The following is a 113,596-nucleotide window of genomic DNA, read 5'->3' as shown; positions in this document are numbered from 1 at the left end:
CCGCAAGGTCGCCGACAGCCTCGTGGCAGGCCACGTCTTCAACTGGCAGGCCGTCGCCAGCGCGGAGGCCGCGGACGAGGGCGTGAGCAGCGGCAAGTACGCGTTCGCGCTGAAGATCCCCAAGGATTTCTCCGCCAACCTGGCGTCGCCCGGCAACTTCGACGCCGCCAACCAGGCCATGCTGAACGTCACCACCAACGACGCCAACAACTACCTGCTCAGCACGATCGTGGACAAGCTCACCACCGCCGTCCACAGCACGGTCGCGAAGGAGGTGGGCGAGGAAACCGCCAACCAGCTTCTCACCGGCTTCGGCACCATCCATTCCCAGATGCTCAAGGCCTCCGACGGTGCCCGGGACCTTGCCGGCGGGGTGTCGTCGCTCCACGACGGCGCGGTCAATCTGCATCAGGGCACCTCCGGGCTCAAGAGCGGCGCCGGTGAACTGGTGGCCGGCCAGCGCAAGCTCGTCGACGGCGCGAACGCGGTAAGCGGCGGGGCCGGACAGCTCGCCGCGGGGCTGGGCCAGCTCAAGGACAAGACCGCCGCGCTGCCCGCTGATTCACAGCGCCTGGCCGACGGCGCCGCCCAGGTGGCGGCCGGCAACGCCGCGTTGAACGCCAAGCTGCAGGGCATGGCGGGGCAGTTGGCATCCGCGGAACAGGCCGCAGCACAGGCCCAGCGCAGCCGGGTGGTGGCCTCCAACGGCCGGCTGCTGGCGGCCGGGGCGATCACCCAGACGCAGGCTGACGCCATCCTCGCCGACTACGACTCCGCCGCTGCGGCCCCGCCCACCGGGACGGCGGCTGCCCTCAAGGGCGCCGCGGCCCAGGTCCAGCAACTCGCGGACGGCTCGGCCGCCGTCAGCGCGGGGGCCGCGCAGCTGGCCGGGGCAGCCCCTGCCCTCAGCGGCGCCGTTGGGCAAGCCTCCACCGGCGCGGACCGGCTCGCTGCCGGCACCGCGGACCTGGCCGCCGGCCAGCAGAACGCCCTGGCCGGGGCGGAGAAACTCGCCCAGGGCGTGCAACAGCTCGACGACGGCGCGGCGCAGCTGGAGAGCGGCGCGGCCAAGGCATCCGACGGCGCCGGCACCCTCGCCGACGAACTCGCCAAGGGCGCCGGCAAGGTCCCCAACCCGGACGACGCGCAGAAGAACAGCCTCGCCAAGGTCATGGCCGACCCGGTCGCCGTCAGCAACGTCTCGCAGGCCAAGGCCGGTTCCTACGGCGCCGGGCTGGCGCCGTTCTTCCTCACCCTGGCGCTGTGGATCGGTGTCTTCATGCTGGTTCAGGCCATGCGTCCGGTCACCCAGCGAGCCCTGGCGTCCAACGCGCCGACGTGGAAGATCGCCGTCGGCGGCTGGCTGCCCTTCCTGGCCGTCGCCGCGGTGCAGGCCAGCCTGCTGACCCTCGTGGTGGACGTCGGGCTCGGCCTCAACCCCGCCCACCCGGTGCTGATGTGGGTTCTGATGCTCGCGGCCGCCATGGCGTTCAGCGCGATCATCCAAGGCGTCGTGGCGCTGCTCGGCTCGCCCGGCAAGCTGCTGGTGCTGATCCTGCTGGTCCTGCAGCTGGTCTCCTCGGGCGGCACTTTCCCCTGGCAGACCACGCCGGAGCCGCTGCACGTGGTGCACCAACTCCTGCCGATGGGCTATGTGGTCAACGGCATGCGGCACCTGATCTACGGGGCCGAGCTGGACAGCATCCTGCCCGTCATGCTGGGCATGGTTGGCTACACTTTGCTGGGACTGGCAATGTCCGCCGTCGCCGTCCGGAAGCACAAGTTCTGGACCCTCAAGACCCTGAAGCCGGAGATCGCCGTATGAGCACCACGCCACACGCGGCCGCGGCGCCTGACGCCGAGGGAGCCAAGAAACTCCGGCCCGGGCGCACCAACGCGACCAAACAGAAGTTGTTCGACGCGTCGATGGAGCTGATCGGCGAGCGCGGGGCCGCGGGCGTGACGGTTGACGAGATTGCGGCAGCCGCCGGCGTCTCCAAGGGCACGGTGTATTACAACTTCGGCAGCAAGTCTGATCTGATCGCCCAGCTGCTCCGGCACGGGGTGGACATCCTCATGGCGCGGCTGCTCAGCGTTAGGGACGAATCCGCGGACCCGCTGCGGGCGATGGACGAAATGATCGGCCAGGCCATGGACTTCATGGCGGAGTACCCCTCCTTCGCGAGGTTGTGGATGAGCGAGAGCTGGCGGACGCCGAGTGAGTGGCAGGATACCTTCGCCGAGCTTCGAGGCCCGCTCCTCGGAGTGATTGGCGCGGCGATTGAGGCCGTGGCGGCCAAGTACCCCGTGGACCCGGACCTGTCCCGCGGCAGCCTGGAGACCGCTGTCTTCGGTGCCTGTTTTGTCGTGGGCCTGGACCGCAAGACGTACCACCCAGAGCGGACCCGGGCGCAAAGCGTCGCCGCCATCATGGCGATCATGCGTGGCTACGTGGTGAAGTAGCCCCGTTCGGGGATGATTAGTCACATGCGCCACATGGGTAAAAGCGGCAAGACCGCCATCGGAGCGTCGCTGGCCGCCCTGGCGTTGCTGGTGCTCGCCGGCGCCACCCTGAACGAGACGGAGGCCCTCTGGTTCCTCGCCGCCTCCGCCATCGCCTACGTGGCGTGCGTGGCGGAGGTCGTGATCCGACGGCGGCACAAGACGCTGTTGGCCAGCGGGGTGGGCAGCATCCTCTTCATCGGCTTCGGGATCGCGTTCCTGCGCCAGTGGGGACTCGCCTTCAACGCCGCCCCGGACGCGCTGTCCGCTCCCGTGGATAGCACGTACCCGGACCTGTACTTCTATCTCTCGGCAGCCGCCGGCGCGGCGACCCTGCTCCTGCTGCTCGCCGGCACCGTCCTGCCCGGCCGCGGCCCCGCACCACGCGCTGGGTACGCATCCCGGCGGCCGGCGGCCGCATCCCGCCGCCCGGTCCCGCGGAAGCCGCCCGCCCGGCCTGCTTCCCGGCCGGCAGCGTCCCGGACCTCGCCACCGCGGACCTCGGCACCGCGCGTTTCGGCAACAGAGGCTCCCGCGAAGCGCGCCGCCGCAGCGCGGACTCCCGTTTCCCGGACGACGACGGCGCGGACGCCGGTACCCGCGGCCAAGCGGACCTCGTCGTCGTCGGCTGCAAAAGCGTCAGCGAAAGCGCCGGTGAAACCCGCCGTGAAAGTACCGGCCCGGCCCTCTGCCAAGGCTCCCACCCGGCGCTGATCGCCGCGGGCGGCAGCGGATGTCGGCAGCGGATTGGGGGCGCCGCACCAGGCGGCTGGGCCGGTGTTCCTGCGTCTTAGAGGTTGCGCGGCTGCTCGCCGTGCGGATCCTCGGTGTCACGCCGTTCCGCCGCGGCGTCCTCCCGGATCGCGGCGGTGTCGCCGCTTGCCGCCGGACGCTCGCGGTCGCCCCGGTCGCGGCGCAGTTCCTCCTGGGGCTGAGCGTCGCGCGTCTCGGCGTCGCTGCGCTCGGTCGTGACGACGTCCGGATCGACCTCGTCGGCCCGACGGAGCTGCTCCTCGGCGCCGGTGCGGACGTTCTGCGCCTCCTGTTGCGTGCCGCGGGCCTGCATGCGGAGTCGTTCGGCCTCGACTTCGGCGGCTTTGGCGTCTGCTTCCGCGCGCGCCGCCTTGGCCTCATGGTCCCTGGCTGCCAGCTGGTCGGCCTCTGCCTTTTCCCGCATTTCCGCGGCCCGGTTCCGGTCCGCGGCCGTCTTGCGCTTGCGGCTGAAATAGATGGCCACTGCGACGATCGCGAGCACCACCACGACGCCGACGATGATCCCTACAAGCTGTCCTGAATCCACGGTGATCCACCTTTTCCCTTGGTCGCCAAGAAAACGCCATCAGTAAAAGCATTAACAGCATCAGTAAACAACACAATCAGCGGGCTGACTATCGGTCCGCCCACGCGCCGGGCCGCTACTTCGCCCGCGGGACCTTGAAGTGGGTCAGCCGGGCGTCCTGGCCGTCCAGTTCGGCCCAGGACTTCTCCGTCTCAAAAACCGAAAGCCCGCTGGTCGGATAGCGCGTGGCCGCATCCATGTAGGCGTCATGGTTCGAGTCGCGGGAGGCCAGGTGCATGGCTAAGTCCTGCACACCGGGCATGTGGGAGATCACCATCAGCGTCGTCACGGTATCCGGGACGTGGTTGATGACCGCCAGCATGCGCGAGGCCGAAGCGCCGTAGAGACCGTCCTCGAGTTTCGGCGTCGGGGCCTTATCCCCCAGTTCGCTGCACACCCAGGTGCAGGTCTGCCGGGTCCGCAGTGCGCTGGAGCAAAGGATGAAATCTGGGACCACGCCGTGCTTGAGCAGCCATTTGCCCGCCAGCGGCGCCTCCCGGTGGCCGCGCTCTTCCAGCGGCCGCTCATGGTCCGCGACGCCGCCCGGCCAGTCCGCCTTGGCGTGCCGCATGAGCACCAAACGTTTGATGTAGTGGTCACTCATCCCCCAAGCCTAGCCCGCCCGCACAGACCTAAGCATTGGAGGCCAGTGAGCGGACTCTGCCTCCGTGAACGGCAGAAGGCGGCATGTTCCGTACTGGCCGTTGTTGCTTTGGAGAGGAAGAGAAGCGGCTTTCCGCGTAGTGCCGCATCGCCGACTGAGGAACGAAGGAGGTGTCTAAGGCACGGCGGAAAGCCGCTGAAGCTTTCTCGAAAGCGAAAGCGCCCGCCCCCAATGAGGAACGGACGCTTTGCGCGAAGCTAGAGCTAGATGGAGTACTCCGGAGCGGCCCAGACCACAACCTCCGGGTGCTCATAGAACCGGTAGCCCTGGCCACGCACGGTCCGCACAGTGTTGGCCAGCCGGCCCAGCTTGGAGCGCAGGCGGCGGATGTGCACGTCGATGGTGCGCTCGTTGGGAACCTCTTCGGCGTTCCGCCACAGGCCCTCGAGCAGTTCGTCGCGGCCCACGGTGCGGGTGCCGTTCTCCACCAGGTAGTTGAGGAGCTCGAATTCCTTGAACGTCAGGTTCAGCGATTCGCCGTCGAGCGCCACCTCGCGGCGGGCGAGGTCGATCAGCACGCCGGACGGACGCGGATCCTGCGCCTGCTGCAGCCGCGTGTTCTCGGCGCGCTGGCGGGCGCCGGCGGTGGGGTCCCCAAAGGTGGACCGGACGACGTCGAGGGCTGATCCCGGAGCTGAGGCTGGGGCGACGGCGACGGCGGCGTAGCTTTCGGCGCCGGCCACGAGGGACTGGGCATAGGCCCTGATGTCCTGGGCCAGTTTGGCGATGGAGGTGCCGGCGGCGGCGGCGGTTTCCTCATCGATGCCCATGTAGAGCACGAAGCCGCGGGCCACATTGTCGTTGGGCACGGGGCGGAGCGGGTTGCCGCCCGGGGCGACCACCGGGGTGGGCGCGGTGGCCGGCGCGGACTCGGCGGCGGGGACTGCACGCAACTGCCCGTAGGAGTTCGGGTTGTAGCCCTGCCCCGCGTAACCGGGTGCCGGGAAGCTGTTGCCGGGGCCGGCGGGGCCGATGCTCGGACGGCCACCAAAGCCTTGGCGAAGGCCGGAGGCCTGTCCGGCCTTGTTGGCGTTACGGACGGAGATGTGGACGTATCCGGATGCAACTGACATGGAATGCTTACCTCAATGTGAATGGCCGTAATCGCGGCTCGAATGCTAATTTCCCCGCAATGCAAACTGGGGAGGGGCGCCCGACTCGGGGCTGGGGCGAATGCCTAGAAACGTTCTGGGGTGGAGAAGTTAGGCGTGCATTCGACAACAACGCATCTCGGATCCAGCTGGTGAGCTGATCCAGGAAGCTGCGGCTGCAGGTGCTGTTGAGTTCTTGTTCACAATTGAAGTGTGCAACGTAACAAAGAGAACTTGCAAGTAACAAAGCACCGCAATGTCCGCATCGTGAGACGAAAAGCGCGATTGTAGCGCAAATCACAATTCTGACCGATGGAACAAAGCGCTGCCATTCTGCGGACTGCGGCGACAATTGCCGGACTGAACCGAAGAATGTTCGCCACACTGGCGTGCTCTCCCGAAATCATTCACTGTAGGTGAAACCTGCGGAATCGTCATATTGGCTTTCCGCCGCCACCGCTGTCCAAGGAGTGGTCACGCCGCCGGGCGGGAAAGCCCGGCGGCGTTCCGCGGTGACAGGTAGTTTCAGGAGGGTAGAGCGAGGGCCGTCAGTTGGATTGGCCGGTGGCGGTGGCGGCCACAACCATGACGGTCGAGGCCGTGTAGTTCGAGCCGTCCTTGGCTGCCACGATCCGCACGGTACCGCCAGCGACGATGTCCGCCACGCTCAACTGGGTGCCCGTGCCGCCGGCCTGCTGGCGCCGCTGCTCCAGGTTGCTCACCACCACATTGCTGCCCAGGCCGTAGCTGCGCGTGAACCCGTCGCTGCTCTTGACCGTGACGGACGTCGCGCTTACCTCGGTCACAGTCCCCAGTTGCTCCGCCATGGTGGTGTAGGTACTCCCTTCGAGGATCACGTATTCGGCGTGCACGGCTGCGGAAAGGCCGCCGCCCATGCCGCCGGCGGTGAAGCCCCCGGGTCCGCCTTGGCCCTGGCCTCGCCCTCCGGCGGAGCCTCCCTGCGGAGAACCGGGCATGCCCTGGGTGCCCATGCCTTGGCCGCCCGGGCCATGGCCGGCCGCCGCTCCGGCGGCGGCGGTGCCGTTGGCTGCCGCCGAGTTGGAGGTGAAGGCATACACCCCGACCCCGGCGCCGATGGCCAAAACTGCTGCCGCGCCGCCGACGGCGAGCCCCCGCTTGAGGGTCCACGGCTTGTCGGCAGAAGGTCCCCGCGAGGCGCCACCAGGCGCGCCCCAGCCGGCGGCGGGCTGCGCGGGGCCGGGCTCGTGGGGGGCATACGGCGCGCCCCAACCGGCGGCCGGCGCCTGCCCGGCATACGGGCCGGGCGCCTGCCCGGGCGTTGGTTCCGCCGCGTAGGGTGCGGTGACGGGCGCCGGCGGGTTCTCGGATCGGGGTTCGGGACCGGGCCGGTTGTCGGCTCCCGGATGCTGGCTGCTCATGGTGTTTCTCCTGTCAGGTACGGATCTGTATTCACCCCAGAGTGCTGGGCAATCCTGTGGCGGGGCTGTGCGCTCCGTCGTCCGTGCCTGTGACGTTCCGCGGAATTTTGAATGCCCGACCTACGCCTTCCCACCCCGGCGTGCGCGCTCCCGGACGGACATCCAGCTGGGTAGTCTGAGATTCACAGGTGCTGCACAGGATCCCCAAAGCCGCGCCTAACCGGCAGATCGGAGAGTCGTCCCATGGCCAATTCGCACTCCCTGACCAACAACCTTCCGCAGCTCACGCATCCGGACGGCTCCCCCATCCGTGCCCTCGTGGTGGACGACGAGCCCAGCCTGTCCGAGCTGATGAGCATGGGCCTGCGAATGGCGGGCTGGTCCGTGGCCGTGGCGGCCGACGGACCCGAAGCAGTCAAGCTGGCCAAGGACTTCCGCCCCGACGTGCTGGTGCTGGACGTCATGCTCCCCGGGTTCGACGGCGTCGAACTCCTCAGCCGGATCCGGGCGTTCGCGCCCGAAGTTCCGGCGCTGTTCCTCACGGCCAAGGACGCCGTCCAGGACCGTATCACCGGCCTGGCCGCCGGCGGCGACGACTATGTCACCAAACCGTTCAGCATGGAAGAGGTCCTGCTCCGCCTGCACCGGCTGGTCCAGCGCTCCGGGGTGGCCGCGATGGACACCGCCGAACTCGTGGTCGGGGATCTGGTGCTCAATGTCGACACCCGCGACGTCACCCGCGCCGGCGAGGAACTGCACCTGACGGCCACCCAGTTCGAGCTGTTGCGCTACCTGATGGAAAACCCCAAACGCGTCATCAGCAAGGCGCAGATCCTGGACCGGGTCTGGGACTATGACTTTGGCGGCCAGGCGAACATCGTGGAACTCTACATTTCCTACCTCCGCAAGAAGATCGAAGCCAACCATGCGCCCATGATCCACACCGTGCGCGGTGCCGGCTACGTCCTGAAACCGGCGGACTGATCCGTGCCCACTCTTTCCGGCGTGACCCCCGCACCAGGGCGCGACTGGCGCAACCCGTCCACGTGGCACCTGCGCACCCGGCTGGTCCTCGTCGCCATGGCGCTGCTCGTGGCCATCTGCGGCGCCGTGGGCGTGTTCAGCTACGTCTCCATGAACGATTTCCTCACCCGGCAGCTTGATGGGCAGCTCAATGAGGCGTCGCACCGCTCGAGCGAGTTCGGCCGGCCCCCATCCGGCGACCCTGCCGGCCGCCCCGACCCGCTCGAAGCCCGGGGGCAGGGCGTTGGCACGCTTAACGCGCGGCTCCTTGCCGGCAGAGTGGCCAGCGCAGGCTTCCTGGCCGGGGACGCAAGCCGCCAGAGCCTCTCCCCCGATGACAACGCCGTCCTGCTGGCGCTCTCCCCGAACGGTGGGCCCGTGGACCGGACCCTCTCAGCCGGCGACTACCGGCTCACAGCCGTGCGGGCCCCCTACGGTGACATCATTGTCACCGGGCTCCCGCTCGCAGACAAGGAAAACACCCTGGCCTCGCTCGTCTGGACCATGGTGGTGGTCTCCGTGGGCGGGCTCGTGCTGATCGGCCTCGCCGGCACAGCCTTGATCCGCCGGACCATGAAACCGCTGGAACAGCTCTCCGAGGTGGCCACCAAGGTCTCCCGCCTCCCGCTGGACGCCGGCGAGGTGGCGCTGGGAGTGCGGGTCCCGGCGTCGGCAGCGCATCCGGGAACCGAGGTGGGCAGCGTCGGCTACGCCCTGAACCAGATGCTGGACAACGTCTCCAACGCCCTCGAGGCACGGCAGGAGAGCGAGATGAAGGTCCGGCAGTTCGTCGCCGATGCCTCGCACGAGCTCCGCACACCGCTCACGGCCATCCGCGGCTACACCGAGCTGATGCGGATGACCGAACACTTCACGCCCGACGGCGAAAAGTCGCTGGCCCGCGTCCAAAGCCAGTCCGTGCGGATGACCACCTTGGTGGAGGACTTGCTGCTGCTGGCGCGCCTGGACGAGGGGCAGGCGCTCAAGGTCAACGACGTCGACCTCACCCAGCTGGCGATCGAAACCGTGAGCGACGAGAAAGTCATGGCCCCGGACCGCATCTGGCAGCTGGAGCTCCCGGACGAACCTGTGGTGGTGCGCGGCGACGCCACCCAGCTCCACCAGGTGCTGGCCAATCTGCTGTCCAATGCCCGCAAGCACACGGAGCCCGGCACGAAGGTGGTCACGGGCGTCATGCGCTCGGCTGACGGCAGCGCCGTCGTCACGGTCACGGACAACGGCACCGGCATTGCCCCGGAATTCATCGGGCGGATCTTCGCCCGCTTCGCGCGGGCCGACGCTGCCCGCACCAACCCGGCGGACGGTCGCACCGCGCTCCCCGCGGTCGCGGCGGCGGGCGCACGGTCCGGGGGCACGACGGCGGCCCCACGTTCGGGCGCCACCACCCGCGGTCGGGCCGGCCGGAGCGCCACCGCGGGAGTTCCGACTTCCGAGGGCACCAGCGGACTGGGCCTGTCCATCGTCCAGTCGATCGTGGAGGCCCACGGCGGGACCGTCGAGGTTTCGTCCCGCCCGGGCCGCACGGAGTTCGCCGTCCGGTTGCCTGCCGCACCGCCCGCGGAACCGGCAGCCGGTCCTTCAGCACCGGCCGGTCCGGCCGGAGCCTAGTCCCTGACTCCCTCTTCCACAGCCAGCACACAGCTTGAGCCCATCGCCCTCATATGGGACGACGGGAGAGTTGAGCTATGACATTCACAGACCAGGCCACAGGAACCCCGCTTCGCTCCACGGCGGCGCCGGCCGGTCAGGCGGCGCCCGCCGCCTCCGGATTGGATCCGACCGGACGCGCCGCGTCCGCGCCGGATTTGGCCGGCGCGCATTCCGCCGCGCTCGGGGTGCCGCTCGGCACGCTGACCCGCAGCGGCGGCCGGCGCTCTGCCGTTGACACCCGAACCGGCACCCCGGTGCTGGACGTCACCATCCCGGTTTTCAACGAGGAACGGGACTTGGAAGCATGCCTGCGCCGGCTCCACGCCTACCTGCGCGACTCTTTCCCGCACCCGTTCCGGATCACCGTGGCGGACAACGCCAGCACCGACGGCACTCTTAAGACCGCCGAGCGCGTGGCCCGCGAGCTCCGCGAAGTGAGCGTGGTCCACATGGCCGAAAAAGGCCGCGGGAACGCGCTGCGCAAGGTCTGGCTCGCGTCGCCGTCGCCGGTCCTGGCGTACATGGACGTGGACTTGTCCACCGATCTGGCGGCGCTCGGCCCGCTCCTCGCCCCGCTGATTTCCGGGCACTCCGACCTGGCGATCGGGACGCGGCTGACCCGCAACTCACGGGTGGTCCGCGGGCCCAAGCGGGAGTTCATCTCGCGCAGCTACAACCTCTTGCTGCACTCCTTCCTGGGCGCACACTTCAGCGACGCGCAGTGCGGGTTCAAGGCGATCCGTGCGGACGTGGCGCGGCAACTGCTCCCCCACACCCTGGACAACGCCTGGTTCTTCGATACCGAGCTCCTGGTCCTGGCCGAGAAGTGCGGGCTGCGGGTCCATGAAGTACCGGTGGACTGGACCGACGACCCGGATTCCAGCGTGGACATCGTCCAGACCGCCCTCGCGGACCTGCGCGGCATGGCCCGGCTGAGCCGCGACCTGGTCTCCGGCCGCATTCCCGTTCCCGAGCTGCGCGCGGCCCTGGCCCGCGGCCCGCTCCCAGCCTCCTCCCGCGGCCAGGAACAAAGTCCGGGCGGTAGCCTCTTCGGGCAGCTCGTCCGCTTCGGCAGCATTGGCGTCGCCTCCACCCTGGCGTACCTGCTGATCTTCCTGCTCTGCCGGGGCATCATGGACCCGCAGCTGGCCAATTTCCTCGCTTTGCTCACCACCGCCGTGGCCAACACCGCGGCCAACCGGCGCTTCACGTTCGGCATCCAGGGCAGCAGCCAGGCGGTCCGCCACCACTTTGAAGGTCTGTTGGTCTTTGGAATCGGACTGGCCCTGACCTCGGGGGCGCTCCTGCTGGTCCACGCATCCGGCGGGACTCCCGACCGTTGGGTGGAACTGGCCATGGTCACCGCAGCCAACCTTGCCGCCACCGCCGTCAAGTTCCTGCTCTTCCGGCTGGTGGTCTTCGGGCGCCGGACCGACTCCGGCCTGCCGGTGCCCGACGCCGCCGACGCTTCGCTCCCCCACACAGAAACGGCCAAGTAAATGACCGCCACCATCAGCCCCACCCCCGGGGCCCAGCCAACGCCCGCCTGGGCACCCGGCACCACCGCGACGGCGGAACGTCCGACCGCGGGCCGCCCGGCAACTCCGCGGCCACCCATTCCCCAGGGACGCCGCGAGCGCCTGCTGTTCGGACCGCAGCCGCGGTGGGTGCGCCCGTCGGCAGCCCTGTTGCTGGGTGTAACCGCGGTGCTGTACCTGTGGAATCTGCAGGCCACCGGCTACGCCAATTCCTTCTACGCGGCGGCGATCCAGGCCGGAACCAAGGACTGGACCGCGTTGCTGTTCGGCTCGCTCGACGCCGGCAACGCCATCACCGTGGACAAGCCTCCGGCGGCGTTCTGGATCCCGGCCCTCGCGGGACGCATCTTCGGCTTCTCGGCACTGAGCATGCTCATCCCCCAGGCACTGATGGGAGTCGCCGGCGTCGGGCTCCTGTACCTGACCGTCAAGCGTGTCTCCGGTCCGGCCGCGGGTCTGCTGGCCGGCGGCGCCTTGGCGTTGACCCCCGTGGCGGCCCTGATGTTCCGGTTCAACAACCCGGATGCCATGCTGACCCTGTGCCTGGTGCTGGCCGCCTACCTCACCACCCGCGCCATCGAGAAGGCCGGCTGGAAATGGCTCGCCGCTGCCGGTGCGGTGATCGGCCTGGCCTTCCTGTCCAAGATGCTGCAGGGCTTCCTGATCGTGCCCGGCCTGGCCCTGGCCTACCTGTGGGCGGCGCCGACCACCCTCGGCCGCCGGCTCCTGCACCTGCTGGGCGCGGCCGCCGGGATCGCCGTCGTGGCGGGCAGCTACGTCGCGTTGTTCCAGCTGACGCCGGCCTCCGCCCGGCCCTACATGGCGGGTTCGCAAACCAACAGCTTCCTGGAACTCACCTTCGGCTACAACGGCCTGGGCCGGATCACCGGATCCGGCGGGGGAATGCCCGGCGGCGGCAACGCCGGCGGCCCGGGCGGCAACGGCAACGCCGGTTTCGGTGGCACGGCCGGGATTGCCCGGATGTTCGGGACGAGTTTCGGCGGCGAAGTGTCCTGGCTGCTGCCGGCTGCGCTGATCCTGCTGCTGGCCGGACTGTGGTTCACCCGGCGCGAGGCCCGCGGCTCGCGGACCCGTGCGGCGCTCCTGCTGTGGGGCGGCTGGCTGGTTGTCACGGCCGGCATCTTCAGCTTCATGAGCGGCACCGTGCACTCGTACTATGCCGTGTCGCTTGCTCCAGCGGTCGCTGCCCTGGTGGGCATCGGCGCCGTCGAGTTGTGGCGCGGCCGGGCGTACTGGCCGGCCCGAATTGTCCTGGCAGTGACGGTGCTGGCCAGCTCGGTCTGGTCCGCCGTCCTGCTGGGCCGCGACCCGGCTTGGCTTCCCGGGCTGCGGGTCCTCGCCGGCGTGCTGGGCGTGCTGGCCGCTGCGGCGCTGCTGCTGCGGGTTGACGGTCTGGCGGCGCTCCCGGCCCGGCTCCGCAAGGCCGCCGCGGCCGGCGTCGTAATCCTTTCCCTGCTGGCCTGCGGGCTGGGAAGCACCGCCTGGACGCTGGCGACCGCGGCCCAGCCGCACTCCGGTTCGATCCCGACATCCGGGCCCACCGGGTCCGCGATGGGCGGCGGTTTCGGGGCAGCCGGCAGGACCGGCGGCGACCGCGTGTTCGGCGGCACCGCCGCGGCCCGGGGCGGCGGAGCGGGCGGGCCGGGCGAGGGAACGGCGTCGCCGGAGCTGACCGCACTGCTGAAGTCCTCCGGTGCCAAATGGTCTGCGATTGTCTCCGGCGCCACCCAGGCGGCGAGCCTGGAACTCGCCAGCGGCACCAGCGTGATCGCGCTCGGCGGCTGGAATGGCGGCGACCCCTACCCGACGCTCGCGCAGTTCCAGGCCATGGTGAGCCGCGGAGATATCGGCTACTTCATCTCCGCCGGCGGCATGGGCGGCTTCGGCGGCCGCGGCGGCAACTCTGAGGTCGCCACCTGGGTCGCTGCCAACTACCAGGCCCAGACCGTCGGCACCGCCACGGTCTACAAGCTGGGGGTCTAGGGCGCCATGACCGACACCCTGAATCCCCGCACCGCGGAGACGCCACACGTGCCAGCCCCGCAGGCCCAGCCCGCGTCCGGCCCGCCGGGCGCGCCTGTCCTGCAGGCACAGCCAGCCGCCGGCGCCCGCGGGTCCGGCGCCCGGCGCCCGCGCCTGCGGCTGGAACTGGCGGCGCTGCTGTTGGGCACTGCCGTGCTGTACCTGTGGAACCTCGGTGCCTCCGGCTGGGCCAACGCCTTCTATTCCGCTGCGGCCCAGGCCGGTTCGCAGGACTGGACGGCCTGGTTCTTTGGCTCTTCCGACGCCGCCAACGCCATCACCGTGGACAAACCGCCGGCGTCGCTGTGGGTGATGGGCCTCTCCGTGCGCCTCTTCGGCCTGAGCTCATGGAGCATCCTGGTCCCGCAGGCCATCATGGGTGTCGGCACCGTCTGGCTGGTCTACGTGGCCGTCCGCCGGGCCGCGGCCCCCGCCACGGCCGACGCCCGGCTGGCGCACCGCGCGGGGCTGCTCGCCGGTGCCGTCATGGCGCTGACCCCGGTGGCCGTGCTGATGTTCCGGTTCAACAACCCGGACGCCCTGCTGGTGCTCCTGATGACCGCGGCCGCCTACGCCGTGCTGCGCTCCATCCAGGACGCGCGCCTGCGCTGGCTCTTGTTGGCCGGGGCGCTCCTGGGCTTTGGCTTCCTCACCAAGCAGTTGCAGGTGCTGCTGGTTGTCCCCGGCTTCGCCCTGGCCTACCTGGTCGCGGCACCGGTCGGGCTGGGCAAACGTCTCCTGCACCTGCTCGCCACGGGCGGGGCGATGACCGTCGCGGCCGGCTGGTGGCTGGCCGCCGTCGAACTCATCCCGGCGGCGGACCGCCCGTACATCGGCGGCTCCCAGAACAACTCCATCCTCGAGCTTACCCTCGGCTACAACGGCCTGGGCCGGCTCAGCGGCGACGAAACCGGGAGCGTGGGCGGCGGCAACGGCTGGGGCACGCCCGGGCTCTTCCGGCTTTTCAACAGCGAGTTCGGCGGCCAGATCGCCTGGCTGCTGCCGGCGGTGCTGCTGCTCGGCGCGGGGCTGCTGTGGCTCGGAAGGCTGGCACCGCGGACCGACGCCGTGCGGGCCTCGGTGATTATCTGGGGCTCCTGGGTGGCGGTCACCGGGCTGACGTTCAGCCTCATGGCCGGGATCATCCACCCGTACTACATGGTGGCGCTGGCGCCCGGGATCGCGGGGCTCGCCGGCCTGGGCGGGGTATTGCTCTGGCAGCGGCGGGACCAGCCCGTGGCCGCCGCGCTGCTCGCCGTCGCTGTCGTGGCGGCCGGGGTCATGGGCGCCGCCCTGCTCGGCCGCACGCCGACCTTCGTGCCTTGGCTGCGCTGGGTGGTCCTGCTGGGCTCGCTCGCCGCGGCCGGCGCGGTGCTGGCCGCGGCGGCGCCAGGCTTCAGGGCGACGGCGCTGAGGCGTGGCGTCCCGGCAGCATCGGGGATCATGACGCGCACGACGGCGGTGCTCGCGGTGGGCGCTGCCCTCGCCGGGCCGCTGGCGTACTCGCTGTCCACCGCGGCGACGGCCCAGAGCGGCTCGATCGTCAGCGCCGGTCCGGCCGTGTCCGGCCGGGGCGGCGCAGGGTTCCCGGCGGTCTTCGGCGGCAACGGCGGGTTTGGCGGCGGCCCCGGAGTGAACTCCAACGGCACGGCGAACGGCGCCGGGCGCGGCCCTGGCGGCGGCGGGCGCGGCCCTGGCGGCGGCGGGGCCGGCGGAATGGGCGGCCTGCTCGGGGCCACCACACCGTCCGCGGCCCTTGTGACGGCGCTGCAGGCAGGCGCCGGCAGCTTCACCTGGGCGGCCGCCGTCGTCGGATCCAACAACGCCGCCGGCTATCAGCTGGCGACGGGACTCCCCGTGATGGCCGTGGGCGGGTTCAACGGCACCGACCCGGCTCCGACGCTCGCGCAGTTCCAGCAGTACGTTGCCGACGGGAAGATCCACTACTTCATCGCCGGCCGCACAATGCAGGGCCAAAGCGGCTCCGACGACGCCGCGCGGATTGCCTCATGGGTGGCGGCCAACTTCGCCGCCCAGACCATCGGCGGGACCACCGTCTACCTGCTGGCCGGGTAGGCGGACGGGCCCCGGCCGCCGTTTCGACGGTTCCGCGCCCGCTCGCTGTTCGGCAGCACAGGGTGGGCACGGAAGCGTCGAAACGGGCCGGGCCGGCGCACTCGGAGGGCACGCGCAGGGCAAGCCGCCACACCGCCGCCTGGACTTGTCGTTACCGAAATGTGACTTCTAGTCGAAAGTCAGGTACCGTTTTAGGGTGCGCCAGTCAATCTGGCCGCACATCCGGACTGACGCCACACTCTGCCGCTTGCCGGATTCCGCTGGACCAGGCAGAGACGGGGGACCCAGTGTTCCCGGGCATCTGCATCCATGCACCCCTTGGGGTTAAGCCGCCACGATGAAATTCCGTGCGGCCGGATTTCGCATCCGAACCCGACAGCTAACTCCGTAGGCGTTGAGAGGCGACAATGACTGACTTTAAGGCACAAACGCGCCCAGAAGGCGCTAAACAGACGTCCGAAGACGACGCCGCGCGCCACCGCGCCGAACCGGCCCAGCGCTCGGCCGTGACCCGGCCCGCTCCCAAAGGCAAGCGTGCCCGCTCCGCCGCCGGCGCCCCGTCCAAAGGCAAGCGCGCCGCCGTCGTAGTCACTGCGTTCGCGGTGCTGCTCGGGGTCGGCGCCGCAGGCCAGGCCTCCGGCGCGGCAACCCACACTGCCGCCGCCCCCAAGGAAGCGTCGCAGCCGGCGCTGGACCTTGAACGTCTCGGCAGCTACACGCCTGCGTCATCCGCCCCGGCCAGCATCCAGGCCAAGCCCGCCGAGATCAGGCCCGCCGAAGCCCCCGCGCCGGCAGTTCCTCCTGCGGCCCCCGCCCCGGCCCCTGCTGCTCCGCCCGCCCCGGCCCCCGCACCGGCGCAGCCGGTCGCCGTCGACGATCCCGCCGGCGCGCAGGCCTATGCCGCCGCGCAGCTGCCGGTCCACGGCTGGGCGGCCAGCGAGATGCAGTGCCTGCAGAAGCTGTGGACCAGGGAGTCCGACTGGAGGACAACCGCCACCAACGCCAGCAGCGGCGCCTACGGTGTGGTTCAGTCCCTGCCGGCCGAAAAGATGGCCAGCGCGGGAGCGGACTACCTGACCAACTACCGGACCCAGATCAACTGGGGCCTGCAGTACGTCCAGCAGCGCTACGGCTCACCGTGCGGTGCCCTGAACTTCCATTACGCGAACAACTGGTACTAAGCCGCACAACCGGCACGGACAGAGACGCGCAGCGAGGCCCTGGATCCACCGGAACCGGGGCCTCTTGCCTGCCTGACGCGGCACCGCCCGGGTGACCGTCGTGCCGGCGGTCAGCCGTTTGGCCGGCCGGGGATGCACTGTACGGCCCACTTATTGCCGTCGGGGTCGGCGAAGTAGACGAACTGCCCCCAGTCCTTGATGTCGACGTCGCTGACGTCCACGCCGTTGTCCTTGAGTTGCCGGTGCGCGGCCTGGATGTCGCTGACCACGAGTTGCAGGCTTGGGGCGGTGCCGGGCGGGGCGTCGATGAGGCCCTCGCCGATCGCGATCGAGCAACCCGAGCCAGTCGGCGTCAGCTGGACGAACCTGATGCCCTCCGAGGGGCGCTCGTCGTAGTCGGCGTTGAAACCGACCTTGTTGACATAAAAGTCTTTGGCTCGGTCCACATCGGACACGGGGACAATTACGAGTTCAAGTTTCCAGTCCATGGGCACAGGCTAGACCCCGACGGCGTCCGCCGGAACCCCGTACCGGCGTGTTGTTCCGGCAGTTAGACCGCGATGCCGTACAGGCGGTCGCCGGCGTCGCCCAGCCCGGGGACAATGTAGGACTTCTCGTTGAGCTTCTCGTCGATCGAGGCCAGCACGATGGTCACGTTGGCGTCCGAGAGCTCCTCTTCCAGCTTGGCCAGGCCCTCCGGGGCGGCCAGAAGGCAGATGCACGTCACGTCCGAGGCGCCGCGCTTGAACAGGAACTTGATCGCCTCGCGCAGCGTGCCGCCCGTGGCCAGCATGGGGTCCAGGACAAAGATCTGGCGGTCCGTGAGGTCCTCCGGGAGGCGCTCGGCATAGGTGATGATGTCCAGGGTCTCTTCATCGCGGGCCATGCCTAGGAAGCCGACCTCGGCGGTGGGGACCAGCTTGGTCATGCCCTCCAGCATGCCGAGCCCGGCGCGCAGGATCGGGACCACCAGCGGGGTGGGCTTGGTGAAGGCGGTGCCGATGGTGGTGCTGACCGGCGTCTCGATGGTCACCGGTTCGGTGCGGACATCCCGGGTTGCCTCGTAGGCCAGGAGCGTGACGAGCTCCTCGGTGAGGTGGCGGAAGACCGGGGACGGGGTGTTCTTGTCCCGCAAGACGGTGAGCTTATGGGCGACCAGCGGGTGGTCCACAACGAGAGTGCGCATGGGTCAAAACTATCACCCGGAGGTCGGCGGACCGCCCGCCGGACCGCGGGTATCGACGTCGGCTGCCCCGCCGGCCGCGAGACCGTCCTGCAGGTGCACCTCGTTGTCGAACGTCGGCGCGGGACCGGCATGTTCGCGGTGCCGCAGCACATGGAAGAGCCGGTGGGCCAGAATCACGATCCCCACCCAGCCAAGCCCCAGCACCCAGCCGATAATCACATCGGTCATCCAGTGGTGGCCCAGAAAGACCCGGCTCATGCCCATCGCAAAAATAAACAGCACCCCGGCCGTGATCAGACCCACCCGGGCCACAGTGCGGTGCACCTGCAGGCAGGCGAGATAGACCACGAGCCCGATCACCACCGTGGTGTTCAGGGTGTGGCCGCTGGGAAAGGACGGCGAGTCCTCATAGGGCGGCACCGCATCGGCGTGGTCCGGCCGCGTCCGGCCGATCAGTTTCTTGCCCACCGCGGTGGCCGTGACCGATACGGCGGCTGCGCCTCCGATCAGGATCAGCGGGCGCCAGGTCCGGGAGACCCAGATCAGCAACGCCGTCAGGATGCTGGCCAGGATCGGCATCCCAATTCCGCCGCCGATGTTGGTGAAGCCGGTGACGAACGAGTCCAGGCCCGGGCTGCGCAGCTGTTCCATGAACGCCAGCGTGGGCTTGTCCAGGTTCGCCAGCCCGGCGGAGTCCACGACGTTGTCATAGACTTCGGCGCTCAGCAGCGCCAGCACCACCACCACCACGCCGCCAATGAGCATCGTGATCCACAAGGCGGCGTAGGGCACCACCCAACGGCCCCAGCGCCGCATCAGCCAACTCTCAGTCCTGGTGCTCATTGCCGTCTCCCGACTTCCAGGTGCGCCCGGCTACGGTGCGCAGTGTGCTTAGGATGCATAGCGTCGAAACTATCATTGAGCCATGACTACCCCGGAGCCACGCCATGCCGAATGGATGGGCCTGGCCCTCGCCGAAGCCCGTCGGGCCCTGGCAACCGCGGACGTGCCGATCGGCGCCGTCGTGATCGGACCGGACGGTTCGGTGCTCGGCGCCGGGCGCAATGAGCGCGAGGCGCTCGGGGACCCGACGGCGCACGCCGAGATGGTGGCCATCCGCGCGGCGGCCGCCCGGCTCCGGGCGCGGCACGCGGTGGAGGGCCAGGGCGACGACGGCTGGCGGCTGGCGGACTGCACCCTGGTGGTCACGCTGGAGCCGTGCGCCATGTGCGCCGGCGCCGTGGTACTGGCCCGCATCCCCCGCGTGGTTTTTGGCGCCTGGGACGAGAAAGCCGGGGCCGCCGGCTCCGTGTTCGACATCCTCCGCGAACGCCGGCTCAACCATTGGGTGGAAGTGTACGCGGGCGTCCGGGAGCAGGAGTGCGGGACCCTGCTCCGGGACTTCTTTGCCGGCCACCGCGGCGGCTGAGGCGTAAATATCGCCGGGCTACCGTTCGGCCGTGGCCGTCGAGGACGCCAGCAGCGCATCGATCCGCTTCTGCCGTGACGCCGGCGAATCCAGGCTGTAGGCACGGAAGTCACCCAGGTCTTCCTTGATCCACGCCTCCACCTCCGCGATCCGCCGGGCCACTGCCGGAGTGGACGTGCCGAAGACCCAGGCAGCGATCCGTTCCCGGGCCCGGTCGTACTGCCACAGCCCGATGATCCGGCCACGGTCCAGGATCGGGTGGTCCGGCAGGTCCGCCTGCAGCGCAAGTGCTCCCAGCGCCGGCTTGTCCTGGTCCTCCTCAGCGAGCAGCTCGGCCGCGTTGCGGCGCAGCAGCACCAGCGAGTCACTCCCGGCGAGCAACTGAATCTGCTCCTCAGCCGGTTCTTCGAATGCGGCCAGCAGCTCGACGTCGTCGGGCAGCATCCAGAGCGGGGCGCCCCCGGCAACCGCTGTAGCGGTGGGAACCTCCACAGCGCCGACGTCGGCGAGCGCGGCCTTGCTCTGCGCGACCGTAAAGCCCGTGAACCACTGCGACTGCTTGAAGGTGGCACCCCCGGTCCAGCCGAGGTAGCGCCGGATCAGCTCGGCGCGCACCTCCTCGTCGCTGAGCTCGCTCGGCCGCAGTCCCCAGGGCTCATATGCGTAGCGCTGCTGGTCCAGCCGGCCGCCGGCGGGGACGCGGCGGATGCGTCCGTCCGCCTGCAGGATGCCCAGCGCGGTGGGCAGCGTGGTGGTGGCGCCCTTTTTCTTGCCCTCCTCGCCAAGGTTGCGCACCGAGTCCCCGAGTTCGTCCTTGAGCCGCCGCGGGTCCAGCGGCGTCCCGGCTTCGGTGAGGGTGTGCAGCACCTGCTCCTCGAGCAGCGCAATTTCGCCGCGCTCCACCCCGAGCCGGCCGACCACCTTGAAGCCGGCCTCGGCTGGCTCCTGTCCCAGCCGAAGCGCCCAGGCGAAGTCGTCCCGGCCCAGCACGTAGGTGCAACCGCGCGCCGTCGGGAGTTCCAGAACCCGGTGGGCCAGGACGTCCGCGTCCACCTGCCCGCGCGGGATGCCGGCCCGGGCGAAAAGTGTGAGGTAGGGGTTGGCGCCGCCCACGGACCGGGCCCAGCCGGCCCCGGCCAACACCTGTTCGGCCGTACTGCCGGCCAGCGATCCGTCCAGGCCCTGCCGGTGCCAGGACCAGGCGCGCAGCCGCTCGGGCGTGAGGCTCTCGGCGGGCGGTAATTGCACGGTTGCGGGCTGGGTCGTCATGGGGTCATTCTCCATCAGCTTCCCCGGCGGCGGTATCGATCCGGACGCTTCGTTTGCCGCGCCGCTCCCCCGGGCCATCGGTTCCGAGGATCGCCAGCACGGCCCGCGCGGTGGCGTCCCAACCGGGAAGGCGCATCCGAGCATTTCGGGCGGCGGCCCGCCACTGGGCGCGCAGCTCCGGTTCGGCAAGCCAGCGGCGAAGCACGGCTGCCAGCGGCGCCGGGTCCCCGGCGAGCGCGACGGCGGTGCCCGGCAGCGGGGCCGCGGCTTCGGGGTGCGCTGACGCAAAGGGTGCGCCGCCGGAGCCCGGTGCGCCGGCGGAGCCCGGTGCGCCGGCGGAGCCCGGGGTGCCGGCGGCGAGGGCCTCCACGGCTCCCGTGCCCTGCCGCACGATCACCGGAACGCCGCGGGCCAAGGATTCGGTGACCACCAGCCCATAGGTTTCGGCCTGCGAAATCAGCAGGCTGAGGTCGGCGGCGGTCCATGCGGCCTCCAGCCCGGCCCCGCTCAGCTCCCCCGGCAGGCTGACGCGCCCGGCCAGGCCGAGGCGTTCCGTCTCCTGCCGGAGCAGGGCGGCGTAGGCGGGGTCTGCGGTGTCCGAGCCGGCCAGGGTTGCCGTCCAGGCCAGGTCGGTGAGCCCGGACAGCGCGCGCAGCAGCAGCAGCTGGTCCTTGTTGGGCAGCAGCGCGGCGAGTGCCAGCAGGTGCGGCGGCTCGGAACCGGGGGCCAGCGGCGCGGGTTCCGTGCCCGGCAGCGCGACCCCGACGCCGCCCGGCTCATCCCTCCCCGGCGTCCTGCGCAGCCTGCACACCTCCGCCGCGGACCCGCGGCTGATGCAGATGACCCCGGCCGCGGCCTGCAGGGCGCGGCGTTGCCGTTCCGGGTGCCCGGCCAGGGGCATGTGCAGCAGGATCCAGGCCGGCACCCCGGCGGCGGCCGCGGCTTCCAGTTCGTCCGGCGCCCCGCAGGCCACCAGGCTGTCCACGATCGTGGCCCGCCCGGCGTCGCCGGGTTCGGTGAGCAGCCGGCCCAGCCGCCGGCGGTCGTCGGGGCTGCCGACCGGCCAGTCGCCGTCGACTGTGCACGACTCCGTCGGCACGCCGAGCGCCGCCAGAGCCCGGGCCAGGGCGGCGTTGTAGGCGTTGCCGCCGGAGTTGTGGCGGACGTTGCCGGGCAGCAAGAGGCGCAGGGCGGTGACCTCCACGGGGCTGCTAGCCGGCGTCGAACTCAAGCGAATAGCTGGCCCAGGCGTCCGGGGTCTCGCGCAGGGTGACGTCGATGCCCGCCAAAGCCTGCCCGTCCTGGCCGCCGCGGATCCTGGCCGCGACGGCGTCCGCGATGTACTGCGCGAGCGCCTCGGTGGTACTCAGCTTGCCGGCGAAGTCCGGGTGCTCGTCGAGGTTTTTGTAGTTCAACTCCGCCAGGATGGCGTCCAGCACGTCGCCGGCTTCGCCGATGTCCAGCACGATCGAATCCTCGTTCAGCGCCCGACGGCGGAAGGTCACCTCGGTGACGAAGGTGGCTCCGTGCAGGCCCTGCGCGGGGCCGAAGGCGGGGCGCGGCAGGCTGTGGGCGATCATGAAATTGCGGCGGACGGTCAGGCTGAACACGGATTACCTCGTGGTTTCTGTTGCTGGGGCGCGGTCTTCGGCTGGAGGGTATTCGATGACGTGGCAGAGCGCGTCCAGGCTGCCGTCGGAGAGTCGATGGACGACGTCGGGCAGCTCACTGAAGGGGGATGTGCCGGTGAGGAAGGTGTCGAAGACCGGGTCGGCCAGCAGCGAGACGGCAAGGTTGAGCCGGTCGGCGTTGGTGCGGCGGTGGCGGCGGGCGCGGGCGACGACGCCAACCTGGCTGGCGCGGATGGAGAGCCGCCGGGCGTGGAAGTCCTCGCCGAGCGGCAGGGTGACGTTGCGGTCCGCGTACCAGGACATCTCGATGATTTCGCCCTCGTCGCCCACCAGTTGCAGGGCGCGTTCGAGGCCTGCCTGGGAGGCGGAGCAGTGGATCACGATGTCGCAGTCCGGCAGCGCGTCGTCGGGGTGGCTGAAGTCAACACCGAGGGTCTCGGCGAAGGCGCGCTTGGCGGGGTCGACGTCGATCAGCTGCAGCCGGCCCAGCGGGAAGGTCCCCAGGAGCTGGGCGACCATGCCGCCGACCAGTCCGGCGCCGATCACGGCGACGCGGTCGCCGAGCCGGGGGCCGGCCTCCCAGAGGGCGTTGACGGCGGTTTCCACGGTGCCGGTCAGGACGGCCCGGCGGGCGGGCACATTGTCCGGAACCTCGGTGAGGGATCCGATCGGGACGACGTAGCGGTCCTGGTGCGGGTGGAGACAGAAGACCGTTTTGCCCAGCCAGTCCGCCGGGCCGTCTTCGACCACACCGACGGAGAGGTAGCCGAACTTCACCGGCGACGGGAAGCTGCCAACCTGGTGCGGGGCGGCCATTTCCTCGGCCACGCATTCCGGGACCCGGGCGTTGTGCACCACGATTTCGGTGCCCTTGCTGATGCCGGAGTAGAGCGAGCGCACGAGGGCTTCGCCGGGGCCGGGCACTGGCAGTTCCTCGCGCCGGAGTTCGCCCTTCTCCAGGCCTACGGTCCAGTATGCGGTTGCGACGGCGGGTGTTTGGCTTGTGTCGTTAGGGTTGCTCATCTTGCTTACGAATCTAGTGCCGCCGGGTGGCTGGGGGAAGTCGCGTGCGCCCGCGGCGTGGCCAGGCGCCCGTTTTGCAGCGTGCGACAGGACGCGGCTCGAGCCCGTTTTGGGGTTCGGTGCCTTGCTCCGGTACCCTATTCAGGTTGGTGACGTGTCCGAGCGGCCGAAGGTGCAACACTCGAAATGTTGTTTGGTGTCAAAGCCAACGTGGGTTCAAATCCCACCGTCACCGCCAATGAAAACCCCCGGGAAACCGGGGGTTTTCTGTATTTCTAGGGCTGTCGTGGTGCATTTTTGGTGCATATTTCGAAGTATCACGGCCGCATCGTGCATCCTCCGCGTGGTAGACATTCGGATCTGAACGCCCTGATCAAAAACGCGAATTAAGCGGAACATCCTCAAAGTTCGTAGACTGCCGGCGCGTTCACCACTCGCTGGGACAGCCAAGGACTAGTTTTTCTCCCCGACGTGGCGAGTACAGGGCCAGGACGAAGGAGTGGAAGAGTTGGGTCGTGACCGATCTCAAACTGTTCCGCATAGATGGCGGCCGAGCCTCCGAGCTCACATCCCGCAGCTTCGCCCTTGAAAGAAATCTCCAGACCCTTATTGAGGAGAACATGGAGGTCACCTTCGGGGTCAGGTATCTCGCCAGCGAGTACACGACAGGCAAGGTCCACCGCGGCCGCATTGACTCGCTGGGCCTGGACGAGAACGGCTCGCCCGTGATCTTCGAGTACAAGCGGACGTCCACTGAGAACGTCATCAATCAGGGGCTCTTCTATCTGGACTGGCTCATGGACCACAAGGCAGAATTTCAGATCCTTGTCGCCTCCCGGCTGGGTGCCGCGACAGCGGAGAACATCGACTGGTCTGCACCACGGCTGATCTGCGTCGCGAACGACTTCACGCGTTATGACGAATATGCAGTCCGGCAGATCGATCGGAATGTTGAACTTGTCCGATACCGGGACTTCGGTTCCGACCTTCTGGCCATTGAACTGGTCACGTCAGTTTCGACAGAGACAACGGCTACCACGCGAAAAGCATCCTCCATCTCTGCGTCTGCTGCCCAGGCGGCACCAGGGAAGAAATCGTCACGGGCCAAAACGGTTACCGAGCTGCTCGCGTTGGCAGATCTTGAGTTGGCGTCCCTCTACGAGAAGTTCGAGACGTTTGCGTTGTCGCTGGGTGATGACGTCGTGAAGAACGAACGCTCTCTCTACTTCGCCTTCCGCCGGCTGAAGAATTTCGCCTGCGTGGAAGTCCACCCGACATCAAAGAACTTGCTGGTGTACCTGAAGCTCCCCCCGGCGTCAGTGGAGCTGGTGGAGGGTTTCAGCCGGGACGTTAGCAAGATCGGACACTTCGGGACGGGCGATCTTGAACTGAGGATAAGTTCAACCGCCAACTGGCCGCTGGTTGAGGAACTGACCCGTCAGGCCTACGCTGCCAACTGAGCGGCTGCCAGCGACCGCACTCGGTGTGCAGCGCGTACCGCTCTCAAATCGGGTTGCCATTCCCGAACAGCTCGAAGGCCAGAGGGGTGGAGTCAGCATCCTTCAGCGCTTCAAGGACAAGCCGCCGGTATTTGTCGGGGCTGTTCCCGTGGACACGACCGTTTGCTGCCGAATAGTGGGGCACCGGGACCCAACGAATTCTAGGGAGGCCCAGCGCGGCCGCGAGGACAGGCTCATGCTTCTTGAAGGCCTTCGCGGTTTTTGTGCCGATCACAATAACCAACGGATCGATGGTTCCCAAGGCCCGGAACTGCTCCACCAGCTCCACGACGTCGCGTTGGATGGTCTCGGCGCTAAGATCGAGCGTGTTCGACTTTGAGTTGACCTCGGTGAGCAGGTCGGTCATGTAGGCACCCCAGTGTGGGGTATCGCGAAACGCCTCAGCGAGGAAGTGATCGTTGTGCCGCGGTGACGTGTGAAAGTTCTGCCACGGCCTGCGCTCGACAGAGGACTCCCCGGGGTTCAGGCCAAGAATGATGCAGCGGGCGTGCAGTACCCCATCAAAATCTCCGACAGGGAAGGAGATGTCGCTGGTCCGGGCGTACGACTCGGACGGCGGCCACACCGCCCACGACGCCGTCATCTCATAGGGGGTCATGGTCTTCAGCAGCGATGTCACGGACCAGATTATTGCATCGGATCGTCCTAGGTCTTCGCACCCTCATCCGGCGTGGGTCAGTTGCGCGGGCTCGCGAGTCACAGTTCGACCCGTTGAGCCCTATCCGGGAAAGGCACGGACATAACCGAAACCAAGGGCGCGGTTCACCGCATCAAGGTCCAGAAAACCAGGGCTGTCAGGTTCATCGGTGCCGGCGACGTCGACGCCCCTTGCACTGCCTCGCGTGATCCGCGTGGGCAGAGTCAGCAGGGACGTCCCTTGAGCTCGCCGTCGAGGACGGTGAAGCGCGTAGCGTGAGGCTCTCCAAGGCCCCGGGATGGATCGGCCCTCTGCGTACCATGTGTGCGGCAGCTCGGACCGGTGTGCCCGTGCCTGCTGGTGATCAGACACACAGCAATCATCTGGTGGCACCGGCCCGGCCCTAGACTAGCTCCAGCCCGAGAGTCGGGCGTGAGTAATCGCGAGATGGGGTTTCCATGGTCCCCGTGATGTGCCCGTTGGACACTGGCCACGAGGACGTCAAGGTGCTCGAAGTGCTCCCCGACGGTCGCCAGAAGACCCGATGCCCGGACTGCGACTACGTATGCGTGCACGCGGAGGCCCGGCTGGGCTTTGCGCCTGTGACCGCACAGCCGCCCCCTCGTCCCATGCCGACGGCGGACCAGGCGTCCCCCGAGTTGATGGCACGCGCCGAGCGCCTCAAGCCAGCATTCCTGAGCCAGGAGCACGCCGGGCTCGATCCGCGCGTGCCGACCTTTTGGGCAAAGTACCGGCACATCTTCAGCGAAGAGGGCCTTCCCGCCGCTGACCCCGCTGACTTGCGTGCATTCGGGAAGGACACCAGCGGTTCCAACCTCGGGATCCAGTCCACCTTCCTTACCGCTTTCGACGAGAAGCCCGGGTATGGCGCAGCCCAGGTCCGGCAGGTGGTGGACTACCTGCTGCGCGGGACCGGCAAGCCTCTGGAGGACCGGCTCACCGACTTGATCAACGGGAAGCTCAGCTTCTCGTTCCCGGGATTCAAGGAACTGCTGCTCTCGAAGGTGCTCTCGGTCGTGTACCCCAAGCGGTTCCTGACCCTCCTGACCTATGAGCAGAAATCGATCGCGGCCAGGGATGTCTACGGCCTCGACCTGCCGCCCTACGATCGCGCTAGGATCGGCCACCAGATCGTGCAGAGCAATGACTTGCTCGCAGGGCTCGCCGGCGACGGCTTCGTTCACCGCCCGCACGCGGGCGAGTTCCTGTGGTGGGCCCAGCTGCAGCCTACGGGGGAGGAACTGAGGTGAGCTATCGAAGGGTTCAGTAATTCCGAAATCTGCCGACGATCTCAATACGAGGGCGGCATCGACGGGGGCCGTCTTCGCGCCGTTACTGCGCGACGACGGTGAAATGTATATGAGGGCGCGGGCGGTTATGAGATGAGGAGTGAGGGCATGCTGGAGCGAAGGACATTTGGGGACACTGGTTTGGAGGTCTCCATCGTGGGGCTAGGTGCCGGCCAAATTGGCGAGAGCGATGTCACCGAGGCCGAAGCCGCCGAGGTGCTCAACGGGGCATTGGATCTGGGCGTGACGTTGATCGATACCGCCGCCAGCTACGGGTTGAGCGAAGAGCGTATCGGTCGGCACCTCGGCGGACGCCGGGACGAGTTCGTGCTGTCCACCAAGGGTGGCCCGAAGATCGACGGTCAACGGGATTGGTCGCCGGAGGGCGTGTTGGCAAGTATTGAGCGTTCCTTACGGTTGACCCGGTCGGAACGGATCGACATCTTTTATCTGCACTCCTGCCCGCTTGAGATTCTGCGGCGAGGAGACCTGCAGGACACCCTGGATGAGGCAGTCGCGGCCGGCAAGATTGGCGTCGCCGGCTACAGCGGAGACAACGAGCCGCTCGCATTCGCTGTCGATTCCGGCCGGTTCGGTGCCATTGAAACGAGCGTCAACATCGCTGATCAGTGGAATCTGCGAAATGTTCTGCGCCGGCGGCCCGAACTGGGAGTGATCGCCAAGCGCCCGATCGCGAACGCGCCGTGGCGGTTCCTCGAGCGACCGAGCGGGAACTACGCTGAACTCTATTGGGAACGGCTTCAGGCACTCCAACTGGACCCGGCAGACCTGGATTGGACAGAGTTCGCCCTGCGTTTCACGGTGTACGCGCCCGGTGTGCACACCGCAATTGCCGGCACGGCCAAACTGGCCCACCTGCGCTCGAACATCACAGCGGCCAGCAACGGCCCGCTTCCGGCTGCGGCTTTGGAAGGCATCGACCGGGCCTGGCGCGACGTCGGCTCCGACTGGCCGGCTTCGACCTAAACGGACACGGCACCGACGGCGCCTCCAAACCCTCCATTTGGTGGACCCGTCCTGTTCTGCGTCCGTAGGATTCCGCATGGCACTGTCAGTCGGCGATGGCTGCTTCGGGCGTGGTTGCTCCAAAAACTATCCGACCCAAAGCTTCAGGCGGCCCCTCCACTTCCGTCCTCGGCCACGACGAAAACCCATCTGGAAAATCGCACTGCGGCCCCGTTGACGCCGCGCCTAGAATGGCGGTATGGCAGTCCCGGAATATGGCAAAGTCCCGCCGGCCGTCAATGGCGGCGCTGGAAAAGCTCTGGTCCTCTCCGCAGACAAATTTGAAGATCTGGAATTGTACGTTCCGCTCTTCCGCCTCGTCGAAGCCGGGTGGAGAGTCGACATCGCCGCCCCGGAAGAGGGCAAGATTACCGGCGAGAGTAACTGGTACTACGTCTTCGCAGAAAAGCGCATCGACCAGATCGATCCTGACGAGTACGACCTTCTCGTCTTGCCCGGCGGCAAACCGGACGGTGCACCCACGACGGTTCGGAACAACGTTCACGCGGTGGAAATCGCACGCTCATTCTTTACCGCCAACAAACCCGTGGCCGCAATCTGTCATGGACCTTATCTCTTGGTTTCTGCGGACCTTGTGAAGGGTCGGCGGCTCACCTCGTACTGGGGAGACGGCGTGCCCGACGAAATCACCCAGGCCGGCGGCACCTGGGAAGATGCGGACGTCGTAGTCGATGGGAATCTCGTCACCTCGCGATGGCCGATGGACCTAGCCGCGTTCTCGCGGGAAATGATGAAATTGGTGGCCGGCCGCGCCTGACTGGTTGCGGGGCAGCCACCGAGGGGCCGTGGCTACCCGTACGCCAACTGGCGGCCGCCCGCTGGGGCGGCCGCCAGTTTCAGCACGTTGCGGACGTTAGTGCTCCGCTTCTGCGGCAGCCTTTTTAGCGTCTTTCTCGGCGTCCTTCTCGACGCGCACAGCTTCCGCCTCGTGCTGCTCCTCGGCCTTTTCCCGGTGGATGACCTCCGCGAAGAGCTTCTCCATCTCCTTCGCCACGCCGGCGGCAGAGGCCGGGTTCTGTCCGGTCACCAGCCGGCCGTCAACCACGACCTTCTCCTCAAAGACATCGGCGGAGACGTGGGTGGCGCCCTGTTCTTCAAGCCGGTCGGCCAAGAAGAACGGAATGACCTTGTCCTTCCCGGCGGCAACCTCCTCGTCGTTGGTGAAGGCGGCCACCTTGCGGCCCTCGACGAGGCGAAGCCCGTTCTCCAATTCCACCTTCAGCAGGCCAGCCGGTCCGTGGCAGACCGCACCCACCAGGCCGCCGGCGTTGTAGACGCTGGCCACGAGCTTTTGCAGGCCTTCGCTGTCCGGGAAGTCCCACATGGTGCCGTGCCCACCCACCAGGTAGACGGCGTCGTACTGATCGGGATCAACGACGTCGACGCGGGCAGTGTTGTAGAGGCCAGCCCGTGTGGTCTCGTCCTCCGTGAAGGCGACCTGGATAGGGTCCGATTGGTCCACCTCGTCGCGCGGGGGCTGGCCGCCCTGGATGGACGCGAAGTCGACGAAGTGCCCGGAATCTTTGAAAACCTTCCAGGGATGGGCAGCTTCGGCCACGTTATAGCCGGTCTTCTCTCCCGTATCGCCGATCTCGGAAACGCTGGTCAGTACCATGAGAATTTTCTTCATGAAGTGCTCCTTTCGTCCGGCTTCCACCCTACGCCCCGCCCTAGTCAGGGCCGCTTCCTTTCGCCGTCGGCAGACCGGCCACGAGGGTCCGGGGGCCCCAGGTCCCGCTACCCGGCCGGGCTGGCAACGTCCTCCAGCACCGACCGGTCGAAGAAGCGGATCTCGCCGGTGTCCGGGAAAAACACCGGAACCACGGAGGTGCTCGGGTCCTTCGAGGTCTCGTAGATTTCGGGCGCACCGCCGTGCCTGCGCGCAATCGTGCCGACCAGGTCCGTGCCGCGGACCTTGACGGTCCGGTATTTATAGCTCATCGGGTCTCCTTTAGTGACGTGGGACACAGCCTACCCCCGAACCCCGGCAGGCCCGGGGGCGCCGACCCTGGCAGGGACTGAGGGAATCCGTCTCGGTGCGGGCCGCTCGAAACGAAGTCCGCCGGCCCCCTGCGATGTACTATCGCGGCATGACCGTGCTCGTCGACGTGCAGATTGTTCGCCCTCGCACGCTGGCCGCCGTCCGCCGCGAGGTCGCACCCGCTGAAGTCGGCTCGGCATGGGGGCCTGCGGTGGGCAAGGTCTGGGACTTCATTCGCAGCCAACCGGGTCTGTGGACGGAAGGCCACAACATCTTCGTCTATCACCACTCGAACGTGCCGGACGCGCCCATTCTGTGCGAATTCGGCGTCGAAGTCACCTGCACCTTTGAAACGGTGGCCGACGTGTATGCGACCGAAACGCCTGGGGGCGAGGCCGCAGTGGCAGTCCACCGTGGGCCATACCATCGCTTGAACGAGGCATACGCCGCGATCACCGAGTGGATGGCGGCGAATCGAAGGGAGGCCGCCGGGCTGTGCTGGGAAATCTACGGAGATCCGACACCCGATCCGGCCCTCACGGAAACGACGGTCGTGCAGTTGCTGAAGTAGGAGCCGGTGACAGCCGTCCGGCGGGGACCGGCACACGGCGCTCAGTGCGGTGGTAGTTTGCGGTTATGGTCAACGCCCTCGCATGGTTCTCGCAGTCCGGTGTCGTGCAGGGGCTGCTTCTCGGTGCCGTGCTTGCGTTCTTGACGGCGATCCTCGTGATGAATGCCGTTGGCCGGACGATCACGACCACTGCCAACGGCTGGAATGCCATCCCTAAATGCGGCCAGCCCGGCAACGGAGTCCTCGTGCGGGCCGCCTGCGCCAAGGCCCTCCCCCTCGTCAACGTGTTTGAGGAGGCCGCGTACTGGACGACCACCGTGGATGGCTCAGGGCAAACGCTCAGCGGCGGCCACGTATACACCCTGCATTTTCCTCCCGGAAAACTCCCCCCGAATGAGGCCTTCTGGTCGCTCACTCCGACCGATGTCGCCGGGTACATGGTGACGCATCCGAGTCATCGACAGAGCGTTGGTGACCGTTCACCCCTTCTGCAGAACGCCGACGGTTCGGTCGATATCCACCTCCAACATCAGGCTCCGAACGGGCACGGGCAGAACTGGCTGCCGACACCTTCCGGGAAGTTCAAGCTGATGTTCCGTGTGTATCTGCCCGGCCCCGCAATCCTCGACGGCACGTACCAATTGCCGCCCGTTGTCAGGGCCCAGTGATATGAACCGCCTCGTCCTGACGTACGCGCGTCCCCTCACAGCCGTCATCCTGGCGGTCTTCGTTTGGGTCATCTACCGGCGGATCGCCAGCGGGGGCGAGATCATTCCACTCGCCACAGCGGCACTCATCGTCTGGGGGCTGGGCGCACCGGCTTTCCTTTACTTCTGGCCGCGTATCACGGTCACGGGATACAAGCGGGCGATTCTCAGGCATGGGTTCGGGGACGGCCCGATCCCCGTCAACACGCTCTATGCAGTGCCCGGCACCTCGTCCCCTTCCGCGTCGCGCGGGAGCCTGATGGCAACCGGAGCCGACGATCTGCTCTACGTCGGCGGTTGGCTCGACTTGAGCCTGGGGCCACAGGTTCTGCACGTTCCGGACATGGCCGGCCGCTACTTCAGTCTGCAGTTCACCGACCCACTGACGAGCAGCAATTTTGCGTACGTCGGCAAACGGACCACCGGAACCAAGGCCGGCGAGTATGTCCTCAGCGGGCCCGGCTGGGAGGGAACCGTACCGAACGGCATGACGCAGATTTCTTCGCCCACCGATTCCGCGCTCGTCATTGGCCGGGTCCTCGTCGAGAGCGGCAGCGATCTTCCGACCGCCTACGCGCTTGCGAAACAGATGCGTCTCGCGGCGTTGCAACAATAGCGCGGGGGTGAACCAGCCCGGATCCGCAGCGTGCAGGATGGACGCAAAGCGAAGCGGAAAATAGCGATTCGCGGCGCCCGGGATGTGCGTCATGGATGAACACCCGGGCCGCCGTGGGGCACAATTCGTTCATGACCAATGACGCTCCCCGCCCGGTCTACTTCCTCTCGGACAGCACGGGCATCACCGCGGAAACGCTCGGCAATACGTTGCTGACGCAGTTCCCCGGGAACGATTTCGACCGCATCACCATCCCTTTCATCACCAGCGTCGACCAGGCCCGCAAGGTCGTGAACACCATCGACGGAATGGCCGCGCATGGCCTGCAGCCGATCGTCTTCTCCACCGCCGTCGGCAGCGATATCCGCCAGACGCTGGGCACCTGCCACGGGATCATGGTGGACCTCATCGGGACCCACGTGGGCCAGCTGGAGCAAGCCTTCGGCGCCCAGGCCAGCGGGGAACCGGGCCGGGCGCACGGACTCGGTAACGCCGCCCGCTACCAGTCCCGGATGGCCGCCGTCGAATACGCCATGGAGCACGACGACGGCGCGAGCCTGCGGGCGCTCGAAAAGGCCCAGGTCATCCTGGTGGCCCCGTCACGCTGCGGCAAAACGCCCACCACCATGTACCTGGCCCTTCAGCACGGCATCTTCGCCGCCAACTTCCCGCTGGTGGACGAGGACTTTGAGCGCGAAGGGCTCCCCAAACCGCTGCGGCCGTTCGTTTCGAAATGTTTCGGCCTCACCACCAATCCCCTGCGCCTGAGCCAGGTCCGCACCGAGCGCCGCCGCGGCTCGCCCTACGCCTCGTTGCGGCAGTGCGGATTCGAGCTGCGCAGCGCCGAGCGTTTATACGTCTCACACGGGATTCCGTACCTGAACTCGGCCAGCGTGTCAGTAGAGGAAATGTCCGCCACCATCCTGCAACAGATGAAGCTCAAGCATTAGAGAAAACTTTCACAAACTTAGTGCGGCGTACGCCATGTGGAAACCCGGGCGCAGACCTGTCAAGGTAAACAGGAATTGCGCCCACCATCCGGTTACGGCCGGGGGCCGGCGCCGCTGCATGCCACCATCTGCAAAGGAGCAGTAACTATGACGACAGACATCCTGTGGTTCTCGGAACTCGGACTCAAGGACCTGGACCGGGTGGGCGGCAAGAACGCCTCCCTCGGTGAGATGGTGCAGAACCTGACCTCCGCCGGCGTCCAGGTGCCGGACGGCTTCGCCACGACGGCGGACGCCTACCGTGCCTTCCTGGCCGAATCCGGCCTGGACCAGAAGATTGCCGACCGTCTGATCGGGCTGGACACCGACGATGTCACGGCCTTGGCCGCGGCCGGCCAGGAAATCCGGACCCTGATCCGCGAGATGCCCTTCCTGCCGGCCTTCGAGTCGCAGATCCGTGACTCGTACCAGCAGCTCGTGGACAAGCACGGCGGCTCCGAGGACCTCTCCTGGGCCGTCCGTTCCAGCGCCACCGCCGAGGACCTGCCCGACGCCTCCTTCGCCGGCCAGCAGGAAACCTTCCTGAACGTCCGCGGCATCGAAAACATCCTGCTGGCCATCAAGGACGTGTTCGCGTCCCTCTACAACGACCGCGCCATCGCCTACCGGGTGCACCACAAATTCGAGCACGCCGAGGTGGCACTCTCCGCGGGTGTGCAGCGGATGGTGCGGTCCGACGTCGGCTCCTCCGGCGTCATGTTCACCATGGACACCGAATCCGGATTCAACGACGCCGTCTTCGTCACCTCCTCCTACGGCCTCGGCGAAGCCGTGGTCCAGGGCGCCGTCAACCCGGATGAGTTCTACGTGTACAAGCCGGCCCTGCAGGCCGGGCGCCCCGCCATCCTCAAGCGCGGGCTGGGCGAAAAAGCGCTCCAGATGACCTACACCTCCAGCCGTGAAATCGGCCGCACCATTGACTTCGTTCCGGTCGAGGCATCGCTGCGGAACCGCTTCAGCCTGACGGACGACGACGTCGAGCAGCTCGCCCGGCACGCCCTCGCCATCGAGGCCCACTACGGCCGCCCGATGGATATCGAATGGGGCAAGGACGGAATCGACGGCGGCCTGTACATCCTGCAGGCACGCCCGGAGACCGTGCAGTCCCGTCGGTCCGCCGGCAGCCTGAGCCGCTTCCGCCTCAACGAGTCGGGACGGACGCTGTCCGAGGGCCGCGCGATCGGGCAGCGCATCGGCGCCGGCCGCGTCCGCATCCTGAGCTCTATTGACCAGATGGCCTCCTTCGAAACCGGCGATGTCCTCGTCGCCGACATGACCGACCCGGACTGGGAACCGATCATGAAGCGTGCCTCCGCGATCGTGACCAACCGCGGCGGACGCACCTGCCACGCGGCGATCATCGCCCGCGAACTGGGGATCCCCGCCGTCGTCGGCACCGGCGACGCGACCGACGCGCTGCGCGACGGGCTCGAGGTGACCGTCTCCTGCGCCGACGGCGAGACCGGCTTCATCTACGAGGGGCTCCTGGACTTCAGCGTCGAGGAAACCGAGATCGCCCAGCTGCCCGAAGCCCCGGTCAAGGTCATGATGAACGTCGGCACCCCGGAGCAGGCCTTCACCTTTGCCCAGCTGCCCAACCACGGCGTGGGCCTGGCCCGGCTGGAGTTCATCATCAACCGCCAGATCGGCATCCACCCGAAGGCGCTGCTGAACCTGGACGAGCAGCCCGCCGACGTGGCCGCGGAAATCCGCGAGCGGATTGCCGCCTACGACAGCCCGCGCGACTACTACATCAAACGCCTGGCCGAGGGCGTGGCCACTATCGCCGCGGCGTTCGCCCCGGAACCGGTGATTGTGCGGATGTCCGACTTCAAGTCCAATGAGTACGCCAACCTGATCGGAGGACCGGCCTACGAGCCGCACGAAGAGAACCCGATGCTCGGCTTCCGTGGCGCGTCCCGCTACCTGGAGCCGTCCTTCCGGGACTGCTTCGACCTTGAGTGCGAGGCCCTGTCCTTTGTCCGTAACGAGATGGGGCTGACCAACGTCAAGCTTATGATCCCGTTCGTACGCACCCTGGAGGAGGCGCGCGGCGTGATCGAGCTGCTGGCAGAGAACGGCCTCACCCGCGGTGAGAACGGCCTCGAGGTGATCATGATGTGTGAGATTCCCTCCAACGCCCTTCTCGCCGACGAGTTCCTGGACTACTTTGACGGATTCTCCATCGGCTCCAACGACATGACCCAGCTGGCCCTCGGCCTGGACCGCGACTCCGCGATTGTCTCGGGCGGCTTCGACGAACGCGACCCTGCGGTCAAAAAGCTCCTGAGCATGGCCATCAAGGCCTGCAAGGCCCGCGGCAAATATGTGGGCATCTGCGGCCAAGGTCCCAGCGACCACGCGGACTTCGCCGAGTGGCTCGTGGGCGAAGGCATCGATTCGGTCTCCCTGAACCCTGACACGGTAGTCGACACCTGGCTGCGCCTGTCGGCGGCCGCCCCCCAGGCGGACTGAACGTCGAAGGACCGGTGACCGTCACGGCCACCTAGCGAGGCCCCCGCTTCCCTCATCTCGAGGGAAGCGGGGGCCTCTCCTTTGTTGGCTCGGCTCCCTGCCGCTTCATCGTTCCGGTGCGTCTCAGTTCTGGCCCGGGTCCCGGTACCCCAGGGCGGCACTGGCCGCCTTGCCGGCGGCGGCGACCAACGGCCCCAGCCGTGGGACGTCGTCGCTGCTGACCCGCTGGATCGGGAAGCCCAGGCCCAGGACCGCTGCGAGCTCGCCGTCGTACCGGAACACGGGCGCGCTGATTGACCCGACGTCGCTGTTTCGTTCACCGAAGGCGGCGAAGAACCCCTGTTTGCGGGCCAGCTCGGCCTGCTCGTCCAACTGCGCCCAGCTGACCGGGGTGGACGGCGTAAACCGCGTGAGGTCGGTCCCGAGCAGGGCCTCCCGGGCGCCGGGATCGAAGGTGAGGAAGATCTTCCCCGGAGCGCCGGCGTGGATCGGCATGACCTGACCCACCAGGAACGGGCGCATGACCACGTGGCGGGTCTCGGCGACGGCCACCACGGTGCGGAACGCGCCGTCGCGCATGTATAGGCAGGCGGTTTCCCCCGTGGTGTCCCGGAGTTCGTGAAGGACGGGCCGGACCAGCCGCACCACGTCCAGGCCCAGGGTGCCGGGGGCCGCCCATTGGACCAGCCTGAGGCCGATCCGGTAACGGTCCCCGTCACGGTCCAGGAATCCTTCGTGCACCATGTTCTGGACCAGCCGCTGGCAGGTGCTGGCAGGCAATCCGGTGGTGCGGGCGATCTGCTGAAGCGTCGGCTCGGGCGACTCGATCGAGAAGCAGTTGAGGATTTCGCTGACCTTGCGCAGCACAAGGATCGGCGTGGATCTCGGGCCTTGTTCTTTCGCCGCCGCGCTGCCGCCTGCCACCTGCTACCGCCCTCCTCGTCGAGTGTCCATCTTAGCCAGCCAGGGTCCCGCTCAAGGGACGTGAGCGTTGACACATCCAGAATAAACCCGCACTATGGGTTTGGAAACCACAATGTGGGTTAGACCGTGCCGGCTGCGGCCGTGCGAACAGACATTCAGCCAGAGAATTGGAAGCGACAATGACAGCACCTGATGCCCCGGGCGCCCACCAGACTGCCCCGAACTGGAAGAACAGGTCACGGATCGGCCTGATCGTCCCCAGCTCCAACACGACGATGGAAACCGAACTTCCGGAGATGTTCCGCCGGCAATCCGAAGCGACCGGGCACAGCTACACGTTCCACTCGGCCAGGGCGACGCTGAAGAGTGTGACGCCGGCCGAGCTGGCGGCCATGGTCGCCAAGGCCGGCGAGTGCGCATTGGCCGTCTCAGACGCCGACGTCGACGTCATCGCCTATGCGTGCCTCGTCGCGGTGATGGCCCAGGGCCCGGGAGCGCATGAGGGTTCCGAAGCGGTGATCGCCGAGGCAGCCGCCGCGAACGGGCATCCCGCTCCGGTCTCCAGCAGCGCCGGCGCCCTGGTCCGGACCCTGCAGGCAATGGGCGCACGCAAGGTTGCCATGGTCACACCGTATCTGCCCGAGCTGACCCAAATGGTCACCCGGTACGTCGAGGGCGCCGGCATCGAGGTGCAGGACGTGATCGGCCTCGAAGTTGCGGACAACCTGGAGGTGGGCCGCTTGGACGCAGCCGAACTGCCCGCCATTGCCGCCCGCCTGAACCGCACCGGAATCGACGCCCTGGTGCTTTCCGCCTGCGTCCAGATGCCCTCGCTGGCAGCCGTCCAGCAGGTCGAAGACGCGCTCGGTATCCCCGTCATTACGGCGGCCACCGCCACGACCTACGAGATTCTCCGTGCCCTCGGCCACGAACCGGCCATACCCGGCGCCGGACGGCTGCTTTCCGGACTGTTGGCGCCCGTCGCCGCACCCTAGCCAACAGCAGACAAACCACCGTGGGCATACCGCCCGCACGCGTCAGAACAATGGAGTGATGATGAAAGTTCAGGAAGTGACCCACGCGCAGGCTGTACGGCGTGCCACGCTCGCAAGCGTCGTCGGAACCACGATCGAGTGGTACGACTTTTTCCTCTATGGCACCGCGGCGGCTCTGGTGTTCCCGCAGCTGTTTTTCCCCGGGCAAAACGCCTTCGCCGGCATCCTCGCCGCCTTCGCCACGCAGTTCGTCGGCTTCGTCGCCCGGCCGGTGGGCGCTGCCATCTTCGGGCATTTCGGCGACCGGATCGGGCGCAAGACGACGCTCATGGCGACGTTGTTCCTGATGGCTTTCGGCACCGTACTCATCGGCCTGCTGCCGACCTACCAGAGCATTGGCATCGCCGCGCCGATCCTTCTCGTGGCCCTGCGCATCATCCAGGGGATCGGTGTCGGCGGCGAATGGGGCGGCTCGGTCCTGCTGAGCATGGAGTGGGGACACCAAAAGCGCCGCGGACTCTCTGCCAGCTGGCCCCAGATGGGCGTTCCGATCGGACTGGTCCTCTCCACCGGCGTCGTCCGCATCACATCCGGGATGACGGGCACCGAAGGCTTCGCCGCCTACGGCTGGAGGATCCCGTTCATCCTCAGCATCCTACTGATCGGTGTTGGCCTCTTCGTCCGGCTGCGCGTCATCGAAAGCCCGGAATTCGAGGCTGTCCGAAAGGCCAACCTGGTGGTCAAGAACCCCCTGATCGAGGTCTTCAAGCGCCAGCCCAAGCAGGTCTTTCTGACAGCACTGGTCCGCACCTCGGAGCAGGCGCCGTTCTACCTCTTCATCACCTTCGTCCTCACCTACGCGGTGAAACAGCTCAAGCTCAACAGCAACTCGATCCTGGACGACACGCTCATTGCCGCCGCGCTGGGCCTGATCAGCATTCCGCTCTTCGGCCGGCTCTCGGACAGGTTCGGCCGGCGCCGGGTCTACGGGATCGGCATCGTCCTGACGGCAGTGTTCGCCTTCCCCTACTTCGGCCTGCTCAATACCGGCAATTCACTGCTGGTGGGACTCGCAATCGTCCTCAGCCTGGTGCTCCACGACGTGCAGTACGGGCCGCAGGCAGCCCTGATCGCTGAGAGTTTCGACGCCGATATCCGCTACACCGGGGCAGGCATGGGCTACCAGTTGGCAAGCGTCATCGCCGGCGGGCCGGCCCCGCTGATCGCGGCCGCCTTGCTGGCCGCCACCGGTGACTCCACGTCCATCTCCATTTACATCATCATCTGCTGCGCCATCAGCATGCTTGCCTTGATTCTGCTGCCGAAAGTCGCCGCGTCGCTGTCTCCGGCACCGGCACACGCGGCAGGTCTGGCATGACCTTCCAAGGTACAGAAGTGATCAACGACGCCGCGCCCGACCCCGACACGCACACTGCACGGCCGGCCGGGCAGCCCGCCGACACGGATCCCGGCACGGCCCTGGGCGACCTGCTGGTGCTGGACCTCACCCGCATCCTCTCCGGTCCGTTTGCCACCATGACGCTGGCCGATCTGGGTGCCGACGTCGTCAAGATTGAACAGCCCGGGAGCGGTGACGACACCCGACAGTGGGGGCCCCCGTTCCAGGGCGGCGAGGCGGCCTACTTCCTGTCGGTCAACCGCAACAAACGCAGCCTCGCCGTGGATCTGAAGACGGCGGAGGGCCTGCAGATCGTGCAGGAACTTGCGCGCCGGGCCGACGTCGTCGTCGAGAACTTCAGGCCGGGAACGGCCGCGCGGCTGGGACTGGGGTATGACGAGCTGTCGCGGGGGAACCCCGGGCTGGTGTACGCCTCCATCAGCGGATACGGCCAGACCGGCCCCGACGCCGAGCGGGCCGGGTACGACGCGATCGCCCAGGCCCGCAGCGGCATCATGAGCGTCACCGGCGAAACGGACGGGCCGCCGGTAAGGGTGGGCGTGAGCAGCGCCGACCTGGTGGCCGGCATGTGGGCCACCATTGGCATCCTCGCCGCCCTGCACGAGAAGCAGCGGACCGGGGCAGGCCAGTGGGTGGACATCAGCCTGCTGGACGGCTCCGTGTCCTGGCTGACCTACGTGTCGAGCGGCTACTTTGCCAGCGGGGAAATCCCCAAGCGCTACGGCTCGGCGCACCCGACCATCGCCCCGTACCAGGCCTTCCCCACCGCCGACGGATTCGTCATGGTCGCCGTCGGAAACGACAGCCTCTGGCGCAAGTACGCCGCCGCCATCGGCCGCGAGGACCTGGCTGAGGATGAGCGTTTTGCCAGCAATCCCTCCCGGGTGGCCTGGCGGGAAACGCTGGTTCCGCTGCTGGAACAGGTCATGCGGACCCGGACCACCGCGGAATGGGTGGCAGCGCTGGATGCCTCGGGAGTTCCGGTGGGGCCCATCCAGACGGTCGACGAGGCCCTGCGGGACCCCCAGGTCCTGGCGCGGAACATGGTCTCCGAGCTGGTACACCCGACCGCCGGCCCGATGAAGGTCGTCGGCTGCCCGGTGCGGCTGACAAGGACCCCGCCGTCGGTCCGGACGGCGCCGCCGCTGCTGGGCCAAGAGACCGATGAAATCCTCGGCGAACTGGGATTCAGCGCGGACCGCATCCGTACGCTGCATACCAGCGGAGCCGTCCAGTGATCGCCGAGGGCCTCCAGGAAATGGACGTTACGCGCTTACCCGGCGACGGCGGTGTGGCTGTACTCAGCGTGGGGACCGGCGAACGGTTCAACGCGCTCAGCTCCCCGCAGTGGCATTCCCTTGCAGAGTCGGCACGGAGCCTCGCGGCGGATCCGTCCCTCCGCGCTGTCGTCATCCGTGGCACCGGGGACACCTTCTGCTCGGGCTCAGACCTGAGGGAGTGGCGGGACGCCACCGGCGCGGACGTGAGCGCCGCCTTCTCGGCCATCGAGGCCGGGCTGCAGGCCGTGGAAGCCATCCCCGTCCCCACGGTCGCCCTGGTCCAGGGTGTGGCCACCGGGGCCGGGTGCCAACTGGCTCTGGCCTGCGATCTTCAAGTGCTGGAGTCCACTGCGAGAATCGGGATGCCCATCGCCCGGCTCGGCATGCTCATCCCGCCGACGTTTGCCAACCGGATGGCTTTGCGGGTCGGCCCTTCCCGGACGAAGGACCTTCTTTACGGGGGAAGGCTGCTGACGGCGTCAGAGGCCTTGGCCATTGGCCTCGTCACCACGGTGGTCCCCGACGGCGCAGGCGCCGAGGAGGTGGCGCGGCTCGCCGAGCAGTGGGGCGGCATGTCGCAGGCTTCGCTGCGGGCATCCAAGGCAGCCGTAAACCTGGGCCTTGCGCCGCTGGATAATCCGGCCCGCAGCCTCCCCCAAGGGCCCGCGGCGGATCCCAAGGAGTTCTTCCGCCGGGTGAACCAATTCCTGCGCCACAAGATGAGCTAGGTAGTCCGTCCCCCTGCCCGGTCCCCCGCGACGTCGTATTCGCGGGGGGACGGGAACGCCCCGGTACAATCTAGGGACAGCCCGCCACCACCGTCCGCAGCCGGCGGGCCCCGCGATCACCGCCGCCGGCGAAAGGAGTGTTCCGTGCGCCCAACCCACGCCCGGACGCCTTTCCACTTGCTCCGTTCGGCCATGGTGGCCACCACGATCCTGACCCTTGCCGCGGCCGCGCACGTCCTGGCCGGTGGGCAGCTTCCCGCCCCCGCCATCCTGCTCGCGTTCCTGGCCCTCACCGGCCTGGTTTCCACCACGGCCACCCGGCTGAAATTGGGCCTTCCCGCGATGACCGGCCTGCTCGGAGCCGGACAAGTGGTCCTGCACGAGGCGTTCTCCGCCTTCAGCGGGACCGTGGGCCCTGCCGGCACCCCCGGAGCAGCCGCCCCGGCACACCACGCGGGCCTGCTCCCGCTTCCCGTCCCGGCGGACCACCTCCGGTTGCACGAGCTCGACTCCCCCCTCGCCCTCTCGATGTTCGCCGGCCACGCACTGGCAACGCTCGCCTGCGCCGTGCTCTTGGCCAAGGGCGAGAGCGCGCTCTGGCAGCTCGCGGAGTGGCTCCGCCCGCTGGTCCAGCTCCCGGCCCCGGCAGTGCCCCGCCCCGCCGCCGTCCCGGTCGTGACGGCACCGCCGCACGCCGCCGTTCCGCTGCTGTGGCGCAACCTCCGGCGCGATTGCCGCCGCGGGCCGCCCGCCGTCGGCGTAACTTCCTAACCTCCTCTCCGGCTGCGGCCGCCCTCCCCCAAAAAACACCGCCCCACTCGACGCTGTCACGCGCGACACGGTGGCGGGTAGTTCCGCCGCGCCTCCCTTTTCCGCGCGCCGCCGCCGTGCCGCGCGCACGCCTGAAAGGCACCTGTTTTGACCATGACCCAGCACAAATCCGCGCTCCGCCGCGCCCTGTCCGCCACCGCCGTCGCCTCAGGCACGGCCGCCCTGATGCTCGCAGGCATCGGCGCCGCCGCCGCGCACGTCGACGTCTCGCCGGACAAAACCTCAGCCAATTCGTCGGCCTTGCTGACCTTCCCGATCCCGCACGGCTGCGAGCAGTCGAGCACCACCAAGGTGACCATCACGCTGCCGTCCGAGCTCAACGATGCCCAGCCCACCGTGAACCCCAACTGGACCGCGACCAAGGTCACGGAGCAGTTCCCCGAGCCGAAGAAGCTGGCAGACGGCTCCGCGATCACCAAGCGGACCAGCCAGATCGTGTACACCGCCAAGGCGCCGCTGAGCCCGGAACTCCGTGACGTGTTGGTGCTCTCGGTCAAGCTGCCCGACGCGGCGGGCAAGACGCTCTACTTCCCGACCCTGCAGACGTGCGAAACCGGCCAGGTCAACTGGTCGCAGATCCCGGCCGAAGGCCAGGACGAGGATTCGCTGCAGTCGCCGGCGCCGTCGCTCACGGTGACGGCGGCCGTTGCCGCCACGGACGGCCACGGTGCCCACGCGACCACCGCTTCACAGACGTCCACGGACACGGCGCAGGCCTCCGCAGCGAACGACGACGGCGGCCAGGTCCGCAGCTGGGCGGGCCTCGTCGCCGGCATCGGCGGCCTCGTCCTGGGCGGCCTCGCGCTGCTCCGGAGCCGCAAGACCGCACCCGCCAAGTAGCCCCGGATTGATGCCCGGAAATTACAATCCGGGCATCAATCCGGGTTCGCCGTCGTGGCGTCGTTGACTAAGCCAACCGCGGAACATAACAGTTGAGCCATGAGGCCTCAGCAGATGAAACACAGACTGGTAATTACTTCGGTGACGGTGGCCGCGGCGGCTGCGCTGCTGCTCAGCGGCTGCGGTCCCAGCCAGGGTTCGGCGACCGCAGCCTCGTCCGCGGCATCGTCCGCGCCGCCGTCGGCCTCGGCGACCCAGTCCGCTTCCGCGACCGCAACCCAGTCGACGTCCGGCGCAGCCGCCGCCGGCCCGACGTCGTCCTCCGCCGCCCCCGCACTGTGCAAGGCCGCCAACCTCACGGCCACCCTTGACTCCAAGGGCGGCGGAGCGGCCGGCAGCGTCTACATGCAGCTGATCCTGACGAACTCCGGGGCCGAACCGTGCCTGCTGAAGGGCTTCGCCGGGGTTTCCCTCGCCGCCGGCGCCACCGGCGATCCGATCGGCGCCCCTGCAACGCGCGACGATTCCACCCCGGTTTCCGACGTGCTGCTCGCCCCGGGCAAGGCCGGAACCGCAACCCTGCGCTACACGCAGGCAGGCAATTACCAGGGCTGCACTCGCACCCCGGCCGCGGGCTTCCGGGTTTACCCGCCAGAAGACACCGCGTCGCTGTTCGTCGCCGACACCAAGGACGCCTGCACCGAGCCGGGCATCAATCTGCTGACCATCGGGGCCTTCGCAGCGGTCTAGCCGTATCGCCCAGGGAGGTCCCACAGCCCCGCCAAAGACTGTCGGTACCGTAAGGCATGATGGAGGAATGAAGGGGCAGGAGCTCGCCGGCGCACTCGCGGCCGACGCCATGGACCGGTTCAGCCGGCCGACCAGGGAGTGGTTCCTCGGCGCCTTTTCCGCGCCCACTCCGGCGCAAAACGGCGCCTGGAACGCGATCTCCTCCGGCTCCCATGCCCTCGTGGTGGCACCCACCGGCTCCGGAAAAACCCTCGCCGCCTTCCTCTGGGCCCTGGACCGGCTCCTCGCCTCGGCCCCCGCGGACCCCGAGGAGCTGCCCGGCCTGGAAACCGCCACCGCCAAGGCGGTCCGGCGGAAGGCCCCGAAGCGGAAAACCCGTGTCCTGTATATCTCCCCGCTCAAGGCCCTGGGCGTCGACGTCGAACGCAACCTCCGCGCCCCGCTGATCGGCATCACCCAGACCGCCAAACGCCTCGGCCTGCCCGCGCCGTTGATCAGCGTAGGCGTCCGTTCCGGGGACACCCCGGCGTCGGACCGCCGCTCGTTGCTGAGCCACCCGCCGGACATCCTCATCACCACCCCCGAGTCCCTGTTCCTGATGCTCACCTCGAAGGCACGGGAGACCCTGGACGAGGTGGACACCATCATCGTCGACGAGGTCCACGCCGTCGCCGGCACCAAGCGCGGCGCACACCTCGCCGTCTCGCTGGAGCGGCTCGATGCCCTCTTGGCCAAGCCGGCCCAGCGGATCGGGCTGTCCGCCACCGTCGAGCCGAAAGAACTCGTGGCGCAATTCCTGGCCGGCTCCGCGCCGGTCGAGATCGTGGCGCCGCCGTCGAAGAAAACCTGGGACTTGACCGTTTCCGTCCCGGTGGAGGACATGTCCGATCTGCAGGGCGCTGCCGGCGCCTTCGATTCAGGGCCGGCGTCCGGACTGCAGCCGCAGGCGTCCATCTGGCCTCATGTCGAGGAGAAGATCGTCGACCTGGTACTGGCCAACCAGTCCACCATCGTGTTCGCGAATTCCCGCCGGCTCGCCGAGCGGCTCACCGCCCGGCTCAACGAGATCTACGCCGAACGCCAGCTGGTAGCAGCCGGCGGCGGCTGGGAGGAACCGGGGGGCGCCCAGGCGGTGGCGGCCGCCCCGACAGGCACGCCGGCACTCATGATGGCCCAGGCCGGGAGCACCGCCGGCGCCGATCCGGTACTGGCCAGGGCACACCACGGATCCGTCTCCAAGGACCAGCGCGCCCTGATCGAGGACGACCTCAAGTCCGGCCGGCTGCGGTGCGTTGTAGCCACCTCCTCGCTGGAACTCGGCATCGACATGGGCGCCGTGGACCTCGTGGTGCAGGTCGAGTCGCCGCCCTCGGTGGCCAGCGGGCTGCAGCGGGTGGGCCGCGCCGGCCACCAGGTCGGCGAGATCTCCCAGGGGGTACTCTTCCCCAAGCACCGGGCTGACCTGGTACACACGGCCATCACGGTCGAACGGATGCTGGACGGCAAGATCGAGCGGCTCAGCGTCCCGGCCAACCCGCTGGACATCCTCGCCCAGCAGACCGTCGCCGCGACAGCGCTTGAGGCGATCGACGTCGAGGAATGGTTCGCCACGGTGCGCCGCTCGGCGCCTTTCGCCTCACTCCCCCGCTCCGCGTTCGAGGCCACCCTGGACCTGCTGGCAGGCCGCTACCCCTCGGACGAATTTGCCGAACTGCGGCCCCGGATTGTCTGGGACCGCAACGCTGGCACCATCGAGGGCCGCCCGGGCGCCCAGCGGCTGGCCGTCACCTCCGGCGGCACCATCCCGGACCGCGGGCTGTTCGGGGTGTTCATCATCGGCACCGAGGTGGAAGGCACCGGTTCCCCCGGCGGCTCCGGCGACGGCGACGGCAAGCCCGCCAGCCGGGCGTCGACCGCCAAAGGCGGCCGCCGGGTCGGCGAACTCGACGAGGAAATGGTGTACGAATCCCGCGTCGGCGACGTCTTTGCGCTCGGCGCCACCAGCTGGAAGATCGAAGACATCACGCACGACCGCGTCCTGGTCTCGCCCGCCTTCGGTCAGCCCGGCAAGCTTCCGTTCTGGAAGGGCGATTCCCTGGGCCGGCCGGTGGATCTGGGCCGCGCTCTCGGCGCGTTCATGCGCGAACTCTCGGCGTCCGACGTCGGGCCGGCCGCCGAGCGCTGCAAGGCCAGCGGCCTGGACGACTTCGCCGCGAACAACCTGATCCAGTACCTCGCCGAACAAAAGCTCGCCACCGAAGTGGTGCCCAGCGACACGACGCTCGTGGTGGAACGGTTCCACGACGAGCTCGGTGACTGGCGGGTGGTCTTGCACAGCCCCTTCGGGTTGCCGGTGCACGCACCGTGGGCGCTCGCCGTCGGCCAGCGCCTGCACCAGCGGTACGGGATGGACGGTTCCGCGATGGCCGCCGACGACGGCATTGTGCTGCGCGTGCCGATGATGGAGGACGAGCCGCCCGGAGCGGAGCTGTTTCTGTTTGAGCCCGGCGAGCTCGAACAGATTGTGACCGCGGAGGTCGGCGGCAGCGCGTTGTTCGCCTCCCGCTTCCGGGAATGCGCCGCGCGGGCCCTGCTCCTGCCACGCCAGACCCCCGGGAAGCGGCAGCCGCTGTGGCAGCAGCGTCAACGCTCGGCCCAGCTGCTGGACGTCGCACGGAAGTATCCGACCTTCCCGATCGTGCTTGAAACCGTGCGCGAGTGCCTGCAGGATGTCTACGATCTTCCGGCCCTGAAGGATATTGCTGCCTCCATTGAACGGCGCGAACTCCGGATTCTGCAGACCACCACGCAGCAGCCTTCGCCGTTCGCCAAGTCCCTGCTTTTCGGTTACGTCGCGCAGTTCCTCTATGAAGGCGATTCGCCGCTCGCGGAGCGCCGGGCCGCCGCACTCGCGCTGGATTCGACCCTGCTCAACGAACTCCTGGGCCGCGTGGAACTGCGCGAACTGCTCGACGCCAAGGTCATCGAGGCCACCGAACTTGAGCTGCAGCGCCTCGCGCCGGACCGGAAGATGCGCGGCCTGGAAGGTGTGGCCGACCTGCTCCGGCTGCTGGGCCCGCTCACCCCGGACGAAGTCGCGGCCAGGCTGCAGGCCGAGGGCGGACCGGCCGATGCTGCGCCGGGCGACGACCAACCGTCCGTCGCCGGGCCGGCCGACGCCGGTTCGGGGCCGGCGGCAGCGGAACCCGCAGCCGGCACAGCGGAGGCCGCGGCCCATCTGGCAGTGCTGCAGCGCGCCAACCGCGCGATCAAGGTCAACATCGGCGGCGTCGAACGGTTCGCCGCGGTGGAGGACGCCGCCAGGCTGCGTGACGCGCTCGGTGTGCCGCTGCCGATGGGCGTGCCGCTGGCGTTTATCGAACCCGTCGCGGACCCCCTCGGCGACCTGGTCTCGCGTTACGCCCGGACCCACGGCCCGTTCACCGCTGCCGAGGGCGCCGCCCGGCTGGGACTCGGCGTCGCCGTCGTCGGCACCGCGCTGAAGCGGCTGGCCGCGGACGGGCGCGTCGTCGAGGGCGAATTCCGGCCCCACGCCTCGCCCACGGAGGGCGCGGCAGCCAGCGCGGCGGTACCCGCTTCGCCTCCCGGTGCCTCTATCTCTGCGCCTGCGGCAAACCTCAGCGAATGGTGCGACGCGGAGGTGCTCCGGAAGCTGCGCCGCCGTTCCCTGGCCGCGCTGCGGGCCGAGGTCGAGCCCGTGGATGGCTCCGCGTACGGGCGGTTCCTGCCGGCCTGGCAGAACGTGCGGACACCCGGCGGACGCGGACAGTCAGCGCTTCGCGGCCTCGACGGCATCATCACCGCCGTCGACCAGCTCTCCGGCGTGCCGATCCCGGCCTCAGCCTGGGAACCGCTGGTGCTGGCCAGCCGCGTGTCCAACTACCAGCCGGCGATGCTCGACGAGCTCATGGCGGCCGGCGAGGTCCTCTGGTCCGGGGCCGGGTCGCTGCCCGGCAACGACGGCTGGATGAGCCTGCACCTCGCCGATTCGGCCGAACTGACGCTGAACCCGGACCTGGACTTCGTGCCCGGCGACGCGCAACAACGGCTCCTAGACCACCTGCAGAACAACGGCGGCGGCTACTTCTTCCGCCAGCTGACCGAGATCGCCGGCGGCATGGACACGGTGCTCAGCGACCGGGACGTCGTGTCCGCGCTCTGGGACCTGGCCTGGGCCGGGCGGGTCACCGGGGACACGTTCGCCCCCGTCCGGGCCCTCATCGCCGGCGGCCACACCGCCCACCGGCAAGTCGGGCGCGCGCCGCGGGCCCGTGCGCCGCGGCTCAGCCGGCTGGGCCGCGCCCACGGCACCGGGCTGCTCGGAGCGGCGGGRCTCACCGGCGGCCGCTACGGTTCCGGTACGGGCACGGCCCCCACGCCTCCGCTGGCCGCGGGACGCTGGTCCGCGCTGCCCGCGGCCGAACTCGACGCCACTATCCACGCCCGCGCCACGGCGGAGCTCCTGCTGGACCGGTACGGCGTGGTCACCCGGGGCTCGGTCATGGCGGAAAACATCCTGGGCGGCTTCGGTCTGATGTACAAAGTCCTGGCCCGGCTCGAGGAGGCCGGACGCTGCCGCCGCGGCTACTTCATCGAGCACCTCGGCGCGGCCCAGTTCGCGGTCCCCGCCACCGTGGACCGGCTGCGCTCCTACGTCGAGGACGCCCAGGTGCACCAGGCCGAGCCCGTCGCCCTGGCCCTCGCCGCGACCGACCCGGCCAACCCCTACGGCGCCGCGCTGGCCTGGCCGGCCTTGGACGTGGAAGCCGGCACCGGCCACCGCCCCGGCCGGAAAGCGGGCGCCCTCGTGGTGCTGGTCGACGGCGCGCTCGTCCTCTACGTGGAACGCGGCGGCAAGACCCTGCTGGCGTTCAGCGCCGACGCCGGGATCTTGGCCGCCGCCGGCGCCGCCCTCGTGGGTGTGGTGACGCGTGGCGCCGTCGACAAGCTGATCATGGAGAAGGTCAACGGCCACGGCATCCTGGACACCCCGGTTGCCACCGCGCTAGCCCAGGCCGGCGCTTACTCCACCCCGAAGGGACTGAGAATCCGTGCCTGAGGGCGATTCCGTCTTCCGCGCCGCTGCACAGCTGCATGCCGCTCTGGCCGGCAAGGAGTTGCTCGCGTCCGACTTCCGGGTGCCCCGCTTCGCGACACTCAAGCTGGGCGGCTGGACCGTCCAGGAAGTGATTCCCCGCGGCAAGCACCTGTTGATGCGGGTGGCGGGTCCGGCGCCGAAAGACCGGCTCACCATCCACTCGCACTTGAAGATGGAAGGGACCTGGCAGGTCTATCCGCCGGGCGGCCGGTGGCGCAAGCCCGGCTTCACCGCGCGCTGCGTGTTGCGCACGGCGTCGGCGGACGCCGTCGGGTTCTCGCTGGGGCTGCTGGAAGTCATCCCTACCGCCGAGGAGGGCGCCGTCGTGGGCCACCTCGGACCGGACCTCCTCGGCCCGGACTGGGACATGGCCGAAGCCGAACGCCGCTTGCTCGCGGCGCCCGAGGTGCCGATCGGCGTCGCCCTGCTGGACCAGCGCAACCTCGCGGGGATCGGCAACATCTACCGCTGCGAGGCGTGCTTCCTGTCCGGCGTTCACCCCGCGTCGCCCGTTTCGGCGGTTCCCGACCTGGCGGCGATGGTCACCGACGCGAAGGTCCTGCTGACCGCCAACCTGGGTCCCGGCCGACGCACCACGGTGCTGAACGCGCGCGGCGTCCCCGTGGGCAGGACCGCCGGGCGACCCGGGTACTGGGTGTACCGTCGCGAGCACCAACCCTGCCTCAAGTGCGGCACCCCCATCCGCCGCGGGGTCCTCGCCAAGGAGACCGGCGCCGAGGAACGGGACATCTATTACTGCCCCCGCTGCCAGCCGCCGCCGGCACCCGGGGACAAGGTGTGACGGGACCAGACGTGACGGGTGTTCAGAGTGCGGCGGTGGCGGGGTCGCCTGCCGCTAGCGGGGATTCGGGCCGTTTCGGCTCCGGCACGGTGAACCGCGGCAGCAGGAGCTGCACCAGCGGACCGATCGCCAGCGCATAGAGCACCGTCCCGACGCCCACCGAGCCACCCAGGAGCCAGCCGGCGGCCAGCACCACCACCTCGATCCCGGTCCGCGCGCCCCGTACCGGCCACCCGGTGCGCCGGGCGAGTCCGGTCATCAGTCCGTCCCGTGCCCCGGGTCCGAGACGCGCCCCGATGTACAGGGCCGAGGCCACCCCGTTGAGCAGGACGGCCCCGATCAGGAGCGCGATCTGGCCGCCCAAGTGCGAGAACTGCGGAATTAGCGCCAGCCCGACGTCGGCAAACACCCCCACCAGCACTGCGTTGCACAGGGTGCCGATCCCGGGCCACTGACGCAGCGGAATCCAGAGCAGGAGCACCAGGAAGCTGACGCCGATCACCACCGTGCCCAGGCTCAGGCCGGTCCTGCCAGCCAACCCCTGGTGCAGGACATCCCACGGCGCCGTCCCCAGACTGGCCCGGATGACCATGGCCAACGACACGCCGTAGAGGGCAAGGCCGATCAGGAGCTGGAGGAGTCTGCGCGTCAACATGACCCCATCCTTTACGATAACTGGCCTTGTAATCCATAGCCAGTTTGAAATACTGGCCTTATGTCCGGAGCCCTGAATTCCAGCTCGCTGGTCCGCCTGCTCGGCGGGTGGAACATCGGCGCCGCGCCCGCCTACCGCGAGCTGGCCGACGTCGTCCGCCTGCTCATCCTCGACGGCCGCGTCCCGCTCGACGTCGCCCTGCCCAGCGAACGGTCGCTGGCGGCGGCTCTCCGCATCAGCCGCACCACCGTGACCGCCGCCTACGCCCTGCTGCGCGACCAGGACTTCCTGAGCGGCGGCCCGGGCAGCCGGAGCCGCAGCCGCATCCCCGGCCACGGCCCGTTGCGCGCGGGGGGAAACGACGACGGCGCGCGGCTCAGCGGCGCTCCCGGGCTGGCCGTTCCGGACGGTCTCCTCGACCTGGCCTATGCCTCGTTGCCCGCGAGCGGCGAAGTAGTGCACCGCGCGTTTGCCGCCGCACTGACGGAGCTGCCGGTCCTGCTGCCCGGCTTCGGCTATGACGCCCTCGGAGTGGGCCCGCTTCGGACGGCGGTCGCGGCCCGCTACACCGCGGCCGGGGTACCCACCACCGCGGAGCAGATCCTGGTCACCTCCGGTGCGCAGCACGCCCTGAACATCGTGCTGCGGACCCTCGCGGGCCGGTCCGGAAAGGTGCTGGTCGAACACCCGAGCTACCCGAACGCACTCGACGCCATCCGGGCCGCGGGCTGCAGGACGGTGCCGGTGGCCATGCCCGCTGCGCCCCGCGGCGGATCAGGCGCGCCGGCCCTCGACGTCGGCGGTACGGCCGGCTGGGATCTCGAGGCGATGGAGTTGGCGCTGTCACAGCAGCGGCCCGCGATGGCCTACGTGGTGCCTGACTTCCATAACCCGACCGGCCGGCTGATGCCGGATTCGCAGCGGCGCCGCCTCGTAGCGGCGGCTGCGGCGGCGGGCACCGTGCTGGTGGTGGACGAGACGCTGCGGGAGCTGAACCTCGACGGCGCCCGTTCCACTCCGATGGCCGCGTTCAGCCCGGCCGTGGTGTCGATCGGATCGCTCAGCAAGTCGCACTGGGCGGGGCTCCGCACAGGTTGGATCCGGGCCAGCCCGCCGTTGATCCAGCGCTTCGCCGCAGCCCGCACCACCTTCGACCTCGGCGGCCCGGTAGTGGAGCAGCTCGCCGCAGTGCACCTGGTCAACGACCTGGCAGAGCCCCTTCCCGCCCGGCTCGCGGCACTGCGTAAAAACCGGGACACCCTGCTGGAGCTGGTCCGCGGGCACCTACCGGGCTGGGAGCCTGAACGGCCCGACGGCGGCCTGTCCGTCTGGTGCCGGCTTCCGGACCCGGTCAGCACGGCCCTCGCAGTACTCGCCCCCGATTTCGGCATCAGGCTCGCGGCAGGGCCTCGGTTCGGCGTCGGCGGGGCCTTCGAGCACTACCTGCGGCTGCCCTTCACCCTGCCGCCGGAGCAGTTGGAGACCGCAGTCCTGGCCCTGCGCGCGGCCCAAGCCCGGCTGGACGGTGCCCCGCAGCTGCGCCGGAGCCTTGCGCCCCCGCCCGCCGCCGCCATCGCCTGACCGTGCCCGGCGTCGTCCCGGTACCCGCGCCACGCCACTCCCCCTGCATCACCGCCCGTTTCGACGGTTCCATGCCGGGTAGATGCTTGGAAACATCGAGGGCGCACGGAACCGTCGAAACGGCGCGAGGGCGAGGCGTGACGACGGCGCCGCGGCTACACGTAGACCTTGTCGAGGAACGCGCCCCACGCCGTCGCCGTCGTCCCGGCATCCCGACATCCACTGAAGTCATGCACGGTCATGCCCACCGGGGCCCCGAAGGCGTTGCGCCCGAAGAAGCGGTACATCGCATCGGCGGTCCGGAGCCCGAGGAAGTTTTGGTTGGCGAAGTCCACTTGCCCGGCGAGGTGCCCGACGCCGTCGACGTCCAACTCCACCGTGTCGCCCGGGGCCGATCCGTCGACGCCGAGGGCCTTCTTGAGCCGGTCGAAGCCGTCCGGGGCCTGGGACGCGGACGGCGCCTGGATGTCCGTGAAGACCACCGGCCTGCCATCGAAGTGCTCCAGGTACTGGCCCAGGGTGTGCAGGTAGAAGGCGGTGTGCTTGCTGGCGCCGTCGTACTGCTCGTCCCAGTTGTCCGTGAAGATGCCGCTGTGGACGTAGTGCAGCCGCGCCCGTCCGCCGTCCAGCGGTTCCAGCACGTGCTCGAGCTGGTTGAACCAGCCGTCGGGACCGTCCATCCGGGAGACAAGGTGCGAAGGGTATTCCGCCACGGTCCTGACGGCCGGCCACTGGTCCGTGGGGAACATCCAGGCCGGGGTTCCGCGGGTGACCGCTTCCCAGACGCGCTCCGGCGTCCCGGGCAGTTCGGTGTCGTAGACGATTTCGAAGTCCCGCTTGTCAGTCATGATCGCGCTCCTTGGCGTTCGGTGTTTCGGGTGAGGATTTCAGGGTCGGGTGGAGGGCAACGACGAGGCGGTGTTTGCGTCCTGTGCCCGGAGCCCGCGAGCCGGCGGCCGGAGCGCCTGCCGCGGCCGGGCCGCCGTCGTCGTACTTGTCCACCAACCGGGCCACCGCGAGACCGAGCTCCTCGGCGAAGGCGGCCCGGTCGGCGGCTGAGCGGAACGTGATCTCGCCGTCGATGGCGAAGGTGGGGAGCGTCTTTCGGGCCGCTGCCGCCCCGGCGATGAGCCTGCCCAGCTCCTGGACCATGCGCCCCGCGAGCGCCAGCAGCCAGAAGGCCGAGAACCGGTCCGAGTAACGGTGCGGATCCGGCGCCACCGAGGCCAGCGCCGAAGGGGAAATCAGGTACGAGGCCGCCGTCGCCCGCAGGATGCGTTCGGTGACGTTGCCGCGGCGCCGCTCCTCCACGAGTTCGACGAGGCCGTGCCGCTCGAGGGACTTGAGATGGTAATTCACCTGTTGCCGCGGCAGGCCCACCTTCGCGGCGAGCTGCGTCGCGGACCCCGGCTCGGCCAACTCCCGCAGAATGCGGGTCCGGATCGGATCCAGCGAGGCCTCAGCGGCGGCGGGATCCTCAATCACTGCGATATCCAACATGCTTCAAGCTTGCTCGCCGACAGTTTTATTTGTCAAGAACTTTTATACTGTCGGCGCCGTTTCGACGGTTCCGTGCTGGCTCGACGCTTGGAATCGTCGAGCGGGCGCGGAACCGTCGAAGCGGGCCCAGCTCGGCCGGGGCCTGAGGTGGGCGCGGGCTGGCGGTCGGGCCGGGGCGGGCGGGGCCAGGGTGCGCGCGGCCGGGGCAACCGGGGGTTGGGTGAGTGTCCTGGGCGGCAAAGTAGAATGGGGCGGTGATGCAATCCCCCCTTCCCGTGCGCGACGGCGTGAACGCCACCCGCCTCCGGCTGCCGGACGAGGGGCCCTGGGACACCGCGATGGACTACATGATGCACCGCTGGGGGCACATCGACCCGCGGGGCATCGAGGACCGCTTCGACGCCGGCGAGATCGTGGGCGAGGCCGGCATTCCGTTGGACCGCACCACCCCGCTGGAGCGCCACACCTTCATCTGGTACTACCGCTCGTTGCCGCCGGAAACCCGGATCCCGGTAGAGCTGAACATCCTGCACCAGGACGAACATCTCCTGGTCGTCGACAAGCCGCACTTCCTGCCCACCACGCCCGGCGGCACCTACATTCAGGAGTCGGCCCTGGTGCGCCTGAGGAACCAGCTGGAGCTGCCGGACCTGATTCCGATGCACCGCCTGGACCGTATGACGGCAGGCATCCTGCTGCTCTCGACCAACCCGGCGACCCGAGGGAAGTACCAGGTGCTCTTCGAGAAGCGCCAGGTCCGGAAGGAGTACGAGTGCGTGTCCGCTGCGGAGCCGGGCCCGGGGCATCCCGCCGTCGACTTCCCCGTGGTGGTGCGGAACCGGATGACCAAGTCCCGCAGCTACCTGCTCGCCGAGGTCATCGAGGGCGAACCCAACGCCGAGACCAGGATCGAGCGGCTCCGCACCTTCGCCGGGACGTCCGACGCCGGACCCGCCAGCGGTGCAGCGGCCGACGGCGCCGCGCCGCGCCGCGCTCTGTACCGGTTGGAGCCCCATTCCGGGAAGACCCACCAGCTCCGGGTGCATATGGCCTCGCTGGGCCTCGGGATTGTGAACGACGCGTTTTATCCCGAGCTGCTGGACAAGGCGCCGGACGACTACGCCAAACCGCTCCAGCTCCTGGCCCGCGGCATCCGCTTCGTGGACCCCATCTCGGGCAGCCCGGTGGAGTACCGCAGCCGGCTCGAGCTTTCCGAAGCCCGCTAGCCGTACCAGCCGCACCGGTACCCCCAGCGCGCCGCGGCGCAGCCGGCGTTGGCCAGGGTGCTCAGCCGCGGCCCCGCTGATGGGGTAACTTGTGGCCATGGACCTGGCCAATGTGGACGCCTGGGGATCCGCGATCTACTTCTGGATCGGCCCCGCGGTCTTCGCCGACGCCATCTTTCCGCCGGTCCCCTCCGAAATGCTGGTCATCACCGCCGGCGCCTTGTCCGCCGAGGGCCGCGCCAATGTGTTCTTGGTGGTCCTGATCGCCGCCCTGGCCTCCTGGCTCGGCGACCTCGTGGTCTTCCAGCTGTTCAAGCGGCGCCTCAGCCATGTGCTGGACCGGTGGAGCTGGGGCCGGCAGTTTCACAGCGGGGTGCATCGGGCCATCGCCAAGGCGGGCCGATCTTCGACCTACGGCGCCATCATCGGCATCCGTTTTATCCCCGGCGGCCGGCTGGCCGCCACGGCCGCGGCCGGCATCGCCAACGTGTCCACCCGCGGCTTCAGCTTCTGTGCGGCTCTGGGCGGCGCACTCTGGGCGGTCTGGTCGGTGGGCCTGGGGTACGTCACCGGTTCGACCACCCGGCTGCCCTTTTGGGCCAGTTCCCTGATCGGTGTCGGCGCYGGCCTGGCGATCGGTGCCGTCGTCGGCGTGATCGTTACCCGCCGCCGCGGCAGCCCCTCCCCGGTGGAAGACCCGGACAAGGAACTGGACTTCTAGATCGGCGCCCAGCGGCCCCGGTTGCGGCGCAGCACTGTCAGGTTCCCGGTCACCGCAACGCGTTCGACGGCGTCGCGCATCATGGCGGCCGACGTCAGGGCCTGGCTGTTCTCGGCAGAGTAGGCGGTGGCGTCCACCAGGAAACGCAGGTTCAGCTGAGGCACGCCGCCGGCGAGTTCCAGCTGGTTGGACTCCACATGGTGCCGCGTCTCGAGGGCCTCGACAGCGGCGGCCATCACGGCTTCCGGCGGGTTGCCCGGCTTCAGCCCGGTGATCTTGAGTCTGGTCTGGAAGGACGGCATGGGTTCAAGCCTAGCCGGGGCTCCGACCCTCCCGCAGATCCTGCCGGATTCGAGCAGACCCTCCCGCGTGACGTGCGGGAGCGTCCGGAAAAACCGTGCAGGACGTGCGGGAGCGTCCGGAAAAACCGTGCAGGACGTGCGGGAGCGTCCGGAAAAACCGTGCAGGACGTGCGGGAGCGTCCGGTTAGCCGGTGTTGCGCAACCCGGCGGCGACGCCGTTGACGGTGATCAGCATGGCGCGCTGGAGCCGTTCGTCGATCCCTGCGCTGGGCATGCCCTCCCCGGCGGCGGCCTCCGCCCGGACGCGACGCAGCAGCTCCACCTGCAGGTAGCTGATCGGATCGAGGTACTGGTCGCGGATCTCCAGCGAGCGCTTGAGCGTCGGCTGCGCGTCGAGCAGCAGGTCCTCGCCTGTAAGGTTCTGGACTTCGGCCACGGTCAGCGCGAACTCGGCCCGAATGGTGTGGAACAGGTGGTGCAGCTCGGCCGGGACCAGGGTGGAGACGTAGTAGCCGGCAATGTCCATGTCGGTCTTGGCCAGCGTCATTTCGACGTTGGAAAGCACGGAACGGAAGAAATGCCAGCCCGCCATCATCTCCTTAAGCTGCTCGGCGTGACCGGCCTCGCGGGCTGCCTTGAGCCCGGAGCCGACGCCGAACCAGCCCGGCACGATCTGCCGCGACTGGGTCCAGCCGAATACCCACGGGATGGCCCGCAGTCCCTCGAGCCCTGCCCCGGAATCCGGGCGCTTGGAGGGCCGCGAGCCGATATTCAGCGACGCCAGCTGTTCCACCGGGGTGGACGCCATGAAGTAGGCGGGCAGGTCCGGGTCCTCGATCAGGGTCCGGTACCGGGCGAACGCAGCGTCCGAAAGCGTCTCCATGACGTGGTCGTACCGCACCCGCTGGTCCTCGGAAGTGCGCGGGGTGCGGTGCAGCGCCGAGCCCTGGAGCACCGCCGCGAGCGAGAGTTCGAGGTTCTCGCGGGCCAGCTCGGGCAGCGAGTACTTGTCCGAGATGACCTCGCCCTGCTCGGTGAACTTGATCTCGCCTTCAAGCACCCCATTGGGCTGGGCCATGATCGCGTCGTAGGTCGGCCCCCCGCCGCGGCCCACGGAGCCGCCGCGGCCGTGGAAGAGCCGCAGCCTGACACCGTGCCGAGCGGCGACGTCGCGCAGTTTGCGCTGGGTCTTGTAGATCTCCCACTGGCTCGTCATCACCCCGGATTCCTTGTTGGAGTCGGAGTAGCCGAGCATGATTTCCTGCACGTCGCCGCGCAGCCGGACCAGCTCGCGGTAGGACGAATCCGACAGCAGAGCATCCACGATTTCCGCCGAGGCGCGCAGCTCCTCGACGGTCTCCAGCAGCGGGGCGAAGCCGATCCTGGCATAGGGTGCCGCCCCGAAGAGGTTCAGCAGCCCGGCCTCGCGGGCCAGCACGGCGGCGGCCAGCACATCGTCCGCGCCGCGCGTCATGGAGACGATGTACGTCTCGATCACGTCCGGGCCGTAGCTGCGCAGCGCCCGGCGGATCTCGCGGAAGACGTCGTAGGTGCTGTCCGAGTCGCCGTCGAGCTTAATCGGGTGGCCCGAGAGCGGCCGGCGGGACGCAAGCTCCCAGCCCAGCACCTCCAGCCGCTCGGCGCGGCTCAGTTCGGCGTACCGCACGCCCGGTCCGCCCAGACGGTCCATCAATTGCCCGACGGCGTCGTGGTGGCGGTCTGCGTGTTCGCGGATGTCCAGCGTGGCAAGGTGCAGCCCGAAGGAGGCGATTGCCCGGCGCGCCCGGGCCAATGCGCCGTCGGCGGCGAGCCCGGCCTCGTGGCGGCGCAGCGAAGCTTCCAGCAGGCCCAGTTCGCCGAGCAGTTCCGCGGTGGCGGCATAATCGCGGCCCGGCTCGTGGGCGGACCCGGCGGCCACCCGGCGGCCGGTATTGAGCAGCTTGGCCTTGATGCAGGTGAGCTTGAGCCGGTACGGTTCCTGCGCGTTCAGTTCCAGGACCCGGCGGTCCAGCCCGGGCAGGTTTCGCAGGTCGACGTCGATCGAGTCCAGCAGGGCCTGGTCCGCTGCCGCCAGCGCCGTCGAATTGGACAGGATGGAAATCAGCCCGTCGATCAGGCCGATGCTGATTCGGATGGCGTGCTGGTTCTGGATCTGTAGGATCTCCCGGGTGGCGGCGGCGGTGACGTTGGGGTTGCCGTCCCGGTCCCCGCCGATCCAGGAGCCAAAGCGGATCGGTGCCTTGGCGACCGGGAGGGTGGCACCGTGCTCGCCGACAAGATCTGACAGGTCCGAGAGCATTTCCGGCATGGCGTCGGTGAGGATGCCGGTGAGGTAATAGATCGCGTTCCGGGCCTCGTCTACGGGGCTGGGCCGGACCTGACGGAGCTCGTCCGTCTGCCACATCTGGTCGATCACCTCGGCCAGCTGGCGGTCCTGGCGGCGGCGTGCCGAGGTGCCCTCCTTGGTGGCCTCGGCCAACACGTCGGAGAGCCTGCGGATCTTGTCCAGGACCGACCGGCGGGAAGCTTCGGTAGGGTGCGCGGTGAAGACCGGCCGGACGTCGAGTTCGTCCACCACCTCCTGGAGCACGGCGGGACCGGCCTGTTCCGCGATTTCCTCGACCGCCTTGGCGAGCCAGCCATCCTTTTCCGGCCGGTTCCGCAGGCCGCGGACCCGGTGCACCTGCTCGGCGGCGTTGGCCAAGTGGAAGTAGAACGCGAACGCCCGGACCAGGTCGGTCGCCTGCTCTAGCGGCAGTGAGCCGAGGAGTTCGCGGACCTGGGCGACGACGTCGTACGAGCTCCACGGCCCGGTGGCATCGGCACCGCCGCGGGCGGCCTCCTTGGATTCCTTGGTCAGCAGGCGCACCTGCTCAACGAGGGCCAGGAGTTCGGGGCCGTGCTGACGGACCAGGGATTCGCCGAGGAGGGTGGACACCCGGCGGACATCGGCGCGCAGTTCCGAGGCGAGATCCGCGCCGGAAGTCAATGCAGTGTCAGCCATGGAAACTATCTTTCGAGGGTTCGACTTGGCTCGTACACTGCGCTGGATACTGTGAGCCGGGTTACTTGTACCCCTCGGATGTTACCCGGCTCGCGGGAAAGCGGGAACCGCCGCGAAGAAGTGTCCGCCCCCTGGACGGCTACCCCGTTCACCAGGCCAGGGCGTTTTTCTGCCGCGCCCTGATCGCCGAAGTCCGGCCGCAGTTCGAGCAGGTAATCCGGTAGCTCCTGGCCGTGGTGAGGACCGGGATGAAGAAAACCGTGAACTTCGTGGCCCGCTCTTGGAGTTGATGGTGGACGAACTGCCCGCAGTACTGGCAGGTGGCGAGCCGTCCGGGCCTATCGCTCAGGACGGTCTTGAAGCCAAAGAGGAGGAACATGCTGGAAGCCTTCCGGCGAGATGGAGTGTTAGGCCCGCGAGGACAGGCGCGCGGCGAGTCCGCTGAGCAGGATGGTGATGCCTTCGTCCAGTTCGGCCATGCCGTCGTAGTCGACCAGGACGGGGGCCAAGGCCCGGAGCCGGGGAAATTCCTTGGGCGGCAACCGGTGCAGGCCCAACCGAAGCAGGGCTTCATTCTCCTCCGGATCGACGATGAACTCCTGCAATTCGTTGAGGATGTGCCCGTACAGATAGCCGTAGTAGGCGCGGTAAACGTGAAGTGCGTCGGCCGGCGCGAACCCGGCATCAATCAACAGGGACAGAATCTGTTCCAGGGGCCGCAGCGTCCCCAGCGGGCGCAGGCCCAGCGGCGTCGAGAGCGGGCGGGTTACCAGCAGTGGCACAACGTTCGGGTGCCGGAGCGCCAGTTCGCGGAGGTCGTGGGCGATGCGCCGGAGCTGGGCCTGCCAGTCCGGGTCGTCGGGGAAGATGGCGAGTTCGTTCAGGACGAGTTCCGAGACGCCGTCCAACACCGCCGCCCGGTTTGCCGTATAGCGATACAGCCCCATCGGGTCCCGGCCGAGCTCTTGCCCGAGGCGCCGCATGGTGAGTGCGTCCAGCCCTTCGGCGTCAATCAGGGCCAGCGCGGCGGCGAGCACCACCTCCCGGCTGAGCCGCGGTTTTGAGGCGGTCGCCGGGTGAAGCTCCGGCAGTTCTGCGGGTGGCATGAGGCTCCGATCGGGTAGCGGGCGAACTTTCAAGCCGCCCGGCGGACGGCAAATTAGCACGCTTGCTTATCAAGTAGTCTACGCGTAACGTCTACGTTGTAGAGAGATATCCAGCACCATCCTCGGATCGGCGGAAATCGCCGCCTCCGAGACCCTGCTAACGCCCCGTGCATGGCGTCCAAGCATCAGCTGCTGTAGCCCTCGGCGGCACAAAATGCACCCAGCGGAAACGAGCCAGTCATGGCATATTCGCAGTACGACCAGTTCCTTCAGGAAGCCACCGCGCACGACGCCGCACCGGGCGCCGTCCTCGGACGGGATTGCCTTTACGGGATCTACACGAGTTGGTGTTTCCTGTCCCAGACAGCGCCCCGGCCCGAAGACGACTTCTGGGTGGCCATGAAGCAGAAAAGGATCCGCCCCGGACGCACGCCGCTCCGCATGAAGGGGCCCGCGGCCGCTGACTACATCCTCTCCAGCTACCCGGGCGTTATCTAAGCCGCCCGGGCTACCGGAGCCGCCCCGCCTGCCGGATTTGCCGGCGGCAGCAGCGCCGGGGCGCCTACCGCCGGGGCGCCTACCGCGCGATCTTGAAGTTGAAGTCCGCATTACCGAAGGTGCCCATGAGCCGCAGCCAGACCGGCAGGAGCATCTCTGTTCCGCGGGCCGCAGTGATGTCGCCCAAATCGATGATGTCGCGGTGGCCGAGCTCCGCCAGCAGTCCGGCTACCACCGTTTTGGCCTCCGCGTCGTTGCCGGCGACAAACACCGAGTGGTCGCCGCCGGCCACGCTTGCCGGGTCCACCATGACACTGGCGTTCATCGTGTTGAGGGTCTTGACCACCCGCGCGTCCGGAAAATCCCGTTGGAGCTGTTCGCCGAGGCTGTCGGTGTTCACCGGGTTCAGGGACGGCGGGAAGCCCTGGGAGAAATCGAGCGGGTTCGCGATGTCCACAATGACCTTGCCGGCCAGGTTGACGGCGCCCGCGGCGGTGAGCGCGTCCAGTGATCCGGTGCCGTTGGTGGCGTTGACAACAATGTCGCTGCCCGCAGCTGCCTCGGCGAAGGTCGTCACCACCGTATCGCCGTGTTCCGCATGCCACCGGGCAAACGGGACGCCGCCCATCGGGCCAGCCTCGGTCCGGGCCAGCGTGGCCTGGGGATCGCGGGTTCCGATGACGACGTCGTGGCCGAGCTTCGCCAGCGCGCCGGCGACGGCGGGTCCGACGGTGCCGGTGCCAAATACTGCAATTTTCACGGAGACCTCTTTCGAGAAGGATTCGGGAACAACGGGTAGACAGGCTTGTCTACTCTTGCCGAGACGCTATCAGACAGGTCTGTCTACAGCAAGGGTCAAGCGGAGGTCGCAGACAGACTGGTCTGTGTACCATGAAGGCATGACGCCGACAGCAGCCACCGCGCCTACCGCCGCAGGGCAGCGCGCTGCCCGGACCCCGGCAGGACAGGCAAAGGACAAGATCCTGGCCACGGCCTTCCGGCTCTTCTATGCCGAGGGCCTCCGGGCGGCCGGCGTCGACACCATCATCGCGGAGTCCGGGGTCGCGAAGGCCACGTTCTACAAGTATTTTCCGGCCAAGGATGACCTGATTTTGGCCTATCTCGAGCGGGTGGATGAGGTCTGGTCCGGGCAGTTGCACGCCGCCGCCGACGCCGCCGGGCCGGACCCCGCGGATCAACTGGTCGGACTCTTCGACGCCCTGTCCACGGCCTCCCGCCGCGACGGCTACCGCGGCTGTGCATTCATCAACTCGGCCGCCGAATCAGCCTCCGGCACCCGGGTGCACGAGCGGACGGTCGCCCACAAACAGCACATTCTGGCCTGGATCCGGGACTTGGCAGAGCAGGCCGGAGTTCAGGAGCCGGACCGACTGGCCCGCAGCCTGAGCCTGGTCCTCGACGGCGGCCTGGCCAGCGGCGTCCTCGACGCCGACCCCGCCGCGGCCGCCGCCGCCCGTACTACAGCGGCGCAGCTCGTGGCCGCCGCCCTGTCAACGACGCCCGCCCCCAACTGACTGGCAGTTGTTGACGTTTTGAGCGCGCAAAGCGGCAACAATTGCGAGTTACTTGGGGAGGAATTCGCCGCACCGGTCTTCGGTTGTATCTTGGGCAGCAACTCACCGCCTGAGAGGACCCCATGAGCACGCAGCAGCCCGACCCGCAGCTCGCCCGCTGGCAGCGCTTCCGGAAGAACCGCAACGCGGCCCTCGCCAGCCCCTACGGCTGGCTCACGCTGACATCGTTCCAGTGGCTGGCGGAGCGGCCGGCCGCCGTCGACCTCGTCCCCGGCCTGTGGTCCACGGACGGCACGACGGCGTTCCTCACCGCCGACGCGGCCGACGGCCTGACACTCGTCGAGACCGGCGAACCGGTCGACGGAACCATCAGCGCGGCCCTGGCCAACGAGGAGTCCCTGCTGTGGGTCCAGTACGGCGGTGACGACGGCCGGCAGGTCGTGGTGGAACTCGCGATGCGGGCAGACCGGTACGCGCTCCGCACCCGGGACTCGGCGTCGCCCGTGTTCACCGGGTTCGACGGCGTGCCCACCTTCGGCTACCGGCCGGACCTCGTTCTCGAGGCGCGGTTCACGCCCTACCCCGAGCCCGTGGACGTCCCCATCGGCACCGCCAACCCGCTGGTGGACGGGGTGCACCGCTCCGTCGGCGAGCTCGTCTTCCGGTTGCCCGGCCAGGAACATGAGAGCCGCCTGCAGGCCGAGGAGGAGAAACTCGGCGCCCTGACCGTGACCTTCCACGACGAGACCAACGGAGACTCGACCGACGAATGGCGCAAGGTCTCCACCGCCAGGCCCCGCATCGATTCCAGGGGAAACAGGACCGTGGTCCTGGACTTTAACCGGGCCATTAACTACCCCAGCGCCTTCACCCCTTACGGCACCTGCCCCGTGCCGGTGAAGAACAACAGCCTGGACTACCGGATCGAGGCCGGCGAGAAGCAGCCCAACCCCCTGCCGGGGTCCGAGTCAGGGTCCGCGGGCTAGACGATCGCGGACACGCCGGTCACGGCGCGGCCCACAATCAGGGTGTTGATCTCGTACGAGCCCTCGTAGGTGTAGATCGCCTCGGCGTCGGCGAAGATCTTGGCCATCCGGTAATCCGTCACGATCCCGTTGCCGCCCAGCAGGGACCGGCCCATTGCCACGGTTTCGCGCATCCGGGCAGTCACATAGGATTTCGCCAGCGCCACCTGGGGCATGTCCGCGGCGCCTTCATCCTGCAGCTGTGCGATGCGGACCATCATGCCCATGCTGGCCACGGCGTTGCCGAGCATCGTCACCAGCTGTTGCTGGACCAGCTGGAACTTGGCCAGCGGCCGCCCGAATTGATGGCGTTCAACGGCGTACTGCCGGGCGACGTCGAACGCGGCCAGCTGCTGCCCCACACCCTGCCACGCAACCATGATCCGCGAACCGCGCAGCAGCTCGTTGGTGTCCTCGAAGCTGTTGATCCCGGCGAAGCGGTCCGATTCGGGCACCCGGACGTCGGCGAACACGATGTCCGCGTTCTGCACCGTGCGCAGCGCGATCTTGTTTTCGATCCGGCTGCGGGTGACGCCGGGCAGCGTGGCGTCGACGATGAAGCCGCGGATTCCGCCGTCGGCCTCATCACGGGCCCAGACCAGCATGTAGTCGCAGAACGTCCCGTTGCCGATCCAGCGCTTGGCGCCGTTGAGCAGCCAGTAGTCGCCGGCGTCCCCGCCGGAGACCCGGCGCGCGGTGGTTACCATGCCGCCCGCGACGTCCGAGCCGTGATCCGGCTCGGTCAGCGCGAACGCCCCGGTGGTCCGCAGGTTCGCCGCGTCGGAGAGCAGCCGGGCCTTTTGCTCCTCGGACCCGAAGCCGTACAGGGATTCCACGAACAGGTCGTGGTGCACCAGGAAGAACGTCGCGAGCGAGGTGTCCACCCGGGTCATCTCGGCGATGACAAGGCCGGCGAACAGGTTGCTGTAGCCGCGCTGGGCCGGGGCGCTAAGCTCCAGCGCCGCCAGCTTGGGCAGGATGTATGCCGGAAACTCGGCGTCATTCCACCACTGGGTGGCGAACGGCGCCACCTCGCGGGCCAGGAACTCACGCAGCTCCGCCAGCTTGGCCTGCTCGGCGGCATTGAGCATCGATTCGAAGTCAAAGAAATCGGCGGTCGGCAGTCCGGCAGGGGCCCGGTCAATGGAGGCAGGAGTGTCCACGACGAGCGTCACTTCGGTCCCATCCGGATGGCGCCGTCGAGCCGGATGGTCTCCCCGTTGAGCATCGCATTGTCAACGATGTGGGCGGCGAGGTTGGCGTACTCGGCCGGCCGGCCCAGCCGGGACGGGTGCGGCACCTGCTGCCCCAGCGAGTCCTGCGCCTCCTGCGGAAGCCCGGACATCATGGGGGTTTCGAAGATGCCCGGCGCGATCGTGACGACGCGGATCAGCGAACGCGCCAGTTCCCGGGCGATCGGCAGGGTCATGGCGGCGACGGCCCCCTTGGAGGCAGCATAGGCGGGTTGGCCGATCTGGCCGTCGAAGGCCGCTACGGAGGCGGTGTTGATGATGACGCCGCGCTCCGGGCCGCCCAGCTCCGTGACGGCCGGTTCGGTGGCGGCCATCGCGGCGGCGGCCAGGCGGATGACGTTGAAGGTGCCCACAAGGTTGATCTGGATCACGCGGTTGAACGTTGCCAGCGGGAGCACTCCGTCGCGGCCCAGCACCTTGCCAGGGGTGCCTATGCCCGCACAGTTCACCACGACCCGCAACGGCCCGAGGGCGACGGCGGCGTCGACGGCGGCCTGCATCTGCTCTTCGTTGGTGACGTCCGCGGGGACAAAGACGGCATGGTTCGCAGGTTCCGGGCTGCCGGTGCCCGCCGGGGCCCCGGCAGCGGCGTGGCCGCGAGCGTTCAGTTCGGCGGCGAAGTCCTCCCCGGCCGAGGCCGGCAGATCCACCAGCACCACGGAAGCGCCGGCGTCGAACAGTCGCCGCGCCGTGGCGGCCCCCAGGCCGGACGCGCCCCCGGTGATCAGTGCGACAGTACCCAAGACGTCCATGCATCCTCCTTGATGTGGAACCACGATCCCGCCGTCAGACTGCACAGCCCACGGCACCGGGGAACATTAGTTAGTTCAGGTTAACTGGAATGCAAACATTGCGCACCCCGGCCCCTAGATTCCGCGCCGGGACCGCCGTCGCTACTAGGCTTGCACCATGACCGCAGCCGCTGCCCACTCCCCCGTCCCGAACTGGTCTTTCCGCGCCGACGAGGCCGCGCGTTCGGTGACCCGGTTGTTCGGGCAGCGGCTCTTCTTCCTGCCCGGCACCCACATCGCCGCGATCGCCCGACCGTCCGGCCGGCTCAAGAACCTGGCCCGGCCGTGGCACTACTGGTGGCAGGCGCACTATGTGGACTGCCTTGTGGACGCCGGCCGCCGCGAACTCGGCACCGGGGGCCACACTCCGGCCAGGTTCGACGGCGACAATCTCCCCAGCGCCGGAAAACTGGCCTCCCGGCTGGTCACCGGCATCCGGCTGCGGAACTTCCTGACCGTCGTCAACAACTACTACGACGACATGGCCTGGCTTGCCCTGGCCACCCTGCGGTTGGAGAAGCTCGCGGAGGACACCCGCAAGACCTCCGGCCGGCGCCGCAACGCGCGGGTCCTGAAGAGCCTCACTCTCCAGTTCGACTCGGCGTCAACGGACGACCTCGGCGGCGGCACGTTCTGGAGCAAGAAGCGGGATTTCAAGAACACCCCGGCCACGGGCCCGGTGGCCCTGTATTACGCCCGGACCGGGCAGGCCGCCAAAGCCCAGGCCCTGCTCGACTGGCTCGACGCGAAGCTCTACGACCCGGAACAGGGCCTGTACCGGGACGGCCTCCGGATCGCCCCGGGCGGCGAACTGGTACTGGAGGGCGCCATCTACAGCTACAACCAGGGCCCGGTGCTGGGTGCCCTGCTGGAGCTGGGCGGCGAGGCGAACCTGGCCCGCGCGGCGGCGCTCGTGGCGGCGGTGGCGGCCAACCTGACCGTCTCGGCGCCGCTGCTGGGACGCAAGGGCACGGTGCTCCGCTGCGAGGGCACCGGCGACGGCGGGCTCTTTACCGGGATCCTGGTCCGCTACCTTGCCCTGGCCGCGGTCGACGAGCGGCTCTCCGCCGAGGTCCGGGCCACCGCCGCCCTGCTGGTGACCGACACGGCGGAGGCCTTCTGGGAGGGTCGCCGGGTGGTCGGGGCGCAGGAACCGCTGGCACGCAGGGGCACCCGGCTGGTCTTCTCGGCCCGTCCCGAGCTGCCGGCGCGCCGCAGCTACCCGGCTGGAGCCGCCGTCGAACTGTCCACCCAGCTGCAGGCCTGGATGGTGCTCGAGGCCGCGGCGTCCATCGCCGGGAAGCTCCCCGTCGTCGGAAAACCCCGCCCGGCCCCGGAGGAGACCAGCGCAGAAGCCGAGACCGACACCACCGCGGACACCGGCACGGAAACCGCCGCGGAGCCTGCACCGGGTACTGCCACCGAACCCCCGGCGGGCAATTAAGTCACGCAATGGTTACGTAATTCGTGTGATCCTCCTCACTTAAGGCGCTATCGGCTTGGTTGCTTAGGTTTGGCTAACCTACAGTTTTTCGTAGTGAGCACACCCTAACTTCCCGCTCACGGAGGTTAGGCACCTACGACCTTTTGCTTGCAGAAAGTAGCCTCATGAAGATCCGCACCAATGCGCTGGCGGGCATCGCCCTTGCAGCCACCGCCGCGCTCGGCCTCGCCGCCTGCGGCTCGGGCGCCTCGACCTCCGGCAGCACCGCGGCCGACGGCAAACCGTCCGGCGCGATCACGGTATACAACGCCCAGCACGACACCCTGACCAAGGAATGGGTGGACGCCTTCACCGCCGAGACCGGCGTCAAGGTCACCGTCCGGCAGGGCTCGGACACCGAAATGTCCAACCAGATCATCCAGGAAGGCGCCGCCTCGCCGGCAGACGTGTTCCTCACCGAGAACTCCCCCGCCATGGCCCAGGTGGAAAACGCCGGCCTGTTCGCGGACGTGGACAAGGCCACGGTGGACCAGGTTCCCGCCGACTTCCGCCCGTCCACCAACAAGTGGACCGGCATCGCGGCCCGCTCCACGGTCCTGGTCTATGACAAGAACAAGATCAGCGCCGACAAGCTGCCCAAGTCGATGCTGGACCTGGCCAAGCCCGAGTGGAAGGGCAAGTGGGCCGCGTCGCCGTCGGGCGCCGACTTCCAGGCGATCGTCTCGGCGCTGCTGGAACTCAAGGGCGAAGCCGCCACCAAGGACTGGCTCAAGGGCATGAAGGACAACTCCACGGCCTACAAGGGCAACAGCGCGGCCATGAAGGCCGTCAACGCCGGCGAGGTCGACGCCGCCCTGATCTACCATTACTACTACTACGGCGACCAGGCCAAGACCGGCGAAAACTCCAAGAACGTCACGCCGTACTACTTCAAGAACCAGGATCCCGGCGCGTTCGTGTCCGTTTCCGGCGGCGGCGTGCTCAAGTCCTCGAAGAACGCGGCCGCGGCCCAGGCCTTCCTCAAGTTCATCACCGGCAAGAAGGGCCAGGAGGTGCTGCAGAAGGGCACGTCCTTCGAGTACGCCATCGGCTCCAGCGTGCCGTCCAATGACAAGCTGGTTCCGCTGACGGACCTGCAGGCCCCGAAGGTCGACCCGGCCAAGCTCAACTCCGCCAAGGTCACCGAAATGATGACCCAGGCGGGACTGCTCTAAACCGGTGACAAAAACGCTGGCGGCGGCCGGAACTACCGGAAGCACGACGACGGCGGGCCGGGGCACGCGCCCCCGCCCGCCTTTCGGCGTCTCCGTGGTCGCCATCCTGGCGGTCCTGATCGCCCTCTTCTCGCTGATCCCACTCGGCTATGTTGCGTTCATGACGGTCGCGACCGGCTGGGACACCGCTGTCAGCCTGATCTTCCGTGCCCGGGTGGGTGAACTCCTGCTCAACACCGTGCTGCTCATGGTCATCACCGTTCCGCTTTGCCTGGTCCTGGGCGTGGGCGGCGCCTGGCTGGTGGAACGCACCAACCTCAAGGGACACAAGTGGTGGGCCGTGCTGCTCGCCGCGCCCCTGGCGATCCCGGCCTTCGTCAACAGCTATGCCTGGGTTTCTGCGGTGCCCTCCATGGGCGGGCTCTGGTCCGGTGTGCTGATCGCCACCCTGTCGTACTTCCCGTTGGTCTACATCCCGGCGGCCGCCACGCTCAGCCGGCTGGATCCGGCGATCGAGCAGTCCGCCGCCTCGCTGGGGCTTGGGGCATGGCGCGCGTTCTTCCGGGTGGTGCTCCCGCAGCTGCGGATCGCGATGACCGGCGGCGCGCTCCTGGTCTCGCTGCACCTGCTGGCCGAGTACGGCGCCTTCGCGATGATCCGCTTCGACACGTTCACCACCGCGATCATGGTCCAGTTCCAGTCCACCTTCAACGGGACGGCCGGAAACATGCTGGCCAGCGTGCTGGTCTTCTTCTGCCTGATCCTGCTAGTGGTGGAGGTCCGCGGCAGGGGCAGCGCCCGGTACGCCCGGGTCGGTTCCGGGGCCCAGGCCCGCGCGCTGCGCCTGCCGCTGCACGCCTACCAGCTGCCCGCGCAACTCTCCCTGCTGGCCCTCACCGCGCTCGCGTTCGGGCTGCCGCTGACCTTCGTGCTGCGCTGGATCTTCGCCGGCGGACCGGAGATCTGGACGGCGGACGAGTTCCTGCCCGCCCTGCTGCAGACCCTCGGTTACGGGCTGGCCGGGGCCGCCGTCACCACGGTGGTCGCCTTTCCGATGGCGTACCTGGCCGTGCGGCGTCCCAGCTGGTTCAGCAAGGGCCTGGAGCTCTCCAACTACATCACGAGCTCCATGCCGGGGATCGTGGTCGGCCTCGCCTTCGTGACCGTCAGCATCCGGATGGCGCCGACGCTCTACCAGACCACCGGACTGCTGGTCGCCGCCTACGTGCTGCTGTTCCTGCCGCGCGCGCTGGTGAACATCCGGTCCGGGCTCTCGCAGGCCCCCAAGGAACTCGACGAGGCCGCGCAGGCCCTCGGCAAACCCCCGCTGCTGGCATTCATCCGCGTCACCTTGCGCCTCACGGCCCCGGCCGCGGCCGGCGGCGCGGCACTGGTGTTCCTCGCGATCGTCAACGAGCTGACGGCCACCCTGCTGCTCTCGCCCAACGGGACCCGGACGCTGGCCACGGAGTTCTGGAGCAAGAGCAGCGAAATCGACTATGCCGGCGCCGCGCCCTACGCCCTGTTGATGATCCTGATCTCGGCGCCGATGACCTACCTTCTCTTCCAGCAGTCCAAGAAAGCAGCGGGACAGTGACCGAACAACACCCCTCCAGGCTTCCCGAACCCCGGGTCGCAGCCTCCGTGGCCCCCAGCACCAACAGCCACCTGGAAATCGACGCCGTCACCAAGAACTTCGGTTCGCAGGCGGTTCTCAAGGGCGTCAACCTCTCCGTCGCCAAGGGCGGAACGACGGCGATCGTGGGCCCCTCCGGCTCGGGCAAGACCACCCTGCTGCGGCTGATCGCCGGCTTCGAACACCCCGAGACCGGCAGCATCTCCCTCAACGGGACCAAGGTAGCCGGCGACGGCGTCTGGGTCCCTGCGCACAAGCGGCACGTGGGCTACGTGGCGCAGGACGGCGCTCTCTTCCCGCACCTGACGGTCGGCCAGAACATTGCCTTCGGTCTGGATGCCGGCAAGCTCCCCGGCGGCCACCGCGGCGTCAAGGCCCGGGTGGCCGAGCTGCTGGAAATGGTCGCGCTGGACCCGGCGATGGCCAAGCGGCGCCCGCACCAGCTCTCCGGCGGCCAGCAGCAGCGTGTCGCGCTGGCCCGCGCCCTGGCCCGGGAGCCGGAGCTCATGCTGCTGGACGAGCCGTTCTCCGCGCTCGACGCCGGTCTGCGGGTCGCCACCCGGCGCACCGTCGGCAAGGTCCTTCACGACGCCGGAGTAACCACCATCCTGGTCACCCACGACCAGGCCGAGGCACTCTCCTTCGCGGACCAGGTAGCGGTGATGCGGGGCGGCAAACTCGCGCAGATCGGCAACCCGTTCGTGGTCTACACCCGCCCCGCGGACCGTGCCACGGCCGAGTTCCTGGGCGACGCGGTCATCCTCGACGCCTGGATGGAGGGGTCGCTGGCCACCTGCTCGCTGGGCGGCATTCCGGTACGCCGGCCCCCGGCCCAGGGCCGGGTGCAGCTCATGCTCCGCCCCGAGCAGATCCGGATCGCCGAAGACGGGCCCATCCGCGGGACCGTGGTGGACACGGACTACTTCGGTCCCGAAACCACCGTACGGCTCCAGCTTCCGGTGCCTCCGGTCCTCGCCGAGGGGGCCGTGGCCGACCACCGCTACCCCGGCGGGGGCGAGATCATCACCATCCGGCACTGGAATGCGTCCATTGCCCGGCCCGGCACCGAACTGACGCTGCGGGTGGTGGGTGAGGCAGTGGCCTTCCCGATGGACGACGCCCCGCAGGCCTGAAACGGGCTTGGGGTCCCGCGGGCCGGTCCTAGGCCGGGGCTCCGGTGCGACATAGGCTGGGGCGCATGACTGTTCAGCCCGCGCTTCACCGTCAGCACTGTTCCGTGGCCGCCCCCACCCAGTTGTGGCTCGACGCCGAAGGCCAGTTGGGCGGCCGCGGCCCAGCGGACAGCCCGGGCGCTGCGGCCGCCGATCCGACCGTCACCGGCGGGTGGTTCACCGGGCTGTTGCACGGCGACACCAGGATGCTGTGCCGGGCGGAGGTCACCGTCAACGGGCATGCGCCGGAACCTGCCACGGTGGAGTCCGCGCCCGGCGGCGTGCTCCGGGTCCGTGGACTGGTAAGGGGCATCGAGGGACCCACCGAGGACCCCGCCGTCGAGCTCCTGCAGACCTGGACCGTCACCCCCGGCGCTGTCCGGGTGACGCTGCGCCTGACCACGTCGCTGGATGCTCTGGACGCGGAGATCCAGGTGCGGCTCGCCGCGGATTTCACCGACATGGCCGCCATCCGGCTGGGCCGATTCCGCGAACCGCTCCGCCCCTCCGTGGCGGATGACTCCTCATTGCGTTGGAGCGAGGGCGGCAAGACCCTGACGGTGGCCGCGGCCGGCAAGGTGGGCGGTGGCGAGCTGTTGACCTGGCGCGGCACGGCCGGCCGCGGGCGGCCGTTCGCGGCGGAGTGGCAGGCCACTCTGGCCGACGCCGAGGACGCCGTCGTGGCCGCGCGCCTGCCCGCATCCCGCCCCGGCCGGTCCCGGCCAGAAGGAGCACTTGGCTGGCTGCTGGACAACTCCCTCGACGAGCTCGACGGGCTCCGGCTAGCGACCCGCAAGGCGCCCGACGCGCCCTTCCTCGCGGCCGGGGCGCCGTGGTATTTCACCCTCTTCGGCCGGGATTCGCTCTGGGCCGCGCGGTTGTTGCTGCCACTGGACCCAGCGCTCGCCGCGGGAACCCTGCGTGCCCTCGCTGCCTACCAGGGCACCGGGACCGACCCCGCCGCGGCCGAAGACCCGGGCAAGATCCTGCACGAGCTGCGGGCAAAGGAGCTCGTGCTCGAAAGCCAGGCCCTGCGGCTGCCGCCGGTGTATTACGGCGCGGTGGACTCCACCCCGCTGTGGCTGTGCCTGCTGGGCGAGCTGGGAGCCGCCGGGACCGACGACGCGGCGGTCCGCTCGCTGCTGCCCAACGCCGCCCGCGCCGCCCAGTGGCTGCTGGCCGCCGGGGCCGCCGGTAAGAGCGGCTTCCTCAGCTACCAGGACACGTCCGGACACGGCCTCAGCAACCAGGGCTGGAAAGACTCCCGCGACGCCATGCAGTTCCGGGACGGGCGCCAGGCCGAGGGCCCCATCGCGCTCTCCGAGGTGCAGGGCTACGCATACCAGGCAGCCGTAGCAGCGGCGGACCTGTTCGACTCCTACGGCGAACCCGGCGGGCAGGAACTCCGCGACTTCGCCGCGGCGCAGAAGCAGAACTTCCGCGAACGCTTTTGGGTGCACGACGACGACGGCGCCTTCCCTGCCATGGCACTCGACGGCCACGGCGAAGCGCTGGACACCCCGGGTTCGAACATGGGACACCTGCTGGGCACCGGGATCCTGGACGCCGCGGAGGCCCGGCTCGTGGCAGACCGGCTGCTCAGCCCGGAGCTGTTCTCCGGTTACGGGCTGCACACCCTGTCCCGGCGCGCGTCGGGGTTCTGGCCGTTCAGCTACCACTGCGGTTCGGTCTGGAGCCACGACACCGCCGTCGCCATCCGGGGCCTGCTCGGCGAGGGATTCAGCGCCGAGGCGCGGGTCCTCGCCGAGGGCCTGCTGGCAGCCTCCGCCTCGTTCGGCCACCGCCTCCCGGAACTGTTCGCCGGAGTCACCGCGGCGGAGTCCGGCCGAGCCGTGCCGTATCCGGCGTCCTGCCATCCGCAGGCGTGGTCCTCAGCTTCGGCGGTGGTTCTGGCCCAGGCGCTGGGCGTGGCCTTCTAGGCCAGCCTGGTGCCACCGCGCGCCGGACCGGGCCCCCGTGCGAGGCCGTGCGGGTGCTAAGCCGCCGTGGTATCCCCCGCCAAATGCCCCGGGTCGGGCGTCTGCTCGTCAGGCACCGCCGCCGGCGCCTCTGCCCGCATGGACATCCGCGCGGCGCGCAGGCCGTCCACCAGCACCACCAGGCCCGTGATGGCGACCGCCAGGCCCATCGAGGCCACGACATCGGTCAGCCAGTGGTACCCCAGGTAGAGCCGGCTGAACGCCACCAGCAAGGTTCCGAGGGCGGCCGCCGAATACGCCAGCACTGCCGTCGAACGCCGGACCGTGCGGGCCCCGGCGCCGCCGAGCAGCAAATACACCAGCACCAGCGCGAAGACTCCGATACCGAAAGTGTGTCCGGATGGGAAGGACAGCGCATCATCCGGGCCCATGAGGAAGTCGGCCGCCGACGGCCGGGCGCGCGCCACCTGGTGCTTGATGATGGTGGATGCCCCGAAGGTCGCCACCATGGCGCCGAGGAGCAACGCCGGACGCCAGATTTCCCGTTTCCGGGTTGCCCAGCCGAGGGCCACCAGGCCCCCGATGGCCGTCATCCAGGTGGGCGAGGTGACCGTGCTGACGGCCGCCAGGACGGCGGTCGCGAGGGCCGACCGGCCCTCGACCAGGGCAGCATGGACACCGCCGTCGAGCAGGGCGGGCCCCGAGTTCGTCTGGACCGCTGCCAGCATCAGCCAGAACACCGCTTCCCCCGCCACCAGCAGGCCGGCGGCGGCAAAGAACAGCGCGCGCTGCGAGCGGGGGCTCTGCAAGCCGCCGCGAGAACGCTGGTGCTGGAAAGTAGGCATTGGGCCATAATGCCAGACCAGGCTGTCGGCTTCCCTGACAGTTACTGGGAAGCCGCTGAAGACCCGGTCAATGACGCGCCGTTATGAGGCCGCCGTCAAGGACGTCCGGGGCCCGGCCGCCGGCTTTGCGGGTAGGGCGCTTCGTGGCGCGCGAGCATCTCCACGAAGCCGGCGATCTTGCGCGCCCGCGTGGACGCCTGCTTGACCGAGTTGGTCCGGTAGATCAGGGCGTACCGGTTCACCGACGTCAGCACCTCGAACATGGCCTGCGCCCGCGGGTCCGCCGCGATGGCGGCCGCGAGGTCCTCCGGCACTTCCGCGGACGCCTGGCCCGCATAGGCCGCTTCCCAGCGGCCGTCCGCCTTGGCGCTGTCAACCGCGGCCCGGCCGGCCGGGGTCATCCGGGCCGCCGCTTCGAGCCGCCCGATGCGTTCCACGTTCCGCGCCGACCACACGCTTTTCGGGCCGCGCCGGGTCATCCGCTGGAAGGAAGTCTCGGCGTCCCGGCGCCTGCCCTGGCCGTCGATCCAGCCAAAACACAGCGCTTCCTGCAGGGCCGCCTCGTAATCCAACTCCGTCACCGAGCCGCCCTTCTTGTGCAGCACCAGCCACACGCCCGGGCTGTCCGTGTGGTGCGCTTCCAACCAGGCCCGCCACTCGGCGGCGTCTTTGACCAGCAGTTCCATCAGCTCAGCAGCCATGGCACTATTGTGCTCCCGGCCCCCAATCATCAGGGAGATCACCTTGCTGCGTGTCCGCCCCATCCATTTCACCTCCCGCCTGGACCAGTGGGAGCGCCTGCTGACAGATTTGGGCATGGTCAAGACGGTCGACGGGCCAACCTGGCGTGAGTTCGACGCCGGCGCGGGCCGCCTGGCGCTGCACTTCGCCGAGCAGGGCGCGGCGGACGAGGGCGCCACCTCGTTCGGCGTCGAGGTCGGCGACCTGGCGGAATTTGCCCGCCGCACCAATGAAGCGGGCGCGCCGGACGGCACCACCGCCGAGCTCATCGAGGCGGACCACGGCCCATCCTGCCGGGTCACGGCCGCGGACCGCTTCAGTTTCCTGGCCGACCCGGCAACGCGCGCGTCCGACGGCAGCTGGGCGGGCTCCGCGGAGGCGCAACCGGGCCTCGCCGTCGTCGGCGTCTGGTTCGCAGCGGACCCGACGGCGGCAACCCGGACCCTCCGCGACATCGGCGCCCGCCCCCGGCCGGCGCCCGGCAGAGTGGCACCCGGTGAAACGGAGGCGTTCACGGCCAAAAACGGCGGGGTCCTCATGGTCGGTGTGGGCGCCGGAACCACTGCAGGAACCGGGCACGCCGGGCTCGGCTTCGAATACGACGGCGACCTCGACGCGCTGCGGAAACGGCTCCTCGGGGCAGGGCATGATGTGGCGGTGGTCGAGGGAGCCGCCGTGCCCCTCCTGCACGTGGGCAACCCGGACGCGGACGGCAGCGCGGCGCACCCGCACGCACTCTGGATCTCCGAGGCCCCGCCGGCGCACTGAGCCGGGCGCGTCGAGCGGCCGGACAGGCCGGGGGCGGGGTCGCCGGCCGGTTGACCACACCCGGCGAACGGGGATGGGGTAGAACTTAACCATGAACGTTCGCACTCCCGACCCCAATCCCGGCTGGCTCTCCGATGACGATCTGTTCGAGGCCCGCGGCCGGCTTCCCATGGTTTACGTCGAGGCCGTGCCGGTCCGGCTGGACCCGCTCGGGTTTGTGAACGAGGTCGGGACGCTGCTGCAGGCGGACGAGGACGGCACCATGGTCCGCTCCCTCGTGTCCGGCCGGGTACTCTACCGCGAGACCATCCGGGCCGCCCTGCTCCGCCACATGGAAAAGGACCTCGGCCCGCTCGCCTTCCCGCAGCTGCCGATCAGCCCGGTCCCGTTCACCGTGGCCGAATACTTCCCGTCCCCGTCGCACACCGGGTTCACCGACGACCGGCAGCACGCCGTAGCCCTGGCCTACATCATCCCCGTCACCGGCGAATGCTCGCCGCGGCAGGACGCACTGGAGCTGACCTGGATGACGCCCGACGAAGTGATGAGCCCCGACGTGCAGCTGGAGTTCAGCGGCGGCCGCGGCGGCCTGATCCGCCAGGCGCTGGCTTTCGCAGGCGTCGGCCAGTAGGACCCGAAGAGAATTTAAGGACTCAGATGACCCACCCCATAGCCTCCCTGAACTACAGCGAACGGCCGGCGGGATCTCTGCGGACCGGGGATCTGCTGCTCCTGCCCGACGCCACGCGCGCCGCGGAAATCCGTCACGTGGACGTCGACAACGACGATTTCGGCGCTCCCGCCATCATCCGGGCCACGCTGACCGGCGGCGGCGTGCTGCGGATCGCCGCCAGCTCCGTGGTCCTGGTCCGGGACACCGAGGCGGAACCGTCCACCGAGGCCTCGCCGGCTGATTTGCCCCCTGCTGATTTGTCCCCTGCGGGGGGTTCCCCCGCTGACGGCGGCCCGGACGACGACGGCCCCGAACTGCAGTTAGTCCAGCACTTTCCCGGCGAGGACGGCAGCGCACCGGCGGCTCCCGCCGTCGTCGTTCCTCCCCTGCCGGTGGCCCCCCCGGTTGCCAGCGGCCCCAGCGAAGCGGACCTGGCCCTGATCCCGGTTCCGGCCGGAACCCCGGAGTCCGTCGTGGACGCCGCGGCCGAAGCCCACCCCGACGCGCTGGGCGTGCTGCTGCTCAGCGACCGGCTCACCAAGGGCATCAACACCAAATCCGGCAGCTGCCTCAAGGACCTCAGCGACCTGGCCCATGAGCTGTTCGTCGTGCTCAAGGATGCCGACAACGCCCTCGCGGTCGCGGACCTGCTCAACGTCCTCCCTTTCGACGGAAACCCCGGCCGCTGGTCCTCGGTGGAGGCCTCCCTCGCGCTGGCCAGCTACATTTGCCGGCAGCGCGGAGAGGAAGCCCGCGCCGCCGTCTACGAGAAGTTCCTGCGAGCGCCGGACGCGATGGAGTCGGATCCGTTCAAGGCCCGGATCAACGCCAAGGTACGCCAGCGCTCGCTGAACGAGCCCAACCTGTACGACAAGGAAATCTTCCGCGCCATCGACAATTCCAACCCGGATGCGGAGCGTGAATGGCGGCTGCTGCGGCTCGAAGCGCTCCTCTTCCTGCGCGCGCACGGCGGCTCCCAAACCCTGGGCGGCCCGGAGCTGGAGCGCCGGATCGGCAACGAACTCGAGTCCGTCCGCGCCTGAGCGGCCCTACCCCGCCGGGGCCGGGCGTTGTAGATTCACCCCATGACGAACAATCTCAGCGTCGTGATCAACTCCGACGCCCAGCAGGTCTGGACCATGCTGCGCGAACCCGCGAAGGTGGCTCAGTGGCACGGCTGGGAGGACGATGACCTGGCGGCCGAAATCGAAGCCATCTACTTCAGCCCCAACGTGGTCGAGAGCGCGGACCACACCTCCGTCATCGTCAACGACGGCGACATCTTCACGCTCAAGCCGGTCCCCACCGGCACCGAAGTCAGCGTGACGCGCGCGGCGGTGGACCACAACTCGGAGTGGGCAGCCTGGGACGAGGACATCACCCAGGGCTGGCTCACGTTCTTGCACCAGCTCCGGTTCGCCCTGGAGCGGCATCCCAACGGCACCCGCCGGACGCTGTTTTTCTCCGTACCCGGGACCGGAGGCTCGGCGATCGCCAAGTTGGGCGTCGCCGACGTCCCGGCCGCCGGCGAGGAGTATGCCCTCACCCTGGCCACCGGCGAGGAGATCTCCGGCAAGGTCTGGTTTCGGAGCAACCACCAGGTCGGTCTGACCGTCCACAGCTACGCCGAGCACGGCGACGGCCTCCTGATCGTGGCGGACCAGCCCGCCATCCCCGAGCTCCGGCCCCACGGCGGCTCGCTGGCGATCGTTTCCACCTACGGGCTCGGCGCCCACCGACTCGAGTCCGTCCGCGGCTACTGGGATACCTGGCGCGCTGAGAACTACCCCACATCCGACCCGCTGCACTAAGGGTTCCGCGGTGTTAGCTGGCACACTTGAACGGTGCCAGCGAATCCTGAATCTTCCCCGTCCTCCCCGCTGCCCGCCCGGCAATCCGAGTTTTCCTTCCGAGTCGGCAAACGCCTGAGCGAGACATGCGCGCCGTCGGGCCAGCAGGTGGGCGGCAACGGCGGGGAGTTCCTGGGCCGGACCGGCACCATCACCACCCCGCATGGCGAGATCCAGACCCCGGCGTTCATCGCCGTCGGGACCAAAGCCACGGTCAAGGCCGTACTGCCCGAAGCCGTCGCCGAGCTGGGCGCGCGGGCCGTGCTCGCCAACGCCTACCACCTGTACCTGCAGCCGGGCGCGGACATCCTGGACGAGGCCGGCGGCCTGGGCGCGTTCATGAATTGGCGCGGACCGACGTTCACCGACTCCGGCGGCTTCCAGGTGATGAGCCTTGGCTCCGGGTTCAAGAAGGTCATCGACATGAAGTCGGTGGACAATTCGGGACCCGACGACGCCGTCGCCCCCGGCAAGGAACGCCTGGCCCATGTGGACGAGGAAGGCGTGTGGTTCAAGAGCCATCTCAACGGCGACCGGCACCGCTTCAGCCCCGAGATCTCGATGAACGTCCAGCACCAGATCGGCGCCGACATCATGTTCGCCTTCGACGAGCTGACCACGCTACAGAACTCGCGCGGCTACCAGGAGGAGTCCCTGGAGCGCACCCGCCGCTGGGCCGAGCGCTGCCTCACCGAGCACTTCCGGCTCACCGACGAGCGCGCCGGAAAGCCCTACCAGGCGCTCTTCGGCGTGATCCAAGGCGCCCAGTACGAGGACCTGCGCCGCAAGGCCTGCCGTGATCTTGGCGCCATGAACTTCGACGGGTTCGGCATCGGCGGGGCGCTGGAAAAGGAGAACCTGGGCACGATCGTGCGCTGGTGCAACGAGGAACTCCCGGAGAACAAGCCGCGGCACCTGCTCGGCATCTCCGAACCGGACGACATCTTCACCGCCATTGAGAACGGCGCGGACACCTTCGACTGCGTCTCCCCCACCCGAGTGGCCCGCAACTCGGCGTTCTACCACCCCAACGGTCGGTTCAACCTCTCCGGCGCCAAGTACAAGCGCGACTTCGGCCCGCTGCAGGAAGGCTGCGACTGCTACGCCTGCCTGAACTACTCGCGGGCCTACATCCACCATTTGTTCAAGGCCAAGGAGATGCTTTCCGCCACCCTGATCTCGATCCACAACGAGCGCTTCGTGGTGAAGATGGTCGACGACGCGCGCCTCGCCATCGAGGCGGGCACCTTCTTCGACTTCAAGGCTGAAACCCTGGGACGCTACTACTCCTAGGCACGTCGGCTAGGCTGGCCCGATGTTCATTGAGATCCCTGCCGCAGACGGCACTGCCGAGGCCCTGGTGGCCCGCCCTTCCACCGGTGCCGGCCCGTTCCCGGGCGTCATCCTCTACATGGACGCCTTCGGCCTGCGCCCCCGCATCCAGGACATGGCGCAGCGCATCGCCGACTGGGGCTACGTGGTGCTGGCCCCGAACGTCTTCTACCGCGAGGGAACGGCCGCGGAACTGGCACCGGAAACTGACATGAGCACTCCGGAAGGCCGCGGGGCCGCCGGCGCGGCCGCGTTCCCGCGGGTCGGACGCCTCACCACGGACAAAGCCCTGCCGGACATCGACGCGTGGGTGGATGCCCTCGCCGAGCTCGACGGCGTCGTGCCCGGCCCGATCGGCGTCACCGGCTACTGCATGGGCGCCCGGCTGGCTGTGCGGACCGCCACCGCCCACCCGGATGTGGTGGCAGTCTGCGGCGGTTTCCACGGCGGCGGACTCGCCACCGACGCCCCCGACAGCCCCCACCTCGGACTCGGCAACGCCCGGGCCCGGTTCGTGTTCGGCCACGCCGACCATGACCAAAGCATGGCGCCCGACGCCGTCGTGCGCCTGGGCAATGCCCTGGACGCTGCCGGCTTGGAGGCGACGAACGAGGTCTACGCCGGAGCATCCCATGGCTATTCGATGGCGGACACCTCGGTCTTTGACGAGGAGGCCACGGAACGGCACTTCCGCGAGCTCCGGGAACTTCTCGACGGGACACTCAAGGCCTGACGGGACGCAGGCGGGGCGCCGGGCGGCCCGCCGGGCGGTCCGCGCGCCGTTTCGACGGTTCCGTGTGGGCTCGACGTCAGGCAGCGTCGACCCGGCGCGGAATCGTCGAAGTGGTTGTCCACATGCCCGGAAAAGTGACTGGGCCGGCGGCGAGAGTCCGATTGAGACTGGTCCCATGCCCCTTGAACTGCCGCCCACCGCAAACCTCTGGCGCACGGACCAGCTCCTGGCGTCCGGGCTCAATTCCCGCGCCGTCGCACGGCTGGTACAAATGGCAGCGCTCGTCCGTCTGCGCCGTGGCTGCTACGCCCGCGGGGAGTGGTGGCGCGGCTTGAACGCCACCGCGCAGCGTCGGCAGCTGATTTCCGCGCATGCTCTCGGAACGCTCACGACGTCGGCGGGAGGGTTCGTTTACAGTCATATCTCGGGTGCCAGCCTCCATGCCCTCCAGCTGTGGAACGTGGATGACCGCGTGCACCTCACCCAAGAAGGCTCTCCCTCCGGGATCTCACACGGGCGCGACGTCGTGGCCCACACCCGTCTCGTGGGTGGCCACGAGCTCTGCTTCGTGGACGGCCTCCCCTGCACGTCGCTGGAACGCACGGTAGTCGACTGCTGCCTGATGTTCACCGTGCAACAGGCCGTGATCTTGGTCGATCACGCCGCCCGCATGGGCGCGGACCTTGGCCTGCTCCGCGCCCGGTGTTCCAGTCTCGCCGGACGCAACGGAGTGGTCGCGCTGCGCCGGGCCCTCGAACTGGCTGATCCTCGCTCGGAGTCGGCCGGGGAGAGCCTCACGAGGGAACTGCTGCACCGGCTCAGGATCACGCCGCCGGAGCTGCAGTACCTCGTCCGGAGTCCTCTCGGGGAACACCGGCTCGACTTTGCCTGGCCAGAACGCAAGGTTGCCCTCGAGTTCGACGGCAAGACCAAGTACTTCGATTACCGGCCCACCGGCGAGGTCCTGTTCGCGGAGCGGCAACGCGAGAGGGCGCTAATGGAGATGGGCTGGAGGTTCCTTCGGATCGAGTGGAAGGACCTGTTCAACGAGGTGGAGTTCAAGTACAGGGTCCTGCAGGCATTGAACCGGGGCGCGGCGGCCGATAGTTCTCCGGTTCGACGGGCCCGTGCCGGCTAGACGATTCCCAACATCGAGCTGGCAGGGAACCGTCGAAACGGCGGATGCGGAGGGCGCTAAGGGTGCGAACGGGTGCCGGAAGGCTCGCCGTGAACGCTTGCGGCTCAGATCCCGTAGCTCGGTTCACGCTTCTTGATCCAGCGGATCACGAGTGAGGTCAGCGGCACGAACAGGTACTCCACGAGGGTCTTGTAGACGAAGCCCACCACCACGTAGTTCACAAACATGCCGAAGTCCGTGATGCCGATAACGGACGCGGCAATGGTGCAGAAGATCAGCGTGTCCACGAACTCGCCGACGCCGGAGGACCCCATCAGCCGGGCCCACAACGACTTCTCCCCGGACCGGGCCTTCATCTTCACCAGGATCCAGGAGTTGATCGTCTGGCCGGCGAGGAAGGCCAGCAGGGAGGCGAGCACGATCTGCGGCACCGGGCCAAGGGCCAACTCGAGTGCCGACTGCTTGGCAACGCCGTAGTCGTCGTTGAAGCCGGGCAACGCGATGACGATCCAGTAGGAGAGCGACGCGAACACGGACAGGGCGAAGGAGGTCATGATGGCCTTGCGCGCCACCTTGAAGCCGTAGACCTCGCTGATGACGTCGCCCAGGATATAGGCGAGCGGGAAGAGGAAAAACCCGCCGTCGGTAATGATCGGGCCGATCGCGACGCCCTTGGACGCCCCGATGTTGGACAGGATCAGCACCACGGCCATGACGGCCAGCATGATGCCGAAGTACGGGGATCCGATCGAGGCGAACTTTGGCGCGGCGGTGGCCGGCAGGGTCTTGGCGGAAGTCATGGGTGTTCCATTCGTAGTGGTTCGCTCGGCGGCCCGGAACAAGGGATGCGGCGGGCGGCCGGCTGTATTAGCACTGGAGGGCTCCGGCGACGCGCGCCTGGAACCGCCTCCATTCTCGCACCCGCGAGGCAGGTCCCGCGCGCCGTATACCTGCCAGGCACCCGGAGGACCCCACCATGCGGAACGCCCACACTTTTGAACATGTTCAAATTTGTGTCACACTAGTTGAACATGTTCAGACAACCAGCGGGGAGCACCCATGGCCGGCAAGAGCGAACAGACCCGGCAACTGGTGGCCGACGTCGCACTGCGTATGTTCCGCGACCTCGGCTTCGAAAAGACCACCATGCGCGCTATCGCAGCCGAAGCCGGCGTCTCCGTCGGGAACGCCTACTACTACTTCGCCTCGAAGGATGACCTGGTACACGAGCTCTACCTGCAGGTCCAGGCCGAGCACGCCCACAAGGCCGCGGAGGCCGTCGTCGGCGTCAAGGATCTCAGCGGCAGGCTAAAGGCTACGATGCATGCCGGGCTGGACGTGATGGCGCCGTACCACCGCTTTGGTGCCGAGTTCATCGCGACCGCCATCCGTCCGGCGTCGCCCGTCAACCCATTCAACGACGCCTCGACGGCTGCCCGGGAAGCCTCGCTGGCGATCTTCCGCACCGCGGCCGACGGCGCCAGTCCCGCCGCCGCCCGGAAGCTCCGCGCCGAACTTCCCGAGCTCCTGTGGCTGGCATACATGGGCGTGACCCTTTTCTGGGTGTACGACACTTCATCTGGACAACGCCGCACCCGGAAGCTCGTAGACGGCCTCGCCCCGCTGATTGCCCGCGGACTGTCACTCACGCGGATTCCCGGGGCCAGCCGGATTCTGGACGACGCCTTGGACTTAAGCCGCAGCGTTCGCGGCTAGCACCGGCCAACAGCACACAAATATCGGGGGAATCATGCGAAAGAACATTGTGGTCCTGTCCGGCGCCTCCGGATTCATCGGCGGCTACTTCCAGCACCGCTTCGGGCAGGACGGCTGGGAGGTTCGGACCATCGGCCGCTCTCCGTCCGACACGGTGCGCTGGGGAGACGACGGCGGCCTCGTCCACGCACTCGAGGGCGCCGACCTGCTGGTGAACCTGGCAGGTCGTTCGGTCAACTGCCGCTACAACGCGCGGAACCGGGCCGAGATCCTGGACTCCCGTGTGTCCACGACGGCGGAACTTTGCCGCGCCATCTCGCGCTGCCGCACTCCCCCGGCGACCTGGCTGAACGCCAGCACGGCAACCCTCTACCGGAATGCCGAGGACCGGCCCCAAACGGAGGACGACGGCGAGCCAGGCACCGGGTTCTCCGTCGACGTCGCCCGCGCCTGGGAGGATGCGCTGAACCTGGCGCCGACCCCGCGTACCCGGAAGATTCCGCTGCGCATCGCGATTGTGCTCGGACCGGGAGGCGGAGTGATGCGCCCCTTCGCGAACCTGGCGCGGCTGGGCCTGGGCGGCCCGATGAGCACGGGGACGCAGAAGTTCAGCTGGATCCATGTTGAGGACCTCTACCGTGCGGTGGGCTTCCTGCACCAACGCCCTGACGTCACCGGCCCGGTCAATGTCGCGGCGCCGGAGGTCGTGGAGAACCGGGAATTGATGCGGCTGGTCCGCCTGTCATACGGGGTGCCATGGGGCATGCCAACACCCGGTTGGCTACTGAAGCTCGGAAGCGTCCTGATCCGCACTGAAGCCGAGTTGGTCCTTAAGAGCCGCTGGGTTGAACCCCGCAAGCTGCTCGATGCAGGATTCGTTTTTCAGGAGCCCGGGCTGGAATCCGCGTTGGACCGGCTCGGCGGAGCGCGGCGGTGCGCCGGCCGGTGCGGGTCCAGCTGGGCTCCGGTGCGATCTGGACCGGCATCCTGGTGACACATGTGAGCTTCTGTGTCCTCTTCAGCATCGGCACGCTATTCCTACCCCCGAGCGCCGTAGGCTTCAGCTTCCTCCTCGTCGCGGCCCTGCTGGTGGGCGCGATCCCGGCGGTTGTCATCGGCTGGGTGCTGGGGATGCCCCTCGGGGCGCTGCTGCTGCCGGTCCGGAACCAGTGGCTGCACGTTGCCGCATTCGGAGGCCAGGGCGCTGCGATCGGGCTTCCATTTGGCGGCTTCGCGGTTCCGCCGATGCTGCTGACCGCCGCCGGCATGGCTGTATCCGCAGCCATGGGCCGGCTCAGCGTCTGGAGGCTCACCCGCGTTAACGACCTCGGCGGGCCGCCGGCCACCGGCACCGAAGCCCCCTAGCCAGCAACCCGCCGTCGTCCGCGGTGCGCCACTTCGACGGTTCCCCGCCGGTTCGACGCTTCGCGGCGTCTTGCCTGCAGGGAACCGTCGAAACGGCGTCCGGATAGCCGCAGGAACCCTAGCGGCGCGAGGCGTCGATGAGGTCCTTGCCGTCGTCCTCGCGGCCGGGGACGACCGGAGCGGCGCCGACGTCGGCGGGCTCCCAGGCGTGGCCCTGCTCGTGGTCAAGATGGGTGGACTTCTTGTTCTTCAGCGCGAAGATGTACACCAGCAGTGAGATGCCGATCGCCACCGTGACGTAAGTGAAGAACAGGTCCACCTGGTTGGACTTCTGCAGGGCCGCGCCGATCAACGGGACGGTGCCGCCGAACAGCGAGTTTGCGATCGCATAGCCCAGGCCGACGCCGAGAGCGCGGATGGAGGCGGGGAACAGCTCGGCCTTCACCAGGGCGTTGATGGAGGTGTAGCCGCCAACGATCAGCAGCCCGCCCATCATCAGGAGGAACGCCGTGAAAGGATCCTTCGTGCCGGCCAGGGTGGAAAGCAGCGGCCAGGTGAAGAGCACGCCGGTGATACCGAACCAGAGCAGCAGCGGCTTGCGCCCGACCTTGTCCGAGATGATGCCGTAGACCGGCTGGAGCAGCATGAAGATGAACAGCGCCCAGAAGTTGATCACGGAGGTATCGGTCTTGGCGACCCCGGAGGTATCGTTCATGAACTTCAGGAGGAAGTTGGTGTACGTGTAGAACGCGACCGTGCCGCCGAGCGTGATGCCGATGCAGATCATCAGCGGCTTCCAGTAGCTGGTGAACAGCAGCTTCATGGTGCCCGGCCGGGCCTCGCCCGCAAGCGCCGGGGCCTTCGCGGCCTCGATCTGCTCGGCCGAAACTGTTTCCTCCATCGAACGGCGGAGCCACAGGACCACGAGTGCGGCGACGCCGCCGATCGCGAACGGGATCCGCCAGCCCCACTCGGTCAGGTCACTCTTGGGCATAGCGTTCTGCAGGATCACAAGCACGAGGAGGGCCAGCATCTGGCCGCCGATCAGCGTGACGTACTGGAAGCTGGAGAAGAAGCCGCGGCGCTTGGTGGTGGCGGCCTCGGACATGTAGGTGGCGCTGGTGCCGTATTCGCCGCCCACCGAGAAGCCCTGGATCACGCGGATGAGAACCAACAGAATCATGGCCCACAGGCCGATTACGTCCTGGGTGGGGAGCACCGCAATGGCGAAGGAACCGGCGGACATCATCGTCACGCTCAACGTCAGCGCTGCCTTGCGGCCCTTCCGGTCGGCGTAGCGGCCGAAGAACCAAGCGCCGATCGGGCGCATCAGGAACGACGTCGAGAAGACGGCCATCGCCTCGAGGCCGGCCTGCAGGTCGTCGGTGGAGTTGAAGAAGTGCGACTGAAAATATGCCGCGAAGACTGTGTAGACGTAGAGGTCATACCACTCGACGAGGTTGCCGGCCGAGCCTTTGAGGATGTTGCCGACGGCTTTTCTGGTCTGGGCCGCTTCGGACAGTTGGGTGCTCATCAATGAACCTTCCTGGATCCGGCGCCGCAAGAAAGCAACGCCGTCCGCCACCTTATTCCCAGTGATCCGCAACACCCGGGTTGTGGTCATATTGGTCATGAGCACAATGTGGCCAGTTTTCCCGGGGTGGCAGGATGGGTCCATGACTTCTAACGCCGTGGACCACCTGACCTCCGACGCCGCAGCCTCCCCCGCCGTCGCCCTGACCATCGCCGGTTCCGAGGCCACCGGCGGCGCCGGCGCGCAGGCGGACCTGAAGACCTTCCAGGAACTCGGCGTCTTCGGCATCGCGAACCTGACCTGCATTGTCTCCTTCGATCCGAAGGACAACTGGAACCACCGCTTCGTCTCGGTGGACCAGCAGGTCATCGCCGACCAACTGGAGGCGACGACGGCGGCGTACGGCGCCGGGTCCGGCGCACCGTCGGTGCTGGACACCGTGAAGATCGGGATGCTGGGCAGCCCTGCGACAATTTCCACCGTCGCGTCGGCGCTGGCCGACTCCGGCTTCAAGAACGTGGTGCTGGACCCGGTGCTGATCTGCAAGGGCCAGGAGCCGGGCCACGCCCTGGACACCGATCAGGCGCTCAAGGCGCAAATCCTGCCGCTGGCCACCTTCGTCACGCCGAATCACTTCGAGGCCGAGTCGCTCTCCGGACTCGAGATCACCGACGTAGAGTCCCTCAAGGCCGCGGCCGTCCGCATCCACGAACTCAGCGGCGCCGCGGTGCTGGCCAAGGGCGGGGTGCGCCTGGCCGGGCCCGACGCCGTCGACGTTTACTACGACGGCGAGACGCTGGAAGTGCTCTCCGCCCCGAAGATCGGCGAGGTAGCGGTCTCCGGCGCCGGCTGCTCGCTGGCCGCCGCCGTGACGGCCGAGCTGGCCAAGGGCGCGACGCCGCTGGAGGCCGCCCGCACGGCGAAGGACTTTGTCACCGCGGGGATCCGGAACCGGGTGGCCTCGGGCGCCCCGTTCGACGCGCTCTGGCAGGGCGGCCCGCGCTAGCTCCGGCCGTTTCGACGGTTCCCTGCCCCGTCGACGCTTCCCGCCGTCGACCCCGCACGGAACCATCGAAACGGCGGGGCCGGACCTGGCGGCGGGGCCGGACCTGGCGGCGGGGCCGGACTTAACGCCGGGGCCGGGTCCCCCGCCGTCAGCGGCGCGGGATATTGCGCAGGTTGCTGCGGGCCATGCTGACGGCCTCGCCGGCGCCCCGGTTCAGCACCACCTTGGACATGGCCGTGGCGAAGCCCAGGACCTGTGCGCCCTTGATCTTCGGTGGGAGCGAGAGGGCCTTGGGATCCGTGATCAGCTCCACCAGGGAGGGTCCGGGGTGCGCGAACGCCTCGCGGTAGGCGGCCTCGATCTTGGACGGGTCCGTGACGCGGACCGCGTGGAATCCCAGGGCCCGGGCCACGTCCGCGTAGTTGGCGTCCGGGACGTCCACCCCGAAGTCGGGGAGCCCGTCCACCAGCATCTCCAGCTTCACCATGCCGAGGGTGGAGTTGTTGAACACCACAACGTTGACCGGAAGCCGGTGCGACGCGACCGTGATCAGCTCCCCCAGCAGCATCGACAGGCCGCCGTCGCCGGATACCGAAATCACCTGCCGTCCCGGGTAGGCCACCTGCGCGCCGATGGCATGCGGGAGCGCGTTGGCCATGGAGCCGTGCAGGTACGACCCGATCAGCCGCCGCGTGCCCAACGGGTTGATGTACCGCGCCGTCCAGACATTGCACATGCCCGTGTCCGCCGTGAAGACCGCGTCCTCCGCCGCCACCTGGTCCAGCAGCGAGGCAGCGTATTCAGGGTGGATGGGTTCGGTCTTTTCGACCCTGCGGGTGTACGCGCCGACGGCTTTGTTCATCAGCCGGTCGTGCTTTTTGAGCATCGCGTCGAGGAACCTGCGGCTCTTCTTCGGCTTCAGCAACGGCATCAGGGCAGCGAGGGTGGGCAGCACGTCGCCATGCACGGCGACGTCGACGTCGGTCCGCCGGCCCAGGTTTTGCGCGGCCCGGTCCACCTGCGCCGTCCGGGTCCCGGGGAGGAACTGGTCGTAGGGGAAGTCCGTGCCGAGCAGGATCAGCAGGTCCGCGTCTTCGATCCCTTCGGCCGCGGCACCGTAGCCGAGCAGGCCGGTCATGCCGATGTCAAAGGGGTTGTCGTACTGCATGAAGTCCTTGCCGCGCAGCGAGTGCCCGATCGGCGCGGACACCAGCTCCGCCAGGGCGATCACCTCGTCATGCGCGCCGTCGACGCCGGCGCCCGCGAAGATGGCCACCTTCCCGGCGTCGTTGATGGCGTCCGCCAGTTCCTGCACGCTGGCAGGGTCCGGCACCAGCGCGGCGGGCCGGAAGGCTGCCGGCGCCGGGGTCGCGGCGGTCGCCTCCAGCCCGGCGATGTCGCCGGGCAGGGTCACGACGGCGACGCCGCGGAGCGCGACGGCGTGCTGGATGGCGCTGTGCATCACGCGGGGCGCCTGCTCCGCGGTGCTGACGAGTTCGGAGTACACCGAGCATTCGTTGAAGAGCCGGTCCGGGTGCGTCTCCTGGAAGAAGCTGCTGCCGATCTGCTTGCTTGGGATGTGCGAGGCGATGGCCAGCACCGGAGCGCCGGAGCGGTTGGCGTCGTAGAGGCCGTTGATCAGGTGCAGGTTGCCCGGCCCGCAGGAGCCGGCGCAGACCGCGAGCTTCCCGGTGAGTTGGGCTTCCGCGGCCGCCGCAAACGCCGCAGCTTCCTCGTGCCGGACGTGGATCCAGTCGATTCCGCCCCTGGCGGCGCCGCCGGTTTTCCGAACGGCGTCGACGATCGGGTTCAGGCTGTCGCCCACAATCCCGTAGATCCGCTGCACGCCGGCAGCCTGGAGTTGTTCAACGAGCTGGGTGGCTAGTTCCTTGGCCATGAGTGCACGCTCCCGCGAGATGGATCGATGAGCTGACACTGGCCAATATAGTCCGACCTGCGGTCAGCCCGCCCGGGGACGCTCCCTCAGCTCCTGCCGCACGTCACCCGACGCTCCCTCAGCTCCTGCCGCACGTCACCCGACGTTCCCTCACCTGAACTGCGGTAGCGTCGCGCCACAACCGGCAGGATCTGCGGGAGCGTCGCACCGTTCGCGGCAGGAACGGCGGGAGCGTCGCATAGTTCGCGGCAGGAACTGCGGGAGCGTCGCACCGTTCGCGGCAGGAACTGCGGGAGCGTCGGGAGGGTCAGTTGCCGGAGTGCGCCTGCAGGAACGAGTAGACCTCGGTCTCGTCCACGCCGGGGAACGCACCGGGCGGCATCGCGGCGAGCAGGTGCGAATGGGCACGGGCCGAGGGCCACGCGTTGCCGGCCCACTCCGAGGCCAACGCGGCCGGCGGACGCTTGCAGCAACTCTCATCCGGGCAAGTCGACTTGGACCGCTCCGTGGTGTCGCGGCCGCGGAACCACTTCACCTGGGCGTAGGGCACCCCCACGGACAGCGAGAACTCGCCGTTCGCGGAGCGTTCGGTCCGCGCCGTGCACCAGTAGGTCCCGGCCGGCGTGTCGGTGTACTGGTTGTAGGCGCTGAACTTGTCCGGCACATCGAACACCACCCGCGAGGTCCAGTTCCGGCAGGAGAACTGGCCCTCTATGGCGCCCGTGTGGTCCTGCGGGTACGTCACGCCGTCGTTCTCGTAGGCCTTGTAGATGATGCCGCTCTTGTGTGTCTTCTGGAAGTGCGTGCGGAGGTCCAGGTGCTGGGTGGCGAGGTTGGTGAAGCGGTGCGCCGCGGTCTCATAGGACACGGCGAAGGCGTCCCGGATGTCCTCCACCGCGATTTCCTTGGCCTGTTTAGCCCGCTGCAGAAACTCCACGGTGGCCTGTTCGGGCAGCAGCAGCGCCGCGGCAAAATAGTTTGTGGCGACCCGCTGCATCAGGAAGTCGCCGTAGTTGGTGGGCGTCTGGTGGCCCAGCACGTAGTGGCCCAACGCCTGGAGCAGCACGGAACGGGGGTCGTGGTCGCTGCGGGCATTCTGCGTGAGGTAAATTCGGCGGTTCTTCAGGTCCGTCACGGAACGGGTGGAATGCGGCAGGTCGCTGACGTGGTGCAGGCTGAACCCAAGGTGCCCGGCGATGTCCGCGATCACATGGTGGGACAGCGGCCCGGACGTATGGCCCACCGACGCCAGGACCTTCTGCGCCTCCGCCTCGTACTCGGGGAAGTAGTTGTTGCGTTCGCGCATCATGGCCCGCAGCTCACCGTTGGCGCGGCGGGCTTCCTCCGGTGTCGCGACCTGCTCGTTAAGCCGGCGTTCCAGCTCATGCTGCAGCCCCACCATGGATTCCAGCACATCCATCGGCAGCCGCGAGCTGATGCGGATCTTGGGCAGACCCAAAGACTCGTAGATGGGACTGCGCTGGTAGCGTTCCAGCTCGATCTCCAGCGCCGCGCGGCGGTTCGGCGGCTCCGCGCCGAGCAGTTCGTCGATACTCACGGCGAGGGCCGCCGCGAGCTGCTGGAGCAGGCCGAGCTTGGGTTCGCGCTTGCCGTTTTCGATCAGGCTCAGCTGGCTCGGTGCCGTCCCGACGGCGGCGCTCAGGTCGTCGAGGGTCAGCCCGGCCGCCTTGCGCAGGTGGCGGACCCGGCGGCCCATGCTGATGACGTCCACCTCGGGTTCGGCCGGGAGTGCGGGCGCTGCGGTCTGTCGGTTCCAGCTGCTCGGATGCATTTTTTGAGAATACGGGAAGAAGTGCATTTCTTTCCAGAGCTTTAGTCTAGAAAGCCCCTTGAAACTGAAGAAAAGTAGATCTCACAGAAAGATTCACCGCTCCGGATCATCCGGCGGGACCCCGCGACGAGGTGGTCCCCGCCGGCCCGGGCAACCGAAGGAGATCAGCAATGACCGCAGCATTTGAGCCCAACCAGCAGCCCTCCGCCCAGGACTCAGCAAGCGAGCAGGCTGCCGCCCTGGAGCTCGAGTGGGCTGCCAACCCGCGCTGGGAAGGTGTCACTCGGGATTACTCAGCCTCCGACGTCGTCCGCCTCCGCGGCCGGGTCTCCGAGGAACACACCTTGGCCCGCCGCGGCTCCGAGAAGCTGTGGAAGCAGCTCACCGAAGAGCACAAGGAAGGCAAGTACACCAACGCGCTCGGTGCCCTGACCGGCAACCAGGCCGTGCAGCAGGTCAAGGCAGGCCTGCGCGCCATCTACCTCTCCGGCTGGCAGGTCGCCGCGGACGCCAACAACTCCGGCCACACCTACCCGGACCAGTCGCTGTACCCGGCCAACTCCGTCCCCACGGTGGTCCGCCGCATCAACAACGCCCTGCTCCGCGCCGACCAGATCGAATTCTCCGAGGGTATCCAGACGGTCGAGGACTGGATGGTGCCGATCGTCGCCGACGCCGAGGCCGGCTTCGGCGGCCCGCTGAACGCCTACGAACTGATGAAGTCCATGATCCAGGCCGGCGCCTCGGGCGTGCACTGGGAGGACCAGCTCGCCTCGGAGAAGAAGTGCGGCCACCTCGGCGGCAAGGTACTGATCCCCACCCAGCAGCACGTCCGCACCCTGAACGCCGCCCGCCTGGCAGCCGACGTCGCCGGCACCCCGTCGGTCATCATCGCCCGCACCGACGCCGAGGCAGCCACCCTGATCACCTCCGACGTCGACGAGCGTGACCAGGAATTCATCCTCCGCGAAGGCGGCCAGCCGGTCCGCACCCCGGAGGGCTTCTACAAGGTCCACAACGGAATCGAACCCTGCATCGCCCGCGCCAAGGCCTACGCCCCGTACTCGGACCTGATCTGGATGGAGACCGGCACCCCGGACCTCGCCCTGGCCCGCAAGTTCGCGGAATCGGTCAAGGCCGAGTTCCCGGACCAGATGCTCTCCTACAACTGCTCGCCGTCGTTCAACTGGCGCAAGCACCTCGACGACGACACGATCGCCAAGTTCCAGCGCGAACTCGGCGCGATGGGCTTCACCTTCCAGTTCATCACCCTGGCCGGCTTTCACGCCCTGAACTACTCGATGTTCGACCTCGCCCACGGCTACGCCCGGGAAGGCATGAGCGCCTACGTAGAGTTGCAGGAAAAGGAATTCGCCTCCGAATCTCGCGGCTACACCGCCACCAAGCACCAGCGCGAAGTCGGCACCGGCTACTTCGACGACATCGCCACCGCGCTCAACCCGAACGCATCCACCTTGGCCCTGGTGGGATCCACCGAAGAAGGCCAGTTCCACTAGCGCTTACCGTTCGACGGCGGTTCTCGCCTCCGGCCTTCGGTCCGGCATTGCACCACTCACCGGAGTGCCGCCAACCGCCGTCGAACTTCCCTTTTTCGTCTTTAAGGAGACTGAAATGAACAGCTTCACTGACAACTTCACTATCAACGGGGTTACGTTGACTGCCCAGCCGATTTGCCGGCAGGGCGAGGTTCTTACTCCGGATGCGCTGGAATTCGTGGCCAAGCTGCACAAGGCGACGGCCGAACGCCGGCAAGAGCTGCTGCGGGCGCGGCAGGAGCGCCGCCAGCAGATCAGCAAGGGCCAGGATCCGCGGTTCCTGCCCGAGACCGAGTCGATCCGCAACGACCCGGAGTGGCGCGTCGCTCCCCCGGCGCCGGGCCTGGAAGACCGCCGCGTCGAGATCACCGGTCCGGTGGACAAGAAGATGACCATCAATGCGCTGAACTCCGGCGCCAAGGTGTGGCTCGCGGACATGGAGGACTCCTCCACGCCGTCATGGCGCAACGTGATCCAGGGCCAGCTCAACCTTACCGACGCGCTGGAGCGGCGGATCGACTTCACCTCCCCGGAAGGCAAGGAGTATAAGCTCCGCGCCGCCGAGGAGCTGCCCACGATCGTGGTCCGGCCCCGCGGCTGGCACCTGCCGGAAAAGCACATGCTCATTGACGGCACCCCGGTGGCCGGCGGGATCGTGGACTTCGGGCTGTATTTCTTCCACAACGCCCGCCGGCTGATCGCCCAGGGCAACGGGCCGTATTTCTACCTCCCGAAGATCGAGAGCCACCGCGAGGCGCGGCTGTGGAACGACATCTTCGTCCTGGCCCAGGACCTGCTGGGCATCCCCCAGGGCACCATCCGCGCCACCGTGCTGATCGAAACCATAACCGCGGCGTTCGAGATGGAAGAGATCCTCTACGAACTCAAGGACCACGCCGCGGGCCTGAACGCCGGCCGGTGGGACTACATCTTCTCGCTGATCAAGAACTTCCGCACCCGCGGCCCGCGTTTCGTCCTGCCGGACCGCGGCCAGGTCACCATGACGCAGCCGTTCATGCGGGCCTACACGGAACAGCTGGTGCGGGCTTGCCACAAACGCGGCGCCATGGCGATCGGTGGCATGGCCGCAGCCGTCCCCAACCGGAAGGACGAGGCAGCCAACGCGATCGCCTTCGAGAAGGTCCGTGCCGACAAGACCCGCGAGGCCGGCGACGGGTTCGACGGCTCCTGGGTGGCGCACCCGGACTTAGTACCCGTGTGCCGCGAGGTGTTCGACGGCGTGCTCGGCGACCGTCCGAACCAGCTGGACCGGCTCCGCGAGGACGTCACCCCGGACGACCGTGCGCTCATCGACCTTTCCGCCACTACGGGAACGATCACCGAGCAGGGCGTGCGGAACAATATCGAGGTCGGCATCCGCTACATCGAGTCCTGGCTGCGCGGCAACGGCGCGGTGGCCATCCACAACCTGATGGAGGATGCCGCCACCGCGGAAATCTCCCGCTCCCAGCTGTGGCAGTGGATCTTCTCCCGGGCCATCACGGACGCGGGCGACGTCGTCACCCGCGAATGGGTGGAGGACATGCTGGACGAGGAATTCGCCCGGCTGGAACGCTTCGAAGGCGACCGCTTCGCCGATGCCCGGGACATCTTCGAGGAGGTCACCCTGGGCAACGAGTTCCCCGCCTTCCTGACGCTGCCGGCTTACGACCGCTTCCTGCACGAAGCCCGCGGCGGCGCCGATCAGGCAATCTGCGACGACGCCGGCCTGCTCGCCGTCTAGCTACCCGGGGCCTAGCAGGCCTTCCCGGTCCGGTCGCCGCTCCCGGCGGCCGGAGCCGGGACTTCCAGAATTCCGCTTGCCGGGCTGCCACGCCCTTCGCAACAGGCCCCCCGAGATCCGGGGCGGCAGCCCGGCAACGGAAAACTTTCCCCGCCGACTCAAAACGTCGTCGTCGAGATGACAAATAAGGCCCATGTTCTTAGCGAACATGGGCCTTACCTGTCATCTCGGAGTAAACAGGGCCCGGTACCCCCGAGAGCCGCCGCCCCTAGTGGGCCTTCGGGACGTGGCGCAAAGACAGCGAACAGCCCAGGACGAACATGGCCACGGAGCCAAGGATCATCAGCAGCGGCCCGGTCCATGAGTTGGAGACGCCATGCACGTACCCCAGCAGCGTGGGCGCCGCGGCGCCGAAGCAGTAGCCCGCCCCCTGGACGACGGCGGACATCCGGCCCGCCGAGGCCTGGTCCCGGGCCAGCCGGATGATGGCGGTGAAGATCAGGGTGATGCCGCCGCCCTGGGCCGCACCGCCGAAGGAGCACCAGAGCCACCACAGCTCGGGCGCCAGCAACAGCCCCACCGGCACCGTCAGCCACAGCGCCCCCAGGGTGAGGCCGACCGTCGTCGTGCTCGCGAAGCGCGCCGCGAACGGCACCCCGAGACCGCCCGCGATTGCCAGGATCTGGAATAGCGAGGATCCGGCGCCGGCCGCCGACGGCGCCAGCCCGAGTTGGTCGGCGAGGAGGGTGGGCAGCCAGGCGGTGACCCCGTAATAGGAGAATGCCTGGCCGGCGAACCCCACAGTCAGCGCCACGGTGATCCAGCGCGACGCCGGCCGCCGCGAAGCCTCGGCGGGGTCCGTCCCGGGGATCGCTTCGGGCCGGTAGGAACTGCGGCCGGCGGCCGGAATCCACACGGCGGCCGCGGCGACCGCGAAGACGGCGCACGCAGCGATGGCCGGACGCCAGCCCAGCCACTCGGCCAGCGGCGCCGTAATCACGGAGGTGGCGAAGGAGCCGATATTGAGTGCCGCGGTGTAGGTGCCCATGGCTGCGCCCTGCCTGGCCGGGGTGAAGTCTCTGCGGATGATCAGCGGGACCACGATGTTGCCGATCGTGATGGCTATGCCGAGGATCACGGTGCCGAGCATGACGAGGCCGCCGCCGCCGGCGGACCGGACCACGACACCGAGCAGCACGCCGAGCAGGGTCAGCGTAATCGCGAACTCGGGCCCGAGCTTCCGACCGGAAAGCGAAGCCAGCGGCGCGGCGAGCGCAAAGCAGAGCACCGGGATGCCGGTCAGGTAGCCGATCTCCACCGGCGAGAAGCCCAGATCGCGTTGCATGGTCCCCACCACGGGCGCCACCGCCACGAACGGGCCCCGCATATTGAGGGCGATGAGCCCGATCGCGATCATCAGGAGCCCGCCTCGGGGGATCCTTGCCAGGGCGCTCACGCTGCGGTCCGCAGCCCGGCTGCCGGGCAGAAGTATGTTTTCATCAGTCCCATTGCTATCACGCACCTGTCGCCACCGCCGGAAAGCGACAGAAATGCGACTTCACGGTTGGCCCCGGGCTTTGCGCGGACGACCGGAATCCGCGCCGGAATCCGCGCGGAAGGGGCCGTCCGTGAAGTCGCCAAGGGCCGCTCGCACCGGGACTATCTACGTGACGGCTTTATTTGACCGCGCCGGCCGTGAGCCCGGCGACGAAATTGCGCTGCAGCAGCAGGAAGCCGACTACGACCGGAACACTGACCACGAGCGACGCCGCCATGATCTGGTTCCAGTAGACGTTGGTCTGGGTGGAATACAGTTGCAGGCCCACGGCCAGGGTCCGGTTGGCGTCTGTGGTCATGACGGAGGCGAAGAGCACTTCACCCCACGAGGTCATGAAGCTGTAGATGGCGACCGCTACCAGTCCGGGCCGCGCTGCCGGCAGCACCACGCGCCACAGGGCACCCATTGGTCCGCATCCGTCCACCTTGGCTGCCTCGTCCAAATCCCGCGGAATACCGTCAAGGTAGCCAGACAGCATCCAGATGGAGAACGGCAGGGAGAAGGTCAGGTAGGTAATCACCAAGCCGGCGCGGGTGCCGACAAGCTGGATTCCGACGGCGGAGTTGATGTTCACGAAAATCAGGAATAGCGGCAGCAGGAAGAGCACGCCAGGGAACATCTGCGTCGACAGGATCGTGGTGGAAAAGACTGAGCGGCCCAGGAAACGGTAGCGGGAGATCGCGTAGGCCGCGAAGACCGCAATAAGCAGGCTCAGGACGGTCGCCGCTCCGGCGACGATGACGCTGTTGACGAAGTACGATGCCAGCGGCACGGTCTTCCACATGTCAATGAACGGGGCGAAGGTCACCGACGTCGGCCACCAGGTGAAGGCACCCTGGACGTCGGACAGTGGCTTCATGGCCGAGGTAACCATGACGTAAACGGGCACCACCGTGAAGACGGTCAGCAGCGCAACGACGATGGTCCGGAACACCTTGGAACCGCTGGTTTCACGCACGCTGGGACCTCCGGTTCAGGACAATCAGGTAAATGCCGCTGACGAGCAGCAGGAACAGCAGCAGCATCACAGACATGGCTGCGCCCGAGCCGAAGTTCCAGGTGAGGAACGAGGCGTTGTAGATGTGGAAGGAAATCAGGTCCCCGGCGGGCGGCTGTGCGTTGCCGAACAACACGAACGGTGTGTTGAAGTCGTTGAACGTCCACAGGAACATGACCAGGAGCAGCACCATGTTCACCGGCCGGACCATAGGCAGGGTAATCGAGCGCCACTGCCGGAAGGGCTTGGCCCCGTCGACGGCGGACGCTTCATAGACGTCGGTGGGGATGGACTGGAGTCCGGCCATCAGCATCAGGAAAGCGAAGGGCCAGAGCCGCCAAATGGCGACCACGACCACGGCGACGAAGGAATTATCGCCAATCAGCCAGAACGGCTTGTCCCCGCCCAGATGGAGATTGTCATAGATGAAGTGGTTGACCGCGCCGGTGTCCTTTTGCAGCATGAACTTCCAGGCGATGATGCCGGCGTACATGGGCAGTGCGTAAGGAACCAGGAAGAGCGTGCGGAAAAAGCCCTGGCCGCGGAATTTCCCCTGGAGTGCGACGGCGGCGGCCATGCCCAGGGTCCAGGAGATGCCAACGACCAGGACAGTGAAGGCACAGGTGACGAGGAAGGACTGGAGCAACGCCGCCCCGACGGCGCCGTTGAAGTCCAGGGCGACCTGGTAGTTCGTCAGGCCGGTGACCGGAGCGTTGCCCCAGTTGGAAATGAATGCCTTGGTCAGCTTCAGGAAGCTCATCCAGATGCCGGTCACCATGGGGATGACGTGGATGGCCAGTTCGAAGACGACGGCCGGTGTCAGCAGGGCGTAAGGCAGCCACCAGCCGGACTGACGTGGCCGACGTTGTTTGGGCCCGGACTTCGGAGGGGCCTCGGTAGCGATAGGGGGTGCCGTTGCAGCAGCCACGGGAACAGACCTTTCTGTAGGGGCGGTCGGCCGACCGGGTGGTGCCGGGGCTACCCGGCACCACCCGGTGCCGCTAACCGGCTGCTGCGACCTGCTGTTCAGCCGTCTTCATGGCCGTGCGGATATCATCCGTGCTGACGGTCCCGCCGGAGGCAATCTTGGCGAACATCTGGTTCATCGCCTTGCCGACGGTGCTTTCGAACTGGTCCTCGGCAGGTACCAGGGGGAGAGGCTTGGACTTGGTGGCATAGATATCCGCAAAGGTTTTCGCTTCCTCCGCGTTGTCGGTGAAGTTCGGAGTGGCCGCATTGAGCACGGGCAGCGCCGAGAACGGCTTGTCGAGGGCTGTCTGCGTCTCCGCACTGGTCATGAAGTTCACGAATTTGAGGGCAGCGTCCTTGTTCTTCGTGTTCTTGAAGATGGACAGGTTGATGCCGGCAACGTGGCTGGCCGTCTGGGACTTGGCGTCCGAGGGCGCCGGGAACGGAACAACGCCGTACTTGTCGCTCGTCATGCCGTTGGCGACGATCGAGTTGTCGGCGTTGTTCTGGTTCAGGATCATGGCTACCTTGCCGGTGGCAAAGTCGTTCACTGCCTTGGTCCCGTTGTCGTACTGGGCGTTACCGATGTTGACGACGTTGTCCTTCTGCATCAAGTCGAGGTACCGCGCGATCCCGTTGACCACCCCGTCCGAGGAGAACGTCGGCTTGCCGTCCTTGTCGAAGAGATCCGCTCCGTTCTGGGCCGCGTTGATGAACGCGAAGTGGGCGTTCTCGGTGTAGCTGCCCGCGGCCAGGGCAAAGCCGTACTTACCACCGGTCGTGAGCTTCTTGGCGTCAGCGACCAGGTCCTCCCAGTTGTTCGGGGGCGTCAGGCCGGCCGCCGCGAACATCGCCTTGTTGTAATACAGCCCGTAGGCCAACCCGTAGACAGGAACCGACGTCGGATCCTGGCCGGCAACCCCGCCGGTGTCCATCGCGGTCTTGACGAATTTGTCCTTGCCGCCGATGGCCTTGAACGCCGCGTCATCGAACGGCATAAGGCCCCGGTGGACTGCAGGGATGCCGCCCACGTGTTGCCGATGTTCACCACGTCGGGCGCCTGGCCTGACGTGACGGCCGTCTGGATGCGCGTCTGTAGATCGTTCCAGCCGATGACCTCGAGGTTGACTTTGATCCCGGTCTGCTTTGTGAAGTTCTCCAGCTGTGGGGTCAGGACCTGCTTGTCATTGTCCAGGCTGGTGCCTTGGTTGCTGGCCCAGTATGTGAGGGTGCCGCCTGAACCGGAAGCGTCCGAACCGGAGGAAGAAGCGGAAGAAGAGTTGCTGTTGCCGCCGCAGCACGTCAAGGGTCCGGACTCCGGACTTTCCACAAAGCTAGTGGAACTTATGTTGATGGTCAATCAAAAGTTCCGTCTCAGACGATGGAAATATTTTTGGGCACCCGCCCGGGCCGCTTAGGCCTTCTCCAGCATGGCTTCGATGCTCGCCGGCGAGAGGACGTCATCAACGACCATCCGGCTCGCCCCAAGCACACCGGCCTGGTCGCCTGCCATGGACTGGACAATGCGCAGGCTGGCGGTAGCCAGCGGGAGGGAGCGCTGGTAGACCACCTCGCGGACGCCGGCCAGGAGATACTCTCCACCCGCTGCCAACCCGCCGCCGATCACGATCACGGAGGGGTTGAGCAGGTTTACGCAGATGGCGAGCACGTCCCCCAGGTCACGGCCGGCCTGGCGCATGGCCTGGACTGCTTTGACATTGCCGCTCCGGGCAAGCTGGAGGACATCCTCACCGGTTACAGCCGGGACCCCCTCTGCGGCCAGCGCTGCGGCCACCGCCGGCCCCGAGGCGAGCGCCTCCAGGCAGCCGTGGTTGCCGCACCGGCAAAGAAGGCCATCTCCGCGCGGTACCCGGACGTGCCCGATGTCGCCCGCGGTGCCGTCCGCGCCGCGCTGCAGCAAGCCGCCGCTGATAATGCCGGCCCCGATTCCGGTCGCAACTTTGATGAACAGCAGGCTGTCGACGTCGGGCCAGAAGAACGCCCGCTCCCCCAGCGCCATGATGTTCACGTCATTGTCGACGACGACGTGCGTGTCAAAACTGCGCTGAATATAGTGCGGCACATCGAAGCCGTCCCAGCCCGGCATGATGGGCGGATTGGCCGGCTTGCCGCTGGAGTGTTCCACGGGTCCGGGCAAGCCGATCCCGATGCCTGCCAGTTCGCGCGCGTCCCGTCCGGTCTCGGACAACAGCGTGCGGCAGAGTTTCACAACAAGGTCAAGCACCGCCTGCGGCCCGGCGGAGATCTCGATTTCCAGCCTTGACTCGTTGAGGACCCGGCCGCTCAAGTCCGTCGCCGCGACCAGGATATGCGTGGCGCCGACATCCACGGCCATGACTATGCGGGCGGAGGGCTGGAAGGCGAAGCGCGACGGCGGCCGGCCGCCGGAGGAAAACGCCTCGCCGGCCGGACCAATGAGGCCCACTGAACTGAGCGCGTCAACCCGGGCGGTGATGGTCGACCTTGCCAAACCGGTCAACTCGGCCAGTTCGGCGCGCGTACGGGCCCGCCCGTCGCGCAGAAGCTGGAAGAGTTCCCCGGTTCGGGCCTGACTGGCCCCGGGCGCGACAGACGCGGGAATGCGGGAGGACTGCAACTCGGAGAGGGGCGGAATTGACATGGATCAATGTAAGCATGACGGGCTTATTTCTGTCACAATCCCTTTCGGCGAGTGACGACGCACAACTTTTGCTTGACTGCCGACAGAAGCTGTTCTAGCTTTGCTGAAGCGGCGGTCCGTAATATTCCTTCGCCGCGCACAAGCCAGCAACTGCCGGGATCGGCCTCGCGCCGAAAGCATCTACGCCAGGAGAACCTGTGACTTACTCCCTTCAGCTTTACACCGTTCGAGGCCCCTTGGAAAAAGATCTGGAAGGCACGGTTAAACGCGTGGCGGAGCTGGGCTTCACCGCGGTGGAACCGTACAACTTCGTGGCCACGGCCGACGCCCTCGCGGCCGCCCTGGTCGCGAACGGGCTCACGGCCCCCTCCGGGCATGCCCCGCTGCTCCATGCCGACCAGGACGAAATCTTCCAGGCCGCGCAGAAGCTCGGCATCGGGACGGTCATTGACCCGCACGTCGACAGCGCCCGGTGGACCACGGAGTCCGACATCAAAGAGACAGCCACGGCACTGAACGCGGCAGCCGCCAAGGGCGCCGAATACGGCATCGCCGTGGGCTATCACAACCACGAGTTCGAACTGGAAAACCGGATCGACGGCCGGTCAGCATTGGAAGTCCTGGCAGAGAATCTGGATCCCCGGGTGGTCCTCGAGGTGGACACGTACTGGGCCGCAGTCGGCGGCGAGGAGCCGGTCGCGTTGCTTGAACGGCTCGGTGACAGGGTGCGCTTCATCCACATCAAGGACGGCCCGTTGACCAAGGTGGACAAAGACCAGGTCGCCGTGGGTGCCGGCAAGATGCCGATCAGGGAAATCATCGCCGCTGCCAAAAACCTCGAGGCCGGCGTCGTGGAGCTCGACGATTTCAACGGGGACATTTTCGACGCCGTCGGCGATTCGCTGACGTATCTGAAAGCAGGGAAGTAATGACCACGGCAAGCTCTCCGCGGACCGGCCCGGTCGGCGTCGCCATCATTGGCGCCGGCGTCATCAGCAAGGAATACCTCGGCAACCTCACAAGCTTTCCGGACGTGGTGGTCCACGTCGTGGCCGACATGTTCGAAGACGCCGCCGCATCCCGCGCCGCAGAATTCGGCATCCCGGCTTCCGGCGGCGTCCAGGCTGCGCTGACCCATCCCGACGTCGAAATCGTCGTCAACCTGACCACGCCGGCAGCCCACGTGGAGGTTGCCACCGCTGCCGTCGGCGCCGGGAAGCACGTCTGGAGCGAGAAGCCCTTCTCGCTGGACCGCGAGAGCGGGCTCGCGCTGCTCAAAGCCGCTGACGCCGCGGGCGTCCGCCTGGGCTGCGCGCCTGACACGTTCCTGGGCGCGGGGCTGCAGACGGCCCTGCGGATTATCGCCGAAGGCGGCATCGGTGTTCCGCTGACCGCCTTGACGCTGATGCAGTCCCCGGGCCCGGAATCCTGGCACCCGAATCCTGCTTTCCTGTTCCAGGAGGGTGCGGGTCCGCTCTTCGACATCGGGCCGTATTACCTGACCACGCTGGTGCAGACCTTTGGCCCGATCGCCAAGGTGGCGGCTTTCGGGTCCACGTCCCGGCAGAAGCGCATCATTGGTTCCGGCCCCAAAGCGGGTGAGGAATTCGACGTCACCGTGCCCAGCCATGTCAGCGCCATCGCCCAGTTTGCCGGAGGCGAGTCATCGCAGAGCATCTTCAGCTTCGACTCCAACCTGCAGCGGGCCGGTTTTGTCGAGGTGAACGGGACCGAGGCGACCATTGCTTTCCCCGACCCGAACATGTTCGACGGCGATATCCTGCTGACGCGCCGCGGCGCGGAGGCGCCGGAGGTCATCGCAGCAGTCGGCTCGAAGTCCTCCCGCGGCACCGGCGTCCTGGAAATGGCCCGCGCCATCCGGGCAGGCGTTCCGCACCGCGCCCAAGGGCAGATGGCCTACCACGTGCTCGACGCGATGGTCTCGATCGCCGAGTCCATCGAGACCGGGACGTTCATCGACCTGGCCAGTACTGCGTCGGCGGCTCCCCCGCTGCCCGCCGACTGGGACCCTACCGCCGCTACTCTCTAGGATGCCCCCGATGCTGGATCACGAAGCCGCCCGGCCCCTCGGCGTTGCCATGATCGGCTACGCCTTCATGGGTAAAGCCCATTCGAACGCGTGGCGGAACGTGGCCAGCTACTTCGACGGGCCGGCCTTCGAACGGCGCATCCTCGTCGGCCGCGATCCCGCCGGGGTCGCGGCCGCCGCCGCGCAGTACGGCTGGACCGAGTCCGCCACGGACTGGCGCGAGGTGATCGCCCGGGACGACATCGACGTCGTCGACATCTGCGCCCCTGGCTGGCTGCACGCCGAGATCGCCATCGCCGCCCTGGCTGCGGGCAAACACGTCTTGGTGGAAAAACCGTTGGCCAACACCCTCGCCGAGGCCGAAGCCATGGTCGAGGCCGCACAGGCGGCCCGCAACCGCGGCGTGCAGTCCATGGTGGGGTACACCTACCGGCGCGTCCCCGCCCTGGCCCTGGCCAAGGAACTGATCAGCGGCGGCCGCTTAGGCACCATCCGGCAGGTGCGCGCCAGCTACCTTCAAGACTGGCTGGCAGACGGGCAGGCACCGATGACCTGGCGGCTGCGCAAGGAGTCCGCCGGATCCGGGGCCCTGGGGGACATCGCCTCACACGCCATCGACCAGGTCCAGTTCCTTCTGGGTGACACGGTCACGGAGGTCTCCGGCCGGCTGCACACGTTCACCACAGAGCGTCCCGGCTCCGGCGGTCCGGAGCCCGTGACGGTCGACGACGCGGCCTGGGCCACGCTGTCCCTGGCCGGAGGTGCCGTGGCCAGCATTGAAGTGTCCCGAGTGGCGCTCGGGAAGAAGAATTCTTTGTCGATCGAGGTGTATGGCAGCCGGGGCGCGCTCCATTTCGATCTGGAGAATATCAATGAGCTGCAGTTCCTCGACGGCACGGTGCCGAGCCGCGAACAGGGATTCACCCGCATCCTCGTGACCGATCCGGAACATCCTTATGTCAGTGCATGGTGGCCGCAGGGGCACGTGCTCGGCTGGGAACACGCCTTCACCCACCAGGCACGGGACTTCCTCGCAGCGATAAGCAGCGGAACCGAGCCCACGCCGTCGTTCGAGGACGGCTTGGCTGTCCAGCGTATTCTGGCCGCAGTTCAGGAGAGCGCGGCGGCACGCGGCTCCACCGTCGGGCTGGCACAGTCCCCCGTACTCGCCCCCATTACCGAAGGAGCCTGAAATGCCCCGCCCGTACACCCTGTTCACCGGCCAGTGGGCCGATCTCCCCTTCGAGGAAGTCGCGCGTCTGGCCTCCGGCTGGGGTTACGACGGCCTGGAAATCGCCGTCTCCGGCGACCACCTGGACGCCTGGCGCTGGGACGAGCCCGGCTACGTCGAGTCCAAGCTCGCGGTGCTCGAGAAGTACCACCTCAAGGTCTGGGCCATTTCCAACCACCTCAAGGGCCAGGCCGTCTGCGACGACCCGATCGATTTCCGCCACGAGGCGATCGTCGGGGCCAAGGTCTGGGGAGATGGTGACCCCGAGGGCGTCCGCGCCCGCGCCGCCGAGGAAATGAAGCACACCGCCCGGCTCGCGCGGGCGCTGGGCGTCGACACCGTGGTCGGCTTCACCGGGTCCTCGATCTGGCAGTACGTTGCGATGTTCCCGCCCGTGCCGGAGAAGGTCATCGCGGCCGGCTACCAGGACTTCGCGGACCGGTGGAACCCGATCCTTGACGTCTTCGACGAATGCGGTGTCCGCTTCGCCCACGAAGTCCACCCCTCCGAGATCGCCTACGACTACTGGACCACTGTCCGGACCCTCGAGGCGATCGGCCACCGGGAGGCCTTCGGGCTGAACTGGGACCCGTCCCACTTCATGTGGCAAGGCATCGACCCGGTCTCCTTCATCTGGGACTTCAAGGACCGGATCTACCACGTGGACTGCAAGGACACCAAGCTCCGCCAGACCGGCCGGAACACCGTCCTGGGCTCGCACCTGCCCTGGGGCGACCCGCGCCGCGGCTGGGACTTCGTCTCCGCCGGACGAGGCGACGTGCCGTGGGAATCGTCCTTCCGCGCCCTCACCGCCATCGGCTATGACGGCCCCATCTCTGTGGAGTGGGAGGATGCCGGCATGGACCGTCTCCACGGCGCTCCCGAGGCGCTCGCCGCGCTCAAGCGGTTCGACTTCCCGGCGTCGACTTCCTCCTTCGACGCCGCGTTCAAACAGTAAGGACGGGCTGCACCATGGCACCGCGGGTCCTGCTGCCGGACCAGCGATGCGAGGTCTGGACCGCCTCCGCGATGACCGGGGCGCGGGAACTGGTCTTCTCCACCGGGGAATTGCTCGTCGAGGCACCCAACTGGACCCACGACGGTGCCGCGCTCATCCTCAACGGGGCAGGGTCGCTGTGGCGGCTGGACCTCGGCACCGGCTCGCTGGGCGAGGTCCCCGTCTCCGGCATCCCGGATCTGAACAACGACCCTGAACAACGACCACGTACTCGCGCCCGGCGGCCTGATCTATCTCTCGGCCAACGACGGCCATATCTACCGGGCGGCGCTCCAGGGCGGCCCGGCGACACGGATCACCGCGGACGACGGCGTATTCCGTTTCCTTCACGGTGTGAGCCCTGACGGCCAGGAGTTGGCGTACGTGGGCATCGAGGCCGGCAACTCCGGAAACCCGGGCCGGATCATGACGATGCCGGCTGGCGGGGGTGCCTCCGCATTCGTCGACGTCGGGCGCGGACACAGCGACGGCCCGGAGTATTCCCCGGACGGTGAATGGCTCTACTTCAACACGGAAGCCTTCAGCGGACAGGCCGGCCGCGCCCAGCTCGCCCGCGTGCAGCCTGGCGCATCCGGTCTTGAACGCCTGATCGAGAGCGGAACGGTGGACTGGTTCCCGCATCTATCACCGGACGGGCGCTTCGCCTGCTATCTCCGGTTCCCGCCTGGGACCAAAGGACACCCGGCCGACCTGCCGGTTGAAATCATCGCGGTTTCAACCGAGGACTGGACCGTACCGCTCCACACCTGGACCCTGTTTGGCGGCCAGGGCACTCTAAACGTCAACAGCTGGTCCCCCGATTCGGCCCGGTTCGCGTACGTTGCCTACCCCGTCGAATGTTCGGCGGCACGGCCGGCGCGCTAGCATTTTGGGCATGACCCACCTGATCCGGACAGCAACCGCGGACGACGCCGGCCCGCTGGCAGCCTTGGCGGCCGTCACCTTTCCGCTGGCCTGCCCGCCGCAGTCCCGGCCGGAGGACATCGCCGCCCACCTGGCAAACACGCTCAGCGAAACCAACTTCCGGGAGTACCTCGCCGATCCGCAGGTCACGGTTCTGGTGATCGATCAGGCCGGGGAGCTCCGGGGCTACAGCCTGCTGGTGGACCGCGTTGTCCACGACCCCGACCTTGCCGCGGCACTGACCCTTCTGCCTTCGGTCGAGCTGAGCAAGTGCTACGTCCACCCGGACCACCACGGCCTGGGCGCGGCGGCCGAACTGATGCAGGCCAGCATCGCCGCGGCAGCGGTCACGGGCGCGGCAAGCCTCTGGCTCGGCGTGAACAACCAGAACGCCCGGGCCATCCGGTTTTACCAGAAGTCCGGCTTCCGGAAGGTCGGCACCAAGTCGTTCAGGCTGGGGACCACCGTGGAACACGACTACGTCATGCTGCGCCCGGTCGCGCGGGAATGAGCCCGGGCCCGGTGTGGTTGTCCACAGCATGAAGATTGAGATCTGGTCCGACGTGGCCTGCCCCTGGTGCTACATCGGCAAGCGCCGCTTTGAAACCGCCCTCGCGGCCTTCCCGCACCGCGATGCCGTCGAGGTGCAGTGGCGCAGCTTCCAGCTGGACCCCAGCCTGCCGGAGCACTATGACGGCACCGAGCTGGACTACCTGAGCACCCGCAAGGGCATGGCCCCGGCCCAGGTCGCCGGGATGTTCGAGCACGTGGCGGCCCAGGCCAGCGGCGAGGGCCTCCACTACCGTTTCGACGCCGTCGTGGTTGCCAACAGCTTCACGGCCCACCGGCTGATCCACCTCGCCGCAGCGCACGGAAAGCAGTCGGCCGCGAAGGAACGGCTGCTCAGCGACCACTTCGAGCACGGCCGCGACATCGGCAGCCGCGACTACCTCACCTCGCTGGGGCTGGACCTCGGGATTGACGCGGCCGAACTGGACGAGCTGTTCAGCTCGGAAAAATACGCCGACGACGTCCGGCAAGACTTCGCCGAGGCAGGCGCCCTGGGCGTCAACGGTGTGCCGTTCTTCGTGATCGACCGCAAGTTTGGGCTCTCCGGCGCCCAGCCCGTCGAAACCTTCACCGCAGCCCTCGAGCAGGCATGGCAGGAAAGCCACCCGCTGGTGATGGTTGACGCCGGCGCAGACGGCCAGGACAGCGGGGCCTGCGGACCGGACGGCTGCGCCGTCTGAGTAGGCCGACGCGGGAGGCCGGGCTCCGGCCGTCCTAAGCTGGCCGCGACTGGGCCGCGGCAGCGCCCGGCCCGGCGGCCGGTTCCGCGCAGGTCCTGACTGCTGCCTCGTTCCAACCATGGCGGGTTCCTGCTTCGTGAGGGTTACCGCGCGGCGGGCTACCCGGGGACTACAGGCGCCCGCCGCCGGCGGGAGCGGCTGCCTCATCGGCGACCAGGTCGGCGTCGTCCGCGGTGATGAGGATGTTGCCTTCGGCGATCGACTCGGACATTACGTCGTGCTCCACAGTGGTGGCCAGCGGCTTCTCCTTGACGAAGCACATCAGCAGCGCCGCGGCCAGGGCCAGCGGGACCATCCAGATGAAAATCGGCGTCAGCGCGTCGTTGTAGGAGGAGATGATGGCTTCCTTCAGCGGCGCCGGCAACTTGCCCACGACGGCCGGGGTCAGCGAGTTGGACCCGCCGGGCGCTCCGCCGCCCTGTGCCGCGGCGGGGAGCCGCTGGAGCAGGAGTTCGGCCAGCCGGCTGGCGAACAGGCTGCCGACGACGGCTGAGCCCAGGGTGGCGCCGATCTGGCGGAAGAAGTTGTTCGACGCCGTGGCGGTGCCCACCTCCCGCAGCGGGAAGGAGTTCTGCACGATCAGCACCATGATCTGCATGCTCAGGCCAAGCCCCAGGCCCATCACGGCGAGGTAGGCACAGATTTCCCAGAGCGGCGCCTCCGGCTTCAGGGTGGAGAGCAGCACCAGGGCGACGGCGACCAGGACGCCGCCAACAATGGGCATCCACTTGTAGCGGCCGGTGCGGCTGACCAGCTGGCCCGAAACCACCGAGGCCACCAGCAGGGCACCCATCATCGGGATCATCAGCAGGCCTGATTCGGTGGCGTTGACGCTGAAGGCCATCTGCAGATAGGTCGGGAGGTAGCCGATGGCGCCGAACATGGCCACGCCGATAAAGAGCCCGGCGATCGTGGCGAGGTTGAAGTTGAGGTCCTTGAACAGGTGCAAGGGAATGATGGGCTCGGCGGTCCGACTCTCCACGAAGACGAACGCCGCGGCGCTGACGACGGCGCCGGCGATCAGGCCCAGGATGATCGGGTCGCCCCACTGGTATTTGCTGCCGCCCCAGGTTGCGAACAGGACCAGGCAGGTGGTGGCAATCGCCAGCAGCACCATGCCGCCGAGGTCCAGCCGCGGTTTCCCGGTGTGTTTGGGCAGCTTGAGGAAGAACAGGGCGCCGGCCAGGGCCAGCAGGCCGAGCGGAATGTTGATCCAGAACACCCAGCGCCAGCCGGGGCCCTCGGTGAACCAGCCGCCCAGCAGCGGTCCGGCGACCGACGCGATGGCGAAGACGCCGCCCATCATGCCCATGTACTTGCCGCGCTCCCGCGGCGGAACGACGTCGGCAATCACGGCCTGCGACAGAATCATCAGGCCGCCGCCGCCGAGGCCCTGGATGACGCGCGCCACAATCAACATGCCCATGTCGTTGGCCAGGCCCCCCACGACCGAACCGATCATGAACAGCAGAATGGCAGCCATCAGCAGGGACTTGCGTCCCATCAGGTCGCCGAGCTTGCCGTAGATCGGCATGGTCACGGTCGAGGCGAGAATGAAAGCCGTGATGACCCACAGCATGTCGCTGACGCCGTGGAGCTCACCGACGATGGTGGGCAGCGCCGTGCTCAGCACGGTCTGGTTAAGCGACGCCAGGAGCATCGAGAGCATCAGGCCGACGAACAGCAGCACGATGTGCTGCTTCTCTTCGGGCCGTCCCGGGGCGGGGACCGCTTGGCTGGGCATAAGGTTCCTTTATCTGCGGTCGAGCGGAAGACAGCGGTGCGTGGCGTCAGGGCGGTGCTTGGCGCCGGCGGCCGCATCTGCAACGGCTTCAGCCTTTTTGTGCCCGCCGAGGGCGCGTCAAGGGTTTCTAGTCTGCAAGAATTTTTACACATTATTGCATCACTGCAAAATTGCATCGGTGCAGAGGATGGCCCCCACCTGGGACTGGGCCTGGAGGGTCGAACCCTTTTACTGACAGATGGAGCTAAAGTGTCTGTATGCCTAGGATTTCGGCCGCGAGCAACGCCGCCCAACGCGCCGACACCCAGCGCCGCATCCTGACCGCGTTCGGCGAGCTGCTCTTCACCCACGGCCTGCCGGGCCTGACCATGACCGACGTCGCCAGGCATGCCCGGATCGGCCGCACGGCCGTCTACAACTACTACGCGGACATCGAAGAGCTCCTGATCGCCTACGCCCTGGATGAGACCGAGCGCTTCCTCGTCGAGCTGCGCGATTCCCTTGCGTCCCTGACGAACCCCGTGGAGCGGCTCGCCCTCTACGTCCGCGCCCAGGTGGCCGACCTGAGCCGGCGCCACCTGCCTCCCGGGCCGGCCATGGGGGCCGTCCTGTCTCCCGCGTCGTTTGCCAAGCTGGCGGACCACGTGGGCGAATTGAGTCTGCTGCTGCAGGACATACTGCGCGACGGGATGGCGCAGGGCTACCTCCCGGCGGCGGACATCCCCCAGCTTGCGCAGCTCATCCACGGCACCCTTTCCTCGAGTGCGTCCCGGGGCGACGGGGCTGGCGCTGACCCGGACACGGAGGCCCGGATCGCCAAGACGGTGCGGTTCATCCAGCTGGGCGCCGGAGCCAGGTTCGACGACGCCGGCCGTCCCCTCCGCGGCGCGGCGTAGCCGCCACGGCAGCCGGGGTGTCCGGCAGCTTAGTTGTCCGGCAGCTTAGGGGCTGGGGCTGACCGGCACGACCGTCGGCACCACAGGCAACTTGGCATCTTCCACCGCGCGGCGGGTTTCCCGCGGGCAGCTGAGCTTGCCCGGCGTCTGGTCCACGAGTTCCGGTTTGGCCAGCGCCTTGAAGTCGCCGGTGAGGATGACGTCCACGCTCGGGTCATTACGGCCGTCCTGCACGTAATCCGACCCCGGGAGGTTGCGTTGGACGCTGAAGGCCGCGGACTGGCCGGCGGCGCCGGATACCACCAGCGCCACCCCCCGGTAGCCGGACTGGGTGTTGCCCACGGCACCCACCACGAACTTGCGGGACAGGAACTCATCGGCCACCGTCCGCGCCAGCCCCGGACGGCCCGTGGAGTTATAGACGTTGAGCTGGATCTTGTCGTGCGGGGTGTAGTCGAACGACGCGTCCGGGCACAGTGACGCCGCTGCCGTGCTGCGCTCCGCCGTCGGAATCTTAATCTGGCCGTTCATAACGGCCAGGGCCACCACGATGGCTGTGGCGACCAGGCCGACCAGGAGCAGCAAGACCACCCCGTGCAGGATGCGCCGCCGCATCCGCACCGGATTGTCCAGCTCGTCCTGTTCGACGAACGTGGCCCGCAGATCGGAGCCGGTGATGACGTGGTGCCCGTGCAGAACGGTGGGGTCTTTCAGCTTCCTAGCCATTTATCACCAGCACACGGGCGTGGATCGCGGTGCGCTGGTGCAGTGCAGTGCGGACCGCCCGGTGCAGGCCATCCTCGAGATACAGCACGCCGCGGAACTCCACCACGTGCGGAAAGAGGTCGCCGAAGAAGGTTGAGTCCTCGGCCAGCAACGCCTCGAGGTCCAAGGTTCGCTTGGTGGTCACGAGTTCGTCCAAACGGACCGGCCGCGGCGGGAGTGCTGCCCAGTCCTTGGGCGTGGTGAAACCATGGTCGGGGTAAGGGCGTCCCTCGCCCACAGCTTTGAAGATCACCATGCAAGCCTAAGGAAGTTCCCCGGCCAGGGGAATCAACGGAGCCACGGCGGCCAAGGTTGTGGCCAAACAGTGACCATCTTTCGCTGCAGCGCCCGGAAGAGTCAGGGCCTTGCCCGGTCCGGGGCGGGCGAAGTAGCGGCCCGGCTGAGAGAATGGACGCATGACTGCACCAGGGAATTCCACCATGCCGCCCGCGGCCCCGCCACTGGCCCTGCTGCTCGACGTCGACGGTCCCGTGGCGAGTCCGCTCACCCGGACCGTCCAGCCCGGCATCATCGCGGACCTGCTGGCCCTGGCGGCCGCCGGGATTCCGGTCATCTTCAACACCGGCCGGTCGGACACCTTCATCCGCGAGCAGGTGATGGAGCCGATGATCGCCGCCGGCATGCCGGCGGGACTCGTCATCCACGCCATCTGCGAGAAAGGCGCCGTGTGGTTCAGCTACACCGCCGCCGGAGCCGGCCCGGTCCACGTGGATCGAGAACTCGCCGTCCCGCAGGCGTTCGGGGACGACGTCCGCCGGCTCGTTGCTGAGGACTACTCCACGCACATGTTCTACGACGAGACCAAGCGGGCCATGGTCTCCGTGGAGCAGCACATCGCCGTCTCCAGTGCGGATTACCTTGACGAGCAGGCACTGTTCGACGCTGACGCCATGGACCTGATGGGGCGCCACGGCCTGGGGGTGGTGCGGCTGGACCACCACGCCCCGAACAGCGACGACCAGATCGACTACCGCGTGGACCCGACCATCATCTCCACCGACATCGAGTCCGTCCGGCTGGGCAAGGATCTGGGCGCGAGCCGGGCCGTCGAACTTCTGGCGACCCAGGGCATCACCCCCCTGGCCTGGCGGACAATGGGCGACTCCCGCACGGACTACGCCATGGCCGACTGGCTGCACCACCACGAGCACCAGGTCAAACATGTGGACGTCCGCCCCGCCGACGGCGTACCGGTCAAGCCGTACGCGGTCCTGACCGCCGCCGACCTCGGACTGGGCGACGAGGTCATCCACGACGACGCCGGTGCAGCGTTCCTGCACCACTGGCGGGACGCCCTGGCCGGCTGAGGCCTCCGTCACCGGGCCGTTTTTGCGCCGCACGTTATCATGCAAGTAAAGATCCACGTACCTTCAAACGCTCGGAGAATCGAAATTACAGAAGCATTGATCCAGGATGAGATCTATTACGGCAGCCAGACCGGCGAGGAAACGCCGGCCCATGTGGAGGTCACCTCACCGGCGGCTGTCGCCAGGCTCCGGACGCGCCCCGACGTGGTGCGCCGGCACGGCCGGTACGCGCTGATCAATGAAAACCGCACGCCGTACCAGGCCATGGTCGAGGACCTGCTGTTCCTGCGTTCCGTGCTGGCCGACGCGAAGCTGGACTACCTGCTGGTCCGCGGGAACAACGACCGACCCGTTATCGCGGTGGACTGGAAATATCGCCGGAAACTCCGTGCCGCCCTGGTCGAGGCTTGCCGGGACGAGCCGTTCTACTCCATGACCGTGGACGCCAAGAAAAAGTCCTCAGTGCTGGTGGCCGACGGCGAGCTGTCGCCCAACCGCCAGGGCCGGATCTTCCGGCTGTACCGGCCCCGGGTGGAGCCGGAGGGCGGCCTCGAATTCGGCGCTTCGGCCGGTGTCCAGCTGGAGCTCTGGAGCTTTGAGGGCGACCAATTAATCCTGCCGATCGAAAACTCGCTGACCCGGCGGACCCTGCTGGCCCAGGACGCCGTCCGCGGCACCGTGGAACGCTACGGCCATACCTGGCCCACCATCGAAAACATGTTCGCCGACCATGCCAGCGACATCAGCTTCGACGTCGACCTGGTGTTCTCCTGGGTGGACGGCAGCTCGCCCGAATACGTGGCGGCCCGCCGCGCCCGGATGGCCGGCGTCGTCGTTGGCGAAGGGGACGACCACGAGGCCCGCTTCCGGCAGATCAACGAGTTGAAGTACGCGCTGCGCTCGGTCTACATGTTCGCTCCGTGGATCCGCCGGATCTTCATCGCAACCGACTCGCCCGCGCCGTCCTGGCTCGCGGAGCACCCGGGCGTGACGATCGTCCGCAGCGAGGAGTTCTTCGCCGACCCGTCGGTGCTGCCGACCCACAACTCCCAGGCCGTGGAGAGCCAACTCCACCACATCGAGGGCCTGTCCGAGCACTTCCTGTATTCCAATGACGACATGTTCTTCGGCCGGGCCGTCGGACCGGACATCTTTTTCACCCCGGGCGGGATCACCAAGTTCATCGAGGCGGAGACACGCATCGGGTTGGGCGACAACGACGCCGAGCGCAGCGGCTTTGAGAACGCGGCCCGGGTGAACCGCAAGCTGCTCTGGGACCGCTTCGGTCGGATCACCACCCGCCACCTGGAACACACTGCCGCGCCGCTGAGGCGAAGCGTGGTGGCCCAGATGGAGCAGGAATTCCCAGCCGAGTTCGCGAAGACGGCGGCCAGCAGGTTCAGGGCCGCAGACAACATCTCGGTGACGAATTCGTTCTACCACTACTACGCGCTGCTGACCGGCCGGGCCGTAACCCAGACGGCAGCCAAGGTCCGGTACGTGGACACGACGGCCCGCGCCGGCCTGAACTACCTGCCCAAGCTGCTGTCCAAACGGAACATGGATTTCTTCTGCCTCAATGACGGCAGCTTCCCCGAGGTGCCCGCCGAGGAACGCGCCGAGCTCGTGACGGACTTTCTGGAAAAGTACTTCCCGATCAAGGCGCCCTGGGAGAAGTAACCGGGCAGAAGGGCCGGGCAAACCTAGCGTCGGAAGAGCTGGCGTCGGGAGACGCGCGGATGGAGCAGCTGGCTGCTAGTTCCGCGTGCTGACCCGACGGTGGCCCGGCGCACTCGCCGGATCCTCAAGCCTGGCCTGCCGCGGAAAGCGGATGCCAGCCGCGGTAATCCGATGTTGGGCCTCCTCGGCCGTGACGAACTCGCCCACCGCGGGCAGGGTGTCGCCCAGCGGCACCACGGAGTGCACGATCGTGTGCTCGTAGACGTGAACCAGGTTGAAGGACTGTCCGCTGTCCCGGCCCCGGCTTCCACCCACGGGGACGTTCAAATCCTGGGTGTAGCAGGAGGCCGAGGCGACCGAAACCGGGATGCCCGCAAACATGGCCGTCGTCGAATAGTGCAGATGGCCGCCCAGGATAGTTCGCACGTCTGAGTTGCGGAGCACCCCCGCGAGCGCGGCCTGGCCGCGAAGTTCGACCAGCACGGCAAGGTCCAGCACGGACGGAACCGGGGGGTGGTGGAGGGCCAGAATGGTGCCGTCCGGCGCCGGGGTGGAGAGTTCGGCGGCCAGCCACTCCAGTTGCGCGGAGCTTAGCTCGCCGTGGTGGAATCCGGGCACCGAGGTGTCGAGCGTGATGATGCGCAGGCCGTTGATGAAGTAGCTGTGATCCACGGGGTCATCATCCGCTTGCTGGTCCAGCAGCCCGGCCCGGAAGTTGGCGCGGTTGTCGTGGTTGCCCATCGCCCAAACGACTTTGGCGCCCATCGCCTTACAGGCAGGGTCCACGATGGTTCGGAGCTTGGCATACGCCGCCGCCTCGCCGCGGTCCGCCAAATCGCCGGTGAAGATCACGGCCTCGGGGCGTGCGCCGGAAGCGCGGACTTCATCGAAGAGTTGCCGGAGCCGGGACTCGCTGTCGACCAAACCATGCAGGCGATCCGTCCCGCCGAGCAGATGCGGATCACTCAGGTGAAGTAGGAAATGGCGTGGCCGAGGGTGCTCGGCCTCGATGAGCTCCATTGCAAAACCTTCCTGGTTGGGTGGGGGCTGTAGCCCCCAGCTTCCCTCTCAGTAATATCCATCCAATCAGACATTCGGCCGGCAAGGTGCAAACTCACGTAGGCATGTTTGAAAAAGGGCAATAGTCGGGTACTCCGGCGGGCACATACCTGCCTCGGTATATGCCGGCTGCGCCCGCCGGAAGGTGGATTACTCGGTTAGGCGCCGGCTAGTTCAGGTAGCCGTTCGGGTTGAGCACGTACTTCGTGGCCGCACCGGCGTCGAACTCGGCGTAGCCCTTCGGGGCGTCCTCCAGCGAAATCGCCTTGGCGTTGACGTTCTTCGCGATGTGGACCCGGTCGTGCAGGATCGCCATCATGAGACCGCGGTTGTACTTCATCACCGGACACTGCCCGGTCGTGAAGCTCAGCGACTTGGCCCAGCCGGTGCCCAGGCTTAGCGACAGCGCCCCCTTCTGTGCCGCCTCGTCTACGCCGCCCGGGTCGCCGGTCACGTAGAGTCCGGGGATGCCGAGTGCACCGCCGGCCGAGGTGAGTTCCATGAGCGAATTCAGCACCGTCGCCGGCGCCTCCTTGGCATCGTGGCCGTGGCCCTTGGCCTCGAAGCCGACGGCGTCGACGCCGCAATCGACTTCGGGAACGCCGAGGATTTGTTCGATCTGCTCGGCCGGGCCGCCCTGAGACAGATCAACGGTCTCACAGCCGAAGCTGCGTGCCTGCTTGAGCCGGTCCTCGTTCATGTCGCCGACAATCACGACGGCGGCGCCCAACAGTTGGGCGCTCGTGGCGGCCGCGAGGCCCACGGGCCCGGCGCCCGCAACGTAGACCGTTGAACCCACGCCGACCCCTGCGGTAACGGCACCGTGGAAGCCGGTCGGGAAGATGTCCGACAACATCGTCAGGTCCATGATCTTTTCCAGGGCCTGGTCCTTGTCCGGGAACTTCAGCAGGTTCCAGTCCGCATACGGAACCAGCACGTAGTTGGCCTGGCCCCCTACCCAGCCACCCATGTCCACGTACCCGTAGGCGCTGCCCGGCCGGTCCGGGTTGACGTTCAGGCAGATCCCGGTCTTGCGTTCCTTGCAGTTGCGGCAGCGTCCGCAGGCGATGTTGAAGGGGACGGAACAGATGTCCCCCACTTTGATGAACTCGACGTCAGGGCCGACTTCCACGACCTCGCCGGTGATTTCGTGGCCGAGCACCAGGTCGGCGGGGGCGGTGGTGCGGCCGCGGACCATGTGCTGGTCCGAGCCGCAGATGTTCGTGGCAACGGTTTTGAGGATCACTCCATGGCGTACCTGGCGGCCCACGTTGGCGGGGTTGACCCCCGGGCCGTCTTTGAGTTCGAAGGTGGGGTAGTCGATATCGATCAGTTCGACTTTTCCTGGCCCCTTGTAGGCAACGGCCTTGTTTCCTGTCATCACTTTCCTCCTGGTTTCACGGACCCCAATGTTGAGTGCCCAGTTGTGATTCACGAAGCGTTCTGATGCTCCCTCCTCGGGCCTGAGTCGGCTGCGCTGCCGACCATCGGCGCGTCTGCGCCGCGGGTAGGCCCGAAACGTAGG

At 68.1% G+C, this 113,596-nt stretch carries 104 protein-coding genes, 1 tRNA gene, 1 pseudogene and 1 riboswitch (1 of these 107 running past the window's edge); of the genes and pseudogenes, 65 read left to right on the top strand and 41 right to left on the bottom strand.

Going from position 1 to position 113,596, the window contains the following annotated elements:
* The 3 genes in view from AC1DGI_RS01625 to AC1DGI_RS01615 are tightly spaced (at most 33 nt apart) and all read left to right on the top strand, a layout consistent with a single transcriptional unit that may run on beyond the window.
* On the top strand, nt 1-1,825 hold the 3' portion of the coding sequence (locus AC1DGI_RS01625) for a YhgE/Pip family protein (RefSeq protein WP_476897506.1). The gene continues 221 nt to the left of window position 1, outside the view; only the last 1,825 of its 2,046 coding nucleotides appear in the window; its start codon lies off the left edge, out of view; it ends in the stop codon at nt 1,823-1,825.
* Nucleotides 1,822-2,463, top strand: coding sequence for a TetR/AcrR family transcriptional regulator (locus AC1DGI_RS01620; RefSeq protein WP_441400881.1), 642 nt, complete (start codon nt 1,822-1,824; stop codon nt 2,461-2,463). Before AC1DGI_RS01625 ends, AC1DGI_RS01620 begins: the two co-directional genes overlap by 4 nt.
* Nucleotides 2,464-2,496: 33 nt before the next feature.
* Nucleotides 2,497-3,216 carry a hypothetical protein gene (locus tag AC1DGI_RS01615; RefSeq protein ID WP_476897505.1) on the top strand — a complete coding sequence of 240 codons (720 nt, stop codon included), beginning with the start codon at nt 2,497-2,499 and terminating at the stop codon, nt 3,214-3,216.
* Between the two features lie 76 nt (nt 3,217-3,292).
* Here the strand turns inward: AC1DGI_RS01615 and AC1DGI_RS01610 are convergent, their stop codons facing one another.
* From AC1DGI_RS01610 to AC1DGI_RS01595, 4 genes are all read right to left on the bottom strand, one after another.
* Nucleotides 3,293-3,802, bottom strand: coding sequence for a hypothetical protein (locus tag AC1DGI_RS01610; protein ID WP_441401208.1), 510 nt, complete (start codon nt 3,800-3,802; stop codon nt 3,293-3,295).
* 115 nt (nt 3,803-3,917) lie between these two features.
* The gene (locus tag AC1DGI_RS01605) at nt 3,918-4,445 is read right to left on the bottom strand and encodes a SixA phosphatase family protein (RefSeq protein WP_441401210.1); all 528 of its coding nucleotides are present in this window, start codon (nt 4,443-4,445) and stop codon (nt 3,918-3,920) included.
* Between the two features lie 263 nt (nt 4,446-4,708).
* Entirely contained in the window at nt 4,709-5,578 is an 870-nt protein-coding gene (locus AC1DGI_RS01600) for a winged helix-turn-helix domain-containing protein (protein WP_441401211.1), read from the bottom strand.
* 566 nt (nt 5,579-6,144) lie between these two features.
* Complete coding sequence (locus tag AC1DGI_RS01595) at nt 6,145-6,996, bottom strand: hypothetical protein (protein ID WP_441401213.1); 852 nt, start codon at nt 6,994-6,996, stop codon at nt 6,145-6,147.
* A 243-nt stretch (nt 6,997-7,239) separates the two neighbouring features.
* Here AC1DGI_RS01595 and AC1DGI_RS01590 point away from each other — a divergent pair, with 243 nt between their 5' ends.
* The 6 genes from AC1DGI_RS01590 to AC1DGI_RS01565 all read left to right on the top strand — a co-directional run bounded on the left by AC1DGI_RS01590 (nt 7,240) and on the right by AC1DGI_RS01565 (nt 16,528).
* On the top strand, nt 7,240-7,980 hold the full coding sequence (locus tag AC1DGI_RS01590; protein ID WP_441401214.1) for a response regulator transcription factor: 741 nt from the start codon (nt 7,240-7,242) through the stop codon (nt 7,978-7,980).
* A 3-nt stretch (nt 7,981-7,983) separates the two neighbouring features.
* The gene (locus tag AC1DGI_RS01585) at nt 7,984-9,648 is read left to right on the top strand and encodes a sensor histidine kinase (protein WP_476897504.1); all 1,665 of its coding nucleotides are present in this window, start codon (nt 7,984-7,986) and stop codon (nt 9,646-9,648) included.
* Nucleotides 9,649-9,725: 77 nt separating this feature from the next.
* A complete protein-coding gene (locus AC1DGI_RS01580) occupies nt 9,726-11,189 on the top strand; it encodes a bifunctional glycosyltransferase family 2/GtrA family protein (protein ID WP_441401218.1) in 1,464 nt (487 codons plus the stop codon).
* Nucleotides 11,190-13,232, top strand: a complete 2,043-nt coding sequence (locus AC1DGI_RS01575; RefSeq protein ID WP_476897503.1) for a glycosyltransferase family 39 protein — start codon at nt 11,190-11,192, stop codon at nt 13,230-13,232.
* 6 nt (nt 13,233-13,238) lie between these two features.
* Complete coding sequence (locus AC1DGI_RS01570; protein ID WP_476897502.1) at nt 13,239-15,347, top strand: ArnT family glycosyltransferase; 2,109 nt, start codon at nt 13,239-13,241, stop codon at nt 15,345-15,347.
* Between the two features lie 238 nt (nt 15,348-15,585).
* Nucleotides 15,586-15,756: riboswitch (cyclic di-AMP (ydaO/yuaA leader) on the top strand.
* Nucleotides 15,755-16,528, top strand: a complete 774-nt coding sequence (locus AC1DGI_RS01565; protein WP_441400868.1) for an aggregation-promoting factor C-terminal-like domain-containing protein — start codon at nt 15,755-15,757, stop codon at nt 16,526-16,528. (Overlaps the previous riboswitch by 2 nt.)
* A 110-nt stretch (nt 16,529-16,638) precedes the next feature.
* On the opposite strand, the gene AC1DGI_RS01560 is transcribed toward AC1DGI_RS01565, so the two are convergent.
* The 3 genes from AC1DGI_RS01560 to AC1DGI_RS01550 all read right to left on the bottom strand — a co-directional run bounded on the left by AC1DGI_RS01560 (nt 16,639) and on the right by AC1DGI_RS01550 (nt 18,557).
* Nucleotides 16,639-17,016, bottom strand: coding sequence for a glyoxalase superfamily protein (locus tag AC1DGI_RS01560; protein WP_441400870.1), 378 nt, complete (start codon nt 17,014-17,016; stop codon nt 16,639-16,641).
* A 62-nt stretch (nt 17,017-17,078) separates the two neighbouring features.
* Nucleotides 17,079-17,714 carry a uracil phosphoribosyltransferase gene (upp, locus tag AC1DGI_RS01555; protein WP_441400872.1) on the bottom strand — a complete coding sequence of 212 codons (636 nt, stop codon included), beginning with the start codon at nt 17,712-17,714 and terminating at the stop codon, nt 17,079-17,081.
* 12 nt (nt 17,715-17,726) lie between these two features.
* Nucleotides 17,727-18,557 (bottom strand): phosphatase PAP2 family protein, encoded by an 831-nt coding sequence (locus tag AC1DGI_RS01550; protein ID WP_441400873.1) that lies wholly within the window; start codon nt 18,555-18,557, stop codon nt 17,727-17,729.
* A gap of 82 nt (nt 18,558-18,639) precedes the next feature.
* Between AC1DGI_RS01550 and AC1DGI_RS01545 the strand changes: the two genes are divergently transcribed.
* Nucleotides 18,640-19,143: a nucleoside deaminase gene (locus AC1DGI_RS01545; protein ID WP_476897501.1), complete on the top strand. Its 504-nt coding sequence runs from the start codon at nt 18,640-18,642 to the stop codon at nt 19,141-19,143.
* An 18-nt stretch (nt 19,144-19,161) separates the two neighbouring features.
* Here AC1DGI_RS01545 and AC1DGI_RS01540 read toward each other — a convergent pair whose 3' ends face one another.
* Genes AC1DGI_RS01540 through AC1DGI_RS01525 form a run of 4 tightly spaced genes read right to left on the bottom strand, consistent with a single transcriptional unit; the run spans nt 19,162 to nt 23,066 of the window.
* Nucleotides 19,162-20,412 carry a DNA glycosylase AlkZ-like family protein gene (locus tag AC1DGI_RS01540; protein ID WP_476897500.1) on the bottom strand — a complete coding sequence of 417 codons (1,251 nt, stop codon included), beginning with the start codon at nt 20,410-20,412 and terminating at the stop codon, nt 19,162-19,164.
* A gap of 4 nt (nt 20,413-20,416) precedes the next feature.
* Nucleotides 20,417-21,616 (bottom strand): glycosyltransferase, encoded by a 1,200-nt coding sequence (locus AC1DGI_RS01535; RefSeq protein WP_476897499.1) that lies wholly within the window; start codon nt 21,614-21,616, stop codon nt 20,417-20,419.
* Between the two features lie 7 nt (nt 21,617-21,623).
* A complete protein-coding gene (locus AC1DGI_RS01530) occupies nt 21,624-22,022 on the bottom strand; it encodes a 6-pyruvoyl trahydropterin synthase family protein (protein ID WP_476897498.1) in 399 nt (132 codons plus the stop codon).
* 3 nt (nt 22,023-22,025) lie between these two features.
* On the bottom strand, nt 22,026-23,066 hold the full coding sequence (locus tag AC1DGI_RS01525) for a zinc-dependent alcohol dehydrogenase (RefSeq protein ID WP_476897497.1): 1,041 nt from the start codon (nt 23,064-23,066) through the stop codon (nt 22,026-22,028).
* Between the two features lie 148 nt (nt 23,067-23,214).
* Here AC1DGI_RS01525 and AC1DGI_RS01520 point away from each other — a divergent pair.
* A tRNA-Ser gene (locus tag AC1DGI_RS01520) sits at nt 23,215-23,304 on the top strand.
* A gap of 277 nt (nt 23,305-23,581) precedes the next feature.
* Nucleotides 23,582-24,526 (top strand): DUF5655 domain-containing protein, encoded by a 945-nt coding sequence (locus AC1DGI_RS01515; protein WP_476897496.1) that lies wholly within the window; start codon nt 23,582-23,584, stop codon nt 24,524-24,526.
* Between the two features lie 43 nt (nt 24,527-24,569).
* On the opposite strand, the gene AC1DGI_RS01510 is transcribed toward AC1DGI_RS01515, so the two are convergent.
* Nucleotides 24,570-25,205, bottom strand: coding sequence for a hypothetical protein (locus AC1DGI_RS01510; protein WP_476897495.1), 636 nt, complete (start codon nt 25,203-25,205; stop codon nt 24,570-24,572).
* A 485-nt stretch (nt 25,206-25,690) separates the two neighbouring features.
* Between AC1DGI_RS01510 and AC1DGI_RS01505 the strand changes: the two genes are divergently transcribed.
* The 3 genes from AC1DGI_RS01505 (at nt 25,691) to AC1DGI_RS01495 (ending at nt 28,337) form a co-directional block, all read left to right on the top strand.
* Nucleotides 25,691-26,494, top strand: coding sequence for a hypothetical protein (locus tag AC1DGI_RS01505; protein ID WP_476897494.1), 804 nt, complete (start codon nt 25,691-25,693; stop codon nt 26,492-26,494).
* 147 nt (nt 26,495-26,641) lie between these two features.
* Nucleotides 26,642-27,520 (top strand): aldo/keto reductase, encoded by an 879-nt coding sequence (locus AC1DGI_RS01500; RefSeq protein WP_476897493.1) that lies wholly within the window; start codon nt 26,642-26,644, stop codon nt 27,518-27,520.
* A gap of 238 nt (nt 27,521-27,758) precedes the next feature.
* The gene (locus tag AC1DGI_RS01495; protein WP_476897492.1) at nt 27,759-28,337 is read left to right on the top strand and encodes a type 1 glutamine amidotransferase domain-containing protein; all 579 of its coding nucleotides are present in this window, start codon (nt 27,759-27,761) and stop codon (nt 28,335-28,337) included.
* A 96-nt stretch (nt 28,338-28,433) separates the two neighbouring features.
* On the opposite strand, the gene AC1DGI_RS01490 is transcribed toward AC1DGI_RS01495, so the two are convergent.
* Both AC1DGI_RS01490 and AC1DGI_RS01485 read right to left on the bottom strand, forming a co-directional pair.
* Nucleotides 28,434-29,210 carry a type 1 glutamine amidotransferase domain-containing protein gene (locus AC1DGI_RS01490; protein ID WP_476897491.1) on the bottom strand — a complete coding sequence of 259 codons (777 nt, stop codon included), beginning with the start codon at nt 29,208-29,210 and terminating at the stop codon, nt 28,434-28,436.
* Between the two features lie 107 nt (nt 29,211-29,317).
* A complete protein-coding gene (locus AC1DGI_RS01485; protein ID WP_441400456.1) occupies nt 29,318-29,521 on the bottom strand; it encodes a hypothetical protein in 204 nt (67 codons plus the stop codon).
* 149 nt (nt 29,522-29,670) lie between these two features.
* Between AC1DGI_RS01485 and AC1DGI_RS01480 the strand changes: the two genes are divergently transcribed.
* From AC1DGI_RS01480 to ppsA, 5 genes are all read left to right on the top strand, one after another.
* On the top strand, nt 29,671-30,132 hold the full coding sequence (locus AC1DGI_RS01480) for a GyrI-like domain-containing protein (protein WP_476897490.1): 462 nt from the start codon (nt 29,671-29,673) through the stop codon (nt 30,130-30,132).
* A gap of 65 nt (nt 30,133-30,197) precedes the next feature.
* Nucleotides 30,198-30,800, top strand: a complete 603-nt coding sequence (locus AC1DGI_RS01475) for a DUF1214 domain-containing protein (protein WP_476897489.1) — start codon at nt 30,198-30,200, stop codon at nt 30,798-30,800.
* A 1-nt stretch (nt 30,801) separates the two neighbouring features.
* Nucleotides 30,802-31,455, top strand: coding sequence for a DUF1254 domain-containing protein (locus AC1DGI_RS01470; protein WP_476897488.1), 654 nt, complete (start codon nt 30,802-30,804; stop codon nt 31,453-31,455).
* A gap of 131 nt (nt 31,456-31,586) precedes the next feature.
* Nucleotides 31,587-32,405: a pyruvate, water dikinase regulatory protein gene (locus tag AC1DGI_RS01465; protein WP_476897487.1), complete on the top strand. Its 819-nt coding sequence runs from the start codon at nt 31,587-31,589 to the stop codon at nt 32,403-32,405.
* 147 nt (nt 32,406-32,552) lie between these two features.
* Nucleotides 32,553-34,940, top strand: a complete 2,388-nt coding sequence (ppsA, locus tag AC1DGI_RS01460; protein ID WP_441400466.1) for a phosphoenolpyruvate synthase — start codon at nt 32,553-32,555, stop codon at nt 34,938-34,940.
* Nucleotides 34,941-35,063: 123 nt separating this feature from the next.
* Here ppsA and AC1DGI_RS01455 read toward each other — a convergent pair whose 3' ends face one another.
* Nucleotides 35,064-35,864, bottom strand: coding sequence for an IclR family transcriptional regulator (locus AC1DGI_RS01455; RefSeq protein ID WP_476897486.1), 801 nt, complete (start codon nt 35,862-35,864; stop codon nt 35,064-35,066).
* A 179-nt stretch (nt 35,865-36,043) separates the two neighbouring features.
* Here AC1DGI_RS01455 and AC1DGI_RS01450 point away from each other — a divergent pair, with 179 nt between their 5' ends.
* The 9 genes from AC1DGI_RS01450 to AC1DGI_RS01410 all read left to right on the top strand — a co-directional run bounded on the left by AC1DGI_RS01450 (nt 36,044) and on the right by AC1DGI_RS01410 (nt 48,629).
* Complete coding sequence (locus AC1DGI_RS01450) at nt 36,044-36,859, top strand: maleate cis-trans isomerase family protein (RefSeq protein WP_476897485.1); 816 nt, start codon at nt 36,044-36,046, stop codon at nt 36,857-36,859.
* Nucleotides 36,860-36,917: 58 nt separating this feature from the next.
* On the top strand, nt 36,918-38,237 hold the full coding sequence (locus AC1DGI_RS01445; protein ID WP_476897484.1) for an MFS transporter: 1,320 nt from the start codon (nt 36,918-36,920) through the stop codon (nt 38,235-38,237).
* A 17-nt stretch (nt 38,238-38,254) separates the two neighbouring features.
* The gene (locus AC1DGI_RS01440; RefSeq protein WP_476897483.1) at nt 38,255-39,517 is read left to right on the top strand and encodes a CaiB/BaiF CoA transferase family protein; all 1,263 of its coding nucleotides are present in this window, start codon (nt 38,255-38,257) and stop codon (nt 39,515-39,517) included.
* Between the two features lie 20 nt (nt 39,518-39,537).
* On the top strand, nt 39,538-40,287 hold the full coding sequence (locus AC1DGI_RS01435) for an enoyl-CoA hydratase/isomerase family protein (protein ID WP_476897482.1): 750 nt from the start codon (nt 39,538-39,540) through the stop codon (nt 40,285-40,287).
* A 144-nt stretch (nt 40,288-40,431) separates the two neighbouring features.
* On the top strand, nt 40,432-41,058 hold the full coding sequence (locus tag AC1DGI_RS01430; protein ID WP_476897481.1) for a hypothetical protein: 627 nt from the start codon (nt 40,432-40,434) through the stop codon (nt 41,056-41,058).
* 153 nt (nt 41,059-41,211) lie between these two features.
* The gene (locus AC1DGI_RS01425; protein ID WP_476897480.1) at nt 41,212-41,958 is read left to right on the top strand and encodes a YcnI family copper-binding membrane protein; all 747 of its coding nucleotides are present in this window, start codon (nt 41,212-41,214) and stop codon (nt 41,956-41,958) included.
* 114 nt (nt 41,959-42,072) lie between these two features.
* A complete protein-coding gene (locus AC1DGI_RS01420; RefSeq protein ID WP_476897479.1) occupies nt 42,073-42,708 on the top strand; it encodes a DUF4232 domain-containing protein in 636 nt (211 codons plus the stop codon).
* Between the two features lie 67 nt (nt 42,709-42,775).
* On the top strand, nt 42,776-47,788 hold the full coding sequence (locus AC1DGI_RS01415; RefSeq protein WP_476897478.1) for a DNA glycosylase AlkZ-like family protein: 5,013 nt from the start codon (nt 42,776-42,778) through the stop codon (nt 47,786-47,788).
* Nucleotides 47,781-48,629 (top strand): DNA-formamidopyrimidine glycosylase family protein, encoded by an 849-nt coding sequence (locus AC1DGI_RS01410; RefSeq protein ID WP_476897477.1) that lies wholly within the window; start codon nt 47,781-47,783, stop codon nt 48,627-48,629. Before AC1DGI_RS01415 ends, AC1DGI_RS01410 begins: the two co-directional genes overlap by 8 nt.
* A 22-nt stretch (nt 48,630-48,651) precedes the next feature.
* Here AC1DGI_RS01410 and yczE read toward each other — a convergent pair whose 3' ends face one another.
* A complete protein-coding gene (yczE, locus tag AC1DGI_RS01405; protein ID WP_441400041.1) occupies nt 48,652-49,284 on the bottom strand; it encodes a membrane protein YczE in 633 nt (210 codons plus the stop codon).
* Nucleotides 49,285-49,344: 60 nt separating this feature from the next.
* Here yczE and yczR point away from each other — a divergent pair, with 60 nt between their 5' ends.
* The gene (gene yczR / locus AC1DGI_RS01400) at nt 49,345-50,865 is read left to right on the top strand and encodes a MocR-like transcription factor YczR (RefSeq protein WP_476897476.1); all 1,521 of its coding nucleotides are present in this window, start codon (nt 49,345-49,347) and stop codon (nt 50,863-50,865) included.
* A 155-nt stretch (nt 50,866-51,020) separates the two neighbouring features.
* On the opposite strand, the gene AC1DGI_RS01395 is transcribed toward yczR, so the two are convergent.
* Entirely contained in the window at nt 51,021-51,713 is a 693-nt protein-coding gene (locus tag AC1DGI_RS01395; protein ID WP_476897475.1) for an SRPBCC family protein, read from the bottom strand.
* Entirely contained in the window at nt 51,706-52,365 is a 660-nt protein-coding gene (locus AC1DGI_RS01390; RefSeq protein ID WP_476897474.1) for an ArsR/SmtB family transcription factor, read from the bottom strand. Before AC1DGI_RS01390 ends, AC1DGI_RS01395 begins: the two co-directional genes overlap by 8 nt.
* Before the next feature lie 257 nt (nt 52,366-52,622).
* On the opposite strand from AC1DGI_RS01390, the gene AC1DGI_RS01385 reads away from it, so the two are divergent.
* Nucleotides 52,623-53,591, top strand: a complete 969-nt coding sequence (locus AC1DGI_RS01385; protein WP_476897526.1) for an RluA family pseudouridine synthase — start codon at nt 52,623-52,625, stop codon at nt 53,589-53,591.
* Between the two features lie 97 nt (nt 53,592-53,688).
* Nucleotides 53,689-54,312, top strand: a complete 624-nt coding sequence (locus AC1DGI_RS01380; protein WP_441399564.1) for a DedA family protein — start codon at nt 53,689-53,691, stop codon at nt 54,310-54,312.
* Here the strand turns inward: AC1DGI_RS01380 and AC1DGI_RS01375 are convergent.
* The 4 genes from AC1DGI_RS01375 to AC1DGI_RS01360 form a co-directional block, all read right to left on the bottom strand.
* Nucleotides 54,309-54,614, bottom strand: coding sequence for a hypothetical protein (locus AC1DGI_RS01375; protein ID WP_476897473.1), 306 nt, complete (start codon nt 54,612-54,614; stop codon nt 54,309-54,311). The two genes, AC1DGI_RS01380 and AC1DGI_RS01375, sit on opposite strands and share 4 nt — an antisense overlap.
* A 184-nt stretch (nt 54,615-54,798) precedes the next feature.
* On the bottom strand, nt 54,799-57,618 hold the full coding sequence (gene ppc, locus AC1DGI_RS01370; protein ID WP_476897472.1) for a phosphoenolpyruvate carboxylase: 2,820 nt from the start codon (nt 57,616-57,618) through the stop codon (nt 54,799-54,801).
* Nucleotides 57,619-57,766: 148 nt separating this feature from the next.
* A complete protein-coding gene (locus tag AC1DGI_RS01365) occupies nt 57,767-57,997 on the bottom strand; it encodes a zinc-ribbon domain-containing protein (RefSeq protein WP_476897471.1) in 231 nt (76 codons plus the stop codon).
* A gap of 28 nt (nt 57,998-58,025) precedes the next feature.
* Entirely contained in the window at nt 58,026-58,724 is a 699-nt protein-coding gene (locus AC1DGI_RS01360; RefSeq protein WP_476897470.1) for a TetR/AcrR family transcriptional regulator C-terminal domain-containing protein, read from the bottom strand.
* A gap of 240 nt (nt 58,725-58,964) precedes the next feature.
* On the opposite strand from AC1DGI_RS01360, the gene AC1DGI_RS01355 reads away from it, so the two are divergent.
* Nucleotides 58,965-59,222 carry a hypothetical protein gene (locus AC1DGI_RS01355; protein WP_441399574.1) on the top strand — a complete coding sequence of 86 codons (258 nt, stop codon included), beginning with the start codon at nt 58,965-58,967 and terminating at the stop codon, nt 59,220-59,222.
* Between the two features lie 79 nt (nt 59,223-59,301).
* Here AC1DGI_RS01355 and AC1DGI_RS01350 read toward each other — a convergent pair whose 3' ends face one another.
* The gene (locus AC1DGI_RS01350) at nt 59,302-59,982 is read right to left on the bottom strand and encodes an NADPH-dependent F420 reductase (protein ID WP_476897469.1); all 681 of its coding nucleotides are present in this window, start codon (nt 59,980-59,982) and stop codon (nt 59,302-59,304) included.
* A gap of 139 nt (nt 59,983-60,121) precedes the next feature.
* Between AC1DGI_RS01350 and AC1DGI_RS01345 the strand changes: the two genes are divergently transcribed.
* Together AC1DGI_RS01345 and AC1DGI_RS01340 are read left to right on the top strand one after the other, a co-directional pair.
* Nucleotides 60,122-60,757, top strand: a complete 636-nt coding sequence (locus tag AC1DGI_RS01345) for a TetR/AcrR family transcriptional regulator (RefSeq protein ID WP_476897468.1) — start codon at nt 60,122-60,124, stop codon at nt 60,755-60,757.
* A 122-nt stretch (nt 60,758-60,879) separates the two neighbouring features.
* Nucleotides 60,880-61,743, top strand: coding sequence for a DUF1684 domain-containing protein (locus tag AC1DGI_RS01340; RefSeq protein WP_476897467.1), 864 nt, complete (start codon nt 60,880-60,882; stop codon nt 61,741-61,743).
* Here AC1DGI_RS01340 and AC1DGI_RS01335 read toward each other — a convergent pair.
* Nucleotides 61,740-62,873: an acyl-CoA dehydrogenase family protein gene (locus tag AC1DGI_RS01335; protein ID WP_476897525.1), complete on the bottom strand. Its 1,134-nt coding sequence runs from the start codon at nt 62,871-62,873 to the stop codon at nt 61,740-61,742. The genes AC1DGI_RS01340 and AC1DGI_RS01335 overlap by 4 nt on opposite strands.
* A gap of 80 nt (nt 62,874-62,953) precedes the next feature.
* Nucleotides 62,954-63,787 (bottom strand): SDR family NAD(P)-dependent oxidoreductase, encoded by an 834-nt coding sequence (locus tag AC1DGI_RS01330; protein ID WP_476897466.1) that lies wholly within the window; start codon nt 63,785-63,787, stop codon nt 62,954-62,956.
* A gap of 157 nt (nt 63,788-63,944) precedes the next feature.
* Here AC1DGI_RS01330 and AC1DGI_RS01325 point away from each other — a divergent pair, with 157 nt between their 5' ends.
* The 5 genes from AC1DGI_RS01325 to AC1DGI_RS01305 all read left to right on the top strand — a co-directional run bounded on the left by AC1DGI_RS01325 (nt 63,945) and on the right by AC1DGI_RS01305 (nt 71,232).
* A complete protein-coding gene (locus tag AC1DGI_RS01325) occupies nt 63,945-65,270 on the top strand; it encodes a glycoside hydrolase family 76 protein (protein WP_476897465.1) in 1,326 nt (441 codons plus the stop codon).
* 164 nt (nt 65,271-65,434) lie between these two features.
* A complete protein-coding gene (locus tag AC1DGI_RS01320) occupies nt 65,435-66,484 on the top strand; it encodes an iron ABC transporter substrate-binding protein (protein WP_441399586.1) in 1,050 nt (349 codons plus the stop codon).
* Nucleotides 66,485-66,488: 4 nt separating this feature from the next.
* Entirely contained in the window at nt 66,489-68,081 is a 1,593-nt protein-coding gene (locus tag AC1DGI_RS01315; protein WP_476897464.1) for an ABC transporter permease, read from the top strand.
* Nucleotides 68,078-69,253, top strand: coding sequence for an ABC transporter ATP-binding protein (locus AC1DGI_RS01310; RefSeq protein ID WP_441399590.1), 1,176 nt, complete (start codon nt 68,078-68,080; stop codon nt 69,251-69,253). The genes AC1DGI_RS01315 and AC1DGI_RS01310 overlap by 4 nt, the downstream gene beginning before the upstream one ends.
* 65 nt (nt 69,254-69,318) lie before the next feature.
* Entirely contained in the window at nt 69,319-71,232 is a 1,914-nt protein-coding gene (locus AC1DGI_RS01305; protein WP_476897463.1) for a glycogen debranching N-terminal domain-containing protein, read from the top strand.
* Between the two features lie 56 nt (nt 71,233-71,288).
* Here the strand turns inward: AC1DGI_RS01305 and AC1DGI_RS01300 are convergent, their stop codons facing one another.
* Both AC1DGI_RS01300 and AC1DGI_RS01295 read right to left on the bottom strand, forming a co-directional pair.
* On the bottom strand, nt 71,289-72,077 hold the full coding sequence (locus AC1DGI_RS01300; protein ID WP_441402090.1) for a phosphatase PAP2 family protein: 789 nt from the start codon (nt 72,075-72,077) through the stop codon (nt 71,289-71,291).
* A 95-nt stretch (nt 72,078-72,172) separates the two neighbouring features.
* A complete protein-coding gene (locus AC1DGI_RS01295; RefSeq protein WP_441402089.1) occupies nt 72,173-72,778 on the bottom strand; it encodes a YdeI/OmpD-associated family protein in 606 nt (201 codons plus the stop codon).
* Between the two features lie 43 nt (nt 72,779-72,821).
* On the opposite strand from AC1DGI_RS01295, the gene AC1DGI_RS01290 reads away from it, so the two are divergent.
* The 7 genes from AC1DGI_RS01290 (at nt 72,822) to AC1DGI_RS01260 (ending at nt 79,312) form a co-directional block, all read left to right on the top strand.
* The gene (locus AC1DGI_RS01290; protein WP_441402088.1) at nt 72,822-73,586 is read left to right on the top strand and encodes a VOC family protein; all 765 of its coding nucleotides are present in this window, start codon (nt 72,822-72,824) and stop codon (nt 73,584-73,586) included.
* A 91-nt stretch (nt 73,587-73,677) separates the two neighbouring features.
* Complete coding sequence (locus tag AC1DGI_RS01285) at nt 73,678-74,217, top strand: NUDIX hydrolase family protein (RefSeq protein WP_441402087.1); 540 nt, start codon at nt 73,678-73,680, stop codon at nt 74,215-74,217.
* Between the two features lie 26 nt (nt 74,218-74,243).
* Nucleotides 74,244-75,302, top strand: a complete 1,059-nt coding sequence (locus AC1DGI_RS01280; protein ID WP_476897462.1) for a DUF6707 family protein — start codon at nt 74,244-74,246, stop codon at nt 75,300-75,302.
* A 42-nt stretch (nt 75,303-75,344) separates the two neighbouring features.
* A complete protein-coding gene (locus AC1DGI_RS01275) occupies nt 75,345-76,070 on the top strand; it encodes an SRPBCC family protein (protein ID WP_476897461.1) in 726 nt (241 codons plus the stop codon).
* A 33-nt stretch (nt 76,071-76,103) separates the two neighbouring features.
* Nucleotides 76,104-77,402, top strand: coding sequence for a tRNA guanosine(34) transglycosylase Tgt (tgt, locus tag AC1DGI_RS01270; RefSeq protein WP_476897460.1), 1,299 nt, complete (start codon nt 76,104-76,106; stop codon nt 77,400-77,402).
* Nucleotides 77,403-77,424: 22 nt separating this feature from the next.
* On the top strand, nt 77,425-78,174 hold the full coding sequence (locus AC1DGI_RS01265; protein WP_476897459.1) for a dienelactone hydrolase family protein: 750 nt from the start codon (nt 77,425-77,427) through the stop codon (nt 78,172-78,174).
* A 175-nt stretch (nt 78,175-78,349) separates the two neighbouring features.
* Nucleotides 78,350-79,312, top strand: a complete 963-nt coding sequence (locus AC1DGI_RS01260) for a type IV toxin-antitoxin system AbiEi family antitoxin domain-containing protein (protein WP_476897458.1) — start codon at nt 78,350-78,352, stop codon at nt 79,310-79,312.
* 104 nt (nt 79,313-79,416) lie between these two features.
* Here the strand turns inward: AC1DGI_RS01260 and AC1DGI_RS01255 are convergent, their stop codons facing one another.
* Nucleotides 79,417-80,112 (bottom strand): queuosine precursor transporter, encoded by a 696-nt coding sequence (locus AC1DGI_RS01255; protein ID WP_476897457.1) that lies wholly within the window; start codon nt 80,110-80,112, stop codon nt 79,417-79,419.
* A 259-nt stretch (nt 80,113-80,371) separates the two neighbouring features.
* Here AC1DGI_RS01255 and AC1DGI_RS01250 point away from each other — a divergent pair, with 259 nt between their 5' ends.
* Genes AC1DGI_RS01250 through AC1DGI_RS01240 form a run of 3 tightly spaced genes read left to right on the top strand, consistent with a single transcriptional unit; the run spans nt 80,372 to nt 82,393 of the window.
* A complete protein-coding gene (locus AC1DGI_RS01250) occupies nt 80,372-81,028 on the top strand; it encodes a TetR/AcrR family transcriptional regulator (protein ID WP_476897456.1) in 657 nt (218 codons plus the stop codon).
* Nucleotides 81,029-81,062: 34 nt separating this feature from the next.
* Entirely contained in the window at nt 81,063-82,022 is a 960-nt protein-coding gene (locus tag AC1DGI_RS01245) for a TIGR01777 family oxidoreductase (RefSeq protein WP_476897455.1), read from the top strand.
* Between the two features lie 5 nt (nt 82,023-82,027).
* The gene (locus AC1DGI_RS01240; protein WP_476897454.1) at nt 82,028-82,393 is read left to right on the top strand and encodes a hypothetical protein; all 366 of its coding nucleotides are present in this window, start codon (nt 82,028-82,030) and stop codon (nt 82,391-82,393) included.
* Between the two features lie 118 nt (nt 82,394-82,511).
* Here AC1DGI_RS01240 and AC1DGI_RS01235 read toward each other — a convergent pair whose 3' ends face one another.
* Nucleotides 82,512-83,927: an MFS transporter gene (locus AC1DGI_RS01235; RefSeq protein WP_476897453.1), complete on the bottom strand. Its 1,416-nt coding sequence runs from the start codon at nt 83,925-83,927 to the stop codon at nt 82,512-82,514.
* Between the two features lie 142 nt (nt 83,928-84,069).
* On the opposite strand from AC1DGI_RS01235, the gene AC1DGI_RS01230 reads away from it, so the two are divergent.
* Nucleotides 84,070-84,933, top strand: a complete 864-nt coding sequence (locus tag AC1DGI_RS01230; protein WP_476897452.1) for a hydroxymethylpyrimidine/phosphomethylpyrimidine kinase — start codon at nt 84,070-84,072, stop codon at nt 84,931-84,933.
* 148 nt (nt 84,934-85,081) lie between these two features.
* Here AC1DGI_RS01230 and AC1DGI_RS01225 read toward each other — a convergent pair whose 3' ends face one another.
* Together AC1DGI_RS01225 and AC1DGI_RS01220 are read right to left on the bottom strand one after the other, a co-directional pair.
* Nucleotides 85,082-86,830, bottom strand: coding sequence for a pyruvate dehydrogenase (locus AC1DGI_RS01225; RefSeq protein ID WP_476897451.1), 1,749 nt, complete (start codon nt 86,828-86,830; stop codon nt 85,082-85,084).
* Between the two features lie 307 nt (nt 86,831-87,137).
* Nucleotides 87,138-88,649 carry a helix-turn-helix domain-containing protein gene (locus AC1DGI_RS01220; RefSeq protein ID WP_441402462.1) on the bottom strand — a complete coding sequence of 504 codons (1,512 nt, stop codon included), beginning with the start codon at nt 88,647-88,649 and terminating at the stop codon, nt 87,138-87,140.
* 143 nt (nt 88,650-88,792) lie between these two features.
* Here AC1DGI_RS01220 and aceA point away from each other — a divergent pair, with 143 nt between their 5' ends.
* Both aceA and aceB read left to right on the top strand, forming a co-directional pair.
* The gene (gene aceA, locus AC1DGI_RS01215; RefSeq protein WP_476897450.1) at nt 88,793-90,139 is read left to right on the top strand and encodes an isocitrate lyase; all 1,347 of its coding nucleotides are present in this window, start codon (nt 88,793-88,795) and stop codon (nt 90,137-90,139) included.
* 115 nt (nt 90,140-90,254) lie between these two features.
* Nucleotides 90,255-91,922: a malate synthase A gene (aceB, locus tag AC1DGI_RS01210; RefSeq protein ID WP_476897449.1), complete on the top strand. Its 1,668-nt coding sequence runs from the start codon at nt 90,255-90,257 to the stop codon at nt 91,920-91,922.
* Between the two features lie 268 nt (nt 91,923-92,190).
* Here the strand turns inward: aceB and AC1DGI_RS01205 are convergent, their stop codons facing one another.
* The 4 genes and pseudogenes from AC1DGI_RS01205 to AC1DGI_RS01190 form a co-directional block, all read right to left on the bottom strand.
* Nucleotides 92,191-93,339, bottom strand: a complete 1,149-nt coding sequence (locus AC1DGI_RS01205; RefSeq protein ID WP_476897524.1) for an MFS transporter — start codon at nt 93,337-93,339, stop codon at nt 92,191-92,193.
* Between the two features lie 259 nt (nt 93,340-93,598).
* Nucleotides 93,599-94,438, bottom strand: coding sequence for a carbohydrate ABC transporter permease (locus AC1DGI_RS01200; RefSeq protein WP_441402679.1), 840 nt, complete (start codon nt 94,436-94,438; stop codon nt 93,599-93,601).
* Nucleotides 94,431-95,405 (bottom strand): carbohydrate ABC transporter permease, encoded by a 975-nt coding sequence (locus AC1DGI_RS01195; RefSeq protein WP_441402680.1) that lies wholly within the window; start codon nt 95,403-95,405, stop codon nt 94,431-94,433. The genes AC1DGI_RS01200 and AC1DGI_RS01195 overlap by 8 nt, the downstream gene beginning before the upstream one ends.
* A gap of 73 nt (nt 95,406-95,478) precedes the next feature.
* Nucleotides 95,479-96,560, bottom strand: a pseudogene (locus AC1DGI_RS01190) (ABC transporter substrate-binding protein).
* Here AC1DGI_RS01190 and AC1DGI_RS01185 point away from each other — a divergent pair.
* Nucleotides 96,478-96,864, top strand: a complete 387-nt coding sequence (locus AC1DGI_RS01185; RefSeq protein ID WP_476897527.1) for a hypothetical protein — start codon at nt 96,478-96,480, stop codon at nt 96,862-96,864. The pseudogene AC1DGI_RS01190 and the gene AC1DGI_RS01185 sit on opposite strands and share 83 nt — an antisense overlap.
* Here the strand turns inward: AC1DGI_RS01185 and AC1DGI_RS01180 are convergent.
* Nucleotides 96,861-98,087, bottom strand: coding sequence for an ROK family transcriptional regulator (locus tag AC1DGI_RS01180; RefSeq protein WP_476897448.1), 1,227 nt, complete (start codon nt 98,085-98,087; stop codon nt 96,861-96,863). The two genes, AC1DGI_RS01185 and AC1DGI_RS01180, sit on opposite strands and share 4 nt — an antisense overlap.
* 197 nt (nt 98,088-98,284) lie before the next feature.
* Here AC1DGI_RS01180 and AC1DGI_RS01175 point away from each other — a divergent pair, with 197 nt between their 5' ends.
* From AC1DGI_RS01175 to AC1DGI_RS01140, 8 genes are read left to right on the top strand one after another with little or no spacing between them, the layout of a single operon-like run.
* A complete protein-coding gene (locus AC1DGI_RS01175; protein WP_476897447.1) occupies nt 98,285-99,016 on the top strand; it encodes a sugar phosphate isomerase/epimerase family protein in 732 nt (243 codons plus the stop codon).
* Nucleotides 99,016-100,137, top strand: coding sequence for a Gfo/Idh/MocA family protein (locus AC1DGI_RS01170; RefSeq protein ID WP_441399372.1), 1,122 nt, complete (start codon nt 99,016-99,018; stop codon nt 100,135-100,137). Before AC1DGI_RS01175 ends, AC1DGI_RS01170 begins: the two co-directional genes overlap by 1 nt.
* A 10-nt stretch (nt 100,138-100,147) precedes the next feature.
* Nucleotides 100,148-101,329 carry a Gfo/Idh/MocA family protein gene (locus AC1DGI_RS01165; RefSeq protein ID WP_476897446.1) on the top strand — a complete coding sequence of 394 codons (1,182 nt, stop codon included), beginning with the start codon at nt 100,148-100,150 and terminating at the stop codon, nt 101,327-101,329.
* Nucleotide 101,330: 1 nt separating this feature from the next.
* Complete coding sequence (locus AC1DGI_RS01160) at nt 101,331-102,326, top strand: sugar phosphate isomerase/epimerase family protein (RefSeq protein WP_476897445.1); 996 nt, start codon at nt 101,331-101,333, stop codon at nt 102,324-102,326.
* Between the two features lie 14 nt (nt 102,327-102,340).
* Nucleotides 102,341-102,730, top strand: a complete 390-nt coding sequence (locus tag AC1DGI_RS01155) for a hypothetical protein (RefSeq protein ID WP_476897444.1) — start codon at nt 102,341-102,343, stop codon at nt 102,728-102,730.
* Nucleotides 102,720-103,250, top strand: coding sequence for a TolB family protein (locus tag AC1DGI_RS01150; protein ID WP_476897443.1), 531 nt, complete (start codon nt 102,720-102,722; stop codon nt 103,248-103,250). Before AC1DGI_RS01155 ends, AC1DGI_RS01150 begins: the two co-directional genes overlap by 11 nt.
* Nucleotides 103,251-103,260: 10 nt before the next feature.
* A complete protein-coding gene (locus AC1DGI_RS01145) occupies nt 103,261-103,800 on the top strand; it encodes an N-acetyltransferase family protein (RefSeq protein ID WP_476897442.1) in 540 nt (179 codons plus the stop codon).
* A 28-nt stretch (nt 103,801-103,828) separates the two neighbouring features.
* Nucleotides 103,829-104,539, top strand: a complete 711-nt coding sequence (locus AC1DGI_RS01140; protein ID WP_476897441.1) for a DsbA family oxidoreductase — start codon at nt 103,829-103,831, stop codon at nt 104,537-104,539.
* A gap of 169 nt (nt 104,540-104,708) precedes the next feature.
* Here AC1DGI_RS01140 and AC1DGI_RS01135 read toward each other — a convergent pair whose 3' ends face one another.
* Nucleotides 104,709-106,343, bottom strand: coding sequence for an MDR family MFS transporter (locus AC1DGI_RS01135; protein WP_476897440.1), 1,635 nt, complete (start codon nt 106,341-106,343; stop codon nt 104,709-104,711).
* A 257-nt stretch (nt 106,344-106,600) separates the two neighbouring features.
* On the opposite strand from AC1DGI_RS01135, the gene AC1DGI_RS01130 reads away from it, so the two are divergent.
* Entirely contained in the window at nt 106,601-107,239 is a 639-nt protein-coding gene (locus tag AC1DGI_RS01130; protein ID WP_476897439.1) for a TetR/AcrR family transcriptional regulator, read from the top strand.
* A gap of 45 nt (nt 107,240-107,284) precedes the next feature.
* On the opposite strand, the gene AC1DGI_RS01125 is transcribed toward AC1DGI_RS01130, so the two are convergent.
* Both AC1DGI_RS01125 and AC1DGI_RS01120 read right to left on the bottom strand, forming a co-directional pair.
* Nucleotides 107,285-107,965, bottom strand: coding sequence for a LytR C-terminal domain-containing protein (locus AC1DGI_RS01125; RefSeq protein ID WP_476897438.1), 681 nt, complete (start codon nt 107,963-107,965; stop codon nt 107,285-107,287).
* On the bottom strand, nt 107,958-108,257 hold the full coding sequence (locus tag AC1DGI_RS01120) for a type II toxin-antitoxin system VapB family antitoxin (protein WP_441399393.1): 300 nt from the start codon (nt 108,255-108,257) through the stop codon (nt 107,958-107,960). Before AC1DGI_RS01120 ends, AC1DGI_RS01125 begins: the two co-directional genes overlap by 8 nt.
* 163 nt (nt 108,258-108,420) lie before the next feature.
* Between AC1DGI_RS01120 and AC1DGI_RS01115 the strand changes: the two genes are divergently transcribed.
* Nucleotides 108,421-109,332, top strand: a complete 912-nt coding sequence (locus AC1DGI_RS01115; RefSeq protein WP_476897437.1) for a hypothetical protein — start codon at nt 108,421-108,423, stop codon at nt 109,330-109,332.
* Nucleotides 109,333-109,371: 39 nt separating this feature from the next.
* Nucleotides 109,372-111,012: a stealth family protein gene (locus AC1DGI_RS01110; protein ID WP_441399382.1), complete on the top strand. Its 1,641-nt coding sequence runs from the start codon at nt 109,372-109,374 to the stop codon at nt 111,010-111,012.
* A gap of 75 nt (nt 111,013-111,087) precedes the next feature.
* On the opposite strand, the gene AC1DGI_RS01105 is transcribed toward AC1DGI_RS01110, so the two are convergent.
* Nucleotides 111,088-112,032, bottom strand: a complete 945-nt coding sequence (locus tag AC1DGI_RS01105) for a phosphodiesterase (protein WP_476897436.1) — start codon at nt 112,030-112,032, stop codon at nt 111,088-111,090.
* Nucleotides 112,033-112,240: 208 nt separating this feature from the next.
* A complete protein-coding gene (fdhA, locus tag AC1DGI_RS01100; RefSeq protein ID WP_441399384.1) occupies nt 112,241-113,452 on the bottom strand; it encodes a formaldehyde dehydrogenase, glutathione-independent in 1,212 nt (403 codons plus the stop codon).
* Nucleotides 113,453-113,596 lie beyond the last annotated feature (144 nt).

The organism is Arthrobacter sp. 05N428_2, assembly GCF_056397065.1.
Note: the sequence above shows the minus strand (reverse complement) of the source record. Positions and strands in the feature narration are given on the sequence as shown.

Coding starts and splice junctions, on each gene's coding strand:
- AC1DGI_RS01620 (WP_441400881.1), top strand. CDS start 1,822: ATGAGCACCACGCCACACGCGGCCGCGGCGCCTGACGCCGAGGGAGCC.
- AC1DGI_RS01615 (WP_476897505.1), top strand. CDS start 2,497: ATGGGTAAAAGCGGCAAGACCGCCATCGGAGCGTCGCTGGCCGCCCTG.
- AC1DGI_RS01605 (WP_441401210.1), bottom strand. CDS start 4,445: ATGAGTGACCACTACATCAAACGTTTGGTGCTCATGCGGCACGCCAAG.
- AC1DGI_RS01600 (WP_441401211.1), bottom strand. CDS start 5,578: ATGTCAGTTGCATCCGGATACGTCCACATCTCCGTCCGTAACGCCAAC.
- AC1DGI_RS01595 (WP_441401213.1), bottom strand. CDS start 6,996: ATGAGCAGCCAGCATCCGGGAGCCGACAACCGGCCCGGTCCCGAACCC.
- AC1DGI_RS01590 (WP_441401214.1), top strand. CDS start 7,240: ATGGCCAATTCGCACTCCCTGACCAACAACCTTCCGCAGCTCACGCAT.
- AC1DGI_RS01580 (WP_441401218.1), top strand. CDS start 9,726: ATGACATTCACAGACCAGGCCACAGGAACCCCGCTTCGCTCCACGGCG.
- AC1DGI_RS01575 (WP_476897503.1), top strand. CDS start 11,190: ATGACCGCCACCATCAGCCCCACCCCCGGGGCCCAGCCAACGCCCGCC.
- AC1DGI_RS01570 (WP_476897502.1), top strand. CDS start 13,239: ATGACCGACACCCTGAATCCCCGCACCGCGGAGACGCCACACGTGCCA.
- AC1DGI_RS01565 (WP_441400868.1), top strand. CDS start 15,755: ATGACTGACTTTAAGGCACAAACGCGCCCAGAAGGCGCTAAACAGACG.
- AC1DGI_RS01560 (WP_441400870.1), bottom strand. CDS start 17,016: ATGGACTGGAAACTTGAACTCGTAATTGTCCCCGTGTCCGATGTGGAC.
- upp (WP_441400872.1), bottom strand. CDS start 17,714: ATGCGCACTCTCGTTGTGGACCACCCGCTGGTCGCCCATAAGCTCACC.
- AC1DGI_RS01550 (WP_441400873.1), bottom strand. CDS start 18,557: ATGAGCACCAGGACTGAGAGTTGGCTGATGCGGCGCTGGGGCCGTTGG.
- AC1DGI_RS01545 (WP_476897501.1), top strand. CDS start 18,640: ATGACTACCCCGGAGCCACGCCATGCCGAATGGATGGGCCTGGCCCTC.
- AC1DGI_RS01540 (WP_476897500.1), bottom strand. CDS start 20,412: ATGACGACCCAGCCCGCAACCGTGCAATTACCGCCCGCCGAGAGCCTC.
- AC1DGI_RS01525 (WP_476897497.1), bottom strand. CDS start 23,066: ATGAGCAACCCTAACGACACAAGCCAAACACCCGCCGTCGCAACCGCA.
- AC1DGI_RS01500 (WP_476897493.1), top strand. CDS start 26,642: ATGCTGGAGCGAAGGACATTTGGGGACACTGGTTTGGAGGTCTCCATC.
- AC1DGI_RS01495 (WP_476897492.1), top strand. CDS start 27,759: ATGGCAGTCCCGGAATATGGCAAAGTCCCGCCGGCCGTCAATGGCGGC.
- AC1DGI_RS01490 (WP_476897491.1), bottom strand. CDS start 29,210: ATGAAGAAAATTCTCATGGTACTGACCAGCGTTTCCGAGATCGGCGAT.
- AC1DGI_RS01485 (WP_441400456.1), bottom strand. CDS start 29,521: ATGAGCTATAAATACCGGACCGTCAAGGTCCGCGGCACGGACCTGGTC.
- AC1DGI_RS01480 (WP_476897490.1), top strand. CDS start 29,671: ATGACCGTGCTCGTCGACGTGCAGATTGTTCGCCCTCGCACGCTGGCC.
- AC1DGI_RS01475 (WP_476897489.1), top strand. CDS start 30,198: ATGGTCAACGCCCTCGCATGGTTCTCGCAGTCCGGTGTCGTGCAGGGG.
- AC1DGI_RS01470 (WP_476897488.1), top strand. CDS start 30,802: ATGAACCGCCTCGTCCTGACGTACGCGCGTCCCCTCACAGCCGTCATC.
- AC1DGI_RS01465 (WP_476897487.1), top strand. CDS start 31,587: ATGACCAATGACGCTCCCCGCCCGGTCTACTTCCTCTCGGACAGCACG.
- ppsA (WP_441400466.1), top strand. CDS start 32,553: ATGACGACAGACATCCTGTGGTTCTCGGAACTCGGACTCAAGGACCTG.
- AC1DGI_RS01450 (WP_476897485.1), top strand. CDS start 36,044: ATGACAGCACCTGATGCCCCGGGCGCCCACCAGACTGCCCCGAACTGG.
- AC1DGI_RS01445 (WP_476897484.1), top strand. CDS start 36,918: ATGATGAAAGTTCAGGAAGTGACCCACGCGCAGGCTGTACGGCGTGCC.
- AC1DGI_RS01435 (WP_476897482.1), top strand. CDS start 39,538: ATGGACGTTACGCGCTTACCCGGCGACGGCGGTGTGGCTGTACTCAGC.
- AC1DGI_RS01425 (WP_476897480.1), top strand. CDS start 41,212: ATGACCCAGCACAAATCCGCGCTCCGCCGCGCCCTGTCCGCCACCGCC.
- AC1DGI_RS01420 (WP_476897479.1), top strand. CDS start 42,073: ATGAAACACAGACTGGTAATTACTTCGGTGACGGTGGCCGCGGCGGCT.
- yczE (WP_441400041.1), bottom strand. CDS start 49,284: ATGTTGACGCGCAGACTCCTCCAGCTCCTGATCGGCCTTGCCCTCTAC.
- yczR (WP_476897476.1), top strand. CDS start 49,345: ATGTCCGGAGCCCTGAATTCCAGCTCGCTGGTCCGCCTGCTCGGCGGG.
- AC1DGI_RS01395 (WP_476897475.1), bottom strand. CDS start 51,713: ATGACTGACAAGCGGGACTTCGAAATCGTCTACGACACCGAACTGCCC.
- AC1DGI_RS01390 (WP_476897474.1), bottom strand. CDS start 52,365: ATGTTGGATATCGCAGTGATTGAGGATCCCGCCGCCGCTGAGGCCTCG.
- AC1DGI_RS01385 (WP_476897526.1), top strand. CDS start 52,623: ATGCAATCCCCCCTTCCCGTGCGCGACGGCGTGAACGCCACCCGCCTC.
- AC1DGI_RS01375 (WP_476897473.1), bottom strand. CDS start 54,614: ATGCCGTCCTTCCAGACCAGACTCAAGATCACCGGGCTGAAGCCGGGC.
- ppc (WP_476897472.1), bottom strand. CDS start 57,618: ATGGCTGACACTGCATTGACTTCCGGCGCGGATCTCGCCTCGGAACTG.
- AC1DGI_RS01365 (WP_476897471.1), bottom strand. CDS start 57,997: ATGTTCCTCCTCTTTGGCTTCAAGACCGTCCTGAGCGATAGGCCCGGA.
- AC1DGI_RS01360 (WP_476897470.1), bottom strand. CDS start 58,724: ATGCCACCCGCAGAACTGCCGGAGCTTCACCCGGCGACCGCCTCAAAA.
- AC1DGI_RS01355 (WP_441399574.1), top strand. CDS start 58,965: ATGGCATATTCGCAGTACGACCAGTTCCTTCAGGAAGCCACCGCGCAC.
- AC1DGI_RS01345 (WP_476897468.1), top strand. CDS start 60,122: ATGACGCCGACAGCAGCCACCGCGCCTACCGCCGCAGGGCAGCGCGCT.
- AC1DGI_RS01340 (WP_476897467.1), top strand. CDS start 60,880: ATGAGCACGCAGCAGCCCGACCCGCAGCTCGCCCGCTGGCAGCGCTTC.
- AC1DGI_RS01335 (WP_476897525.1), bottom strand. CDS start 62,873: ATGCTCAATGCCGCCGAGCAGGCCAAGCTGGCGGAGCTGCGTGAGTTC.
- AC1DGI_RS01330 (WP_476897466.1), bottom strand. CDS start 63,787: ATGGACGTCTTGGGTACTGTCGCACTGATCACCGGGGGCGCGTCCGGC.
- AC1DGI_RS01325 (WP_476897465.1), top strand. CDS start 63,945: ATGACCGCAGCCGCTGCCCACTCCCCCGTCCCGAACTGGTCTTTCCGC.
- AC1DGI_RS01320 (WP_441399586.1), top strand. CDS start 65,435: ATGAAGATCCGCACCAATGCGCTGGCGGGCATCGCCCTTGCAGCCACC.
- AC1DGI_RS01305 (WP_476897463.1), top strand. CDS start 69,319: ATGACTGTTCAGCCCGCGCTTCACCGTCAGCACTGTTCCGTGGCCGCC.
- AC1DGI_RS01300 (WP_441402090.1), bottom strand. CDS start 72,077: ATGCCTACTTTCCAGCACCAGCGTTCTCGCGGCGGCTTGCAGAGCCCC.
- AC1DGI_RS01295 (WP_441402089.1), bottom strand. CDS start 72,778: ATGGCTGCTGAGCTGATGGAACTGCTGGTCAAAGACGCCGCCGAGTGG.
- AC1DGI_RS01285 (WP_441402087.1), top strand. CDS start 73,678: ATGAACGTTCGCACTCCCGACCCCAATCCCGGCTGGCTCTCCGATGAC.
- AC1DGI_RS01280 (WP_476897462.1), top strand. CDS start 74,244: ATGACCCACCCCATAGCCTCCCTGAACTACAGCGAACGGCCGGCGGGA.
- AC1DGI_RS01275 (WP_476897461.1), top strand. CDS start 75,345: ATGACGAACAATCTCAGCGTCGTGATCAACTCCGACGCCCAGCAGGTC.
- AC1DGI_RS01265 (WP_476897459.1), top strand. CDS start 77,425: ATGTTCATTGAGATCCCTGCCGCAGACGGCACTGCCGAGGCCCTGGTG.
- AC1DGI_RS01260 (WP_476897458.1), top strand. CDS start 78,350: ATGCCCCTTGAACTGCCGCCCACCGCAAACCTCTGGCGCACGGACCAG.
- AC1DGI_RS01255 (WP_476897457.1), bottom strand. CDS start 80,112: ATGACTTCCGCCAAGACCCTGCCGGCCACCGCCGCGCCAAAGTTCGCC.
- AC1DGI_RS01250 (WP_476897456.1), top strand. CDS start 80,372: ATGGCCGGCAAGAGCGAACAGACCCGGCAACTGGTGGCCGACGTCGCA.
- AC1DGI_RS01245 (WP_476897455.1), top strand. CDS start 81,063: ATGCGAAAGAACATTGTGGTCCTGTCCGGCGCCTCCGGATTCATCGGC.
- AC1DGI_RS01235 (WP_476897453.1), bottom strand. CDS start 83,927: ATGAGCACCCAACTGTCCGAAGCGGCCCAGACCAGAAAAGCCGTCGGC.
- AC1DGI_RS01230 (WP_476897452.1), top strand. CDS start 84,070: ATGACTTCTAACGCCGTGGACCACCTGACCTCCGACGCCGCAGCCTCC.
- AC1DGI_RS01225 (WP_476897451.1), bottom strand. CDS start 86,830: ATGGCCAAGGAACTAGCCACCCAGCTCGTTGAACAACTCCAGGCTGCC.
- AC1DGI_RS01220 (WP_441402462.1), bottom strand. CDS start 88,649: ATGCACTTCTTCCCGTATTCTCAAAAAATGCATCCGAGCAGCTGGAAC.
- aceA (WP_476897450.1), top strand. CDS start 88,793: ATGACCGCAGCATTTGAGCCCAACCAGCAGCCCTCCGCCCAGGACTCA.
- aceB (WP_476897449.1), top strand. CDS start 90,255: ATGAACAGCTTCACTGACAACTTCACTATCAACGGGGTTACGTTGACT.
- AC1DGI_RS01205 (WP_476897524.1), bottom strand. CDS start 93,339: ATGATCGCGATCGGGCTCATCGCCCTCAATATGCGGGGCCCGTTCGTG.
- AC1DGI_RS01180 (WP_476897448.1), bottom strand. CDS start 98,087: ATGTCAATTCCGCCCCTCTCCGAGTTGCAGTCCTCCCGCATTCCCGCG.
- AC1DGI_RS01170 (WP_441399372.1), top strand. CDS start 99,016: ATGACCACGGCAAGCTCTCCGCGGACCGGCCCGGTCGGCGTCGCCATC.
- AC1DGI_RS01165 (WP_476897446.1), top strand. CDS start 100,148: ATGCTGGATCACGAAGCCGCCCGGCCCCTCGGCGTTGCCATGATCGGC.
- AC1DGI_RS01160 (WP_476897445.1), top strand. CDS start 101,331: ATGCCCCGCCCGTACACCCTGTTCACCGGCCAGTGGGCCGATCTCCCC.
- AC1DGI_RS01155 (WP_476897444.1), top strand. CDS start 102,341: ATGGCACCGCGGGTCCTGCTGCCGGACCAGCGATGCGAGGTCTGGACC.
- AC1DGI_RS01145 (WP_476897442.1), top strand. CDS start 103,261: ATGACCCACCTGATCCGGACAGCAACCGCGGACGACGCCGGCCCGCTG.
- AC1DGI_RS01140 (WP_476897441.1), top strand. CDS start 103,829: ATGAAGATTGAGATCTGGTCCGACGTGGCCTGCCCCTGGTGCTACATC.
- AC1DGI_RS01135 (WP_476897440.1), bottom strand. CDS start 106,343: ATGCCCAGCCAAGCGGTCCCCGCCCCGGGACGGCCCGAAGAGAAGCAG.
- AC1DGI_RS01130 (WP_476897439.1), top strand. CDS start 106,601: ATGCCTAGGATTTCGGCCGCGAGCAACGCCGCCCAACGCGCCGACACC.
- AC1DGI_RS01125 (WP_476897438.1), bottom strand. CDS start 107,965: ATGGCTAGGAAGCTGAAAGACCCCACCGTTCTGCACGGGCACCACGTC.
- AC1DGI_RS01115 (WP_476897437.1), top strand. CDS start 108,421: ATGACTGCACCAGGGAATTCCACCATGCCGCCCGCGGCCCCGCCACTG.
- AC1DGI_RS01110 (WP_441399382.1), top strand. CDS start 109,372: ATGCAAGTAAAGATCCACGTACCTTCAAACGCTCGGAGAATCGAAATT.
- AC1DGI_RS01105 (WP_476897436.1), bottom strand. CDS start 112,032: ATGGAGCTCATCGAGGCCGAGCACCCTCGGCCACGCCATTTCCTACTT.
- fdhA (WP_441399384.1), bottom strand. CDS start 113,452: ATGACAGGAAACAAGGCCGTTGCCTACAAGGGGCCAGGAAAAGTCGAA.